Annotated in this window: 120 protein-coding genes, 1 other RNA gene, 3 pseudogenes, 1 CRISPR repeat array and 1 other annotated feature (2 of these 126 running past the window's edge); of the genes and pseudogenes, 22 read left to right on the top strand and 102 right to left on the bottom strand. The window is 34.7% G+C overall.

The features are described 5' to 3' along the window. Positions 1–231, bottom strand: partial view of a lysophospholipid acyltransferase family protein gene (locus tag A5880_RS13635; RefSeq protein WP_086329561.1) — the beginning only. The gene continues 390 nt to the left of window position 1, outside the view; only the first 231 of its 621 coding nucleotides appear in the window; it begins with the start codon at positions 229–231; its stop codon lies off the left edge, out of view. 176 nt (positions 232–407) lie between these two features. On the opposite strand from A5880_RS13635, the gene A5880_RS13630 reads away from it, so the two are divergent. The 3 genes from A5880_RS13630 to A5880_RS13620 are packed head-to-tail and all read left to right on the top strand — an operon-like array spanning position 408 to position 1,858. Then, a complete protein-coding gene (locus A5880_RS13630) occupies positions 408–824 on the top strand; it encodes a GNAT family N-acetyltransferase (protein ID WP_086329560.1) in 417 nt (138 codons plus the stop codon). A 19-nt stretch (positions 825–843) separates the two neighbouring features. Beyond that, positions 844–1,578: a tRNA1(Val) (adenine(37)-N6)-methyltransferase gene (locus A5880_RS13625; RefSeq protein WP_086329559.1), complete on the top strand. Its 735-nt coding sequence runs from the start codon at positions 844–846 to the stop codon at positions 1,576–1,578. Continuing rightward, a complete protein-coding gene (locus A5880_RS13620) occupies positions 1,568–1,858 on the top strand; it encodes a GIY-YIG nuclease family protein (protein WP_086329558.1) in 291 nt (96 codons plus the stop codon). Before A5880_RS13625 ends, A5880_RS13620 begins: the two co-directional genes overlap by 11 nt. A gap of 225 nt (positions 1,859–2,083) precedes the next feature. Here the strand turns inward: A5880_RS13620 and A5880_RS13615 are convergent, their stop codons facing one another. The 6 genes from A5880_RS13615 to A5880_RS13590 all read right to left on the bottom strand — a co-directional run bounded on the left by A5880_RS13615 (position 2,084) and on the right by A5880_RS13590 (position 6,444). After that, a complete protein-coding gene (locus A5880_RS13615; RefSeq protein WP_086329557.1) occupies positions 2,084–3,208 on the bottom strand; it encodes a low temperature requirement protein A in 1,125 nt (374 codons plus the stop codon). Positions 3,209–3,397: 189 nt separating this feature from the next. Continuing rightward, positions 3,398–3,946, bottom strand: a complete 549-nt coding sequence (locus A5880_RS13610) for a cysteine hydrolase family protein (RefSeq protein ID WP_086329556.1) — start codon at positions 3,944–3,946, stop codon at positions 3,398–3,400. Between the two features lie 15 nt (positions 3,947–3,961). Further along, complete coding sequence (locus A5880_RS13605) at positions 3,962–4,654, bottom strand: 5'-methylthioadenosine/adenosylhomocysteine nucleosidase (RefSeq protein WP_086329555.1); 693 nt, start codon at positions 4,652–4,654, stop codon at positions 3,962–3,964. A gap of 16 nt (positions 4,655–4,670) precedes the next feature. Then, the gene (gene macP / locus A5880_RS13600) at positions 4,671–4,967 is read right to left on the bottom strand and encodes a cell wall synthase accessory phosphoprotein MacP (protein WP_086329554.1); all 297 of its coding nucleotides are present in this window, start codon (positions 4,965–4,967) and stop codon (positions 4,671–4,673) included. Then, positions 4,967–5,548, bottom strand: coding sequence for an NUDIX domain-containing protein (locus A5880_RS13595; RefSeq protein WP_086329553.1), 582 nt, complete (start codon positions 5,546–5,548; stop codon positions 4,967–4,969). The genes macP and A5880_RS13595 overlap by 1 nt, the downstream gene beginning before the upstream one ends. 209 nt (positions 5,549–5,757) lie before the next feature. Then, positions 5,758–6,444, bottom strand: a complete 687-nt coding sequence (locus A5880_RS13590) for a hypothetical protein (RefSeq protein ID WP_086329552.1) — start codon at positions 6,442–6,444, stop codon at positions 5,758–5,760. A 275-nt stretch (positions 6,445–6,719) separates the two neighbouring features. Here A5880_RS13590 and A5880_RS13585 point away from each other — a divergent pair, with 275 nt between their 5' ends. Both A5880_RS13585 and A5880_RS13580 read left to right on the top strand, forming a co-directional pair. Then, a complete protein-coding gene (locus A5880_RS13585) occupies positions 6,720–7,382 on the top strand; it encodes a 5-bromo-4-chloroindolyl phosphate hydrolysis family protein (protein ID WP_086329551.1) in 663 nt (220 codons plus the stop codon). A 192-nt stretch (positions 7,383–7,574) separates the two neighbouring features. After that, positions 7,575–8,762, top strand: coding sequence for a toxic anion resistance protein (locus A5880_RS13580; protein ID WP_086329550.1), 1,188 nt, complete (start codon positions 7,575–7,577; stop codon positions 8,760–8,762). Between the two features lie 69 nt (positions 8,763–8,831). On the opposite strand, the gene A5880_RS13575 is transcribed toward A5880_RS13580, so the two are convergent. The 3 genes from A5880_RS13575 to A5880_RS13565 all read right to left on the bottom strand — a co-directional run bounded on the left by A5880_RS13575 (position 8,832) and on the right by A5880_RS13565 (position 12,760). Next, positions 8,832–11,579, bottom strand: coding sequence for a MucBP domain-containing protein (locus tag A5880_RS13575; protein ID WP_086329549.1), 2,748 nt, complete (start codon positions 11,577–11,579; stop codon positions 8,832–8,834). A gap of 313 nt (positions 11,580–11,892) precedes the next feature. After that, positions 11,893–12,213 carry a CHY zinc finger protein gene (locus tag A5880_RS13570; protein ID WP_086329548.1) on the bottom strand — a complete coding sequence of 107 codons (321 nt, stop codon included), beginning with the start codon at positions 12,211–12,213 and terminating at the stop codon, positions 11,893–11,895. Between the two features lies 1 nt (position 12,214). Then, a complete protein-coding gene (locus A5880_RS13565; RefSeq protein WP_086329547.1) occupies positions 12,215–12,760 on the bottom strand; it encodes a biotin transporter BioY in 546 nt (181 codons plus the stop codon). 230 nt (positions 12,761–12,990) lie between these two features. On the opposite strand from A5880_RS13565, the gene A5880_RS13560 reads away from it, so the two are divergent. Both A5880_RS13560 and A5880_RS13555 read left to right on the top strand, forming a co-directional pair. Continuing rightward, positions 12,991–13,809: an NUDIX domain-containing protein gene (locus A5880_RS13560; protein ID WP_086329546.1), complete on the top strand. Its 819-nt coding sequence runs from the start codon at positions 12,991–12,993 to the stop codon at positions 13,807–13,809. Positions 13,810–14,232: 423 nt separating this feature from the next. After that, positions 14,233–15,006, top strand: coding sequence for a toxin Cry1Ac domain D-VI-related protein (locus A5880_RS13555; protein WP_086329545.1), 774 nt, complete (start codon positions 14,233–14,235; stop codon positions 15,004–15,006). A 123-nt stretch (positions 15,007–15,129) separates the two neighbouring features. Here the strand turns inward: A5880_RS13555 and A5880_RS13550 are convergent, their stop codons facing one another. From A5880_RS13550 to A5880_RS13530, 5 genes are all read right to left on the bottom strand, one after another. Then, positions 15,130–16,998 (bottom strand): acyltransferase family protein, encoded by a 1,869-nt coding sequence (locus A5880_RS13550; protein WP_086329544.1) that lies wholly within the window; start codon positions 16,996–16,998, stop codon positions 15,130–15,132. 601 nt (positions 16,999–17,599) lie between these two features. Further along, the gene (locus A5880_RS13545) at positions 17,600–17,755 is read right to left on the bottom strand and encodes a hypothetical protein (protein ID WP_179190347.1); all 156 of its coding nucleotides are present in this window, start codon (positions 17,753–17,755) and stop codon (positions 17,600–17,602) included. 25 nt (positions 17,756–17,780) lie between these two features. Continuing rightward, positions 17,781–18,896, bottom strand: a complete 1,116-nt coding sequence (locus tag A5880_RS13540; RefSeq protein ID WP_086329543.1) for an ABC transporter permease subunit — start codon at positions 18,894–18,896, stop codon at positions 17,781–17,783. After that, a complete protein-coding gene (locus tag A5880_RS13535; protein WP_086329542.1) occupies positions 18,893–20,041 on the bottom strand; it encodes an ABC transporter permease in 1,149 nt (382 codons plus the stop codon). The genes A5880_RS13540 and A5880_RS13535 overlap by 4 nt, the downstream gene beginning before the upstream one ends. Continuing rightward, the gene (locus tag A5880_RS13530; RefSeq protein ID WP_086329541.1) at positions 20,038–20,934 is read right to left on the bottom strand and encodes an ABC transporter ATP-binding protein; all 897 of its coding nucleotides are present in this window, start codon (positions 20,932–20,934) and stop codon (positions 20,038–20,040) included. Before A5880_RS13530 ends, A5880_RS13535 begins: the two co-directional genes overlap by 4 nt. A 267-nt stretch (positions 20,935–21,201) precedes the next feature. On the opposite strand from A5880_RS13530, the gene A5880_RS13525 reads away from it, so the two are divergent. Beyond that, entirely contained in the window at positions 21,202–21,900 is a 699-nt protein-coding gene (locus tag A5880_RS13525; RefSeq protein ID WP_086329540.1) for a TIGR00266 family protein, read from the top strand. Positions 21,901–21,950: 50 nt separating this feature from the next. On the opposite strand, the gene A5880_RS13520 is transcribed toward A5880_RS13525, so the two are convergent. The 15 genes from A5880_RS13520 to A5880_RS13450 form a co-directional block, all read right to left on the bottom strand. After that, complete coding sequence (locus A5880_RS13520; protein ID WP_086329539.1) at positions 21,951–22,898, bottom strand: DUF975 family protein; 948 nt, start codon at positions 22,896–22,898, stop codon at positions 21,951–21,953. A 224-nt stretch (positions 22,899–23,122) separates the two neighbouring features. Continuing rightward, a CRISPR array of direct repeats spans positions 23,123–23,495; the repeat unit is 33 nt; unit sequence ATTTCAATCCACTCACTCTAAATAGAGTGAGAC. A 208-nt stretch (positions 23,496–23,703) separates the two neighbouring features. Then, positions 23,704–24,957, bottom strand: a complete 1,254-nt coding sequence (locus A5880_RS13515) for a zinc ribbon domain-containing protein (RefSeq protein WP_086329538.1) — start codon at positions 24,955–24,957, stop codon at positions 23,704–23,706. A gap of 88 nt (positions 24,958–25,045) precedes the next feature. Continuing rightward, positions 25,046–25,606 carry a hypothetical protein gene (locus A5880_RS13510; RefSeq protein WP_086329537.1) on the bottom strand — a complete coding sequence of 187 codons (561 nt, stop codon included), beginning with the start codon at positions 25,604–25,606 and terminating at the stop codon, positions 25,046–25,048. A 20-nt stretch (positions 25,607–25,626) separates the two neighbouring features. Then, the gene (locus A5880_RS13505) at positions 25,627–26,076 is read right to left on the bottom strand and encodes a cupin domain-containing protein (protein ID WP_086329536.1); all 450 of its coding nucleotides are present in this window, start codon (positions 26,074–26,076) and stop codon (positions 25,627–25,629) included. A gap of 128 nt (positions 26,077–26,204) precedes the next feature. After that, the gene (locus A5880_RS13500) at positions 26,205–26,393 is read right to left on the bottom strand and encodes a hypothetical protein (RefSeq protein WP_086329535.1); all 189 of its coding nucleotides are present in this window, start codon (positions 26,391–26,393) and stop codon (positions 26,205–26,207) included. An 86-nt stretch (positions 26,394–26,479) separates the two neighbouring features. Next, positions 26,480–26,893: a GNAT family N-acetyltransferase gene (locus A5880_RS13495; protein WP_086329534.1), complete on the bottom strand. Its 414-nt coding sequence runs from the start codon at positions 26,891–26,893 to the stop codon at positions 26,480–26,482. Between the two features lie 56 nt (positions 26,894–26,949). Continuing rightward, positions 26,950–27,348 (bottom strand): GNAT family N-acetyltransferase, encoded by a 399-nt coding sequence (locus tag A5880_RS13490; RefSeq protein WP_086329533.1) that lies wholly within the window; start codon positions 27,346–27,348, stop codon positions 26,950–26,952. 115 nt (positions 27,349–27,463) lie between these two features. Beyond that, complete coding sequence (locus A5880_RS13485; RefSeq protein ID WP_086329532.1) at positions 27,464–28,144, bottom strand: amino acid ABC transporter permease; 681 nt, start codon at positions 28,142–28,144, stop codon at positions 27,464–27,466. Continuing rightward, positions 28,145–28,990 (bottom strand): transporter substrate-binding domain-containing protein, encoded by an 846-nt coding sequence (locus A5880_RS13480; RefSeq protein ID WP_086329531.1) that lies wholly within the window; start codon positions 28,988–28,990, stop codon positions 28,145–28,147. It lies immediately after the preceding gene. Between the two features lie 9 nt (positions 28,991–28,999). Continuing rightward, the gene (locus A5880_RS13475) at positions 29,000–30,460 is read right to left on the bottom strand and encodes an amidase (protein ID WP_086329530.1); all 1,461 of its coding nucleotides are present in this window, start codon (positions 30,458–30,460) and stop codon (positions 29,000–29,002) included. Positions 30,461–30,928: 468 nt separating this feature from the next. Further along, complete coding sequence (locus tag A5880_RS13470) at positions 30,929–31,252, bottom strand: hypothetical protein (RefSeq protein ID WP_086329529.1); 324 nt, start codon at positions 31,250–31,252, stop codon at positions 30,929–30,931. Positions 31,253–31,358: 106 nt separating this feature from the next. Next, a complete protein-coding gene (locus A5880_RS13465) occupies positions 31,359–31,763 on the bottom strand; it encodes a GFA family protein (RefSeq protein WP_086329528.1) in 405 nt (134 codons plus the stop codon). A 71-nt stretch (positions 31,764–31,834) separates the two neighbouring features. Continuing rightward, the gene (locus A5880_RS13460) at positions 31,835–32,263 is read right to left on the bottom strand and encodes a hypothetical protein (RefSeq protein WP_086329527.1); all 429 of its coding nucleotides are present in this window, start codon (positions 32,261–32,263) and stop codon (positions 31,835–31,837) included. A gap of 51 nt (positions 32,264–32,314) precedes the next feature. Further along, positions 32,315–32,797: a hypothetical protein gene (locus A5880_RS13455; RefSeq protein WP_086329526.1), complete on the bottom strand. Its 483-nt coding sequence runs from the start codon at positions 32,795–32,797 to the stop codon at positions 32,315–32,317. A 360-nt stretch (positions 32,798–33,157) separates the two neighbouring features. Further along, positions 33,158–33,664, bottom strand: a complete 507-nt coding sequence (locus tag A5880_RS13450) for a DUF4865 family protein (RefSeq protein ID WP_306298339.1) — start codon at positions 33,662–33,664, stop codon at positions 33,158–33,160. Between the two features lie 126 nt (positions 33,665–33,790). On the opposite strand from A5880_RS13450, the gene A5880_RS13445 reads away from it, so the two are divergent. Next, the gene (locus tag A5880_RS13445) at positions 33,791–34,588 is read left to right on the top strand and encodes a LysR family transcriptional regulator (RefSeq protein WP_086329524.1); all 798 of its coding nucleotides are present in this window, start codon (positions 33,791–33,793) and stop codon (positions 34,586–34,588) included. A 73-nt stretch (positions 34,589–34,661) separates the two neighbouring features. Here the strand turns inward: A5880_RS13445 and A5880_RS13440 are convergent, their stop codons facing one another. Continuing rightward, positions 34,662–35,087 carry an SRPBCC family protein gene (locus tag A5880_RS13440; protein ID WP_086329523.1) on the bottom strand — a complete coding sequence of 142 codons (426 nt, stop codon included), beginning with the start codon at positions 35,085–35,087 and terminating at the stop codon, positions 34,662–34,664. A gap of 448 nt (positions 35,088–35,535) precedes the next feature. Then, complete coding sequence (locus A5880_RS13435) at positions 35,536–35,658, bottom strand: putative holin-like toxin (RefSeq protein ID WP_086329522.1); 123 nt, start codon at positions 35,656–35,658, stop codon at positions 35,536–35,538. Between the two features lie 1,224 nt (positions 35,659–36,882). Here A5880_RS13435 and A5880_RS13430 point away from each other — a divergent pair. Both A5880_RS13430 and A5880_RS13425 read left to right on the top strand, forming a co-directional pair. Beyond that, positions 36,883–37,176, top strand: coding sequence for a hypothetical protein (locus A5880_RS13430; RefSeq protein WP_086329521.1), 294 nt, complete (start codon positions 36,883–36,885; stop codon positions 37,174–37,176). Positions 37,177–37,499: 323 nt separating this feature from the next. Beyond that, positions 37,500–38,747: an IS256 family transposase gene (locus tag A5880_RS13425; protein ID WP_086329520.1), complete on the top strand. Its 1,248-nt coding sequence runs from the start codon at positions 37,500–37,502 to the stop codon at positions 38,745–38,747. A 315-nt stretch (positions 38,748–39,062) separates the two neighbouring features. Here the strand turns inward: A5880_RS13425 and A5880_RS13420 are convergent, their stop codons facing one another. The 12 genes from A5880_RS13420 to A5880_RS13365 form a co-directional block, all read right to left on the bottom strand. Then, entirely contained in the window at positions 39,063–39,776 is a 714-nt protein-coding gene (locus A5880_RS13420; RefSeq protein ID WP_086329519.1) for an ADP-ribosyltransferase, read from the bottom strand. A 269-nt stretch (positions 39,777–40,045) separates the two neighbouring features. Further along, positions 40,046–40,984, bottom strand: a complete 939-nt coding sequence (locus A5880_RS13415; protein ID WP_179190345.1) for a putative phage abortive infection protein — start codon at positions 40,982–40,984, stop codon at positions 40,046–40,048. A gap of 60 nt (positions 40,985–41,044) precedes the next feature. Further along, positions 41,045–41,374, bottom strand: a complete 330-nt coding sequence (locus tag A5880_RS13410) for a nucleotide pyrophosphohydrolase (RefSeq protein ID WP_086329517.1) — start codon at positions 41,372–41,374, stop codon at positions 41,045–41,047. Further along, positions 41,371–43,101 (bottom strand): DNA/RNA helicase domain-containing protein, encoded by a 1,731-nt coding sequence (locus A5880_RS13405; protein WP_218776206.1) that lies wholly within the window; start codon positions 43,099–43,101, stop codon positions 41,371–41,373. Before A5880_RS13405 ends, A5880_RS13410 begins: the two co-directional genes overlap by 4 nt. 372 nt (positions 43,102–43,473) lie before the next feature. After that, entirely contained in the window at positions 43,474–43,713 is a 240-nt protein-coding gene (locus A5880_RS13400; protein WP_086329516.1) for a type II toxin-antitoxin system Phd/YefM family antitoxin, read from the bottom strand. Positions 43,714–44,350: 637 nt separating this feature from the next. Next, a complete protein-coding gene (locus A5880_RS13395) occupies positions 44,351–44,587 on the bottom strand; it encodes a helix-turn-helix transcriptional regulator (RefSeq protein ID WP_086329515.1) in 237 nt (78 codons plus the stop codon). Between the two features lie 608 nt (positions 44,588–45,195). Then, on the bottom strand, positions 45,196–45,552 hold the full coding sequence (locus tag A5880_RS13390; protein WP_086329514.1) for a DUF2200 domain-containing protein: 357 nt from the start codon (positions 45,550–45,552) through the stop codon (positions 45,196–45,198). Between the two features lie 58 nt (positions 45,553–45,610). Next, entirely contained in the window at positions 45,611–45,862 is a 252-nt protein-coding gene (locus A5880_RS13385) for a hypothetical protein (protein WP_086329513.1), read from the bottom strand. A 26-nt stretch (positions 45,863–45,888) separates the two neighbouring features. Beyond that, on the bottom strand, positions 45,889–46,179 hold the full coding sequence (locus A5880_RS13380; protein WP_086329512.1) for a DUF3784 domain-containing protein: 291 nt from the start codon (positions 46,177–46,179) through the stop codon (positions 45,889–45,891). Positions 46,180–46,296: 117 nt separating this feature from the next. Further along, entirely contained in the window at positions 46,297–47,466 is a 1,170-nt protein-coding gene (locus A5880_RS13375; protein ID WP_086329511.1) for an amidohydrolase, read from the bottom strand. Between the two features lie 42 nt (positions 47,467–47,508). Further along, a complete protein-coding gene (locus A5880_RS13370) occupies positions 47,509–48,708 on the bottom strand; it encodes an MFS transporter (protein ID WP_086329510.1) in 1,200 nt (399 codons plus the stop codon). A gap of 406 nt (positions 48,709–49,114) precedes the next feature. After that, complete coding sequence (locus A5880_RS13365; protein WP_086329509.1) at positions 49,115–50,047, bottom strand: helix-turn-helix transcriptional regulator; 933 nt, start codon at positions 50,045–50,047, stop codon at positions 49,115–49,117. 76 nt (positions 50,048–50,123) lie between these two features. Between A5880_RS13365 and A5880_RS13360 the strand changes: the two genes are divergently transcribed. Then, on the top strand, positions 50,124–50,921 hold the full coding sequence (locus tag A5880_RS13360; protein WP_218776205.1) for an excinuclease ABC subunit UvrA: 798 nt from the start codon (positions 50,124–50,126) through the stop codon (positions 50,919–50,921). A 56-nt stretch (positions 50,922–50,977) separates the two neighbouring features. Beyond that, a complete protein-coding gene (locus A5880_RS13355) occupies positions 50,978–52,345 on the top strand; it encodes an ATP-binding cassette domain-containing protein (RefSeq protein WP_218776204.1) in 1,368 nt (455 codons plus the stop codon). 125 nt (positions 52,346–52,470) lie between these two features. Here A5880_RS13355 and A5880_RS13350 read toward each other — a convergent pair whose 3' ends face one another. The 5 genes from A5880_RS13350 to A5880_RS13330 form a co-directional block, all read right to left on the bottom strand. Then, positions 52,471–52,755 carry an SHOCT domain-containing protein gene (locus A5880_RS13350; RefSeq protein ID WP_086329508.1) on the bottom strand — a complete coding sequence of 95 codons (285 nt, stop codon included), beginning with the start codon at positions 52,753–52,755 and terminating at the stop codon, positions 52,471–52,473. A gap of 101 nt (positions 52,756–52,856) precedes the next feature. After that, entirely contained in the window at positions 52,857–53,903 is a 1,047-nt protein-coding gene (locus A5880_RS13345) for a hypothetical protein (protein ID WP_086329507.1), read from the bottom strand. A gap of 24 nt (positions 53,904–53,927) precedes the next feature. Beyond that, positions 53,928–54,629, bottom strand: coding sequence for a response regulator transcription factor (locus A5880_RS13340; protein ID WP_086329506.1), 702 nt, complete (start codon positions 54,627–54,629; stop codon positions 53,928–53,930). 12 nt (positions 54,630–54,641) lie between these two features. Then, a complete protein-coding gene (locus A5880_RS13335) occupies positions 54,642–56,102 on the bottom strand; it encodes a sensor histidine kinase (protein ID WP_086329505.1) in 1,461 nt (486 codons plus the stop codon). A 55-nt stretch (positions 56,103–56,157) separates the two neighbouring features. Beyond that, positions 56,158–57,117 carry a DUF4822 domain-containing protein gene (locus A5880_RS13330; protein ID WP_086329504.1) on the bottom strand — a complete coding sequence of 320 codons (960 nt, stop codon included), beginning with the start codon at positions 57,115–57,117 and terminating at the stop codon, positions 56,158–56,160. 306 nt (positions 57,118–57,423) lie between these two features. On the opposite strand from A5880_RS13330, the gene A5880_RS13325 reads away from it, so the two are divergent. Continuing rightward, positions 57,424–57,741 (top strand): hypothetical protein, encoded by a 318-nt coding sequence (locus A5880_RS13325; protein WP_086329503.1) that lies wholly within the window; start codon positions 57,424–57,426, stop codon positions 57,739–57,741. 106 nt (positions 57,742–57,847) lie between these two features. On the opposite strand, the gene A5880_RS13320 is transcribed toward A5880_RS13325, so the two are convergent. Next, positions 57,848–58,555, bottom strand: a complete 708-nt coding sequence (locus tag A5880_RS13320) for a DUF975 family protein (RefSeq protein WP_086329502.1) — start codon at positions 58,553–58,555, stop codon at positions 57,848–57,850. Positions 58,556–58,836: 281 nt separating this feature from the next. On the opposite strand from A5880_RS13320, the gene A5880_RS13315 reads away from it, so the two are divergent. Continuing rightward, on the top strand, positions 58,837–59,319 hold the full coding sequence (locus tag A5880_RS13315) for a DUF3955 domain-containing protein (RefSeq protein WP_086329501.1): 483 nt from the start codon (positions 58,837–58,839) through the stop codon (positions 59,317–59,319). Between the two features lie 72 nt (positions 59,320–59,391). Here the strand turns inward: A5880_RS13315 and A5880_RS13310 are convergent, their stop codons facing one another. The 25 genes and pseudogenes from A5880_RS13310 to A5880_RS13190 all read right to left on the bottom strand — a co-directional run bounded on the left by A5880_RS13310 (position 59,392) and on the right by A5880_RS13190 (position 86,007). Continuing rightward, positions 59,392–60,777 (bottom strand): aldehyde dehydrogenase family protein, encoded by a 1,386-nt coding sequence (locus tag A5880_RS13310; RefSeq protein WP_086329500.1) that lies wholly within the window; start codon positions 60,775–60,777, stop codon positions 59,392–59,394. A 78-nt stretch (positions 60,778–60,855) separates the two neighbouring features. Then, positions 60,856–61,575 (bottom strand): hypothetical protein, encoded by a 720-nt coding sequence (locus tag A5880_RS13305; RefSeq protein WP_086329499.1) that lies wholly within the window; start codon positions 61,573–61,575, stop codon positions 60,856–60,858. Positions 61,576–61,749: 174 nt separating this feature from the next. Continuing rightward, the gene (gene eno / locus A5880_RS13300) at positions 61,750–63,048 is read right to left on the bottom strand and encodes a phosphopyruvate hydratase (RefSeq protein ID WP_010763068.1); all 1,299 of its coding nucleotides are present in this window, start codon (positions 63,046–63,048) and stop codon (positions 61,750–61,752) included. A 158-nt stretch (positions 63,049–63,206) separates the two neighbouring features. Continuing rightward, positions 63,207–63,962, bottom strand: coding sequence for a triose-phosphate isomerase (tpiA, locus tag A5880_RS13295; protein ID WP_086329498.1), 756 nt, complete (start codon positions 63,960–63,962; stop codon positions 63,207–63,209). 115 nt (positions 63,963–64,077) lie between these two features. After that, positions 64,078–65,271: a phosphoglycerate kinase gene (locus A5880_RS13290; protein ID WP_086329497.1), complete on the bottom strand. Its 1,194-nt coding sequence runs from the start codon at positions 65,269–65,271 to the stop codon at positions 64,078–64,080. A gap of 198 nt (positions 65,272–65,469) precedes the next feature. After that, on the bottom strand, positions 65,470–66,471 hold the full coding sequence (gene gap, locus A5880_RS13285) for a type I glyceraldehyde-3-phosphate dehydrogenase (protein WP_086329496.1): 1,002 nt from the start codon (positions 66,469–66,471) through the stop codon (positions 65,470–65,472). 40 nt (positions 66,472–66,511) lie between these two features. Beyond that, positions 66,512–67,549, bottom strand: a complete 1,038-nt coding sequence (locus A5880_RS13280; RefSeq protein ID WP_086329495.1) for a sugar-binding transcriptional regulator — start codon at positions 67,547–67,549, stop codon at positions 66,512–66,514. A 334-nt stretch (positions 67,550–67,883) separates the two neighbouring features. Beyond that, on the bottom strand, positions 67,884–68,759 hold the full coding sequence (locus A5880_RS13275; protein ID WP_086329494.1) for a YitT family protein: 876 nt from the start codon (positions 68,757–68,759) through the stop codon (positions 67,884–67,886). Between the two features lie 196 nt (positions 68,760–68,955). Further along, positions 68,956–69,753 (bottom strand): ankyrin repeat domain-containing protein, encoded by a 798-nt coding sequence (locus A5880_RS13270; protein ID WP_086329493.1) that lies wholly within the window; start codon positions 69,751–69,753, stop codon positions 68,956–68,958. 153 nt (positions 69,754–69,906) lie between these two features. Continuing rightward, the gene (aspS, locus tag A5880_RS13265) at positions 69,907–71,676 is read right to left on the bottom strand and encodes an aspartate--tRNA ligase (RefSeq protein WP_086329492.1); all 1,770 of its coding nucleotides are present in this window, start codon (positions 71,674–71,676) and stop codon (positions 69,907–69,909) included. 36 nt (positions 71,677–71,712) lie between these two features. After that, a complete protein-coding gene (hisS, locus tag A5880_RS13260; RefSeq protein ID WP_086329491.1) occupies positions 71,713–73,008 on the bottom strand; it encodes a histidine--tRNA ligase in 1,296 nt (431 codons plus the stop codon). Between the two features lie 413 nt (positions 73,009–73,421). Continuing rightward, positions 73,422–73,630 (bottom strand) — a binding site (T-box leader). An 80-nt stretch (positions 73,631–73,710) separates the two neighbouring features. Then, a complete protein-coding gene (gene folP / locus A5880_RS13255) occupies positions 73,711–74,514 on the bottom strand; it encodes a dihydropteroate synthase (protein ID WP_086329490.1) in 804 nt (267 codons plus the stop codon). 5 nt (positions 74,515–74,519) lie between these two features. Beyond that, positions 74,520–75,116, bottom strand: a complete 597-nt coding sequence (locus A5880_RS13250) for a non-canonical purine NTP pyrophosphatase (RefSeq protein ID WP_256924784.1) — start codon at positions 75,114–75,116, stop codon at positions 74,520–74,522. Positions 75,117–75,119: 3 nt separating this feature from the next. After that, on the bottom strand, positions 75,120–75,686 hold the full coding sequence (gene folE / locus A5880_RS13245) for a GTP cyclohydrolase I FolE (protein WP_086329488.1): 567 nt from the start codon (positions 75,684–75,686) through the stop codon (positions 75,120–75,122). Between the two features lie 4 nt (positions 75,687–75,690). Continuing rightward, the gene (folK, locus tag A5880_RS13240; RefSeq protein ID WP_086329487.1) at positions 75,691–76,179 is read right to left on the bottom strand and encodes a 2-amino-4-hydroxy-6-hydroxymethyldihydropteridine diphosphokinase; all 489 of its coding nucleotides are present in this window, start codon (positions 76,177–76,179) and stop codon (positions 75,691–75,693) included. Continuing rightward, positions 76,176–76,541: a dihydroneopterin aldolase gene (gene folB, locus A5880_RS13235; RefSeq protein ID WP_086329486.1), complete on the bottom strand. Its 366-nt coding sequence runs from the start codon at positions 76,539–76,541 to the stop codon at positions 76,176–76,178. Before folB ends, folK begins: the two co-directional genes overlap by 4 nt. A gap of 221 nt (positions 76,542–76,762) precedes the next feature. Then, positions 76,763–77,458, bottom strand: a complete 696-nt coding sequence (locus tag A5880_RS13230) for a metal-binding protein ZinT (RefSeq protein ID WP_086329485.1) — start codon at positions 77,456–77,458, stop codon at positions 76,763–76,765. Positions 77,459–77,675: 217 nt separating this feature from the next. Then, positions 77,676–79,330, bottom strand: a pseudogene (locus A5880_RS13225) (choline/carnitine O-acyltransferase). Between the two features lie 318 nt (positions 79,331–79,648). After that, positions 79,649–80,095 (bottom strand): D-aminoacyl-tRNA deacylase, encoded by a 447-nt coding sequence (gene dtd / locus A5880_RS13220; protein ID WP_086329483.1) that lies wholly within the window; start codon positions 80,093–80,095, stop codon positions 79,649–79,651. Positions 80,096–80,107: 12 nt separating this feature from the next. Then, complete coding sequence (locus A5880_RS13215) at positions 80,108–82,321, bottom strand: RelA/SpoT family protein (RefSeq protein ID WP_086329482.1); 2,214 nt, start codon at positions 82,319–82,321, stop codon at positions 80,108–80,110. 185 nt (positions 82,322–82,506) lie between these two features. Then, positions 82,507–83,154, bottom strand: coding sequence for a beta/alpha barrel domain-containing protein (locus A5880_RS13210; RefSeq protein ID WP_086329481.1), 648 nt, complete (start codon positions 83,152–83,154; stop codon positions 82,507–82,509). Positions 83,155–83,171: 17 nt separating this feature from the next. After that, positions 83,172–83,921 (bottom strand): 16S rRNA (uracil(1498)-N(3))-methyltransferase, encoded by a 750-nt coding sequence (locus A5880_RS13205; RefSeq protein WP_086329480.1) that lies wholly within the window; start codon positions 83,919–83,921, stop codon positions 83,172–83,174. A 1-nt stretch (position 83,922) separates the two neighbouring features. Then, on the bottom strand, positions 83,923–84,870 hold the full coding sequence (gene prmA / locus A5880_RS13200; RefSeq protein ID WP_086329479.1) for a 50S ribosomal protein L11 methyltransferase: 948 nt from the start codon (positions 84,868–84,870) through the stop codon (positions 83,923–83,925). A 16-nt stretch (positions 84,871–84,886) separates the two neighbouring features. Then, positions 84,887–85,372 (bottom strand): DUF3013 family protein, encoded by a 486-nt coding sequence (locus A5880_RS13195; protein ID WP_086329478.1) that lies wholly within the window; start codon positions 85,370–85,372, stop codon positions 84,887–84,889. Then, a pseudogene (locus A5880_RS13190) lies at positions 85,308–86,007 on the bottom strand (DNA-3-methyladenine glycosylase). Before A5880_RS13190 ends, A5880_RS13195 begins: the two are co-directional and overlap by 65 nt. 191 nt (positions 86,008–86,198) lie before the next feature. Here A5880_RS13190 and A5880_RS13185 point away from each other — a divergent pair. From A5880_RS13185 to A5880_RS13170, 4 genes are all read left to right on the top strand, one after another. Continuing rightward, positions 86,199–87,488, top strand: coding sequence for a replication-associated recombination protein A (locus A5880_RS13185; protein ID WP_086329477.1), 1,290 nt, complete (start codon positions 86,199–86,201; stop codon positions 87,486–87,488). A 62-nt stretch (positions 87,489–87,550) separates the two neighbouring features. After that, a non-coding RNA gene (ssrS, locus tag A5880_RS13180) (6S RNA) lies at positions 87,551–87,744 on the top strand. Positions 87,745–87,813: 69 nt separating this feature from the next. After that, a complete protein-coding gene (locus tag A5880_RS13175; RefSeq protein WP_086329476.1) occupies positions 87,814–88,092 on the top strand; it encodes a hypothetical protein in 279 nt (92 codons plus the stop codon). Between the two features lie 172 nt (positions 88,093–88,264). Next, the gene (locus A5880_RS13170) at positions 88,265–88,741 is read left to right on the top strand and encodes a universal stress protein (protein ID WP_086329475.1); all 477 of its coding nucleotides are present in this window, start codon (positions 88,265–88,267) and stop codon (positions 88,739–88,741) included. Between the two features lie 38 nt (positions 88,742–88,779). Here A5880_RS13170 and A5880_RS13165 read toward each other — a convergent pair whose 3' ends face one another. From A5880_RS13165 to ulaG, 19 genes and pseudogenes are all read right to left on the bottom strand, one after another. Continuing rightward, positions 88,780–89,967 (bottom strand): acetate kinase, encoded by a 1,188-nt coding sequence (locus A5880_RS13165; RefSeq protein ID WP_086329474.1) that lies wholly within the window; start codon positions 89,965–89,967, stop codon positions 88,780–88,782. Between the two features lie 27 nt (positions 89,968–89,994). Then, positions 89,995–91,002, bottom strand: a complete 1,008-nt coding sequence (locus A5880_RS13160; protein ID WP_086329473.1) for a class I SAM-dependent methyltransferase — start codon at positions 91,000–91,002, stop codon at positions 89,995–89,997. Between the two features lie 226 nt (positions 91,003–91,228). Beyond that, positions 91,229–91,567 (bottom strand): competence type IV pilus minor pilin ComGG, encoded by a 339-nt coding sequence (gene comGG / locus A5880_RS13155; RefSeq protein WP_086329472.1) that lies wholly within the window; start codon positions 91,565–91,567, stop codon positions 91,229–91,231. Beyond that, positions 91,557–92,027 carry a competence type IV pilus minor pilin ComGF gene (comGF, locus tag A5880_RS13150; RefSeq protein ID WP_086329471.1) on the bottom strand — a complete coding sequence of 157 codons (471 nt, stop codon included), beginning with the start codon at positions 92,025–92,027 and terminating at the stop codon, positions 91,557–91,559. The genes comGG and comGF overlap by 11 nt, the downstream gene beginning before the upstream one ends. Further along, a complete protein-coding gene (gene comGE / locus A5880_RS13145; RefSeq protein WP_086329470.1) occupies positions 91,993–92,316 on the bottom strand; it encodes a competence type IV pilus minor pilin ComGE in 324 nt (107 codons plus the stop codon). The genes comGF and comGE overlap by 35 nt, the downstream gene beginning before the upstream one ends. Beyond that, a complete protein-coding gene (gene comGD / locus A5880_RS13140; protein WP_256924783.1) occupies positions 92,291–92,668 on the bottom strand; it encodes a competence type IV pilus minor pilin ComGD in 378 nt (125 codons plus the stop codon). Before comGD ends, comGE begins: the two co-directional genes overlap by 26 nt. Continuing rightward, on the bottom strand, positions 92,656–92,730 hold the full coding sequence (locus A5880_RS13135; RefSeq protein ID WP_256924803.1) for a prepilin-type N-terminal cleavage/methylation domain-containing protein: 75 nt from the start codon (positions 92,728–92,730) through the stop codon (positions 92,656–92,658). The genes comGD and A5880_RS13135 overlap by 13 nt, the downstream gene beginning before the upstream one ends. An 11-nt stretch (positions 92,731–92,741) precedes the next feature. Then, entirely contained in the window at positions 92,742–93,026 is a 285-nt protein-coding gene (gene comGC, locus A5880_RS13130) for a competence type IV pilus major pilin ComGC (RefSeq protein ID WP_086330307.1), read from the bottom strand. A gap of 2 nt (positions 93,027–93,028) precedes the next feature. Next, complete coding sequence (locus tag A5880_RS13125) at positions 93,029–93,637, bottom strand: type II secretion system F family protein (protein WP_336577181.1); 609 nt, start codon at positions 93,635–93,637, stop codon at positions 93,029–93,031. Between the two features lie 44 nt (positions 93,638–93,681). Then, positions 93,682–94,050 (bottom strand): type II secretion system F family protein, encoded by a 369-nt coding sequence (locus tag A5880_RS13120; RefSeq protein ID WP_336577180.1) that lies wholly within the window; start codon positions 94,048–94,050, stop codon positions 93,682–93,684. Next, the gene (comGA, locus tag A5880_RS13115) at positions 94,031–94,990 is read right to left on the bottom strand and encodes a competence type IV pilus ATPase ComGA (protein ID WP_086329468.1); all 960 of its coding nucleotides are present in this window, start codon (positions 94,988–94,990) and stop codon (positions 94,031–94,033) included. The genes A5880_RS13120 and comGA overlap by 20 nt, the downstream gene beginning before the upstream one ends. A gap of 587 nt (positions 94,991–95,577) precedes the next feature. Next, positions 95,578–96,896, bottom strand: a pseudogene (locus A5880_RS13110) (APC family permease). 149 nt (positions 96,897–97,045) lie between these two features. Further along, the gene (locus tag A5880_RS13105) at positions 97,046–97,756 is read right to left on the bottom strand and encodes an L-ribulose-5-phosphate 4-epimerase (protein ID WP_086329466.1); all 711 of its coding nucleotides are present in this window, start codon (positions 97,754–97,756) and stop codon (positions 97,046–97,048) included. Next, on the bottom strand, positions 97,746–98,603 hold the full coding sequence (locus A5880_RS13100; protein WP_086329465.1) for an L-ribulose-5-phosphate 3-epimerase: 858 nt from the start codon (positions 98,601–98,603) through the stop codon (positions 97,746–97,748). Before A5880_RS13100 ends, A5880_RS13105 begins: the two co-directional genes overlap by 11 nt. Positions 98,604–98,608: 5 nt before the next feature. Then, positions 98,609–99,247: a 3-keto-L-gulonate-6-phosphate decarboxylase UlaD gene (locus tag A5880_RS13095; RefSeq protein WP_086329464.1), complete on the bottom strand. Its 639-nt coding sequence runs from the start codon at positions 99,245–99,247 to the stop codon at positions 98,609–98,611. Between the two features lie 200 nt (positions 99,248–99,447). Next, positions 99,448–99,747, bottom strand: coding sequence for a PTS sugar transporter subunit IIB (locus A5880_RS13090; protein WP_086329463.1), 300 nt, complete (start codon positions 99,745–99,747; stop codon positions 99,448–99,450). A 146-nt stretch (positions 99,748–99,893) separates the two neighbouring features. Further along, on the bottom strand, positions 99,894–101,372 hold the full coding sequence (locus A5880_RS13085) for a PTS ascorbate transporter subunit IIC (RefSeq protein ID WP_086329462.1): 1,479 nt from the start codon (positions 101,370–101,372) through the stop codon (positions 99,894–99,896). Between the two features lie 15 nt (positions 101,373–101,387). Next, on the bottom strand, positions 101,388–101,846 hold the full coding sequence (locus tag A5880_RS13080) for a PTS sugar transporter subunit IIA (RefSeq protein WP_086329461.1): 459 nt from the start codon (positions 101,844–101,846) through the stop codon (positions 101,388–101,390). A gap of 15 nt (positions 101,847–101,861) precedes the next feature. Further along, complete coding sequence (gene ulaG / locus A5880_RS13075) at positions 101,862–102,926, bottom strand: L-ascorbate 6-phosphate lactonase (RefSeq protein WP_419469614.1); 1,065 nt, start codon at positions 102,924–102,926, stop codon at positions 101,862–101,864. A 196-nt stretch (positions 102,927–103,122) separates the two neighbouring features. Between ulaG and A5880_RS13070 the strand changes: the two genes are divergently transcribed. The 3 genes from A5880_RS13070 to A5880_RS13060 all read left to right on the top strand — a co-directional run bounded on the left by A5880_RS13070 (position 103,123) and on the right by A5880_RS13060 (position 105,790). Continuing rightward, on the top strand, positions 103,123–103,887 hold the full coding sequence (locus tag A5880_RS13070) for a hypothetical protein (RefSeq protein ID WP_086329460.1): 765 nt from the start codon (positions 103,123–103,125) through the stop codon (positions 103,885–103,887). 16 nt (positions 103,888–103,903) lie between these two features. Next, a complete protein-coding gene (locus tag A5880_RS13065; protein WP_086329459.1) occupies positions 103,904–104,671 on the top strand; it encodes a DeoR/GlpR family DNA-binding transcription regulator in 768 nt (255 codons plus the stop codon). A 189-nt stretch (positions 104,672–104,860) separates the two neighbouring features. Further along, positions 104,861–105,790, top strand: a complete 930-nt coding sequence (locus A5880_RS13060) for a LysR family transcriptional regulator (protein ID WP_086329458.1) — start codon at positions 104,861–104,863, stop codon at positions 105,788–105,790. A gap of 428 nt (positions 105,791–106,218) precedes the next feature. Here the strand turns inward: A5880_RS13060 and rlmN are convergent, their stop codons facing one another. From rlmN to A5880_RS13020, 8 genes are all read right to left on the bottom strand, one after another. After that, positions 106,219–107,289 carry a dual-specificity RNA methyltransferase RlmN gene (rlmN, locus tag A5880_RS13055; protein ID WP_086329457.1) on the bottom strand — a complete coding sequence of 357 codons (1,071 nt, stop codon included), beginning with the start codon at positions 107,287–107,289 and terminating at the stop codon, positions 106,219–106,221. Between the two features lie 165 nt (positions 107,290–107,454). After that, positions 107,455–109,278, bottom strand: coding sequence for an ABC transporter permease (locus A5880_RS13050; protein WP_086329456.1), 1,824 nt, complete (start codon positions 109,276–109,278; stop codon positions 107,455–107,457). Next, a complete protein-coding gene (locus tag A5880_RS13045) occupies positions 109,268–110,017 on the bottom strand; it encodes an ABC transporter ATP-binding protein (protein WP_086329455.1) in 750 nt (249 codons plus the stop codon). Before A5880_RS13045 ends, A5880_RS13050 begins: the two co-directional genes overlap by 11 nt. Positions 110,018–110,153: 136 nt before the next feature. After that, positions 110,154–111,887: an SdrD B-like domain-containing protein gene (locus A5880_RS13040; RefSeq protein ID WP_086329454.1), complete on the bottom strand. Its 1,734-nt coding sequence runs from the start codon at positions 111,885–111,887 to the stop codon at positions 110,154–110,156. A gap of 1 nt (position 111,888) precedes the next feature. Next, a complete protein-coding gene (locus tag A5880_RS13035; RefSeq protein WP_336577179.1) occupies positions 111,889–112,662 on the bottom strand; it encodes an SdrD B-like domain-containing protein in 774 nt (257 codons plus the stop codon). Positions 112,663–112,941: 279 nt separating this feature from the next. Beyond that, positions 112,942–114,024, bottom strand: coding sequence for a PA14 domain-containing protein (locus tag A5880_RS13030; protein ID WP_143353616.1), 1,083 nt, complete (start codon positions 114,022–114,024; stop codon positions 112,942–112,944). 311 nt (positions 114,025–114,335) lie between these two features. Continuing rightward, complete coding sequence (gene lepB, locus A5880_RS13025; RefSeq protein ID WP_256924781.1) at positions 114,336–115,085, bottom strand: signal peptidase I; 750 nt, start codon at positions 115,083–115,085, stop codon at positions 114,336–114,338. Positions 115,086–115,112: 27 nt separating this feature from the next. Beyond that, positions 115,113–115,343, bottom strand: the 3' portion of a protein-coding gene (locus A5880_RS13020; RefSeq protein ID WP_086329451.1) for a hypothetical protein. 432 nt of this gene lie beyond the right edge of the window; only the last 231 of its 663 coding nucleotides appear in the window; its start codon lies off the right edge, out of view; the stop codon is at positions 115,113–115,115.

Below are 115,343 nucleotides of genomic sequence, written 5' to 3'. Positions count from 1 at the left end.
TAAAATAAAACTTAAAAAAGGATTTTTGAATAATTCTTTTTTGGCCATAAAGCTAAATTTCTTTGGTGAGCCGCCAACTGCTAAATACAATGGCTCCCACCATGTTCTATGAGGTGCCACCAAAATATAGTTTTCATTTTGAGGAATACGATCTTTCTTTTCATAATGGGCATTGCCGTTGATAATAAATAAAACAACCCGCACAACACCGCGCATAAATGTAAAAAACATGTTTTTCTTCCTTTCTTTCTCACTAGCTATAAGTATGCCGAAAACTCCTTATTTTGACAAGTCTTTTTCACAGGTTTCCTCTAATCTTAATTGTAGTATAATATAAGGATATCTTCTGTTCCATCAAAGAGCTTTATTATATAATTTAAGTAATAAGTAAATGGAGGTACCTAGAATTGATTACATTTAAATCACTTAATCAAACAGAAAATGAAACTAAACTAATCGCACTCCTCTCTGAAAATCAAGAAGAAGAAAAAAAGGTTCCAACAGAAAAAAACACTTCCTTCTCCTTAGCTCTATACGACCACGATCTTTACATCGGTGGCATCACCGCAAATAAATGGATGAATGCTACACATATCTCTTTGTTAGCAATTAATAAAGCTTATCGGGCAAAAGGATATGGTTCTCAATTACTGAAAAAAGCAGAAGCATTTGCAATCGAGTCTGGCTCTAAACTTATCACAATCAATACCCAAGACTATCAAGCAAAAGACTTCTATGAAAAATATGGCTATCAAGTTTTCGGGCACCTTGCGGATACACCTTTTATTGGTACAACAAAATATTATTTAGTAAAACGAATTTAAACTAAAGGAATGAGTAAACATGTTATTACCAGGTGAACGAATTGATCAGTTATTTGCAGATGATATCAAAATTATTCAAAGCAAAGAAGTCTTTTCTTTTTCAATAGATGCTGTTTTATTAGCAAATTTCCCTTCATTTCCAAAACGAGGAACCATCGTAGACCTTTGTGCGGGAAATGGTGCTGTCGGCTTATTTGCCAGCCGCAAGACAAATGCTAAAATTACACAGATTGAACTGCAAGAACGTTTGGCAGATATGGGAAAAAGAAGTATTCAATTAAATCAATTAGGCGAACAAATGGAAATGATCGAATTGGATCTAAAAATGGCGCCAACAGTCATAAAGCCCGATTCTGTCGACTTAGTTTTGTGTAATCCACCTTATTTCAAAGAACTACCAACTAGCCAAAAAAACCCGAATCCCCATTTAGCAATTGCTCGTCATGAAATTCATACAACTTTGTCAGATGTAATAGAAGTGTCCGCAAAGCTTTTAAAAACAAATGGACGCTTAGCAATGGTTCATCGACCTGATCGTTTTTTGGATATCTTGCATGCAATGGACTTATTTAATATTGCACCTAAACGAGTTCGTTTTGTTTATCCAAAAGTTGGAAAAGAGGCAAATACTTTATTGATTGAAGGGATCAAACAAGGGAAAAAAGATGGTTTCCGTGTTTCCCCTCCTTTGTTCACCTATGATGAACACAATAACTACTTACCAGAAATGAAGGCGATGCTGTATGGAAACTGATCATTATTTTTATGTGTTGCACTGTAAAGATGACACTCTTTACGGCGGTTACACTACTGATCCTAAAAGACGACTAAAAGAACACAACAGCGGTACTGGCGCAAAATACACACGTCTTCCCTCACGATTACCTGCTGAAATGATTCATATCGAAAAATTTTCCAGCCGCAGTGAGGCGACTAAAGCGGAATACGCCTTTAAGAAATTGGCTAGAAAACAAAAAATCAACTATTTGAAAAACAAAAATGCACAAAATAACACATCTAACCTCGAAAAATAAGCAAAGATGAGATTGGCACAGACGCCTTCAACACCGACAATCGAGTAGGCAAGGAATTCACGAAAATTGTAATTCAAATTTTTGTGGATTTCAGCTTATTTTCGAAGAAGGTGCTTTTGCTCCTACCATTTATTCGAGTTTTATGGGTCTAAGATATAACTTTTAGAGTTACGTCTCAGACCCATTTTAGTTTTTTTATAAATTATTTTCGCTTCAAACGGTTATTCAGTCCATTTGTACACTAGATTCCTTTTTTAATTCTTGTTTTACTTGATAAAGTAAAAATAACAAAAATAGTATATTTACCAATAAAAAGGGTACCATAAAATCCTGTAATAGCAAACTTACTACGATCCAGGCTGCAAAATAAAGAACAGTTTTACTTATAAACGACCCGTAGTTGTATTTTTGTTTACTATAAAAAATCATATTAGCCATCGTTCCCCCTAAAAAACAAAGCAAACTGCCTGCCAAACTCAATAGAAAAAAAAGTGGTTGGATTTCACCATTCACATAATTTTCATATAAAACAATCGACAAGCCTAGACCAACAAAAATAAAATAATGAGAATGAATCAAAACCAAACCTGCAGTCGCCTTTGCTCGGTCAATTCCTGCTTTATACACTGTATTATAAAAGAGAAACAGTACAACTACTAGCATAAAAAATAACACGCTACCTATACTTATCTGATTAAAAAGAATCGTACTAGCTACCGCAATCACTGCTTCACCAAATAATAACAATGTAAACAAACTATACCGCTCGGTTAAATGACCAAAATTTGTTGGAAAATCTTCTAACGCTTTTTTCATAACGATTGGAAAAAAGGCCGTAATAAAAATAGAAAGTACATACACAGCAAATCGAACAGCGTATGATCCCCATGGCAAAATCGTACTAAATCCAATCAAGCCACTTCCACATAACACAATCATCAATTGATAACACAACTTTTTAACCACTGGATCTTCTGTGGTCCTCATCTTCAAATAATACTGTAAAGCAATACTAAAAAATAAAATAGACGTTGCCCCAGCAAAAGTAAAATGAGTCTTTTCAAAATCAACATGAATTGCTTGAGCTAAGACAATCACCCAAAACATATCAAAGAATAAAAACAGGGCATTAAGCTTATTTTTAATAGAAAAACGGTTAGCAAAAACAGTTTGATAGGTCCAAATCGTCCAAAAAACCAAGGTCAACATGAAAAATTCTCCCAAGCTTTTGAAAGAAAATCGTTGATCTGCACCAACAAACAAGATCGAAGCAATCCGACTAATTGCATAAGCAAAAATCAAATCATAAAACAGCTCAAACTCGGAAACTTCTTTTTTCAGTACCTGCATTTGATCACTTCCATTCTGATTGATAAATGAATTAATAATTCTCTTTTCATTATAATCTCGATCATCTGTTTAATACAAAAATAGCGATTCTGGTTCCCTTTTTTCTTATTAAAAAAAGTGGTGGGGATCATATCCCCACCACCTGGTGTATGGAAAAGTAACAACTAAATCCATCTCTTCCAATCTCAGCTATTCAACTATTTCTGCACCTAATGTTTCTTTAAAATGTTTTAACGCCCATTCATGTCCAATTGGATCAAAGCTTGCCACAGCATTTTTATGAATAACAATTTTATACCCTAAATTATAGGCATCAACTGCTGTATGCAATACACAAATATCCGTACAAACACCAATCAAATGAACATCTGTAATTCTTCGTTCACGTAGACGAATATCTAAATCCGTTCCGCTAAAAGCAGAATAGTGACGTTTATCAATCCAATAAACCATTTCTTGTTCACGACTTTTTTCATAGATATCAGCTAACTTACCATAAAGTTTTCGTCCATCCGTGCCAGCAAGATTATGAGGTGGAAACAACGTATTTTCTGGATGATAGGAATCATTTTGATTATGACAATCAATCGCATAAACCACGAAATCCTCGTTGTTGGTAAACGTCTCTGTTATATCCACAATCGCTTGTTCAATTTCCTGACCTGCGCTACCTGTTGTCAGCGCGCCATTTGTTGCTACAAAATCATTTGTGTAATCAATAGAAATCAGCGCTTTCATTGCCCTACCTCCTGACTAAACTAGATGCTTTACAAAATGAATCACCATTTGTGCCGATTTTTCGCCAGCTTCTTCAATAAATTCGTCGAATGTTTGAGAAGCTTCATTATCCGCTGTATCACTGATTGCTCGAACGACTAAAAACGGAATCTTAAACTGAGCGGCTGCTTGAGCAATTGCTGCACCTTCCATTTCACAAGCTAAAGCTTCAGGAAAATCAGTAAGGATGTGTTTCACTTTTTCCTTATCGTTAACAAAAGAATCTCCTGTTACGATCAAGCCGTGATGTGTGGACATACCTGTCTTTTCGGCCGCCTTCTTCATTTCTAATTTCAAGTAATCACTTGATTCATAATATAAAGGCATTCCTGGTAATTGACCTGGTTTATAGCCAAATCCAGTTACATCAACGTCAAAATAAGCTAATTTATCAGCAATCACTAAATCGCCAACTGCTAATCCTTGACCAATGCCTCCTGCCGATCCAGTATTGATTACCATATTTACACCATATTGATGAATCAATAATGTCGTTGTAACTGCCGATAACACTTTTCCGATTCCTGAACGAACAACAATCACTTCATGGCGACCTAAAGAACCCGAAACAAATACAGCCCCAGCTCTTTCCCAAGATCGAGTGTCAGATAAGGCTTCTTTTAAAATTTTTACTTCCTGATCCATTGCTCCGATAATTCCAATTTTCATCCTAAATTCCTCTTCTCTATAAATTCAATACGATAAATATGACGATCGCCAATAAAATCGATACAATAATAATTGCTTTTGTTAAAGTAGTGCTGCGTTCACGAATTTTAGTCTGCTCATTTGAACGTGATTTGGTGATTTCTTTTTGCTTTTTGTGTTCTTTTCGATAAAAGTTTGAGATTTCTTTATCTTTTTTTCGATATTCTTTTTCGGCAGCTTTTTGTTCTCGCTCAAATTGTTTTTGTGCTTCTTTTTCGGCTTCTTCTTTCCGTCGCCTTAGTTCTGTCCGAGTGACTAACGGACCTTTACTCATCAATGTTCCTCCTTCAATTTTGCTTTAAGTAATTGTAATTCCCAATACTGAACAGCAAAAATTGTTTTTGCATCACAGATTAATCCTTCATCGATCGCTTGTTTGGCTTCATCAAGCGTGACCATATATAATTCCAAAACCTCGTCTTCATCCTGAGGAAGAGGATTTGGTACTTGTTTTAAATCATTCGCATAGTAAATATGGAGAAGTTCATTGGCAAAACCCGGCGATACATACATAGATGTGACAAAGCTCAGTTGTCCTGCACGATACCCAGTCTCTTCCTCTAGTTCTCTTTTAGCTGTCTCTTTAGGTAGATCCTGTTCTCCTGGATCGATTTTTCCAGCAGGAATTTCTAGAATGACTTTTTCCATTGGTTTACGAAATTGTTTGACCATAATCATTCTGTTATCTTCGGTGATTGGGATCACAGCGACTGCTCCTGGATGGAAAACTAGTTCCCTTGTCCCAACTTCACCATTTGGTAATTGAACTTCATCCACGACAACCTCGATAATATGCCCTTTAAATATTTCTTTTCTAGAAATTGTCTTTTCTTCAAAATCTTCAAAATTCATCATGCTGTTCACCAATCTTTCTATAGGTATAATACCTTAATTTTAAAATTTTAGCATCTATCCCTGATTTTGTGAATACCTTGCCAATATACTCACTCTTAATTAGTGATAGATGACAACCACTTTATTAATCATTTCTCGGGTCAACGACAACCAAAGAGAACAAATCTAACGTAATTAGGTTTGTTCTCCAAAGTATATCATCTATTTTATTACTTGGGCATCTCAGCCAAAGAGTTCATGATTTTTGTTAAGTCAGCTTCATAACTTTCTTTATTGCTATTTAGCGTCCAACTAATACATTGTAAATAATAATCCTTGCCTTCCATTAGATCATACATATAATAGATATCCACACCCTCTTTTGTTGCATTGAATGTCCTACGTTCTCCTTTTAATCCATTATATTCAACTGATTCTTTCTTCTCATTTGTTCTTTCACCCAAATCAGACAAATCTACTGATTCTTTAAACGTATCGAAATTCTCAAAATCTTTTTTTGCTTCGCTTAAAACTATGTAATATTCATCGTTTGACTTATTCTCTAAACTAATATCAGCATTGTCACTCAACTCTTTTGCATCAACTTTCTGCCAGCCTTCTGTCATCTCAACTTTAAAGTTTCCGTTACTTGTTTTGATTACCTCAATTTTTCCTTTTGACTGATTGGCTGACTCTTTATTTTCAATTGCAGCTTTATTCTCATCAACTGATTCAGCTGATTTCCCATCACGCGGTTCATAAAAAACCTCATCGTCACCATAAGAGCTTGACTCAATCGTTTCCGAGCTGGATTCCTTTAAATAATCAGATGGATCTTCATCAGCAGATTTGCGACTGGAACAACCAGCGATCACCAAACCAATCAATAATATACTAATGATTTTTATATTTTTCACAGTAATTCTCCTTTAATCTTTATAGATATCTTCCATTATACCCCACCAATCTACTTTTTTCTCACTTTTCTTTTGAATTTTTTGTGAACAAATGCATCTGTTATACATCTAAAGTTGTAAAAATACATTATTTTAACTGGCCAATTCTTACATTTTCTCTAAATATCAAAATCAACCTTTGGACTGATATTCTTTATATACAAGAATGTGCTAAAATAACTTATGTAGCGAAGGATAATTACTTTCGAGGAAATGATTGACTGGAGGGAATTTATATGAGAAAAGGAAAACTTATCCAAATAATTGCTTATTTATTTTTAGCTAGTTTCGTTCTGCGTTTTATTACTGGTATACATTTACCAGCAATTGTCGTGGCTCTTTTGATTCTTTTGGTATTAATTTTCACTGGAAAAAAGAAACAAATTGGAAAAAAAGAAGATCAATTACCTACTCTGACAAAAACTAAAGAGGAACATTATGCACAGCTGGGTATGACAGATCAGGAAATAGACTTTTTCCGAGACACGATGAATAGTACTAAAAAACAAATTGTTCAATTGCAAGAAAATATGAACGCTTCTACCAAGCTGCGCGCGATTGATTTGCGGAACGATACATTACGAATATCTAAAGCGCTCTTTAAAGAACTCGTTAAAGAACCTAAAAAATTGCATTTAGCAAATCACTTTTTGTATACTCATTTGCCGAATTTGGTAGATTTGACGACTAAGTATTTAGAGATTGATGATCATGAAATAAAAAATAAACAAACCTATGAAAAACTCGAAGAAAGTGCCCAAATCATTGACCAAGTCTCTAAATTGATAAAAAAAGATTATGAGCAATTTGTTTCTGACGATTTAGAAGACTTAGATATTGAAATTTCTGTTGCCAAAAACAGTTTAAAAAGAGATAATGAAAATGAGAATAACTTTTAATGATTCTTTAACTATTCATGTTGAAAAATATGCATTGGAATGTTGTTACTGATTGACCCTAGCTACGTAGGCTTGCCTCTCGGGAAAAAGATAAAAAATCGAATGGGGCTAAGAACTCCCCATTCATTTTTTCCTATTTTCCTGTCTTGGCAGTTCGAGCCTACTTCGCTTTTAAAATTAGGAGGAAATATTATGGAAGATAAGCCAAAAGATGTGACACCTGTCAGCGATACTTTAGATGATTTGCTGAATAACCCGTTTTCAACTCCTGTTGATTCTCTGACAGCAACACAACAAAGTGAAATTTCTGCTTTACAAGATCAACAAGTTGCTACTAGATTAGTAGATAAATTACCGGAAGAGCGTCAAGCTCAAGCAAGAGAATTGGCTTCTAAAATTGATGCGCAAGATTCTCAAGCAGTGATCACTTATGGAGCTGCTGCTCAAACAAAATTGGGAGAATTTTCTCAGTCTATGCTAAATCACGTTCAGTCTCAAGATATTGGACCTGTAGGTGATTCTTTAACCGATCTGATGTACAGACTAAATGAAGCGAACCCAGATGAATTACGTGCTGGTGAAGGAAATATTTTCCAAAAAATGTTTGGAAAAGTGAAACAGTCTATCTTTGAAATCACAGCTAAATACCAAAAAATTGGTGCACAAATCGATAAAATTGCTGTAAAATTAGACAAAGAAAAAAATGGACTTCTAAAAGACAATTTGATGCTTGAACAGCTTTATAATAAGAATAAAGACTATTTTGATGCCTTAAATATCTATATTGCTGCTGGCGAATTAAAGATTGAAGAGCTTCAAACAAAAATCATCCCTGAAGCAATGCAAAAAGCAGAAGAAACTGGCGATCAAATGGATGTCCAAATCGCTAACGATTACACGCAGTTTTTAGATCGTTTAGACAAACGCACTCATGATTTACGTTTAGCACGTCAAATTACGATTCAGCAAGCACCACAAATTCGTTTGATCCAAAATACAAACCAAGCGCTAGCTGAGAAAATCCAAGCATCTATCAACACTGCAATTCCACTTTGGAAAAACCAAGTAGTGATTGCTTTAACCCTTTTACGTCAAAAAGATGCTGTTACTGCACAACGCCAAGTATCTGAAACAACAAATGATTTGTTGAAGAAAAATTCTGAAATGCTTAAAATTTCTGCAATTGAAACTGCTAAAGAAAATGAACGTGGCATTGTGGATATAGAAACATTACAAAAAACGCAAAATGACTTAGTCGAAACGATCCAAGAAACACTACGTATCCAACAAGAAGGAAAAGAAAAACGCCGTGCAGCCGAGATCGAACTCGGTCACATGGAAGAAGATTTAAAAAACAAATTATTGGAATTGACACAATAAATAATTGTAAAAATAAAAAGTTTCCCACTAATTTTAAAAAATCAGCGGGAAACTTTTTTGTTTTGCTATTTACTTGGCATTTTCCAACGTAATTGTCATTACAGCATGATACTTTCCTAAAGCTTTGATTGAGCCAGGTGGAAACTCCATTAAGAATCCTTCGCCTTTATTCCAATGGTTGGCGGTAATATCATAAGCTCCTGAAACTTTATTCTCATGACTAAATATAACACTATCTGCATCTGTTAGCAGAATATCTTCTGTTGAATTTTTATACTTAATTACATCTGTCAAAATTACTTGGTCATTTTCAAGACTAGTCAGCGGTTCAGTGATTTTGGCTTTAAGCGACCATCTTTGCTTCGTAGCTCGTGTATCTGAAATCACTAAAGGTGAACCAACCACTTCTGGACTATCCACTGTCATTCCGTGAACATTCCCCGTTTGAGTACCAAAATCTAATAGAGTCGGAGCTGATTTAAATTCTAACTTTCCTTCATAGTAGAAAATTACCTCTTTATCTTTTCCAAATTCTACAGTTATTGTTTCGGGTAAAGGAAGCTGCTCCATACCATCCACCGTAATTCTGGATACCCTATACCCATCAATTATTTTTGGACTTAAAGCGATTGTTTCTCCCATTTTACCTTCTTTTATTGGTTCTGTTGCTAATTCATGTGCTTCATTGCCATCTTCTAAATACAGAACATTGATTTTAGGTTCTTGCGGCTTAATTGTAAATGTTTGAACCATAGATGTTTTTTCAACCACCGTTTCACTATGCGTTTTTCCACTTACTTTGTACGTTTGATTTACGATTATTGCCTCTGTTATAGGTGGTTCCGCAACTAAAGAATGTACGTCGTATGTGATTTTAGTAACCGTTTTTGGTGTTATTTTTCCAAGAGCTACTTTTAGTTTTCTATCCGTTTCAAAGCTGATTTGTGCTTCTGGAACAAGTGCACCATTTACCTTCACTGTAGTCTTATCGACAATAACATTTTTTGGAAAAGCATCAGTCTCGTATACAACATCCGTCCATTCAGAAGGTTCTTGTGCATTATTGATGATTGTAGCTTGATATGAATTCGATTCTGTTTCAAAGATTTCAGTCTTTTCAACAGAAAAATCTGCTTGTATACTTGGTTGATTATTTTTGATTAGAGTCAATTCTTTACTATCAGAAGTTTTGTTATTATCTTCTATCCAAAATTCTACTTTATACATTGGCTTTGTCCCAGCTAATACTAAACTTGGGATTTTATATGCTAAAGTTTGTTCGACTCCTTTATCGGTATTCATTACCTTACTTAATAATTGTTTAGCACCACCATCGATAGAGTAATAGATGGCTAATTCATCTGTGTCCTCATCACTCCATTTTAGTGTTCCTTCAAAATCACTAACACCATCAATTGTTCCTGTTGTTTCAACTAATGTCAATATAGGTTTGCGATTGTCTTTCAGTGTGAATACTTCTTCGTTGGAGCGATTATTATCACTATCAAAAAGATAAATCGTAATTTGATTGTCCTCTGTTTGAGATAATTCTGCTTCTGGTATTTCAAATGCCCAATCGTGTACGGTATTTTTAGGGTCATTCATTAGTTTATCTTTATTAAGTTTAATTGGTGTTTTGCCATTTATTTTGGCGTATAAATCAGCCGAATTACTATCTATATCTTGCCACGTACCTTCCACGGTGACATTGCCGCCAAAATACGTGCCATTTTCATTTTTACTTGTTATTTTTGGTGCCAGATCCATTGCTGATACCGAAACACCGTAGGCTAATTTCGTTGATTCTCCTGTTTTTAACGTAACTGGTTTGGTTTTGAAAATGATTGCTGAGTCACCTTGCACCTCAGCAACCATGCCTTCAGCTGCTTGATCTTCGCCCAATTGTTCTTGACCAGTATCGTCAACACTAATAAAATTGTTCGCAAAAGCTCCACCACCAGCATAATCTGTTCCTTGCCAGTTTGCTGCGCCATTTGGCATATCAAAACGAAAATCTAGTCTATACCCTTCATTTTCAATATATAAACCACGTTTTTTCCCGATATAGTAGATATTAACATCATCGTCTTCACCTAATTTTGTATCTAACAAAGAACCAAATGCATAATCTGTTATCGTTTCTGTAGATAAGTTTTGATATTCATACGTAACCAGTACCCGGCCGTCATCACTAACGTATTCCATCGTTTGCGTTATTTTCAAATGATAGGATGGATCATTGGACGATTCCAATTCAAAAACATTTTTTAAAGATAGACTGCCATTACTTCCATTTTTCTTATATTGTTTAAAATTCTTGAAAACAATTGACGGATCATAATTACCATAAAGATTTCCAAATTCATGGGTAAATTCATTATCCATTATAATTAATCCACTACTTGACCCAGGTCTACCATCATCAAAATCTCCCGGAACTCCAACATCAAAAATAGTAGAAATATATTTTTCTCCATCTAAATAGTAAAAAGTTGGTGTCAGTATAGGAGTTAAATTGTCCTCATTTAACTGTTCTGTAGTATAGGGAAGATTCCCTAGTTCAACGTCTTTACTTCCCCCAAAATTAAATGCCAAAAATTGATCCAGACCTACACGAACTTTAGAAAACTCATATTTCGTAATCGGCATCCATTCTTCTTCCGTCACATAAGACGATAGATTTCTATTAGATACTCCTTTTGTCTCATCTTTTTTTGCTTTGATTTGTGAACTAGATATACTAGTAAAAAATATTCCCACAACAAAGAGGAAACTAATTAAAAAAAATTGCTTGCTTCTGATCATTCCTTTTTTCATTGCAAAACTCCTATTCCTGTTTTCTCTTTTCCTTAACAACGGGTTACTTCTATATTGAATTCCAAAAGGAGGAAAAACATTTCCTTTTGTAAATACATACCACGATGTTATTTAACCTTTTTTTATCTTAATGCATTTATTTTTTGTCGTCTATGCATTTTCATCGCATTTTTTACTTATTTCATAGTAATTTTTAAAAGAATAGTTGTTATTTTAAGATAATTAAAAAAGATATAACTTCGTCTCCAACTAGAGATTCAAGTTATATCTTTCAGTTTGTAAAAATATAAAACTATCAAGTACAGTAATGTAATTAATCATTTATTTCAAAGTATATACGCTGGTGTATTGAGCAATTTTTGTTAAATAAATGACCACAATTTAAGCATCTATTCGTACTATATTCGCTATAAGTCATCTCATAATGGCAACTTCCACAAACAACTATTTTCTCATCTGGATTTTTTGAAATTGGCCAGGATAAAAACGAATGGTTTTCGTGTTCATCATGACAACGGAAACAAGCATAATACTTTTTGCAAAAGGAACATTTGTTAGCAACCACATCAACTTGAGAATCATAATGAATACATCTACCTTCATTATCTACCATTGAACCAACTATTTTTACCACACTAGTCGCCCCTTTTTGAAAGTGCTTTTGAGATTCTTTTTGCTATAATAGCTGTCAAAAGTGCTTTAATAATATCTCCAGGAATAAAAGCTAGAGTGCCCAGCAAACTTTTTGATAGTGACACATCTGATAAAAGACTGATACCAAGGGCTCCAAAAAAGTCAATAAACAGCGCACCGAAAAGAACAGTAATTCCAAATGCATAAGCAACATTTTGATTATTCGGATTGAACTTTTGAGTCATCCAGCCAATAAAGAATGTTGCAAAAGGATACGCCAAAAGATACCCCGCAGTAATACCGAAAAAAACAACCAAACCTCCTCTTCCACCAGCCAAAATCGGAAATCCTATCCCAACTAGAACTAGAAAAAGTAGTGTAGCAATTGTTCCATTTTTCTTTCCAAGAAGTAGCCCGCTAAGCATAAAACCAGCATTTTGAATGACAATCGGCACTGGTAATAAACTAATTGGAATCGGTGGAAAAAAACCTAAAATAATAATGATACTGACCATAAGAGCAATTTTCGTGATATCTGTTGTCTTCATTTGTTCCCTCCCCACCATTGATACATTTAAAATACTATTTCTACGTCTTTTTGTCAACCTAAATAAAAATAAAGTTAACCAAAATTCCAGATATAAAATAAGGATGAAACTTGATTTAAGTGTCCACCGATTTTTATTAAAATAAAAACACGTCTTTAGTTGTTTTTCCTGATGATAATGATACAATAAAGTAAAAATTACTTTTATCTAATTTAGAGAGGATGAACAACTTGACATACTTTAGTTCAAAGGAAGAAGAAAAGCAATACTACGAACAACAAGCCGATGAAACTGACTTTCTAAACTGGTATCATCAACAAGAACTTCCTGAATACGAAAAACCTTCTCTGACTGTGGATATTGTTTTGATGTGTTATAACAAAGAAGAAGATCAACTAAAAATACTATTAATAAAAAGAAAAGGACATCCTTACAGAAATTCTTGGGCGTTACCTGGTGGATTCGTCAATAGAAATGAATCCACAGGTGAAAGCGTGCTACGTGAGACAAAAGAAGAAACGGGTGTAATCATTTCTAAGGATAATATCGAACAACTTCATAGTTTCAGTAGACCAGATCGTGACCCTCGAGGCTGGGTCGTTACCATTAGTTATTTAGCATTTATCGGTGAAGAACCTTTGATCGCAGGAGATGATGCAAAAGAAGTTCGCTGGTTTACAATGGAACGAAAAGAAAATCTTCTTTCTTTAATAAATGGTGATGTAGAAATTATCTTGGATTTAAAAACAGGACATTCGACTGGAAAAGACACTTTAGCTTTTGACCATAGTGAAATCATTTTAAAAGCCTTTAATCGTGTAACAAACAAAATGGAGCACGATCCTCAAGTTCTGCAAGTTTTGGGGAAAGATTTCACTATCACAGAAGCTCGTAAAGTGTTTGCTAAATTTTCTGGCGCTGATTACAAAACGATCGATCACTCTAATTTTAAAAAAGCAATGCTTCATCATTTTAAAGAAATTGGAGAACGTCCTGTAGGGATTGGACGACCATCTAAAATTTATCAGTTAAAATCTGAAGAAAATTAAATAATGAACGAATATATCGAAATAAATAACCATTAATGTTCTTTGCTGACTAAACTATTTATTGGATTTTAAGGGACTGCACGATCACTCGGAGAGTAATCATGCAGTCCCCCTTTTGCGTCTTCTTATTTTTAATCTCAGTCACTACTGATTCTTTAGAAATAAACACTTTGTGTAACTATTTTATACATATCTGACTAAATAAACATTCAACATCGGATTTTCAAACAATAAAATAATGAACCATAATTATAAGAAGTCTATTTACTATTAGTTGATAAAGGAGAAAATCATGAAAAAAAGGTATTTATTAAGTTGTTTATTAATTGGTATAAGCCTATTCTTTTTAAGTAAAACAAGCTCAATCGATGCTGCAAGCAATCGGCTAACACCAACACCTGTTGTTGTTAAACAGGTATGTCTTTGATTGATTTTGAACATGGTATCCAAGAATCCAAAAATTTGGTAGAAGAACTTTTTACAGACAATACTCATACGGCTATCCGTCTAAGTACCACTCAAATAAGAATCGATACCGTCAAACAAATGGTCAATGACTTATTCGATCCAACAATAAAATCAGAACTTTTGACCGAAATAGCCAAAGCACAAAAAAACTTTATTTTAGAAAAAAGTAATGCAAATGCTTGGGATATAAACACTTGGGTAAACAAAAAAGACGACATCAAGCTACAAGCTGAAAATATAAAAAAAGAGCCTGGTTTGTATGAAGTCATTATTACTCTGGGGCAATTAAAAAAAGCAATCACCGTTGAGTTGAAGCCTGGTGAACTACTGTTTGAAAAACGCCCTAATGAAATTAATTTTGGAGAACCAACAATTAAGTCAAAAACACAATATATCTCAACCGATGTAGGTGTTAACTTTCTCATAAAAGACAACCGATTTGTTCAGGAAAACTGGCGTTTAACCACAAAACTTGCTCAGCCGTTTCAAACAGAAACTGGAATAAAAACAAACTCAACTATTGTTTTAAAAAATAACCATACGATCACTCCTTTAGATGAAAATAAAACCGTTGAACTATTCCAAAGCGACTCTAATCAGCGGAGTATCGAACTAAATTACAATAACACTCAACAGCAAGAATTTTTACTCGAGATGTTACCAGGAAGTCTGTTGGCAAATAAACTATACACGGCGAAAATCATGTGGCTTATAGAAACTGGGCCTTAATTTTTGGTATTTTATCTTAATACACAAAAGAATCACTCCCTTTATTACTTTACGTCGTAATAAAGGGAGTGATTCTTTCATAGCAAAACTAAATTTCTAACTGTTTACTATCTTAATACGTTGTTATTTCATAATCTGCTTCGCAATAAAACTTGAATATTTGACTTGCCCCTGCACATTTGGGTGCACACGATCTTCATAGAACCAATCCTCATGTTCATTGCTATAGTCGTACCAATCAATCACAACTAGATTTTTATATTTCTTTTTCATTGTTTCCAGCATAGCGTTCACTTCATTTTGCCACCTACGTGTTGGCACACGAACATTGATCCAGAATACTTTTCGCTTAGGTCCAATTGCTGTCATAAATTCATCAAATTGCATATCAGTAAACGAACCATTTGTTCCCAGTCCAACTAACACAGTCTCTTTTAACAATTTATCTTTCGCTAATTTTTCAATCAACGGTGTACTTGTGTACAGCTGTCTACCAACTTCACCATCTACAATCATCTTAGGAAAAATCTCTTGTAACCCCGCCGCAGCATCCAAAATAACAGAATCTCCAAAGGCAGTGATTTCAATTGTTTGTGCTTTTTTACGTTCTTCTTCCGTCAAATCAAAATTTGTTTCAGCTACGCTACTTGACTCTTTTGTGGAGTCAGTTGTTTTGCCTTCGTTTTTGGCTTTTTCGGCTTTTTTTCGCTGATCAGCTTTCTTTTTGTTCTCTTGAATATTTTTTTGCAATTGTTGTTGTTCAGCCGTCACTTGATTAGATGGGGCAATAGCAAAAGCGAATAATGCACAACAAGACAGCACCGCACTAATCAATACTGTGACTTTTGGGACTGTAATCCAAGGTTTATGGAAAAAATCCTTAATCGCAAACCACGTATATTGGTAATAAAATTTACCCAACGGTTTTTCAATAAATCGATAAGAAACTTCACTGATTCCAAAAATTAGCGCAAGTTCAATCAGTGAATGCAAGAATACATGATCACTTAAATTTTTAATTTTTGCTTCATAAAAAATCATAACAGGAAACTGGTACAAATAGATTCCGTAACTTCTTTTACCAATCCAAGTAAACACCGGATTGGTCAACCAACGATTGATGTCTGCTCCTGGATGAGCCGTAACCGCCACTAAAAGCGTCGCGAATATGCTAACAAGGAACATGCCTCCATAATACACAAAAGCAAGATGATCGGCTAAAAACAAAAAGGCAATGGCTAAAATGACTAACGATACAATACCCACTCCATTTAATAAAGCCTTTGCTTTAATCGGTATCTCTTCTTTCAATCGAAAACTTGGCCAGACAAATGCCAGAGCACTTCCCATCAATATTGAAAACAACCGTGTATCTGTCCCATAATACACTCTTGTAGGATCGGCTCCAGGTGTATATAAAGCCGCCATCAATATACCCGAACCAACAGCCGCTCCCATAATCAAACCAAAAATCTTCCCGCTATGTTTAACGTATCTTTTTAGCAAAATAAATAACAATGGCCAAATCAAATAATTCTGTGCTTCAACTGCTAAAGACCATATATGTGTAAACGGAGACTGTGTGGTAAACCGATCAAAATAGGAAAAACCTCTAAATATCTGCCACCAATTATTATAGTAAAATACGCTACTCGCAACAACGCTACGTAAGTTATTCAACAAATCTTTTTGGAAGAAAACAATGTATGCTGAGGCTGTGACCAACATGGCGACTAATCCCGGATAAAGTCTTTTCATACGCCGGATATAAAACCCCTTAACATCTACCGTTTCATTTTGGAGCCACTCTTGCCTCAGTAAATCAGTAATTAAATATCCAGAAACTGCAAAAAAAATAGGGACGCCTAAATAGCCCCCTCGCATTATATTTGGGAACAAGTGATAAAGAATCACGCCCACAACTGCTATTGTCCGAATCCCATCAAATCCGGTAATATAACGGCGATTTTCTAACCTTTTATTATTATTCATTTATATTCCAACTTTACTAGTATTCTTTTTTTATATTTCGAGTAATTTTTAACAAAGAACGCATGATTTTAATTGATTGAGCATAGAAAAATAAGTCGTGTTTGACCAAAAAAGGTGGTCGAATGAAGTGTAGAAAAATTTCTATCTGGCTCATGCTCTTTGACAGTCGATGTTTTAGACTGATTTAATGTAGTAACTTAAATATACGTTCTTTCTTAACAAATGGCAAGGACTCTCTCTCTATTTTTCAATTTTTTTAAGTAAATTTTAGACATTTCAATTTTAAAAAAATAAAGAAGAAAAATAGTGCCTTGAACATAAATTTGTAAGCGTTATTCCATTCACATGAAAACGGAATAAACGGTGGAAGTAAAAATAACACTTCTATACCTACCCCACTCCTAAAATCGTAGATTAAACTTTATTCTGGCGCTCACTCATTACTATCGATAGACAAAAAGACACTTCCTGATAATTAGAAAGTGCCTAAATGAATAAATTGTCTACCCTTAACTTCTAGTCAGCATTTAAGTCGCATTCTCCAATACCCATATTAAAATTTTAATAAGAGATTGATTTTTTTATCCCTCACTCTTGCTCGTCAGTTCTTTTTATCAAGCTTTGTTTTTATCTCTTCAGCGGAATAGGTTTTAAGCAATCGTTTTAGCTCCCCTTGAATGTTAAAAACACTGGATTTCCTATGACCTAAATTTCGAAGTGCTACTGTTAAATAATTAAAAAAATCTTCCTCTTTCAAGACCTTCCACTCCTTACTAATTTTTTTAGTACTGCCTATTTTTCTTAAAACAGAAACACCCAAGCACCAATAAAATGATCGTAGCTATGCTTAAAGAAATAATGCCATTTAAAGAATTGATTTGTCCATTATGCATCGTTCTTGGTAAACACCAATTTGCATAGTATTCTTGATTTTCAATCGAAAACAACTCAAATGATCGAAAATCATATCCAATAAAAATTTTACTTACATTCAGATAAGTAAATGGATTCAATGAAGCTACTTTTTGTATAAACTTATTATTTAAAGTACTTACCGCATATCCTTCAAGCAAAATGAACATTGTCATAACCAAAGTCAAATTTGTTTTCTTCAGTAAAACACTAAGTAAAAAATGAAGAGCAAAACAAAAGGCTAATACAAACACAAACAATGCCAATACTTGTCCCACATAATATATCACCGAGATAAACTTCATTGACCTCTGCGTAAAAACAACCACAGGATACGTCAAATCACTACTCCCTGACAGTATACTTGCTAGTATAAAACCAAATAAAAGTAACACAAAAACTGCCAGGATGGCCTGTACCAAAGCTAAGCCATACTTAATAAAAAACACCCGAGTTCTTCTAGTAGGCTGCGAAAAAATAAAGGATAGATTATTTTCTTCAATCTCTTTTGACAGACTATCTCCAAATAACAATAGTAACAAAAAAATACCGAAAAAACTTGCTAAATACGATAACAAAATGGCCGAGAAAATACTATTATTTGTTCCATAACGCATTGATTGAGGTGGTAACTTTCGTTTCAACAACGCCTCATTTAACGCTTGACGATAAAATGGATATGTGGGTAATGTCAATTTTCCTTCCAAAGATTCGCCCTTATCCGTAGCTGTTCGGAAATCTTCTTCCTGATCCAAAATCCCTTGATTTGTTTCTTCTAAAAATGCTTTGATTGTATCATTAAATTCTGTCTGATTCATGACTGATTGCTTGCTGCCTATTTGTGCTTTTATTTGTTCATCCTCGCGCTGTCCCAGATATACATTAAAAAAGAATAAGAAGGTCGTCAAAAGAAAAGCCAACAATATAAATGAAAAAGTTTTCCGCGACTGCCATGTTTTTTTCAACTCAAAACAAATCAAGTTCATACCATTTTCCTCCTCAAACTCCAACACCAAATCAAGGCTAAACAGCCATTCCAAGTAATTAAAACAGCGATTTGAATCATAAATGAGGATTGGAATTGACCAATACTGGATGCTATTTTTTCATTTGTATCCATATAAGAAAATGGCATCCAACGACTTATCTCTGCTATTTCAACAATAAATTTCGCTAGGATCACCGGTACAAGCATTAACACTAAAAAAACGCCTAAGGCTTCGAGCGAATTTTTCAGCCATTTAGATACTAACAGTAATAATCCGATTGAAAATGAGATAAATAGGAGCTGTAAAATAAGCATTTTAAGCAAATATATCCACAAAGGGATTAACTTAAACGTCGTTCCGTTAGAAATCACCATCGGATACATCAATGACCCCATACCATTCAATAAGCTTGATGCGATAAAACCAACAAACAACACGCTTAACATCCCGCCAATAAATAGTCCATTTGCCATCACGTATTTCCGCCAGAAAAATATCTTGCTACTAATCGGTTGCACAGCCATAAATAAATAATTTTTGCGTTCATATTCACTAGTTAAAAAATCAAAAAAGAATAAACCAATCATAACAAGGATAAAGTAATTCATCCAATGACTGAGCAGATAATAGACAAAATAAAAGCCCTGTTGCCCAATAGCCAGATTTTGTATCTGTATCTTTTCTTTCAAAAGCCAGCGATTTCTTGCAAGTTGCTCTTTAATCTGAGATTCATTGTGCCAGGTTTTTCCACCCATATCCAGATATTTTTGCTGTAAAGTTAACCTTTTGGTTTGGATTTCTGTTTTTTTAACCCATTTCTTTTGTCTCTGAGCTGTATTTTCATCTTCTAATAAATAAATGATATCAATCAATAGTTTTTGCAGTTTTCTATCCTTTTCTGACTTAACTTTTCCTTCTTCATTTAAATGCTGCAATAATTTATAGTTTTCCTTGGGACCAGTATAATTTTGAGGAGGATCGATTTCATCATTGATTGCTTTTAAATGATTGAATACACGTTGTTCTTCCCCTTGATTATCATAATAAAGATTTGCTAAACTTACAAAAACGGAAAGTATCGCTAAACAAAGTAACAGACTATTTTTAGGGTTCTTAATCCATTTTTTCCACTCAAATATCATGCTTGTCCCCACTGATTTTTTATATATAAATTAAAATAAACATTCTCCAAATAACCATTTGTACTTTGACAGTCAAATAACCTTATCTCTTGCTCTTTACAAAACGAACGAAAAACAGAAAGTTGTTGCTGTGAAAACATTCCTTGTATTTTATAATCTGAAAGCTGTGTGCACGGGACATCAATTCTTGATAAAAATGAGCATGCTTTTTCTATTTCTTCCAAAATAATTGTATACTCTGTCCCATCAATTGATACATCTTCTTTTTTTAACAACTTTCCTTCGTGTAAAAAAAGCACATCATCTGTCACTTTTTCTATCTCGTCTAAATTGTGAGAAGAAATAATTATTGAGACACCTTTTTTGGCGAGAGAACGGATAAGCCTTCTTACTTTGATAATACTGTTTGGGTCTAATCCGTTCAGCGGTTCGTCCATTAAAAGCAATTTAGGTTGATTAATCAATGCAATGGCCAAAAGGAGATGCTGCTTCATTCCTAAAGAATAAGTCTTAACTTTCTTTTTCATATACTCAGCAATCCCTAACTCTTCAATAAGTACTGTGAGTTCACTCATTGTTTTTCCATGTTCCTTACGAACAAAGTCTAAATGATCCCAACCAGTTAATTGTCCATATAAAATAGATGAATCCTGCAAATAAGACACCTTATAAAACATGCGATAATCCGTATTCATCATGTCAAACACCTTTATCGATCCTTCATCTACTTGGTCGATATTAGCAATAACATTCAATAATGTTGTTTTTCCTGTTCCATTTGGTGCCACCAACGCAATAATTTTGGGTTCATCTAAAGAAAAATCTAACTCTTCTAAAATTTGTTGTTTGCCAAAGTATTTCGTAACTCCTTTTATTTCCAGTATTTTCCCCATCGCTTACTCCTTAGATCTTTTTTATCAATTCTACTTACTGAAGCTTCTCTTTTTATTCTATCATTAAGCAACTTATAGAGCCTTGTCATTTTGATGAACAATATGTGAATAAACTAAGAAGACGGCATAATCCATAAAAAAAATAACTCTCTCAAAAGCTTTAATCCTATTCACTCACACTAATTATTAGAAAATTGTAAAATTTTAAATAAAATCCATTTAAACTAAGGTATACTAGTTATAGAAATAAAATGGAGGTTTTGTTAAATGGATTATAAAATGACAGAAAATACCGTTTTTCCATTGGTAGAAGTGGATTTACGAAAAGAGGAAAGTATTCAGCTGGAAAGTGGAGCGATGGTTTATCATAATGGTGAAATCCATCTTGAAGGAAAGATGAATAGTAACGGAAAATCAGGGTTAAGTGGTGCAATCCGTGCTTTAGGTCGTTCGATGTCTAGCGGAGAAAGTTTTTTTATTACTAAAGCATCTGGCTTAACAGATACGGCAAAAGTTGCGTTGGCTCCATCTACACCAGGAGCAATCAAAGAACTTCAAGTAGGAAGTGAGCATTGGCGTTTAAACACAGGCGCTTTTTTAGCCTGTGACTCGACTGTTTCTTATAGTATGAAACGTCAAAAACTTAGTGGTGCTATTTTTGGCGGAACAGGTGGATTATTTGTAATGGAAACATCCGGTTCAGGGTCGCTATTGATCAATAGTTATGGAGATATTGTAGAGATTCATTTGGATGGCACTAAACCATTTGTCGTTGATAATCAACACGTTGTGGCCTGGTCTGAATCCTTAGATTATGATATAAAAGTCGCTTCTGGACTATTTGGTTTTACAACAGGCGAAGGCGTTGTTAATGAATTTCACGGAAGCGGAACAATTATGATTCAAACAAGAAATATCGAAGGATTAGCTGGTTTAATCAGTCCTTTTATTAGTACAGGTTCATAAAAATAAAAGAAGCAATCAACTGGAAAGTCCAATGATTGCTTCTTTTTCGCTTAAAAATCAGCAAATCCTGCTGCTTTTTCTTGAGAAAATAAATGATGTTTTTCTGAAATGATTTGCTCAAAAAATAGTACCTCTGACACGCTATAATAAGGAATCACATACAGGCTAGTCAAACCAAAACTAAATATTGTTGCAAAGTACCATAGGATAAATGAATAAGAAAAAATCAAATATTCCATTTTATATCCCTTCATGAGCTCTTGACTTAAAGCAATCGCTTCTTTAGGAGATAATTCTGGATCTTTTTTCAATAAATAATTTGTCATCCCATATGATAGTTGCTTAACAACTCCAGGTACAAAAAATAACAATGACCATAAGAATGTATAAAGTGAAACCAAGAGATTAGCTACAATTGTACGTTGTCCATTTCTCTTGATAAAATCCATAAACACTGATTTAAAGCTAAACAATCGTCTTTCTACATTGTCGATAGCTGCCCATTGAATCATTCCTCTATACAAAATAATACCAACGAATAATGTAACCCACAGTAAAAAAGCGAACAGACCGCCAATAGATGTTCCAATAGTTGTTGTTTGTTCATACGTTACTGTTTGCGTTCTATTTCCCATCGATGCACTTTGAGAGACAGAAAGAGCATTCAGACTTTTCTTATTAGACTTTTTGTGGTCTTTATAATTGTAAGAATCCTCTTCGTAATAACCATCTTCATATCCTTCGTCATATCCTTCCAGATAGCCATCATCATACCCACTTCGATAGTCATTATTTGATTTAGGATTCTGTGTATAGCCATCTTGCCAAGACTGATAGCTATCTGTATCTTCCAATGGTCCAGTACTTTGAAACAGTGCAAACGTAAAAAAGAAGTAGATAAATAATAGTATACAAGGAATCAATACAAAGACGCTCCAATTCCCATAATGTCCATGTAGATGAGCTTGCGCTTTTTTCTTTAAATCACTTCGAATCATAGTCATCCTCCTTTTTAACTCTGCAAAAATTATAATGATTGTTTTTGCAGAGATTACTATGTTATTTCTTTTTAATTATACCTTTTAATTTCTTTGTATGAACACTCAATTCCTTTATAAATTTTTTAAGTTAATGATACAAAATCAAATGACATGAAAGAATTGTTTTCTCACTCTAAATAGAGTGAGACGTACAGGAGTTTAATGAGGATTGGTTCTGAGTCATTTCAATCCACTCACTCTAAATAGAGTGAGACCCCTTCCGGAACTGCTTTATCGGCTGGCGTTCCTTTATTTCAATCCACTCACTCTAAATAGAGTGAGACATACCCTTACTATAATTCTTTAGGGAAACGAGTTATTTCAATCCACTCACTCTAAATAGAGTGAGACATATTATTGATTTTAGTTCTGCAACTTTAGAATATATTTCAATCCACTCACTCTAAATAGAGTGAGACTCTGACCGTCTAAAGAAGTAACTGACTTGCTCTGAATTTCAATCCACTCACTCTAAATAGAGTGAGACTTGCGCCTTTCGCGGATTCGTGGAACAAGAACAAAATTTCAATCCACTCACTCTAAATAGAGTGAGACCGTGAAAAAGTAGTATATTTAAAATAAAAAATCCCCTTTTCCACAAAAACAACACCAAAAATAAGATTTCAATGAGAAAAAAGACGTTTATTTCGTTTAATTCCAGCAAATAGTGGTGCGAATCCTCCAGTGATTTTATGTGCACTTAAGATCCGCACCATTAAATACTTACTAAAAAAACAATTACAAACATCTTTTTATATTATATTTAAACTTGGTATTTTTGCGCCAAACTCTTATATTCCATATGTTCTTCCAAGCTGCTTTTTAGTTGTTTCTTATTTGAATGATTGAATCTAAATCGTTGAACAGCAAAATACAGCCAAACGCCCATACCAGCAATTAACAAGACAAAACCTAGCCCATGTAAAATATCCATATCCACGTAAAATAATGGAAGTGATATTAATACGCCCAATAGGCCAAAGCGACCTTTTTTCTTCAAACTCTTCTCAAAACCAGAATGTTCTTCACTTGTAGGTCTTGATCCATCCATTGTTATTTCTTCTTTCGATGAAGCTGTCACAACTACAAAATAATCGATTCCTTCATACTTATAGCTGATTTTCCAAAATGGAACATAGACATATTTCGACGTTAACTCATAACTAAAAGTTGTCAGTTTCGCATTTTTATTCCGGTCACCAGGTAATATATCAAGCATTTCTTCTTCTGCGGCTTCACGAGCGAAATCTCTCACCAAACGAATACTTTCAGAAGCCTTTTCAGGTGAAATTCGTAATTGACGAGTTCCTGCTGTGTAATGGTCATCAAATGCCGTGATGTTTGCTAAAATCTTTTCAAAATCAAAGGCTTCAACAAATGTTTCAGCCGCACCCGTTAATTCACTACTGATTAGGTAACTTGTAAAGGCAGATCCGCTAAAAATATCGCTGGCATGATTCCAATCAGTCACTGTTCTCGTTTTAGTAACAGGTTCTGAATATTTATTGCCATTTTTGTCTTCTTTTGTTTCATAATCAGTATATTTTTCAGTTCTGTTGTAACCAATATCCGCTCCCCATGAACCTTCATACTCAATAGATGCACTCATATATGGAATGTATATCTGTTCAAGTGTAATATTAGATGACCGATCCAAGATATCCAACGGAACATTTTTACCCTTGATCAACCATTCATAGAATTTCATCTTCGCTAAACCTTCTGGTACTTGAAAAGGTACTAACTCATCTGCTTCAAAAGCTAAATTATCAAATTCTTTTTCTGCTTTTGTCGTAAATGTTGAATGACAAAAATCACAGGCAAACTGCTGTTTTTCAATGTTAAAGGTCACAGGTGAACCACAATTTGGACAAAGCTCAACTTGTCTATTCTTCTCATCGATAGATGCCTGAATAACATCTTGCATTGTCCCACAGTGAGGACAGTGTTTTACATTTGGATCAGTGATTGCTCCCCCACAGGATGTACACTGATTTTGAACTAATGAATCTCCCAACTTCTTCTCCTCCAAAATTAAAATTTCCAGCTTTATTATCTCATTCTTTCAAGAAGACGTAAATAGGAAACTTTGCAATTGTTGTTATTTATAGTTCATAGACTCTATCTACACTACCATCTACATCAACAAAATACTTTATATTATCTTCCCGATCACAATAAACTGTAACTTGCCCATCTTGTAAAAAAGGTGTTGGATCCATTCTCAAAAACTGGCTCTTAAAAAGATAGGTTTCTCCTTGCTTGTTTGTATAAGAACATAGTAACCGTGTCGCAAAGCGATTATTTATCTGAATGGACGAAGACGTAAATTGAGCGACTTCTGCGCGAAGAGCAAGTCCTTGCTCTTTCAATAGTTGGCGTTGTTTTTTCTTTCTATAATTCCAGAAAAGCAACGTAGCTCCGATAAGAATTGGCACCATACCAATGATTCCAAACACAAGTAAGAAAATATGACGCATGTGTTGGACATTTTCTTGTGTATAAGGTTGAGCAACACCATTTATAGAGAACTGAAAATTTGTCTCTGTAATAGGCATGACTTGTATAATAAGAGCTGGAACCAGTAAAAATAATCCCATAATGCATGGCAAAATGCCAATCCAGATAAAATTGATGTAAAAAGATTTTTGTTTTTTATTTTTCATATTTTCTCCTTTGATAACACTTATAAAATCGTTTTATTAGCTAGTATTTTCTGTTTGATTTCTTCAGAAGAGTAGCTTTTTTTGTCGTTTTTAATAACTTCGGATTGATCTTCTATAGGCGACACAAATCTGAAAATTGTACAGATAGCTTCTGATTCCCCTTTATTGGATATACGATGAATACTGCTATTCATACGTATTATTTCACCACTACGGACTTCTTCTTTTATAATATCCGTTTCTAACCATTCTAAAAGAATACAACCTTTGTTTATAACAATAATTTCCTCAATCTTTTTATGCACATGCCAATCTTGCACACACCCAGCAGGAATAACATTCGTGTGAATTTCAAACGCATCAAATAAATAGTAGTCAACCTCGGTTCCATTCGCTTTTTTTATGGATATAGCTTCTGTTTGCTTTACTATATTAGGTTGATGCTTTTTTGACTTATGACTTGCATCCATAGGTTTCCCCTCCTTTTTTTGTATAGAAACACTTAACTAGATAAAAAAGAGAGGTAATTGCAGCGTACGCACACCTCTCAAATAATCTCCTTGAAAACATCAAAAGAAAGACTTCTTCTCCCAGCCCATTAATTCAATGTTCTACCTTTGAAAATTAATACTGCTAGAATGGCAAAAATTGCTCCTATACAAGCACTTTGAATCATTAATAAAACACCGTATGATGTTTCTCCCATTCTATTTTTTTTCACCATTGTTTGCATGATCACTGTTGCAACAAAAGCGACTGTCGATAAGACGAATAACAAAATCAACAATTCCCTCTACCTCCTTTTTTTAAATTCAACCTATATTCATTGTATCAATGATTCACCAGGAGAGAAACCATTCATAAGCTTTTTCTTTATCTTTTTAAATACATACCCAAACTTTTAGGACTCGTTTCAATAAAACCATACTTTTCGTACAATTTATTTGCCGGACAAGTCGCTATCAAGCTAATATAAGCGAATGGATCAATCGATTCTTTAGCGTAAGAGGTTAAATGTTCTACTATTTGTTTCCCCAATCCATTTCCTTGAGCGTTTGGATCAACAACGATATCAACAAATTGATAAGCCGTTCCTCCATCTCCAACCATTCGTCCCATTCCAATCAACTCGCCGCTCTGTTCTTTCCTAATAGTCAGCGAATAGATGCTGTTTTTTAAACCAATTGCACTTGCTTCTTTTCCTCGTTTTGATAATCCTCCTTTTTTTCGCAAAGCCAGATATTCATCTACTTCTGGAATTTCCACTTTCATCACATACTTCTCCATGTCTTGCTCCTTTTCTATTAAATTTCTTTGGAATTTTACTTAACCTTTATAAACGTTCACAATACACAATTAAATCGTTCCACGCCAGGATACTTTTCTCCTAAACTAAAGATTTCAAATCTATAACTTTTATAGAAGTCTACAGCGTCATTATCTGTTTCAGCAACTACTTTTGAAGGCGAGTAGACTTTTCTTATGTAGTCAATCATGTCACTACCAACTCTTTTGAATCGATGCGTTTTTGCCGTTGCGATATGAGTGATTTCAAGCCCTTTTTCTTCTACGATTTCAATACCAATACATCCTACTAATACCTCACCACGGTAACTCAAATAAAGTTCACGATTCGCAGACTTTACATAATTTTCCAGCTCACTAGCAACGTTACTACTTGCTGTAGCTTGTCCAAGTAATTCTATTATCTCTGTATCAATTGTTGTGAATTTTTTAATCATTTTTCTCCCACCCTTATCAAGCAAACGTTCCCATTATAATGTAAGTATATACCAAAACATGTATCTTCGAGCAAAAAAATCAGCTATCTCTAAAAAGAAATAGCTGATCACTTTTTTATACACGAGCTTTTGTTTTAGCTGCATAACGCGTTACATAATGTTTTTCTAACCAACTTTGTCCCCAGCCGATTGCTACACAAAGCAACCAATACATCACTGCGACCAAAATATACATCGTCATATAATCAAAGGTTCTTCCCCCAACAATTTTGGCTTTTTGAAAAATATCAGGAATCGTGATCATTGCAGCTAATGAACTGCCTTTTAATAGATCCATTGCCACATTTCCTAAAGCTGGGATCGAAATCCGAAATGCTTGTGGCAAAATAATTTTGCCCATTACTTTTTTAAACGGTAAGCCTAATGCATACGCCGCATCCCATTGTCCTGCTTCCACTCCAGCAATTGAGCCTCGATAAATTTCCGCAATAAAAGCACTACTCGTCAAACTAAAACAAATACAAGCTGCCGTCAATGCACTCAATTGATAGGGCAAACCAAAATACAAAAGAAACAACAATACCAAACCTGGAACGCCTCGTAAAAAAGAGATATAAAATCGAACAAATCCTTTAATTATTTTTGAAGGCAACATCCCTAAAACGGTCAAAAGAATCCCTAGTACATTCCCCATCAAAAACGTGACAAAACTGATCCCTAATGTATAAGGCAAGCCAGTTAGAAGAAAGGGAATAGAGTCGATCATCAACTGAAAATCAATTTTTGGTATATACATCTATTCTACTGAAACACTTTCTGTTACCTTTTCTTTTGGCTCAACAGAGACATCTGTTTGGAAATACTTTTCAGAAATTTTCTTCAGCGTTCCATCCTCTCCCATCTCTTTTAACGTGTCATCGATTTTTTTGCTTAGTTCAGTGTTTCCTTTTTTCATTAAAAATCCTGTGAAATTCGCATTAAAATAGACACCTTCTAAAATTTTTACTGGAATATCCGGCAATGCACCTACAGACATTTTTTGTAAATAATAATCGTTCAAAATAACATCTGTCCGGCCATTCGCTACATCTGTCAAGTATTGATCGTTCGTCGCATTATCATAAGTCACCAATTTTGCGCCATATTTTTCAGCGATTTTCATATAATTTGTATTGGGTTCTCCTGCAGCTTTCTTCCCTTTTAAATCTTCAAGAGAAGCAATCCCAGAATCATCACTTTTTCGGACGATCATACTATCAAAAGAATATTTGATTGGTGAAGATAGGATGAAATTTTTCTTTCTCTCACCAGTTAAACTAAAGTCATTCGCCGCAAGATCTGACTCGCCTTTGCTCACAGAAGTAATTTGACCATCTACGTTGTATTCTTTAAATTCAACATCAAGATCTAAACGTTTCGCTACTTCTTTGATGACGTCTACATCATAACCAGTTAACTCATTTTTATCATTATAATAAGAAGAAGGAAATAGTGTTCCTGAAGTGGCAACAGTTAATTTCTTTGCTTCTTCCACTTTTTTCCAACTTTCGTCATTTCCTGCTGACTTGTCTTTTGTTCCACCACACGCCACTAACACTAAAATCAATACAACAATACTTAAACTAGCAAATACTTTCTTCATTTGAACCTCCTATGATTCACGATAATCGTTTGGTAATAAGAATTTTTGTTCTTGCTCAAATAATTTTCCAACTTGAAAGAGAATATCTTCTCTGCCTTTTGATGCCATAAATTGAATGCCTAGCGGTAATCCAGATTCAGCAATATGTGTTGGTAAACTAATTGCTGGCTGTCCTGTTAAATTCGCAAGTTGAGTAAAGGGGGTGATCGTCAAACTTTTTTCAAACATATCATAGATCAAGTCTTTTAATTGTCTAACAGATAGTGATTCCGCTTGCGCTAAGTCTTTACGAATCTGATCACTTTGTAACTCTGCATCTATTTTAGGGGCAATATCTGCTGTAGTGGGCGTTAATAATACATCATATTCTTCAAATAATTGCTCCATTTTATACGCCGCTTGATCCCACAGTTGAAGTGATTGTGTATACTGACTTGCAGGTATTTGTAAGCCGTATTGGTATATCCCCCAAGTCATTAATTCCATATCTTTTTTAGTAACAGGTCGCTGAATGGCTTGTTGAATTCCTTCAAACATTGCAGCCGTTTCTGCTCCATTCATCAAATAATAACTGTCGATCAATTGACGACCATTCACTGGATATTGAATTTCAGTTACTTCATGACCTTGTTGTTCCAAAAACTTCGCAGCATTGCGGGTTGCTTTTATCGCCTCTGTTGAAACAGGTGTGCCTACTGGAGATTCTGTTAAAAAAGCAACCTTTAAGACTGTTTTCTCTGCAGCATATTGATGGGACCACTCAGCTCGTGGTGCTTGATACGGTGCTGCTTTTTCTACTCCACGTAAGTGATAAAACAATGTTTCTGTATCTCTCATCGAAACAGTCAATGCAAAATCAATCGAAGCTCCTTGCCAGCCACGCCAGCCATCCGGTCCGACTGGCATAGTCCCTCGTGTCGGTTTTAAACCAATCAAGCCGCTAAAAGATGCGGGAATCCGAATCGAACCACCACCATCACTTGCCCCAGCGATTGGAAACAACCCACTAGCAACCGCCGCTGCTGCACCACCACTAGATCCTCCTGGTGAATACTCAAGATTCCATGGATTTCTAGCTGGACCATAAATCGTTGGGTCAGAAATATTTTTAAAACCAAACTCAGGTGCATTAGTTTTCCCTAATGGAATCAAGCCTAATCCCTCTAAACCTTTTACAAAATTATCTGTAGAAGTGGCACGATTTTCTGTGAACAAACGAGAACCAGATGTTGATTTCATTCCTGCTTTGTCTTGTCCTAACATTTTTAAAGGGATTGGTAAACCAAAGAAAGGACCACTCTCTGCTCCTTTAGATTTGTATTGTCTTTTAGCTGCTTCAGCGTCCCAGTCGACAAATGCATTTAATTCGGGATTTAGCTTTTTCACTTGTTGCGCTCGCTCATCGATCCATTCTGTTACACTTAACTTTTTCGCTTGAAACTGTGTTGCGTAATATAAACCGTCTTTCATAATCCTCCCCCTTACAAATCGCTGACTTTATTATACAGGTTGGTGAAAGATTTTTTGTTTATTTTGCTTGGATGGATTTTTTTGTAGAATATATAACTTGATTTGGCTGTTTAATCAATCACCCTGACTAACCCCTTCGATAGCTAACTCTGATTGCTTATCACACCTTTTTGAATCCTAGTTAGCTCTGAAAGTGCAATTATATCTTTACCTACTTTCATGTGAAACTATATTAAAACTAGCTCAACTGTCAAACTTCTAATAGAGTTTCATTTACTGCTCTTCTTATTAAACCTTACAGATTTATCAAAGGAAGACATCTATTAATAATTAACAGATTGTCTTGCTAGAATTTGCTAAAACCTCGTTTACTAAACCAATACATTTATTTCTCAAGTGCTTTCCTTTTTTCTTCCTACTACTAACTATTTTTTAAAATATCAAACTAACTTATTCTTCATGATAAAATTAATTTAACAAAATAAGCAATAAACAAACGACTAACCCTAATGCAACAACAGCAAAATTTATTAATTGTTGCTTCGTTCCTCCAATATAGTCTGGTGTCTCGTGTTTATAACTTGGATTGACCGATTTAATATTGTAATCTAATGTACTGCTGAAAAAAACATCTGACGGAATCATGAAAACAAGCATAATCCCGTAGATAATCGCAGTGAGGACAAAAATTGATAATTTAATCCAGATACCTGCTATTGATCCTAGTATCAAAGGAATCAGAATGTACAGCAAACAAATAAGCAATGGTTTTCTTAAGCTTTGTTTTATCATTGATGTGTCCCCCTCTTATTTAAATTTGTTCAACTATATTGAAAAGAGTTCAGGCTTTATCTCCTAAACTCTTTTTGTTCTAAGGGAACCTATTTTCAACTGTCTTTTATTTAAAATCTGCTTCATTTTTCTTTATAGTCTCATTTGAAAATTGATAATAACAGGGTTTATTATCATAGAAGATCTCTTCGACAAAATTGACTTTTTCTTCCGGCAAATCAGAAATGATTGCTGGTGGTACAAAGTATTCATTTGTAGGTTTAAATCGATAGAATAAACTCGTCCCGCATTGATTGCAAAAAGCACGTTCTCCTACCGTAGAAGAATGTAAAACGGATAAGCCATCTTTATCAATTAAATGAACACTTTCTCCTGCTTCTAAACTGGCAAAACCAGTAGAACCATTTAATTTCCTACACATGGAACAATGACAAATCGTTAAATCGAAATTTTTTAAGTCCAGTTCAAATTGAACAGCCCCACAAAAACATGCACCTTTATAATGCTTCATATGTTCACCACCCTTACAAGATTAATTTTAAATTAAAATTCGAATAGTGTATAGCGAACATAAAATTAAATTTATTTGAACGTATTTTTGATTCTCAATACTTTTTGTAACCTCTCGCATGCCGTAACCTGGCATCTCAAATAGATTAATGCGACTAACTGTCTTAGTTGTTTTTTTGTATATGGACGAACATTCCAACTAATAATTGTTCCATCTTCAAAAAGAAACTGAATTTCTTGAGAAATATACGTCCCTTTTGCTCCGTGACATGTAGGTTCTTGGAGTGCTGTACCCAAATCTTTTGGTAAACCAAATTTCACTAATTTTTTCAGGTCTAAGGTATCGACTTTTCTATCAAAACTCGTTGAATTCTTTCTGGCATAATAGCGACTTATCGTGAAATTATCGTCGCTTAGAACATAGTATGTATTGATAAATCGCCATGGAATGACTACGCAAAGTATAAGATAGACTGGATTTTGTGGTCTGATTTTCTTCATTATTTTCCTTTTTCAGTGAACTAACATTACGTAATTCTCTATTTTTCAGTGCTATTCAACTGAGTCATTTTGAGTCGCTAATTCATCAATCTTTTGTTTGTGTAATAGAACTAAGTCTTTGAGCTCTTTAATTGATATACTATTTTTATCCGTATTCGAATCAACTTCCGTGCCATATTCATCTATAATTACTTGTCCAGATAATATCGTCCCGTCTGGAGAAACTAAAATTCGTTCCGAATCATCATGATACATTTCAAAACGACCAATAATCGAATCTGCATTTGATTCGTTAAATGTTTTGTATATCGTTTCTGCATCAGCATTTTTAAGGTCAATCGAAAATGCTTCTACTTCTTTTGCACTTAATTTTTTCTTGGATTGTTCAATTGATTCTTTGTCTAGCGTTTGTTTTTTGACTTGTGCTTCCTCACTATGTTGTGTTTGCGCTTTCGTTTTATTATAAACAATAAATGTTGTAAAACCAGCTAGTAAAAGTAGTGAAAAACTGAGTAGATAAATTTTCTTTTTCATGTTATGCCTTCTTCCAAATGTATTTTTAAATTTGACGTATTTAATAGATTATCGGAAGTCACCGCTGACATAACTTCTCTACAATGATAAGTATATCATACTAATTAAGCTTTTAAAATGAACGATTTCTCTTATATAAAGCTGTCATTGTAAGGGAAAAATAAGGAGGATTATGTTTGTGGGCGTTTGTTTCATGATTTTTTGAGGAGTTTATTCGGTTGAAGATGTATTTTTGAAGAAGTGACATTGATAAAAGTTTTGTCTTTTATTTCATCAAGCAAAAAGAATAGATGAAGTATCGGAGCAGCTTTGCCCTTGCTTCATCTATCTTTATGTCCAATTTAAATTAACAATCGTTCTCTACATTGATAAATGAAGAAGTTCATAAATTGTCCCGATATTTTCAAATTCGTCTGGTCTATGAGTAAAAAAATAAAATTCAACCGATTTCCATTTATCCGGATTATAAACAAGAACTTTTCCTAAACTCCCTTCATCTGTAAGTGAAAATGTAGGTTTGGACATTTTCGTTTTTTCTTGAATCGTATTCTCAATTTCAAGTACATAGTTAGATTCTGAAATCCTATCTGATAAAATTACATGCACTGGCACAGCAATATTAATATGCTGCCAACCAAAAGAACCTAAAATATTATCGTAAAATCCATCAAAAATAAACGTATTCATGCCTTGATGATCGTTCCACATATACAGTGGAGAATATTCCTTTTTAGTAGATTCATTTACTATTAAATATGCTTTAAATAACAAACCAGAAAACCCATCCGTTTTGCTTCCATTTTCATAAACACGCTTCTTGATAATGTTCATATCATAATCATTTGGTAACGTAATCTTATACTGCATAGCATTCATTCCAAACACGTCCTTTCTACTATAGATTTATTATACAAACAACTTTTCACGCTGTATAATGGCTATAAATCATATTCACTATTCCATATTGGAATAATCAGAAAGGATAGTAGCGCCATGCAGATTGACGATATTAAAATATTCTATGAAATAGCCCGTTTTAACTCAACAATAAAAGCCGCTAATAAATTGGGCTACGTACAATCAAATATCAGTAAAAGAATTGCAAAATTAGAAATAGAACTTGGCAAAAAACTTTTTTATAGAACAAATAAAGGGATGACTTTAACTACTGATGGAGAACGTTTTTTACCTTACGCTGAGAAAATTTTATCCACTGTTGCAGATATAGAAAAGAATTTTTCTCTCCGGCAAAATGAAGTCAGAATTGGCGCAACCCAAACAATTTCTAAAAATTATTTACAGAATTATTATTTTGAAGATAACATTTCAATTTTTACAAGCTCTTCTAAGGAACTGACTCAGCAGTTATTGGATTGTACGATTGATTTTATGATCGTAAATAAGTTCATTGCTACTCCTGAATTGAAAACAATTCAAACAATGAAAGAAACCATTTCTTGGACAAAAGCAAAAAAGAACACTACTGATTTTTTGAACAACACAATTGTTGTAAGTAGAGATACTCAATGCCCTTATCGAATAGAAACACTTGATTATCTAAAGAAAAATAACCTTACTGATAAATCTATTGTTGAGGTGGATACACTTGATGTTATTCTTTCAGTTCTTGAGGATAATCATGCGATCGCAATTTTACCTGAAAAAACGATTTCCTCAACTAATCATCTTCAACTGATTAATGATATCGTATGCAACCCTGTTTTTATTTATGTCTATTCTCTTTCGGGAAATAAGTTGACGTTTCCTCTTGATTTGCCTGATTTGAATTAGTGTTACTGAAAAAGAGTAGAATAATAGGCAGTAAAACTGCTTCTTATTCTACCCTTTGCTACTATCTTCTTTATTATCCATTGCTTAATTTTATCAATTCCGTTCCTGCTTTATCCCATAATTCATTCATCATATCATAATACTCATCATCCATCGCAACATCCACGAACATTTTCGTTTGGTTACCTATCGGTTCAAATAGATAGTGCTCAAGCATCTCCGCAAATCCAGGCACCTCCACATACTTACCATTTGTAACCTCTCCTAAAAAGGCAAATTTGATTTCTTTTTCTGGTTCAAACACAACAACTTTAGAAACCAGACCATTCCCTGTTTCATCAACAAATAACACCGTTTCGTTCAATTTCATCTCACCAGAATAGGTTGACCCTTCTTGAAATGCATCAGCCCATTTTTCATATTTGCTACGATCAACGACAAGCTGCCAAGCTTTTTCTGGAGTACAATTAAGTAAGAATTCTTTTTTGATGTGCTTCATTGGAAATCCTCCTTTTGCATCTATTTGTTGAGATTTTTTAGTATATTAGTCTGTATATAGTATACCATGTAAGCGAGCTCAACACAGTGTTATACGTACTGCTGTATATTCTCTGTTTCAATTTTTAATACTCTGATTTGGTTTAAAACCAGAAAGCTATCGTTTCATATCCGATAGTACTTCCCCAAAGAGAATCGTTCTTTAGTAAATATATATCTTAAGGTAATATTTAACCACACCAGTTATTTATATTTTAAGGAATTATGCTGCTTGATCTTTTTGAACGCATTTCTATAGATATGGTAAAAACATATATTGTATGCTATAATGCAAGTGATAAGAGAGATATGCTCTAACATACCTCTCCTATGTAGAGCCGTTTAAGACGGTAGCAAGTATTTTATATCATTATGAAATGATCGTTTAACTGGCTAAAGTTAATGAACGGTCATTTCTTTTTGTCGTTTTTAAGCAATTCTACAACTAAACGAATTAAAGCGATGGTAAACATACCAAAACTTAGAATCAGTTTAATTGTATCCAATGCTGACAAAAGGCTACTCCTCTCCATAGATTTCAGTACTCACTTTCATAAGCACCACCACCTCTCGGAAGTCGCCACCGTCATAACTTCTCTACAATGAAAAGTATATCATACCTACCAGACTTTTTGAATGAATAATTTTCCTGTTCTCAAAGATGTTTGAGACTATAAAAAACAAGATTACAAAAATTTTTTGTTATTTTTCCTTATATATAAGAGAGCGATTTTGAGTGTTATTTAATGGTATTTGTAAGAAAAATTATGTTGCGTGTTCGTATTCTTTTCGTATATACTTGAGTGGTAGAATAGAACGAGGGACATTCTCTCTTCGGTCCCCAAGTATTGCGTATCATCAGCTCTTCAAGTAATCGCTGTGATGTGCAACAAAAAACAGCTCATAGTGACATGAACTGTTCAAATTAGAATATAAAAATAAATTGGCACTTCAACGTCTGGCAGCAACCAGACAATTGAAGCCTTGTAAAGACAGTGGTATCTGCTCAAACAAGTTGCCAATAGTGCTAGCAACATGTACTAGCTTCTTTCATTGTACCTAAAGTGTGCCTATTTTTCTATAGGTTTCTTGGATTCTCTTTGGGTTATGCTGAAAAAGTGGTAGATGATTCTTTGGGACTATTGTAAACGATATTGGGTGATGTTACCTGATATCGTTTTTTTTCTATTCTACAACTTTAGTGAAAGGAGGTTTCCTTCAAAGTAAAGCAAATGATCAATGATAGATATAAAATCAAGGCGAGAACGTTCGTTTCGTTCACCTTGTACTTTGCATTATCCACTCTGTTCTTTGGTCAGTTGTGGTTATGCAAAACAAAAAAGGCACTTCATCATCTGACAGCAATCACATGATGAAGCCTTGCATAGACAGTGGTATCTGCCTGTACAAGTTGCCAATTGCTAGCACAAAAGCACTAGCTCTTTTTATTGTACCTAATTTTACTGGGATTTTCTAGTCTGTCTGGAAACTTTTGGTTTGGATTTTGTATTTTATAGAGAGATTGGGCTTTATCTAGAGGATTGATGACGGTATTGGTAGTTAAGTTAGGAGGATAAAAAGTCGCTAAGGTTTGAGCAACTGGACTAAAAATGGGGCAATACGCTTTTCGTATTGAAGCATTTTTAGGAAGTTGTCGAAAAATGGAGTGAGGTAAAGAGCACCTCAATCAATTTTCCTATTTTTCTGTCAGAGCTAAACGAACCCACTACGCTTTTAAAATAGGGAGGAAATGGGTTGTGAAAAAAGAAGGTCAGAGTTTAAAGGTGATTCCTTATCAGGATATTACGGATTTGCAGCATACGTTGGATCGGTTGCAGTCTTGGGAGGAGCCGCTTGCTGTGTTGGATCATTTTTTTCAGTTTCGGAAAGGACCGATTAATAAGAAGCAGGTTGTGAAGGAGTATTATGCTTGTGGGCATTTGTTTCATGCTTTTTTTGAGGAGTTTTTGAGGTTGATGGCGATTGAGGAGGAGAAGGTGAGGAAGTTGGATGGGGAGAGGAAGGTTTTGGGTGAAGTTTTGAGGAAGTGATGTTGATAAAAAATAAACTAGGTTCACTGGTATGAGTGTCCCTAGTTTATACTATACGATTATTCAAAGAGGTTGGGATAGAAATTTTATGAATCTAAGTTTATTTCTGAAGAATTCGTTTCTGATCCCCCGATTATTCAGTATTAACGTGTTTAATAAAAAGAGAGCCCACTTCTGTCTCAAAATTTATACGTTTTTTCACATAATTAACGAGAGTGTAAAATAAACTGTGTAAGTAGCTCATTCTAGATAAGCTACTTATACAGTTTTTCTTTTCATGCAAAGGAAATTCAGATAAAATAAAAATGAAAGGATGCGAGAATATGGCGAGACAGAAAAGAGATCCTAAAACTGTTGAATTAGCGAAAACCATTCTAGAAAGCTACAATCCTGAAAATGTCGATGACATGCAAGACGCTCTAAAAGATATTTTTGGTCCCTTATTTGAACAAATGCTTCAAGGCGAAATGACCCATCATTTAGGCTACGATATTCATTCAAAACAGGAGAAAGAAACGAACAATCGAAGAAATGGATTTGGCTCTAAGAAAGTAAAAACAAGCTTTGGAGAATTCCCTATTGATGTACCTAGAGACAGAGAAGCCACGTTTGAACCAGAACTTATTAAGAAACGTGAACGGGATGTTTCAGCTATCGAATCAAAGGTTTTGTCCATGTATGCCAGAGGCATGTCTCAAAGAGATATCGCTCATACCATTGATGATATTTATGGGTTCTCCATTTCTCACGAAATGATTTCTACAATCACCGATTCTGTTCTTCCAGAACTGGAGGAATGGCAAAATCGCCCTTTGGCGAAGTGTTATGCCTTTGTTTTTGTGGATTGTATGTATGTGACGTTAAGAGAAAATTATGAAGTCAAAGAATACGCTGTGTATACAATTCTTGGCTATGATTTAAAAGGGAAAAAAGATATTTTAGGGTTGTGGTTGAATGAAACCGAGAGTAAAAACCGCTGGATGCAGATTTTTGATGAATTGAAATCTCGCGGTGTACAGGACATTTTCTTTATGTCTATGGATGGTGTTTCTGGGCTTGGAGATGGCGCAAAATCTATTTTTCCAAAGGTGATCGTTCAACGCTGTATCGTCCATTTAGTGCGTAATGCGCTTCGGTATGTTCCTTATAAAGACTACAAGGAATTTTCTCGGGAAATGAAAAAGTTTTATGGTGCTCCTTCATTAAAAGCTTGTCAAAGTGCTTTTGATGCTTTTCAAAAACGTTGGTCTCACTACTCTGGTGCAGTAGAGGTTTGGAAACGGAATTTTTCTCATGTGGAACAACTTTATGATTATGGTAGCGCAGTGCGTAAAATTATGTACACAACAAATGCCGTTGAAAGTATTCATTCCAGCTTTAGAAAAGTAACTAAAAAAGGCGCATTTCCAAATGAAACCGCTCTTTTAAAACTTCTTTATCTACGAGCAACAGAATTGGAAAAGAAATGGACAGCTGGATTTATTCCCAATTGGCCGATGGTCTTAAATCAATTAATGGCGAATGAACAGTTTTCTGAGCGCATCAACACTTATAGCTTATATATTTCTTAGTCACTAACGCATCAAAAAAGAACATCAAATTTTCCTTTTTTGGTAAGGTTTCTTTCTTATACCCTTTTAACCGAAGGTTATTTAGGAATGGTTTAATGTTCTTTTTCGTTCTTAGATTTGTCAGTTACACACTTTAGTTGACAAACCCTAATTAAACATAGGTAATATCCCTAATTGATACATACTTTTTGTTTATAAACAAAACCACCTTTTTCAGAAATAGACTTTTTTTTACAAAGACTAGCTTTATCCCAAAAAACTTCTTAAAATATCCAGCTATATGTTCACATATTAGCAAGCAAGAGCTCGTTTTATTCAGATATCAAAAGTATCAAGACTAATTAATTCATATTCATATATTCTATTAACCCTTTTATCATCCCAATATGGAAAAGCAATGGGTCTTAAAAATAAAGTTGGTCGCATCAAAAATTCATACTCCCTTCTTTTTAACCCTTCTATAGATCGTATATAAATACCATGAATTCCTTTTGGAACAAAAATTTTTAAAAGATTATTTTCTAAGCCACAATCGTTAGTTTGACCATTTGTACATCCTTCTATTAACAAACTGGTACTCAATAAACCTTTTTCAGAAAAAGGTTCTTCTGGATTTGACTTATTATGTTCTATCAGAAGATTGATAAAATCATCTGAAACAATCTTATATACAATTATATTTTCTGGTAACCTTGGGGTAAAAGAAAGCAAAAATTGTAATATGTCTGAAGCTGATTTTACTTCATCCAAATCCAGATTTTCTCCAAAGTCCAAAGAAAGATTTCTTAAATATTTATTGATTTTTTTGTAGTAATAGCCACAATAGTATGCAAGCGGATCTTTATTTATTGAATATGATATTCCTGATTCAAGACTTGACAATGACTGAACTGCTGATCTATATTGTTTTGACCATTCGCCATAAATTTCATTTCCCCATTGATCAGATTCTTCAGGAGTAGTAAATGATCGAAATACATTCTTATCAAAGTTATCGCAATCGATTTCTCCATATTTTCGTTTATTCATTATAATATTAAGTTTATCAAATATTGTTATTCCCCTCCAAACATCTCCAATTGCTAATTTTAAACTTTGCTATTGTCTCATTTACTAATTCCTTTTACTTAGTTGTACTGGAACAATACCTGTAACTGTTATAATAACAATATTTTCTACTTTTGGAATCATATATCAATAGTAATTTAACAGATTTAGTTTTTTTATAATAAAAATTAATTAGCTAGACATCTATCTATTCTTTAGTATTTTAAAATATTTACTTTTTATGTAGCTTCTTAATTTTCGGGAAAATTATTGTAATCTATAGAGTCGTAAAAGGCTCTATTTTCCTCATAATTAATATATTCAAGCTTATACTTACGTCTCGCCAGTTTTTCTATTGGGCCTAACAAAGTACTTAATTTACAAATTTTGTGTTCGGATGATAATTCACTGCCTTTATTTAATTCCGTAACTCCTGATTTTATTAAAAGATCATCAATTATTTCATTTGTGAATTTTTCAGAATTCTCAACCGGTATGTTTAAAATATCAACCAATGACAAGTCATCAAAAATACCTGATCCTATCATTTGAATCGCCATACCTTTGCTTTTTTTACTATAAATACAGTTTGATATGATTACAAAAAATTCTTTAGCTGTAATTTGGGTTCTTAAGATACCAATGAACATATGATATTGATCATAATCAATATAGTTATCATCTAATCTCTGATTAAGAGTTTTTAATATTCTGTGAAGCGTTCTCAAATAATGTCCGATTTCCATACTAGTCACTGTAGCCTGATTCTGTGTATAGGTGGATAGACTTACTAATCCAAGATTTTTATTGTATTCTTTTTTAAAAGAAATTATAAATTTTTTTACATCAGTGCTTTCTTGAACTTTACTGAAAACATTAAGCAAATTATAAAAATCAGTATGTGTCATATTATAATATTTCTCTTTTTTACGTTCTTCCAATATTTTTTTTTCATTCTCTCGATCTTCTTTTTGAATTTCCAATGTATTTGTAAACGCCTGAAATGCTAAAATAGCCGAAAAAAACGGTACAACAAGAGTTACATAGTTTAATCTTGTAAAATACGATATATTTCCATCTACTTTATTTATAAAAGGAAGCGAGTTATAAAGTTTAAGTAAATCAGGTAAAAAGATAAATATTAGCAATATAACTAACAAAAATAGCATATTTATTTGCTTCTTTTTCAACATTTTCACTCCTAATATTGTATATAAGTTATTATAGTAATTCGAAAAAAGAATAATAATCTATAATTCCGTATACTTCTCTTTACTCCCTTTACTCTTCTCAACTGGATACTTCTTCTCATTAAGCTTCAATTTCTTCTCAATAATCCCTTCAACATCCAACTCCAAATCAGATGCCAACATCAAACTATAAATCAACACATCCGCCAATTCCTGTTCAATATTCTCTTGATTCTTTTCTTTCGCTTCCTCACTCGTTTTCCACTGAAAATTCTCCAGTAATTCGGAAGCTTCCAAAGAAATCGAAATCGCTAAATCTTTTGGATTATGAAATTGTCGCCAATCGCGATCATCTCTAAATTGATTGATTTTCTTGATTAATTCGTTCATTTTGATTTCTCCTTTTGAATTGTCATTAACTTCTCTCTCAGTTTATCATCACTTGCGTAAATATATAAACCATTGATTCCTCGTTTTAACAAAACATTGATTGAATTCAAAATGATTTGTTCTTTCACTTTGTCGATATTTTCGATTCCATCACGACTTTTGAATGCTTCTGAATCTTTATATTTTTCACTATCGATTTTCAGCTCATTCTTTTCAGCATCATACCCAATTGAAGGTCCTAAAATCACCCCTACATAGTTTAAATCAAAGCCTTGTATTGTATAAATCGATCCAACCTCATTGATCGTTGCTTCTTCTTCTGCCCAACTTTTTTTGTAATCTGTACGATTCCAAGGTGCAGAAAAATCCCCTTCTTCAACAAGATACTTTCCGCCATCCTTTTTATGCGTATAGTCAAAGGTTGAAACGATTCTACTTAAACCAAATTTCTGATTTTTTGCTTTTATTTCCGTTCGCATATCTTCAGCGCTAGAGAAAAAGCGGAAATCAAACTCATCATCGCCAAATCTTTTTTCCACTTCAGTCTTTTCTCTTTTTGTCACTTTAGGAAATGGCAAAATTTTTCGATCCACAAATGAATCTACCCAATGAACGATTTCAGGAGCTGCTTTCATTCTAAATTGAGTCGTTAAATGGTATTCTTCATGAACTGGGTATTTATCTTTTATTTCAACAAGACTATCTACATCCCAATGACTTTTTAGCTTTAGAACTTGCTTTTCATCAAATACAACAATCGTGACTTTACTTCTTTTGATAATCTCTTCTAGTTGGTTCTCATATTCAAAACTATTGTATTTGTCCTTCGTAGAAAGTAGTAAATGAGATTCATCCACTAACACGATGTCTGCTTGTTTTCGTTTGCCTTTGTCGATATCGTTAATAAAACTTGTTGGTTTCATAAAATTTTTCTTTTTGAAGTTAGGTAAACTTTCTGCTATTTTTTTATATGTTTTCAGCATCTCATTATGGTTCACCAAAAGATAGTTATTATCCTGATTAAAATCGGCAAACTCATTATTATTTTCTTTCTTTTCAGCTAAATCTTGAATCGTTTTAAATATGGAACTCAAAACCACACTTTTACCTGTGCCTGCTTCTCCTGCAATAAAAAAGACATGGTGGTCATTTTCTGTATCAGCTAAGCTTCGTTTACAGAACTCAATTACCTTTTCTTTTAAGTCTTGTTGTTCAGGTGATAATCCACGAAATGGTGATAATTTGAAAGTGTCCTTATTTCTTAAAAAATCAACGCTATGCTCAACGATTTTTTCATCTCTAAGACGAGTCCATATTTTTGAAAACAGCACTTCATCATAGTATCTTTTATCATAATAATTGTGTGATTCACTGCCTTTGATTTGGCTTCTATTTTCAACTTTGTATTTTTCATCAGCGACAAAACAACTGATTAAGTTCGTTTCTATATTTAATGCTGCAGATACATTCAATGTGTCATGACCAATCATGACGATTTTCTTCATCATATTTTTCTTATTACTTTTTAGATGTTCTGACATTCGTTTATCAAAACGGTAACTTTGTCCAACATATGCTTCTGGCATCTTCTTTTTGTCCGTATTATATAAGATATACAAAATAGGATAGTTGGTTTCAAAAGGATCTTTTAACTTTTCAACCTCTTTTTCACAAAAATCATATTCTTTGAGCTGTATTTGTATACTATCATCTTCATATTTCATCATCTACACTCTCCCAAACACATTGTAACAATTATTTTCAAAATAAGGAATCTTTTATGTAAGAAAGTTTTAATTTATAGATAGAAAAGAACTAATTTTGCGTAATAAAAAAGCATCTTATATTATCATCCTGAAATAAGCAACTAGCAAATAGTAAAATTTCTACACAATTTTATCACTCACCATAAAATCCGTCTCAACGACTTTTTCCCAACTCATTCACTCAAACATTTTTCCGCAATAGAATAAATGCTAGATTTATCTCTTTTCTACACTCATACAACTTTCCTTTTAGCAGTGCCCTAGCTAGCTTCCCAAGTTGTTTGATTTTATCCAACCCTTTATCGATGATTTTTTTAAGAACTGTCCAATTTTTCATATTCTTCCTTGGCTTTTTAAAAGTACTGCAACTTCTAAATCAAGCAAGCCTTCTTCTAACTTTAATTTCTCTAACAATAGATTTTCATATTGCTCACTACTTAAAATGACACCAACACCTTTATTGTGATTCAAAATGTACACGCTTGTCTCTGTTGCTTTTGCTTCTTCAATAATATCTATAGGAGCCTTCTTTAATTCAGAAATTGAGCGAATTGGCGTATCTAGTATTTTCATGTTATTGTTTCCTGATTCACATTTTTTTATTATAATGTTTTGTCCTCATATTGGTATTCTTTTATCCTATCGGCATGCTTAGTCTATTTATGTTGTCAGATTTTTTTATTACCTCTTTAGCATTCAATTTCTTAATGTCAATATAATACAAAGAAACACTTCAATATCCAATATACACCCTAACATACTATCAACTAAGGAACACAAAAAGCCCACCGACTTTTGCAGAAATGGTGGGCTCGTATATCATGATCTGTTACGCTCTCCTAAAAGATATAACAGATCATTTTTTTATCGATGTTTAATTAGGATACTTACTGATTTTTTGTCTTATTGATTATGTAAAAAATAATTTTTAGGTTTTAATAATGATAAATAATCGAAGCGTGCTGGTTTAAATCCGATTGCTTTTATTTTTCCATTTTTTCCGACTTTTTATTTTTAATTTGGGGAATTAAGTTCATCTTAGGGAAAATCACATAATCAAAAGTTTTCAGTGTTTCTATTACTTTTTTGCAATCTCCCAAAAAATTATTAAAGTCTATTAATGCAAAATAAAATAGCTACAATAAATGATAACAAATATACTTTACTTTCTATAAAATCAATACTTTCATATTAACCCTTATATCTACTTTCAATCATTCCGTCTTTTTGAAATTTCTTGTAACGTATATTTATCTCCTTTTAAGATTTCATCGAGAGAAAAATCAAAAAAGAAGCTTAATTCGACTAGAGTATCAATGTTAGGATAAGACTGTTCATTTTCCCATCTTGATACTGTTTGTCTCGTTACATGAAACTGATCAGCTAATTGTTGCTGAGTTAAATTTTTTCGTTCCCTGCACTCTTTTAATAATACTCCGATCTCCATATAGCCATCCCATCTTTAAAAAGATTTTTTTGCCCCCACTTATCATATTCCATTAATTTTGCTTTGCTCATCCCATAGGAATAAGTCCGCATCAACGACTAAATCACTAACCAGTTTATTTCTTCTGCTCAATACTATACAAATAACTCAATAACTCCTAACATCGCAAAAACATTTTTTATCCAACACCTCAATAACTTAAATATTACACAATATATATTTTTTAAAAAGCAATTTGAACGTTACATAATGACGACCTTAGCGAATTTTTGTGTTTATTCACAATTATTACGCCTCTTTTTGAAAATGATTATTCTTCACGCCTTCATTAAAAGAGAAATCAGTGAGAGAATTTTTATCATGTTCTACTAAGAATCGCAACGAATGAATACTAAAAAAGAGTAAAATAAACAAAGTAGGCATGTTGCTTAAATCAGCTACTTCCCTTGTTTACTTTATACTCTCCTATTATATCTCTCATTGTCAGTCGATAATATATCAATAAAAAAATTCATTACTATAATTTAACTTTCAATGTATTTTGTTTTAGTTCTTTTATTTTTTTCAATTGGATACTTTTTAGCATTTAACGCCAAATCCGATACTGATCATTTCCGCAAAATTTTCTCCATCGCTTTTCCTTTTGCTAATTCATCGACTAGTTTATCTAGATAGCGAATTTTTTGCATTAATTCATCTTCGATCTCTTCCACTCGATAACCACAAATCACGCCTTTAATCAAAGATACATTAGGATTCAATTCTGGCGCATCTTTAAAAAATGTTTCAAAATCAACGCTGTCGTCTATCTGTTTTTGCAAAGTTGTTTCATCATAGCCTGTTAGCCAAAAAATAATTTCATCAACCTCGGCTTTTGTTCGCCCTTTTCTTTCAACTTTTTTGATATATAGTGGGTAAACACTTGCAAAAGACATTGTAAAAATTTTTGGTTTTTTTTCTTCCATTGGCGTCCCATCCTTTGTTAAATTACTTAGCTTTATTATATAATTAGTTCGGTATTTATCAAAGCTTAGTGTTTTCTTCTTTTAAGTTATTTAAACTCGTCGTCAGTTGATGGATGGACTGCTTTTCGATTTTTGTGATAGTAGTTATCAATTGCTCAATCGTTTCATCCTTTTCTATCTTGAGTTTTTCATCCAGAGAAAGGGTTTTTGTTGGCTTTTTGATTTGAGGTACATCATTAAATGGCTTCTTTCTATTTTTCACAATCATCGCAATTAGAAAAAAGCATAAAATAATCCCTAATATAAGCATAGCTATTCAGCTCCTTTTTTATAGCTTCATTGTTTAAATCTTGGTGATATATTTATATACGCAATCATGACACCAACTAATATAACGATCCCGATCACACCCACCAATTGAAGCTTTGGAAACACGCGCATTAATCCAATCAGTGCCGCAGAAATGATTAAAAGACCACTCATTGCTTTACCAAGTGCGGATGCATTCACTTTTTCCTTTTCTTGGTGACTCGTGGTATTGTACCCAGCAATCAGCCACAGCCATTTTCCACGCCAAAATTGTACAGCACAACTGACAAATACAACAATCATAAGTAAATCAAACATTCCTTACTCCCCCTTCTTTGTTTACATTCTGCCAAACTTTAGCATTGAATGCTACTCTTTTTTTTAAATCAAGTAAAAAAGAACCTTAACAAGTTTGTTAAAGTCCTTTTATACTACTTACCCTTGTCCTAAAATATCCAAAATAATCTGTGCATGCATACCAGAGCCTACTGGGAAACATTCTTCCATAATTTTGAATTTTGGATGATGATTCATATATCCGCACCCGTCTTCTGCTGTTCCACCACCTAAGATAAAGAATGATCCTGGTTTCACGTCTGTATAGGCAGAAAAATCTTCGCCGCCCATCATTTTTGGCGCTTCAAACATCATCTCTTTGCCCACAACTTTTTCAGCTGCTGCTCTTACAATATCTGTTGCATCACTGTCATTATTCACTTCACTGTAACCTAGTAAATAATCCAACTCATAAGACGCATCATACATCTTACAAATACCGTCAATGATATCTTCGATCCGTTTTTTGATAAACATACGAACTTCCTTATTATTCGTACGAACCGTTCCTTGAATTTGTGCTGTATCAGGAATAACATTTGCTGTTTTTCCTGAATTAAATTCACCAATCGAAATTACTGCGTTGTCAAAAGGACTAATGTTTCTTGAAACAATGTTATTTAGATTATTGATGATTTCTACTCCAATCATGATTGGATCAATTGAAAGATCTGGCGTTGAACCATGTGAGCCTTTACCTTGGATCTTCAAGGTAAACACATCAGATGCTGCACTTGCTGCACCTTTTCTAGTTCCAACCATTCCAACTGGAATATTGGGTGCAATATGCAGACCAAAAACCATATCTACATCATCCATCACACCCGCTTCTACTAATAACTTTGCCCCTCCTGGCGGTTCTTCTTCAGCTGGTTGGAAGATAAATTTCACAGTGCCAGCGATTTTATCCTGCATACCTGTCAAAACTTTAACTGCGCCCAACAGCATTGCTGTATGAGTATCATGCCCACAAGCGTGCATCACCCCTGGATTTTCAGATGGAAAATCCACATCTGACTCTTCTACGATTGGTAACGCATCAATATCCGCTCTTAACGCGATCGTCTTTCCTGGCTTATCACCTTTTAACGTGGCAATCACACTGTTTTCAGTCAATGAGTTCACTTCAAGATTAGGAAATTCAGCTAGGATGCTTTGGATATATTTTGCCGTTTCCACTTCATGAAAAGATAATTCCGGGTGACGATGTAAATGTCTTCTCCATTTGATCATATCCCCTTGAGGCATTTGTTCTTGAATGTTTGTCATTTTTCTTCCTCCCTTTAGTTCAAAAGATTTTGTTGTTTTTCTCTATTTTTGTTTAATAAACATAATCGTTACAGCCGTCAACAAGCCAACAACTAAGAAAAAGATAAATGTTGAAATGTATTGACCATTTGATACTTCTACTAGCTTTCCAATAAGAGTTGGTGAAACAAAACCACCAAGTATCCCCCCTGTTGCAAGCGTTCCATAACTTGGGGCAAATTTTGCTCCTTCAAAAATTCTTAATGGAATACTCATCATTGTTACAAACGAAATAATCAAGAAAAAGTTTGCTAAGCCCATAATAATCGCTAATAGTACAAGGTTTTCCATATGATAAGACCCAAATGCACAAAGTGCTCCTAACACAGCCGTAATAGCAACAATCGCTTTTTCTTTATGTTGGAAAAAGCGTCCAACGACATAACTTCCCCCGATTGAACCTAACAGCATAAACAAACCGCCAACACTACTAATCACAGCAGCCCCATTTAAATCTAAGCCTCGTTCGCCAGTTAAAAAACTTGGCACCCAACTAGACAGGCCATATAACAAACAGTTGATAAAAAAGGCGCTTAAAAATAAAATCCAGACACGAATATCTGACCAGATAACAAGAATCGAAATTTTATCGGTTTTAGTTGCAACAGCTTCTTCCTTTTCTTGCTTCTTCTCATTTTTAGGAATAGCAATAATCAAAACAATTGCTATAGCAACTGCTAATGCCGTTAAAATAAGATAAGCGTTTTTCCATCCTGCGTTAGTAATAATCGGTGATAATGCCAATGGTCCAATAAATCCCGCGAATCCTGAAGAAGACAGCAAAATTCCTTGTGCAAATGTCCGTTTTTCAGGTGGAAAATTCATTGTTACTTCTTTACTCGCAGATGATGCATACCCCGAATGTGCCAACAACCCTGTCAGAAAGCGCAGTGACATAAACATAATCAATGATGTCCCAAAGCCAAATAATAAAGAAAACAAGCCCATTCCTAAAACAGAGCCAATCAGAACAACACGTGAGCCAACCTTATTAATCACCAGTCCCATCGGAATCTGCATAATCGCATATCCTAAGAAAAAGGCACTCATGATCATTCCTTTCGCTGCTGGCTCTAATCCAAATTCTGTTGAAATCGGAATGAGTGAATAGCCGACTGAAAGCTTGTCAATATATACCATGGTATATCCTAAAAATAATGCAACTAGCAACAAGCCAGTTCTCTTTGGTTCTTTCTTTTCCATAAGTTCCTCCTTAAAACAACATTCCATTTTCTTCTTCTGCTTTTAAATACTCGTTCAATTCCTTTGTTCACTGTATTACCAAATGAAGAACAAATGGTTTGTTCTATTAAAATAATTCTTCATTATAGTATAATCTATTATTTGTCGGAAAAGAAGAGCTAAATGAGAAATTTATGAACAATAAATGAATAACAAACAAATGAACTGAAAGAAAAGATTAATAATAAATAGCGTATCCTCAATTCTAATTTACAGACATCAACTTGTTTACAAGCTCAATAATAAAAAGAGCAATCCAATAGCAATGAACGTAAAAAATCCAAAGCTATTATGAATGTTTATTCAGATTCCATAGCCAACTCGTTTAGGAGTGAACAATCGAGATTCAGCAAAGTATTTCCCCTTTTCACGAATAAATCGTTCCTAACTCTTTTGTTTTTTCTTTGAGTAATTCTACCAGCTCTTTTGGTGCGATAACCTCTGCTTCTTTTCCTAGTAATAGAAAAAAATCTGCGGTAAATGAAATATCTGATTGATCAATAATGATTGATACTTCTCCTTGTCCATTTTCTTTCACTTGAACGCCTTTGTATAAGTAACGATTTTCCAAACATTGTTTTACACCTTTTTTAGTCAGATACGCCAACAATCTTAATGGTTTTTGCGGCTTATACTCTGCTTCTATCTGTTTTAGTTTAATAGATGGTTCAAAGATATGCTCAGTAACTATCAATTTTTTGATTCTATCTACTCTAAAATGTCTCGTTTCTTGGTTGGTACGATCTAAAGCAAATAGATACCAAAAACCATCACTAGCATAAAGTCCAATCGGCTCTAAGCTTTTCTGAGAAATCCGTATAATGGACTGATAACAAACATCGATTACCTTATGCTCCAACGACGCAGTGATTAATTCATTTAAATAAGGAGCTGAAACTGCTTGTTTACTTACAGAGAGCTGAAAATGATCAGAGAGGTTTAACAACTTTTTTCTTACTTCTTTCGATACAACTTCCAGTAGCTTTTCTCTAGCTGTGATTGTATTAACCTTAAACGGAAAATCCTTATAATCTGTCAATGACTGGATGGCAAAATAAAGGGAAAATAATTCATTTTCTGTAAAAAGGACGGGAGGTAAAATTTGATTTTCTAACACAGTAAATCCTCCATTACGTCCTTTTTTTGATTCCACGTATACACCTAGGTCAGCTAAATCCGAGATATAACGGTAAACACTGCGGACAGATAATTGAAATTGATCAGCTAATTCCTGTGCGGTAAATGTCTTCTTATTTTGAATGTACCATAGCATATCATACAAAAGTGCTTCTTTTTTCATTCTTTACACTTCTTTCTATAAACTGACAAAACATGTCATATTTTATCGTTATACTTATGGTAAAGGAGGAATGATAATGAGTCAAATTCAAATTCGCGGTGCACGTACTAGAAATTTAAAAAATATCGATCTGTCCATTGATAAGTACAAAATCCATGCTTTTGTCGGTGTTTCTGGTTCTGGAAAGTCGTCATTAGTGTTCAATACTATTGCAGCCGAAGCTCAGCGACAAATGAATGCTACTTACCCAAGTTATGTTCAAAATCGAATGCCCCACATGGAAGCGCCACTGGTAGATTCAATTGAACACCTTTCACCTGTGGTAATCGTGAATCAAAAAGCGTTGGGGGATAATCGGCGATCAACCATTGGGACAGCCACCGATATCAACCCTACCTTGCGTTTACTTTTTTCACGTTTTGGTCAGCCTTTTGTAGGTTATTCTGATCTGTTTTCGTTCAATAGTCCAAATGGCATGTGTAAAACTTGTACTGGTTTGGGATATGTTACTAAATTTCTTTTGGAAGAGCTACTTGATTATGAGCGCTCATTGAATGATGGAGCTATTTGTTTTCCGACTTTTGAACCTGGCAGTTATCGCTGGAAACGATACGTAGATTCTGGTTTATTTGACAATGACAAAGCCTTGAAAGACTATAGCCAAGACGAACTCAACCTTTTGTTATATTCAGAAGAAATCAAACCGCCGGCTCCTCTTAAAGGATGGTATAAATCGGCTACTTATGAAGGATTGATTCCACGTATTACTCAAACGTTTATTCAAAATCTATCAAAAAATTATCGGGTTACCTTCCCGATATTAAACGTGTTACGCAACAAAAAACATGCTTGGATTGTCAAGGGTATCGTTTAAATCAACAAGCACTATCTTGCAAAATCAATGGAAAACATATTGGGGAATGTTTGGCTATGCAATTAGATGAATTAAGTGATTTTTTACGTAGTTTATTACAAGAGGGTGTTCAGCAACTACTGGAACATGTATTACAACAGGTCGATTATCTTTGCCAAGTGGGGTTGGATTATCTGAGTCTAGAGCGAGAAACAGGAACGCTTTCAGGCGGTGAGTCTCAACGTATCAAATTAATTCGCTCTATTGGCAGTAGCTTGACGGATCTAATCTATGTTTTAGATGAACCCAGTATTGGTTTGCACCCTCAAGATATGCAGGCAATTGCTCAGTTGATTCAAGCAATCAGTGCCAAAGGGAATACAGTCTTACTCATTGACCATGATAAAGCAATGATTCAGCTAGCGAATACTGTCTTTGAATTAGGGCCTAAAGCCGGTGTTCATGGTGGCGAGCTGACTAGTGTGGGTAGTTATGACCAATGGGCCCAACGTCAAAAAGACCAACCATCATTAACTAGAAATACACTAAAGCAAACACCAAAAACTATATTTTCAGCAACGCATATCTCTAAAAACAATGTACAGAATGTTTCAGTAGCCTTGCCCAAACAACAACTAATTGCACTCACTGGTGTTGCCGGATCTGGCAAAAGTTCGTTTGCCAACGCGCTACAGGAGAAGTATGAAAAAGACGTTTTTTATGTCACACAAAAAAGGGTGCATACAAGTCGCCGATCAACCCTTATTTCCTTTACTGGATTATTTGATGACGTCCGCCGATTGTATAGCAAGCACAATCAGATTTCTGCGAGTTATTTTAGTTTTAACGGCAAAGGTGCTTGTCCCACTTGTAATGGGAAAGGATTTATTGAAACTGAATTGGCTTTTCTTGATCCGATTCGCAGTGTTTGTGAGGCTTGTCAAGGAACAAAATATCGTAAAGAAACTCTAGCATACACGTATCGTGGTAAAAATATTGGGGAGATACTGGCACTTTCAGTTGAAGAAAGTTGCGAATTTTTCGCTGATCAGCAAAAAATGGTCACACAATTGTTCTGGTTAAAAGCTATTGGCCTAGGTTATCTCACCTTAGGACAGACGTTAAATACATTGTCAGGAGGAGAATTGCAACGTTTGAAATTAGCTTGCAACCTTGATTGTCAAAGTAAACTCATCATTCTAGATGAACCAACAACAGGTTTGAGTACACAAGATGTCCAAGCTTTACTCAATGTGTTTGACACGCTTTTACAAAATGGCAACACACTCTTAGTGATTGAGCATAATACAGAATTGATTCGATTGGCTGATTGGATGATCGAATTTGGTCCAAGCTCAGGAAATAAAGGTGGGCAAGTGATTTTTGAAGGGACACCAGCTGATGCAGTGAATAATCAAGCATCTATCACTGGTAAATTTTTATAGCATAGTGATTTCAAAACAAAAAATCTAGCTCATAACTCTAAAGGTTATATCTTAGACCTCAAATAATAGGACGAAAGTTGCTTCATGTTTCTCAAACATAGCAACTTTCGTCCTTACTTTTTTCCTTACTTTTTCAATACTTCTTTTCTACGGAAGTATTCTTCTTCAGTGATATTTCCTTTAGCAAATTCTTCATCTAACACATCTAACGCTGACGAATAGGATGACTGTGTTGTTGATTCTGACTGAGGGGGATTTGATATTAATGGTTGGTTCGATCTATCTCTTAGAAAATAAACAACGACCATAATCGCAACAATGATTAAAATCCACCAAAGAATTCCTCCACCAAACATATCTCCTCTCATCATTCCTCCGCCTTCTGTGAAAAAACGTGAACAGCTACCCATAAATCATCACTCCTAACTTATTTTTCTTTATTGTAAAAAAAAATTATGTCAAAAGTGTGTCGAAAAAAATAATTCAGACCTGTCACAAGTAATTCTTCACGTTAGATCTTGATATGTTTGATTAACGTTTGATAGGAGGCAAAAGATGGATGTTTTGTTAGTTCCTTATTTTCAAAAGCTAATGCTTGTTTTTCGATGATTTCTTTCGTCAGTGTATCAGAAAAATTGACAAAGTCATTATTGGTTGCTTTATTATAAGATAACGAAAAATACTTTGATTGACGATAATATTGTTTTAAGTGTGTTGCGGTAATTTTTTCTGGTTGGTCTGAAAAATATTCATCATAACGAACCGTATCAATTTTTCCCTCTGTCATCGTCAACTGTAATCTGCCAATCAAACCATTCCCAAAATCTTCTGCATAGCCAATATATTTTGTTTTGGATGGTTGCCTTATCTCATCAGAGAGTTCTGCTGCAATAGTCATCAATCCTTCTCTAGCTGAGGTTGAAGAACCTTTGACCGTTTTAAAATTCCCCTCAACTCGATTTTCTTCCCGCATTTGTTTCTCAACAAAAGTAATTCCATTGACCACTGTTACTAGCGTCGGATCAGTTCTTGGATTTTGTGCTTGAAAAAATGCATAGTCGGAAAGACGTTTATTGACACCTGAGTATTTTGATTCATAATAATTTTCAGCGCCATATTCATTGAATTCAACATTGATAATTTTAGTGGTATCATCTGTAATAATTTCGACAATTCCTTTATTACCAACATCAAAATAACCCTCATTTGTATAATAATTACCTTCCATCAAACCTAATGGCGGCTGATTTGACCAGAACATTTTCTTTAATTTTTCTTCGTAAGTATATAGCGGTTTTGGATTGGATCCAAATGTCGTTTGGGTTGCACCAGTAACTACATCATAGTTATAGGAGGTAGTTTCAAAGTCCAAATCATTTACAGCCTTTTCCTTTTCTGTTTCATTTGATGAAACAGTCTCAGAGGAATCAGGAACAAAAAGTGCTGGTTTGGATGATTCGTTGGTCTTTTCTGCGCCTTTTCTTTGATCTGGTTTACAGGCTGTTAAGATAATAATGGTACATATAAAGAAAAAAGTAAGTATATAGTTTTTTTTCATTTGTTTCCTCTCTATAATGGTTTTTTAGGTATTAAAACGATAACCACTCCCCCAAATTGTTTCTATTGGGCTTTCGGATAGTTTTCCTTTTTTTAGTTTTTCTCTAATTCGTCCGATGTGCACAACGACCGTATAAATATCACCATCAAGATCATCCATGTCCCACACTTGTCGAAATAATTGTTCTTTCATCCACACTCGATTTGGGTGTTCCATGAAAAAAAGCAACAAATCAAATTCTTTAGTCGGAAATAAAATTTCCTTCCCTAACACAAAAACTCTTCGCGCACTTTTATCGATCATGATAGCTCCGATTTCAATGGTATCATTAACTCGATCTGTTTGTGTCAGTAGTTGATAACGTTTGATATGCGCTTGAACACGGGCAACTAATTCACTTGGACTAAATGGTTTTGTCATATAATCATCTGCACCTAGTCCTAACCCTCTGACTTTATCAATATCTTCTTTTTTAGCAGAAACAATCATCAATGGAATATTCTTCTTTTCTCTAATACGACGACAGATTTCAAAACCATCCATTGATGGCAACATAATATCTATTACAATCAAATCAAAGTCTTCATTTAATGCTCGATTCAGCCCAAATAGTCCATCATTCGCAATTTCTGCTTCTATATGATTGATTTGTAAATAATCTTTTTGTAGTTCTGCAATACTTGCATCATCTTCGATTAATAAAACACGCGATACTTTCGTTGACATTTGGCGTCCCCCTCAAGCTTTTCTCAGTAAAATTCTAACTGTTGTTCCTTGATGCAGCTCACTCTCAATCATCACTTGGCCTTCATGCATATCGATAATTTGCTTAACAATGGCAAGGCCTAAACCACTCCCACCCGTATTTGTTGGTCGAGCTTCTTCTCCTCGATAAAAATGATCAAAGACAAACGGAAGTTGTTCCGCCGAGATTCCTTGCCCGTTATCCACTATCTGTATCTCTACCATTTTTGAATGGGTTGAAACATTGATTTGAATTAAAAGAGGGCGATCGATTGCTTTAAACTTCAAACTATTTTCGATTAAATTAACAAAGACTCGGTTCAACTGCATTCGATCCGCCAACACATAGCTTCCTGCTTGTTGCGTTGAGAGTTGAATGGAAACTTGTTTATCTTGTAGCTGGAATTCCTCAATGATGTGCTTCAAAAAGTCATTGATATTGATCCGTTCAAAATCAAAAGGAACTGCCGCTGCATCTAATTTTGAATATAGAAATAATTCTTCAATTAGCTCATTCAATGAGACAGCTTTAGTATGAATCGTTTCTAAATACTTATCGCGTTTTTCTGGTGAATCCGCTACACCATCCAATAAGCCTTCAACATAGCCTATAATCGAGGTAATCGGTGTTTTCAAATCATGAGAAATACTGGCAACAAGTTCTTTACGATTATTTTCAAGTTTTGCTTGTTCCTCCGTTGAATAAATCAAAGCTTTCCGCATTTTTTCAAAATCATCCGTCAACTGCTTTACTTCCATGGCCGCATCTTTTGCAGGTTCCGTCACTAAAGTTTCTAATTGACCTTTACTTATCCCAGACATTCCAACGCCCAGATTTTCCAAAGGATGGATAATCGTTTTTTTCAATAAATGATTGAGAAACAGTAATCCGCCAAGTGTGACAAATAAAATCGTTACAATAATCAATACGCCCCATTTAGTCATAAACTCTAAAAAATTATTTTCTTTTTTTAAGATTAATAGACTACCAGGAAGTTGATCACTAAAATAAAAATCAAATTTCATATAACGATACAATCGACCGGCATTATCAATAGTGCCTCTTGTTTCGATATTATTAGCATCGAATGTAGGAAAATGAGCGACCAGTGATTTCTCTACCAATTCTTGTGAATAATAGGCTATACTTTCTTGCTTACGTACAACGACACCTAAAGATTCACTTTCAAACTGATTGATTGTTTTCTTTAATTCCTCTGGTGGCGTAAGTAGTTGATCTGGGCTAGATTTAGCTATCCCGCGCAATTTGATATAGGCTAATTCTTCTTCTGGACTCAATGAACGTTGCTTTGAAAAACTTTTATATAAGGTTTCTGGACTGGGAATTTTTCCTGTCGTGACATAAAAAACAATACAAATGATTGAAAAAAGCGAAAGACAGGCAATCAAAATGCCCCCAATATATGAAATGAGAAATCGTTTTTTTATGGTCATTTTTTTCTCCTTTGTTTCAGTTATTAGGGGATCAATTGCGTTTACTCAGAAATTTTTAAAAGCTAAACTCAGGATGAAAGTCACCAGTATAAGGTTGGTGTTCTACAAATACAGTGATATCATTGCCCGCTTGATCTTTCCCTATACGTTTATACGTGAATTTCTTATCATTTAGCTCAGTTAATTCTAATGCTGCGCCATATTTATTTTGACCAATGGATACATGTGCTCGGATTTTATTGTGATTTAGTACATCAAAATAGCCAAAATCACCACGGCTAACCCCAGTAGCTAAATTGAAAAATTCATATTTATTTGTATCTGATGCAAATTTAGCTAAACTGATAAAGTTTTTATTATACGCTGTTATATCATTGCCTGATTCATCTACCACTTTTGTACCATTCCACAACGTTTTTCCTAAGATTTCAGCACCAGTTTTTTTGGTTTCTATTTTTCCTGTTGTTGTATCCAGTGGTTTTTCTTTTTCTGTAAATGCTAACTTAGTTTTATTATACGGGATATGTTCAACAAAAACATCTACTTCATTTCCAGCTTTATCTTTGCCTTTTCTTGTGTAGGTAAATTTTTTGTTTGTTAGTTCAGTAAGTCCAACAACTGCTTGATAGTTCATCGTTTCTGAAATAAGAATTCTCTTTGTTCCATCATTTGTGATGAAAAACGTCCCTCGATCGCCTCGGCTCTCTCCTGTTTGTGCATTGAAAAATTCATAGCGTCCCGTCTCAGCATCATATTTTGCTAATCCGATAAAGTTAGTGTTTTCAGCCGTTAGATCATTGTTGTCTTTATCGTAAACTTTTGTCCCCTGCCAATCGGTTTTGCCTAAGATTTTGGTTTGCTTGTCTCCTTTGGTTTTATTATTTTGATTTTTTGCTTGTTCTGCTTGTTCCTGACTGCTGCCTTGTGTACCTAGCGTTTCTTGTGCACCAACACTACACCCTGCTAATAGTAAAACTAAACTTGATACGCCTACAATGATTTTTTTATTGTTCATGATTCTTTCTCCTCTCTATAATTAGGTAAAATTTCTTATTGCTTATCTTTATTATATGAGGTGGATATAAACAAGTACTAACAAGAAAATAAACAAATTATAAATAATTCTACTAAGTTAACTCTCTTTAAGTTTTTTGTGAATTTCAGCTTATTTCTAAAAGTATTACTTTAGAAAATGTTCTCAATAAAACCATTTACAAATAACCAAAGATTATAAAAAAAAATAAAATCTTGTCGTTACAGGTTTCAGTTTACTGACAAAACATAGTACAATACATTGAATAAGAAAATAGGTGGGTATTAAATGAAAGTAATTACAGTTTGTGGTAGTTTGACATTTAAAGAAGAGATAATACACGTAGCTAGTCAAATGGAATTAAGAGGCAATGTGCTTTTAATTCCAATCTTTCCAGTAAATAATGATAAAGTTGTTTTTACTGAAGAAGAATTAATCATGCTTGGTAAAATGCACAAAGAAAAAATAAAATTATCAGATGCTATATTAGTTGTCAATGTAAACAGCTATATAGGAAATAGTACAAAAGATGAAATAGAATTTGCTAAATCTTTAAACAAAGAGATTATTTACTATACGGATCTAATCGAAACAAGTTCCATTTAATTAACTAAGAAACAAATTACAGTTAAAAATAGTCTGAAGTTGAACACAATGGTTCAACTTCAGACTATTTTAGATGGACTGGCTTTTACTTCAAGTATTTATGACTTTAAATCATTGCTGTTTTTGGTAAATTTTCGTAAAAAGCAGCTTTCGTTGCCGTAATGTATGGTGTTAACCATAGATAGCCAATCCCTAATGTTAAAATTGCTAAGATATGCCAGCCGATAAAGCTCAAGTCTAATAAGAATAATTGACCCTTATAGCCTTTCATAAGCTGTCGACTGCGGGTGATTGTATTTAGGAATCCTGGACGGACACCTGTTTCTTCGTAGGCATCATAATAAACATAATAGGCTTGTGAATAAGAATAACCCTTGATGATTCCGGGGATAATCAATAGCAATGACCATAAAGTAATAAAAATAGCCATCAATATATACACGCCGATTATACCTAAAACTACAGGGCCTGCAAAACCGCGAAAAGCGTCTGAGAATGGGCGAATTTCTTGCCTTTTTCCTCTATAAAGATCAAGGAACGTCCAAGATATTCCTGCGCTAAAGATGGCACCAATGATTCCACCGACAAAACTACCGCCACTTCCCCCAGTGCTTCCTTCATAATCTGAAGTGTTGTTCAGTATGTCTGGATTGCTTTGAGTAAATGTCATGATCGGAATGATTAGTAAAAAGAATAACAAAAGGACGATTGCAATTGACACTAATGTCGGTACCAAACACATTAATAAACTATCTTTCCAGCGACCACGTAAAATTTCTTTGGCTTCACTTTTTAATTCAGCTCTTGTTTTCATAAGATTTTTCCTCCTTTCCATTCATTACAATTAGTATAACAAATAAATAGTTTTTGAAAAAAACATACGCGTTTAAAAACAGTTTTATTTACGTTTAGAGAATCAGCTTAATGCCGGTAGAACATTCGATTCATTACTTTTATTTATAGATAATCAATGCTATAATTAACCGCTACGAAAGCCATACTTTCCCTCTATTAAAAGTTTGCAAGCAATGCTTTCTTTCTCATAAGGCACTAATCCTTTATGCTTGAAATACATTAACGAAAGGAAATGATACGATGGAATTTGGAGATAAAATCAAAGAACTGAGAACCAAAAACCAACTTACACAAGAAAAATTTGCGATTCGTTTAAATGTAACAAGACAAGCAGTATCTAACTGGGAAAATAATCGTAATCTTCCTGATCTTGAACTGTTGATCCTGATTTCTAGTATTTTTCATATTTCGCTTGATGAATTAATTCTAGGGGGAAGTAACGTGAATAATATGACTGAAAAACTAATTAAAGATGGCAACGAAACAAGACGGGCAAAATTAAATTTGGTCACAACACTGATTGGAACTTTCCTATTACTTTTTGGAGTCGCTTGTTTCTTCATAAAAATGAATTCGGTAGAATATATTGACGCTTCAGGTATTTTACATGAAAATTTCTATCTTTTACCAATAGGTTTTCTTTTCATTTTTGCTGGAATAATCGTGTTTTTAGTGACAGGCATCAAGTTTATCATAGAAATCCTTCATTCAAGGAAACAGTAAAAAAATCAATTACTCAATCCAAAAAAGCTCAAAGCATAGAGGGATCAGGACTATGCTTTAAGCTTTTTATTTTTATAACAAACGCTTTATCCAATCAAATTTTTTCTGATCATAAGGAGGATAAATCAACTTCCCCATAGAATCGTTTCTACCATAAACGACCGCTTTTTTATGAGAAAATGTTTCGATGCTATATTTCCCGTGATAGTTTCCCATGCCAGATGCACCTACACCACCAAAAGGCAAATCATCATTGGCTACGTGAAGGATGGTTTGATTAATACCGCCTCCGCCAAAAGAAATTTCCTGTAAGAGTTGTTTTTGAATGACTCTATCTTCTGAAAATAAGTACAAAGCTAAGGGTTTCTCCCCTTCTTTAACGAATGTGATTGCCTCGCTTAATTTCTGATACGTGCAAATTGGCAGTAATGGACCAAATAATTCCTCTTCCATCAAGCTATTTTCACGAGTCAAGCCAATATCAAATAGACTAGGAGCCACAAATCTTGATTTCTGGTCATACTCGCCTCCATAAATTAGGTATTGTCGATTTTCATCGATCAATTGAATAAACTTATTAATGGCACCACCTTGAACAATACGACCATAATCTGGGTTATTTTCAATAGATTCTCCGTAAAATTCAATAATTTTTTCTTTTAGTGCGGGAATCAGTCTGTCTTTAACTTTTTCATCTACCAGAACATAGTCCGTTGCAATGCATGTTTGACCTGTATTCAATAACTTACTCCAGATAATTCGTTCAGCTGCTAAATCGATATCCGCCTGTTCAGTAACAATTGCAGGACTCTTTCCCCCAAGCTCTAAAACAACTGGCGTTAAATGCTTTGCGGCGGCTTCCATCACAATCTTTCCAACTTGGGTACTTCCTGTAAAAAAGATAAAATCCATACGCTCCTTTAAAACTGTGGCGTTATCAATTGAGCTAGGTGATAACACTTTAACGTATTCTTCATCAAATGTTTCACCCAGAACCGCACCAATGACTGCGGCCACATTAGGCGTTTTTGACGATGGCTTCACAATGGCACAATTACCTGCAGCAAGCGCACCGATCAACGGAACTAAAGTTAGTTGCAGTGGATAATTAAAAGGACCAATAATATAGACGGTTCCATAAGGTTCTAAAAAAACCGTATTTTTGTTTAATAACGAGGAGAGGGCTCTTGGTTTATTGACAGGCTTCGTCCATCTATCGATATTTTTAAGCATATCTTTAATAGCAGATAAAACAAGACCTAATTCTGTTGCATAGACCTCTGCTTTAGGTTTTTTAAGGTCTTTGTCAAACGCCCAATAGAAATCTTCTTCGTGTTTTTGTAAGTTTATTAATAATCCTTCAAGTTGTTTTTTTCTGAATTCTGTTGATTTTGTTTGATTCGTATTAAAAAAATGATGTTGCTTGTTAATGAGTGCTTGGAGATCTGATTGATTCATCGGACATCCTCCTCTTTTTATTTTTAGTATAGCACCGATTTTTTCTTTTGGATAATAGAAGCTTATCTTTATATTTTTTCAATGAATCACTCGTTCTAGAATCCATGGTCGGGCGGTTCCTTCTGTTCCCTCCTTAGTTGAAGAAGAAGTAAGGAGCATTTTAGTTTCTTCATAATAAGAAAAGCTGTATCTTATTGTCCCCTCTTTATTTACGTAAGTTAACTCAGATTCTCCACTTTCAAAAGTTAGCGGGATTGTTTCAATTTCCTCAGCATGCTCACTTTTACTGATTAGTAAATCCACTTCATTAGGAACAAATGTAGCTCTTACTTGAATATACACTGGAAAATCTGGTTCTATCGAACGCCAACTTCCTAAGATACTTTCTTTAGATATCCTTTGTGTCTTTCTCAGCTCTATGGGAGCTAAATCCCCACCCTTAGCTAATTCATCCCCACTTTGCTTAACTTCATAACTAGGGAAAACGATAATCTCTTCTTCTTTTACTTCAAAAATATACCGAGACGCTTTATCGTTTTCTTCGTGCGTAAACACTCTATTGCCTTTTGTGTACTCAATTTCTAATTTCGTTGAATTGAACGTTAAACCTTTTGCATCATAAATTATTTCATAGTTTCCATAATCGTAACTATTCGCTACCCATGAACCAACTAAAGTATGTATTAATTTTTTATCAATCTCTTTTTTTCTGACCTCTATTGTTTCTTTTTTAGCAGTACAAGAAACTAAAAAAAGTGAAACTAAAAAGAAGAAGCCCACCCTTAGATATTTTTCCACTGTATTATCATCTCCTTTATAATACTAGATTATCCATTAAGTATATCTGAAAGAATTAGTGAATTAAATAAAAAAAATCTCCCCTTGCCTTAACAAGAGGAGATTTTGCGTAGGAATATAAGGAGAAAAGATTTGAGAATCAGTTGTCCCTTTCTGCTTTATAATCAACTAAAATTATTTGTTTTTTAAGTTGTAGAAAGATTTCAAACCTTTGTATTCAGCAACTTCGCCTAATTGGTCTTCAATTCTTAATAATTGGTTGTATTTAGCAATACGGTCTGTACGGCTTAATGAACCAGTTTTGATTTGACCAGCGTTTGTTGCAACAGCAATATCAGAGATTGTTGAATCTTCTGTTTCACCTGAACGGTGAGATACAACTGCAGTGTAGCCAGCTTCTTTAGCCATTTCGATAGCTTCGAATGTTTCAGTTAAAGTACCGATTTGGTTCACTTTGATAAGGATTGAGTTCGCGATTCCTTTTTCAATACCTTCAGCTAATTTAGTTGTGTTTGTAACAAATAAATCGTCACCAACTAATTGAACTTTGTCGCCTAAAGCAACTGTTAATTTTTTGAAACCATCCCAGTCATTTTCATCTAATCCATCTTCGATTGAGATGATTGGGTATTTCGCACATAATTCTTCGTAGAAAGCGATCATTTCTTCAGTTGTTTTTTCGCCTTCGCCTGAATCAGCTAAAACGTAAACGCCTTTTTCTTTGTCGTAGAATTCAGAAGAAGCAGCATCCATAGCAAGAACGATATCTTTACCAGGTACATAGCCAGCTTTTTCGATTGCTTCGATGATTACTTCGAAACCTTCTTCGTTTGAACCAAGGTTAGGAGCGAAACCACCTTCGTCACCTACAGAAGTAGCTAAACCACGAGCTTTTAAGATTCCAGCTAATGCGTGGAATACTTCAGCACCATAACGTAAAGCTTCTTTGAATGTAGGAGCGCCTACAGGCATGATCATGAATTCTTGGAAGTCGATACTGTTATCAGCGTGTGATCCACCGTTGATGATGTTCATCATTGGAGTTGGCAATACTTTTGTATTGAATCCGCCTAAGTAGTGGTATAAAGGTACTTCTAGGTAATCAGCAGCAGCACGAGCTACAGCGATTGAAACACCAAGAATAGCGTTTGCGCCTAATTTACCTTTGTTAGGAGTTCCATCTAAATCGATCATTGCTTTATCAATAGCCATTTGGTCACGTACATCGTAGCCAATGATAGCTTCAGCGATGATGTTATTCACGTTGTCAACTGCTTTAACAACCCCTTTACCTAAGTAACGAGATTTGTCGCCATCACGTAATTCAACGGCTTCATATTCACCAGTTGAAGCACCAGATGGAACCATTCCACGACCAAAAGCTCCGCTTTCAGTGTATACTTCTACTTCGATTGTTGGGTTACCGCGTGAGTCTAAGACTTCGCGTGCATAAACATCAGTAATAATTGACATGTTTTGTCTCTCCTTTGAGTTTGTTTTATACTAAGGGGATTCGATTCCCTTAATTATGATTGTAGTGAATAAACGTGTGCTATGCAAACATTTTTTGCATAACTGATCGATTATTCGATGATTTCTTTTTTTATTGCGTATATTATTATAAGTGTGTCTTATTTAACAGCTTCTAATAACGCTAAGAATGAGTCAGCTTCAAGACTTGCTCCGCCAACTAAAGCACCATCAACGTTTTCTTTTGCCATGTATTCAGCAATGTTTTCAGGTTTCACAGAACCGCCGTATTGAATACGTACAGCTTCTGATACTTCTTTACCGTATAATTTTTCTACAGTTGAACGAACAACGCCGCAGATTTCATCAGCGATGTTTGCATCAGCAGATTTACCAGTTCCGATTGCCCAGATTGGTTCATAAGCAATAACCATTGAAGATACTTGCTCATTCGTTAAACCAACTAAACCATTTGTGATTTGGCCTTCGATCCATTCAGCTGTTTTGCCTGCTTCATATGTTTCTAAAGACTCACCACAACAGAAGATTGGTGTCATGTTGTTTGCAAAGATTGCTTTGGCTTTTTTATTGATGTCTTCATCTGTTTCGTGGAAATACTCACGACGTTCAGAGTGACCAATAATCACATATTGAACACCTAAATCCGCAATAGCTGCTGGTGAGTTTTCACCAGTGAATGCACCTGAGTTTTCCCAGTAGCAATTTTGTGCAGATAATTGAACATCAGAATCTTTAAGATTCCAAGCAAGTGGTGCCAAAAATAATGCAGGTGAGCCAATTACTGAATCAACAACATCTTTTGATGGGACAGCATTTTTTACAGCTTCAGCAAAGCTTTGCGCTTCTGCTAAAGTTTTGTTCATTTTCCAGTTACCAGCGATAATTGGTTTACGCATGGAAAAGCACATCCTTTTCTTATTATGGTATGGATTGATTAAACGGTGTTCGAAAGGCAAACTTTCGGTAATTCCCTTTACCTACTCAAGTTTAAACGCCTTTTTCACAACCTCTTTATTTATCGTTAATTGCCGCTAAACCTGGTAATTCTTTACCTTCTAACAATTCTAAGCTTGCGCCGCCACCTGTTGAGATGTGGGTGAATTTGTCAGCAAAGCCTAATTGGATCGCAGCCGCAGCAGAATCACCGCCACCGATGATTGTTGTTGCATCTTCTAAATTAGCAATTGCTTCACAAACACCAACTGTTCCTTTAGCAAAGTTACTCATTTCGAATACGCCCATTGGTCCATTCCATACAACCGTTTTAGCTCCTGCTAATTCTTTTGTAAATAATTCGATTGATTTTGGACCAATATCTAATCCCATGTAACCTTCTGGAACAGCTTCGCCGTCAGTTACAACTGTTTCAACATCGTTGCTGAATTCTTTGGCACAAACTGAATCAATTGGTAACACTAATTTGTCGCCAGCTTTTTCAATTAATTCTTTTGCTAAAGCTACTTTATCTTCTTCTACTAATGAGTTTCCGATTTCGATTCCTTTTGCTTTGTAGAATGTGTAAGTCATTCCACCACCGATAAGGATTTTATCTGCTTTAGAAATCAAGTTTTCAATCACGCCGATTTTATCTGAAACTTTTGCTCCACCTAAAATAGCTACGAAAGGACGTTTTGGTGCTGTTACTGCTTCACCAACGAATTTGATTTCTTTTTCCATTAAGAATCCTGCAACTGTTGGAATACCAGTTGAGGCAATTCCTACGTTAGAAGCGTGCGCACGGTGTGCCGTACCAAATGCATCATTGACAAATACATCACCTAAAGAAGCCCAGTATTTACCTAAGTCAGCGTCATTTCCGCTTTCTTTTTTACCATCAATATCTTCAAAACGAGTGTTTTCAAAGACTAAAACGTCGCCATCTTTCATGTTGCTGACAGCTGTTTCTAATTCAGTTCCACGAGTTTCAGGAACGAATGTTACTGGTTTGCCCAATAATTCGCCTAAACGTTCAGCAACTGGTTTTAGAGATTTTCCTGCTTTGTCTTCTTCTGTTTTCACACGACCTAAGTGAGAAAATAGAATTGCTTTTCCGCCATTTTCAATGACATATTTAATTGTCGGAAGTGCTGCTACGATACGATTATCGTTTGTAATCACACCATCTTTCAAAGGCACGTTGAAATCAACACGGACAAGTACTTTTTTATCTTTTAACTCTACATCTTTGATTGTCTTTTTAGCCATTTTGGAGTACTCCTATCTATAAAAAGTTTTTAGGTATTTTATAAAAATGAAGGATCAACAGTTTTTTTCAAAACTCTTGTACTGTTCATCATCAGTTCATTTCATTCACTGTAATTCACAGCAAAAGCGGAGAAGCGCGTTGCTTCCCCGCCTATTATTTCACAGTTGTTCAAATTTCACTAATGATAAGAATAATTCTTATAAGTTAGCGAAGTACTCTAACGTACGAACTAATTGTGCAGTATAAGACATTTCGTTGTCATACCAAGCAACAGTTTTCACTAATTGTTTGTCGCCAACAGTCATTACTTTTGTTTGAGTTGCATCGAATAATGAACCGAAAGTCATACCTACGATATCAGAAGATACGATTTGATCTTCATTGTATCCATAAGATTCGTTAGCTGCTTTAGCCATAACTTCGTTTACTTCTTCAACTGTTACATTTTTGTCAAGAACTGTTACTAATTCAGTTAATGAACCAGTTGCTACAGGAACACGTTGAGCAGCTCCGTCTAATTTACCGTTTAATTCAGGGATAACTAGACCGATTGCTTTAGCAGCACCAGTTGTGTTAGGAACGATGTTTTCTGCTGCAGCACGCGCACGACGGAAGTCTCCACCTGGGTGAGGTCCATCAAGAGTCATTTGGTCACCTGTGTAAGCGTGGATTGTAGTCATAAGACCTTCAACAACACCAAAGTTGTCTTGTAAAGCTTTAGCCATAGGCGCTAAACAGTTAGTAGTACATGAAGCACCAGAGATAACTGTTTCTTTACCTGTTAAAATATCATGGTTAGTGTTATAAACGATTGTTGGTACGTCATTTCCACCAGGAGCAGAGATAACAACACGTTTAGCACCAGCTTTTAAGTGTAATTCAGCTTTTTCTTTTGAAGTGAAGAATCCTGTACATTCAAGAACGATGTCTACGCCTAATTCGCCCCATGGCAATTCTTCTGGGTTACGGTTAGCAAGAACTTTAACTTCTTTACCGTTTACGTTGAAAGAACCTTCGTGAACTTCAACTGTTCCGTTGAAACGTCCTTGAGTTGTGTCATATTTTAACAAGTGAGCCAACATTTTAGCATCTGTTAAGTCGTTGATTGCTACTACTTCGATTCCTGCTACATCTTGGATACGACGGAATGCTAAGCGTCCGATACGTCCAAATCCATTAATACCTACTTTAACTGTCATTAAAGATTTCCTCCTTATGAAAATCAAAAATTTTTTTATTTTAAAGGGTTGCCCCTTTTAAAATCTCATTTGCAGCGGCTTCATCTGTGATGAGCCACGTTTGTTTTGGTGCATTTTTCATGTAAGCGTGGATTGCCTTGGCTTTTGTCTTACCTCCTGCAATCGCAACAACATTAGGAATTTTTTGCACATCCTTTAGCTGAAGTCCGATTCGAGGAATTTTATAAACAACTTCGCCCTCTTCATCAAAGAAATAACCAAAAGATTCTGCTACAGCATTATTTTGCTTCAACATGATAAGTTCATCATCCGACATTTTACGACGTGCTGCCATATGCAACGCGCGCCCAATACTGTGAACCACACAATTGCTTTGTTCGATTAGCGACAATACTTCTTGAATTGATGGTTCTTGAAGTAACGAATTGTAGGTTTCAAGGCTTAGTTGCTCTGGAACATACAACGCTCTATGGTGTCCGCCAGTTTTACTTGCCATTACAGCACTCACTGAATTGGCTTGAACGGTCATTGCTTCACCAATCCCGCCTCTAGCAGGAACAAACAAATTATGTCGTTTTTCTGTCTCTAATGTTCCCATGTGCTCAGCAGTCATTGCCATTGTAGTACCGCCCATCACGGCAATAATATTCTCACCCTCGGGTAAAAGCAGATCCAGCGAATCGGTCAAAACATCCCCAAATTCATAAAGGACTTTCTCTTGAATATCACTATTTCCAGCTACAACAATACAACGTTTGATCCCAAAATATTGACTGATTTCTTTTTCGATTTGATGCATGCCAAGCAACTGATTCATCACTGATTCTAAGCCTTGATAAACATCCAAACCTTTTTCAGTTAGGGTCATTCCGCTTTTTGAAGTCTCAATCAGTTGTAAATTTTTCAGAAAATCCGTTTCGGTTCTTAAAACTCGTTCCGTAATTCCCATACTGTCTGATAAACTTCTGCGTCCAATAGGCTGCATCCAGTAAATATTACGCAGAATATGAAACCTTTCTTGCATTACATCGAGCAAATCTGGAGCAACTGCTTCAATCATTTTCAATTCATCTAGCATGATGCGCTCCTTCGTTGGTCTAAAAATGTCCAAGTAAGACTTAAAACGACCTATGAACTTTAAAAAAATACGATTGACGTTCTTCTTTCTCATTGTTAAATTCTTTAACAGTCTTAAAAGTGTCCCTCAATCTTACAAATACAGTTTAACAGTTTTCAACTTTCTTTTCAAGAAAAAGAGATTATTTTTTTAGTTACGACATCTATTTTCTATAAAATAAATACGATAGCTACTAAGTAGACGACCGACGAACCTTTTTTCTAAAGAAAAAGCGACTGGATTCTAACGCTTCAAGTTAGAATCTAATCACTTAAAAACAGAATAAAGGCCTCACTTATAAATCTTCTTCATAAAAACGACCAAGGATTTTAACATTATCTGAAATACTTACAAAAGCTGATGGATCAGATTCTTTCATAGCAGATTCTAAAGCTGGCAATTCAAAACGAGTAACAACTGTCAAAAGCAGAGTTTGTTTGTCATGTCGATAAGCACCTTCTGCTTCATGAATAATCGTAATTCCTCGTCTCATTTTTTGTTGGATACCATCAATAACTGCTTCAGGATTTTTAGTAATAATCATGACTTGCATTTTCTTTTGTTTCGTATAGACAGCATCTGTCACCTTGCCACTAACAAAAATAGACAGTGCACTATAAAACATATATTGCCAGCCAAACAAATAACCAGCCACAAAAATAATCAACCCATTAAAGTACATGGATATGGAGCCTACTGAACGACCTGTTTTTTTACGGATTGTAATACTAAAAATATCCAAACCACCAGAGGAAAGTCCATTTTTCAAGGCAAAACCAATCCCAGACCCCATTACAGCTCCTCCAAAAATTGCGCAAATAATCGGATCATTAGACAGGCTTGTTTGCGGTACAATTTGCATAAATACAGATGTTAGCGTAACCGTCAAAATGGTAAAAATCGTAAATTTTTTCCCTATTTTCAGCCAAGCAACAAAGAATAACGGGATATTCAATGCATACAATGTAATCGAAACAGGTACATTAAATCCGACGATTCTTGTTGACAGTGTTGTTAGAATTTGAGCCAATCCAGTAATACCACTAGAATAAATATTTCCTGGTTGGTAAAAAAAGTTCATTGCAACAGATGCCAAGATCGCATAAACAATAGACACTGAAAGTTTTGTCGTATAATCATGGACAGGTAAACTTTCAAAAAATTTTTTCATGTAAAAGTAGCCTCACTTTACTTCAATTCATTTGTTTCTTATTATACGTGCTTTGAGGGAAGAAAAAAAGGAGAATATTCACATCGGCAAAAAAGAACTTGCAATCTTTCTGACTTTCTTAGAAATTCAACAGCTTCCCCCTTACTTAAATGCGAGCGATTCTGTCATTTATATACAGATTATTTTCATCTCAAGTTCAATTAGATGTTAACAAATGAAGCATTTCAGTGTATCCTAAACTTCTTGCATAATCTTCTGCGGTTCGTCCTGTATTATCTTTTAACGTTTTATTTGCGCCCGCTTCCAACAATACCTTGACAATCTGTTGATAGACAGCAGAGCCGTCTCTTAGTGCAACAGCTTCAATCAAAGCTGTATAACCGTAATTATTTTGATGATCAATCTTCACTCGTCCATCAGCTAATAAAAGTTTTACATTTTCAATGTGTCCTTTTTCAGCAGCAGGAATCAACGCATTTCCACCAAAACGATTGAAAATTTGCTGGTTTGGTTCTTGCTTTTCTAACATATATGCGAGAATTTCCGTTTTCCCTTGTGCACCAGCATAGAGATAAGGACTATCAAAAATTTGATCCTGTTTGTTGATACTGGCTCCTCGATCAATAAGCAACTTAGCAATTTCTACAGCATTTTGATGGGTCGCAATTAAAAGCGGTGTCTCACCTTTTTCATTCATTTCATCAATTGGGTAGCTTTTATCTTGAAGTATTTCTTGAACCTTTGCGCTATCAATATCCGTTACTGCTTGTAATAACGAGCCGGAGGGAAATGTTTTCATTTCAGATTCTTTCGTTTTTGAATGCTCCTCCTTTGATTGACTAGATGTGGATTGATTTATCTCTTTCTTTTCAATAGTCATCTCTTCGCTCTCCTTCACTGATTGGTTTGATTTGACTGTCTTTATTTGACACCCTGATAAGATAGTAATTACAGAAGTCACTAAAACTCCTTGAAACAATCGTCTACGTTTCATTTTCTCTCTCATCCTTTCGTTAACACCAGTCCATCCATTAAGTATAAACATCATAAATCAATTAATCACGTAAAAAGAGCGCTTTTTCTTATTATGAATTTAAATAAAAAAATGGAAACACTTCTCAAGTAAAAAGTGTTTCCAATTTTTTATTTATTCATCAATTGCTGTAACATCTATATTTAACTCAAATAATTGTAATGGTGAAACCACACTTGGTGCACTTGTCATCGGATCTGCTGCTTTACCATTTTTAGGGAAAGCAATCACTTCACGAATATTATTTTCACCAGCTAGCAACATTACTAAGCGATCTAAACCTAGCGCAATTCCGCCGTGTGGAGGGAAACCATAATCTAAAGCATCCAACAAGAAACCAAATTGTTCTTGCGCTGACTCTTTCGTAAATCCTAGTGTTTCAAACATTTTTTCTTGTAAATCACGTTTATGAATACGTAGTGAACCGCCACCTAATTCATAACCGTTTAAGACAATATCATACGCTTCAGCGTAAACTTTTGATGGATCTGTTGAAAGTAAGTCAATATCAGATTCTTTTGGTTGCGTAAATGGATGGTGAGCAGAAACGTAACGACCAGCTTCTTCATCGTATTCAAACAATGGCCAATCAACTACCCATAGGAAATTGAATTTAGATTCATCTATCAAGTCTAATTCTTTTCCTAAGCGGGAACGAACAGCACCTAATGCTGCGGCAACGATTTCTGGTTTATCTGCGCCAAACATCAAAATATCGCCAACTTCAGCATTTGTTGCTTTGATCAACTCGTCAGAAACCTCTGTTAAGAATTTTGCGATTGGGCCTTTTAGACCATCTTCTTCCACTTTTAACCAAGCTAATCCTTTAGCACCAAATTGGCTTACATAAGTACCTAAGTTGTCCATATCTTTTCTTGAATATTTATCAGCTGCACCTTTCGCATTTAACGCCTTAACATGTCCGCCATTTTCTAAAGCCATTTGAAAAACCTTGAAATCAACATCTTTTACCACATCAGCAATATCAATCAATTCCATATCAAAACGTGTATCTGGTTTGTCACTACCGTAACGTGCCATCGCTTCATCATAGCTAATACGCGGAAACGGCAATGTAACCTCGATTCCTTTTGTTTCACGCATCACTTTAACCAGCATTTCTTCTGTCATTGTTTGAATTTCTTCTGGTGTTAAGAAAGTTGTTTCGATATCCACTTGGGTAAATTCAGGTTGACGATCCCCACGCAAGTCTTCGTCACGGAAACAACGAACGATTTGATAATAACGATCAAATCCAGCATTCATCAATAATTGTTTAAAAATTTGTGGTGATTGCGGCAAGGCATAAAAGTGTCCCGCATGTACACGTGAAGGAACTAAGTAATCACGAGCGCCTTCTGGTGTTGATTTTCCTAGATAAGGTGTTTCGATATCCATAAAGTCTGTATCGTCTAAATAATGACGGATTGTTTTCGTTACTTCATGACGTAATTTTAGGTTTGCAGTCATTTGTGGACGACGTAAGTCTAAGTAACGGTACTTCAAGCGAAGTTCGTCACCTACATTGTTTTCGTCTTCAATTAAAAATGGTGGTGTTTTCGCTGTATTCAAAATCGTAATGTCTGTTGCCATAATTTCAAATTCGCCGGTTTTCATTTTTGGGTTGATTGCTTCTTTATCGCGGTAAGTCAATTCTCCCGTAATTTCGATAACGTACTCACTACGGCATTTATCAGCTATTTTCCACGCTTCTTCAGAATGTGCTGGATTAAACACAACTTGTGCAATGCCTTCACGGTCACGTAAATCAATGAAAATCACGCCACCCAAGTCACGACGTTTTTGTACCCATCCTTTTAATGTAATTACCTGTCCGACTAAATCTGCTGAGACTTCTCCGCAGTAAACTGTTCTTTTTGCCATTAATTATTCGCTCCTCATTGTTTATACTTTATTTCATCAACTACCGCTTTTCATCATTTCGTCGTAAATATCATCGAATCTTTCGTAAATATCCGTTAGCGGAAAGGCTTTTTCTTTACGGTTAGCCATTGATTTTACATTGACCACACCTTTTCCTAACTCATCTTCCCCTAAAGTTAGTGCTAGTTTGGCATTTAATTTTGCGGCTGTTTTAAATTGCGCTTTTGCTTTACGATCCATAAAGTCACGATCAGCTGAAAAACCAAAATTACGAATAGCTTGCACTAATTTTAGTGATTCAATATTTGTTTGTTCCCCGATGCCTACAACATAAGCATCTACTTCATTGATTACAGGAACAACGACACCTTCTGCTTCCATTGTGATCAATACACGTTCGATTCCCATTGCAAAACCAAATCCTGGAGTTGCTGGTCCGCCTAATTCTTCAACTAAGCCATCATAACGTCCACCTGCACAAATAGTTGCTTGCGCACCCATGCCAGGCGCTTCACTCATGATTTCAAAAATCGTATTCGTGTAATAGTCTAGACCACGAACCATGTTACTATCCACTTCAAACGGAATATTTAGTTCATTCAACATTGTTTTAACAGTTTCAAAATGTTCTTTAGAAGATTCACTTAAATAATCTAAAATGGATGGTGCTTCTGCCACAATTGCTTGATCTTTTTTGTCTTTACTATCTAACACGCGTAATGGATTTTCGTGTAAACGACGCTTTGAATCCTCACTTAATTCAGCAGATTTCGGTTCTAAGTAATCAATCAATGCTTGGCGATAAGCAGCTCTTGTTGCTTTATCCCCTAAAGAATTGATTACTAAACGAATTTGCTGAATGCCTAATTGTTTGAAAAAGTCTAACGCCATCGCCATACTTTCAACATCCACTGCTGGATTAACACTACCAAATGCTTCTGCCCCAATTTGGTGGAATTGTCTTAAACGTCCAGCTTGCGGCCGTTCATAACGAAACATTGGTCCCATGTAATAAGTCTTATATGGCTTTGCAAATTCAGGACCAAATAGTTTATTTTCGACAAAAGAACGAACAATCGGCGCTGTCCCTTCTGGACGCAGGGTTACATGACGATCGCCTTTATCGTAGAAATCATACATTTCTTTTGAAACAATATCTGTCGTATCTCCCACACTTCTGGAAATGACTTCATAATGTTCAAAAATCGGTGTCCGAATTTCTTCATATTGATAATCACGGAAAATCAATCGTGCAGTCTCTTCGACAAATTGCCATTTTTCAGATGTTCCTGGTAATAAGTCATTGGTTCCTTTTGGTTTTTGATAACTCATTGGTTTCATCTCCTATTTAGTGTTCAGTATTTGTATTCTATTTTTGTAAAGATTCGTTGAGATTAGAATAGTTATAGAGCTGTTTGTAAGATTAGTTCGTGCTTTTCGTTCACTAATCTACGCTATTTGATTGAAATTATAGAGTGTGGAATTCCTAGTATGGTAACTTCACTCACGGTGGTCGCTGATCCTTGCTTTTTGTTTGGATCATGGCTTTTGGTGATTCCTAGTATGGATACTTCAAGACCTAATCAACATCTTAATTAGCCATCACCGCTTCTTTTTCTACCTTCAGCGTTTGGTGATTCACTAGTATGGTAACTTCGCTCACTTCGTTCGCCAAGTATTGTTCATCATCTGCTCTGGCACTGCCAATCGCAGTGATTCACAACAAAAACTCGCCCTTGTATAATTACAAGGGCGAGTGAATAGACACACGCGGTACCACCTAAGTTTCGAAAGATTGCTCTTTCCTCTAACGATTAACGCTCGCAACGGAACGGCTTTTCCTCCGTTCATCTCCAGAATGTCTTTTAATTTCACTAATGAAGTTGCTTTCAGCCAAGGCAACTTTCTCTTATACGATTAGGTTGAAATCTACTCGTTCTTTCATCGATTTTTTTATAATATCTATAAATTACTAGAGATTGTTAGCAAAGTCAAGCAGAATTTCAGATGATCACACAAAGAATGCGAGAATTTTTATGTGGTTTTTAATTTCTGCCATACATTCAATGCATCACGCATTCCTTTGACATGATGAACTCGAACAACTTCTACACCTTGATTTGCTGCAAATAATGAAGCCGCGATTGAACCAAAATCACGGGCTAGGGGATCTGTTTCGTTTGTTAGTGCAGCAATTGTTCTTTTTCTTGATACGCCATATAATAAAGGATAATTTTTATATCGGAAAGCCTTTGGATCTTTTAAAATGTCTATATTTTCTTCTTGAGTTTTGCCAAACCCGATACCTGGGTCAAAGCAGATTCGGTTTAATTCAATTCCTGCCTGTTGGCAAAGGTCGATTTTTTCTTGATAAAACTGTTGAATATCGTCAATCACCGTTAATTCATTGCGTCGTGTGCGTGAATGCATGATGACCAATCCACTAGTCGGGTATTTTTTGGCAACATCCAGCATTCCGTTTGTGTCTAATCCTTTGATATCATTGATAATTGAGGCTCCTTCAGCTAATGCAGCATCTGCTACTTCTGGAAAATAAGTATCAATCGAAATCGGCTTATTCGTCCTTTTTCTTATTGCTCGCACAATAGGCAAAACTCTTTTCTTCTCTTCATCAGCGGAAATTTCTTGATAATTTGGGCGAGTCGATTGTCCGCCGATATCAATAATATCAACGTCCGCTGCTAACATTTCCTCACAATGAATAATCGCTTTATCCACGTCATTATATCGTCCACCATCAGAAAATGAATCTGGTGTAACATTTAAAATTCCCATGATTTGAGTCATTTCTTTCGTAAAAAAATTACTTTCCTTCATCATTTTTACTCCTTTAGTTTCTCAATCAATTCTTTAAGTGCTGACATGCGTGGACTGAGTTCATTCCGCTGGACATCTGACAATTGAGCAAGAGTTTTGCGCTCTTTTGGTAGATAAAAAATCTTATCAAATCCATAACCCAGTTCTCCTGTTTCTATTTTCGCCAACTCTCCATTCAATTGTTTAGCTGAAATAATGTACTCACCATTGGGCCAAGCATACACTAATACTGCATGAAGATGGATCGTTCGAGAAAATGTTTCATGAGCATCAAAAAGGGCCAATAACTGCTGATTTTTTTCTGTATCACTCATTCCAGTTTTAAAAAAACGTGCAGTCTGAACACCTAGTATAGTAGGAAAAGCGTCTATTTCTAGACCGCCATCATCTGCTAGTACAGGCTTTCCAATTTTTTGAGCATAAAATTGGGCTTTGATGAGTGCATTTTCAGTATATGTGTTTCCTATTTCAGCTACCTCTTCATTGCTTTTTGTATACTTTGTATAAGGAACAAATGTGATTTGTTCTTTGGAATACGCTGATTGTATTTCACGTAGTTTTCCTTGATTATTCGTTCCGACAATAATTTCCATTTTACTCATTCCTTATGCTTCAATCGCTCGTAAAAAGTCTTCTTTCTGCTCACGATCCGTCTTAAAAATCCCTTGATAGTGAAAGGTTTTCGTTAAACTATTAGGCGATTTTACTCCCCGCATCGTCATACACATATGTTCTGCTTCAATGGCTACCGCTACACCTTTTACAGGAACATGTTCCACCAGTTTATTGGCAATCATAATGGTTAAATCTTCTTGAACACTTGGTCGTTTCGCACAATATTCTACCAAACGCGGCAGTTTGCTTAGACCTAAAACTTTCTTTTCATCAGGAACGTAAGCAACATGTACTTTTCCATAAAATGGTAACAAATGATGTTCACACATTGAATAAAATTGAATATCTTTAACAAGCACCATGTCATCTTCATTCAAACTATCAAACAAGGCATAATCATTAAATTCTGGTTCTCTTAATGAAGCAAAAACTTCTTTGTACATTTTGGCTACACGAGTTGGTGTATTTTTGACACCTGCTCGATTAGGATCTTCACCGATAGCCTCTAATATTTGTTTTACCGCCTCTTCAATTACTACTAGTTGTTTTTCATCCATCTTCTTACCAACTTTCCCTATTGAGCCAAACTTCTGCTTGATTTCCTGTACTTGTAATCCACTCATCCAAAGATTTTCCTTTAAAAATCGAATCCGAATAAACATCTTTTAAAGGAATTAATACGAAGGAGCGTTTTAGCATTTCTTTATGCGGAATAGATAAACGATCTGTTGCAATTGTTCTATCTCCCATCAGTAAAATATCAATATCTAATGTTCGTGGGCCCCAATGAATCAGTCGCTCTCTACCCAAGACTTTTTCGATTTCCTGCGTTTTGTCTAACAACTGAATCGGTTCATAGGTTGTGTTGATTTTGATCACAGCATTATAGTAATTTTCTTGAGGAACATCTCCATAAGGTAATGTTTCATATAGTTTTGATTTTTCTAACACTTGAATTTTTTTGTCTTGTTCTAACAATTCGACCGCTTTTTGCAAAGTCTCTAAGCGTTCGCCTAAGTTGCTACCCAACGCTAAATAACTGATCGTCATACGAATTCTCTATCCATTTCAATTTCAATATTATCAAATAGCCCTGGCATTGGCACACTATATTTTCTCACACGAACAAGCGCACTTTCTAGTTTTTCACCATGTTCCACTTCAATATCATCCAAAATAGCAGAAGCCACGGCTTCAATCAGATTATAAGAATGATTGGTCAATCGTTCATTAATTTTATCGTTCACTTCTGCATAACTGACTGTATCATTTACGTCATCCGTTTTACCAGCTTGTTTTAACGGCAATCGTAATTCTACATCAACTTCTAACTGCTGTCCTAAAATCCGCTCCTCTGGCAATACACCATTTTTCGTGTAAAATTTCATATTATTGATTCTAATTTTCCCCAATTTGCTCCCATCCTTCATCTGTTTTGTGACTGATATACTCAGTTGAAATTATTATACTATAGAAAAGCAAGAAAACTTTAGCTTTCTGCTTTTTAACTCATTTTGTTGACTATTTTATGTATTGTTCCTTTTTAATTGAAGAGCAATATAAAAAGAGCGTAACAAAACGGAGCTTTCGTTTTGCTAGGCCCTCTAAATCCAAAGCAACAGCAAGTCACTTTTTAATGATGCAACATCTCATGAGCGATCTCAACACCGGATAAATCACTCGGATAATAAGTCGGCCAATTTTCTAATTCTTTCAATAGCTCCTCATGACTCTCGTTGCCAAAATATAGGTGAAAATGTTCTGCTTTTGTTGGTTTGATTTTATGATCGCTAAATTGAATATTCTTTGGAGCCTCACTATTTTCGTCTGTTACACTGAATAAATAGCGGACGCCCCTTTTACCAGACTCATACGTTAAAATTCGATATCCATCATATTGATAATCTGCTTTTTGGGAAGTCTTTCCTTTAAAAAATTCGATTGTATTTCCTTCGATCACAATTCGTTGACTATCTGTTTTGTAGCCAGTTGTATAATATTTTTTATACTCCTCAAGGGTTTTATCTTTTTTTTCCTTTGCTTTTTGTTCAAGCACTTCATCCAATGTTCCATCGAGTAAATAGGGATAAACTGATTGCCAATCACCCGACCAATCTTGTAACGTTCTATTTTGAATATCCTCATCTTTAAACGAACCTTCTTGACTATGGCTATGCTTATGTGTATGTTTTTCTTGTGAATCCCGACTTGTTGCAGCTTGTGTTTCATTAGGTTTATCTTTACTTGTTTTTGTACATCCACTAGCAATCAACACACTCAATAAAAGAATCCCTGTTACTTTTAACAACCTTAGATTTTTCTTTTTCATCATCTAACCTCAATTCTTATTTTTAGTGATTACCCCTAATAATATCTGTTCGGTTGCTTTTCTGATTTGGGAACAACAAAACGAAATCATTACGATTTAATCAAATTATTTTAAACTAACTATCATAAAAAGACAATAGCAAATAAAAAAACTGAAAGAAATAATCAGAAAATAGGTTCTTTCTTTTTATTTCTCTCAGCATATTCATTTTTTCGTGTTAAATAGTTAACAGATTCGTTAACGAGATTAGAGCTTCCTCTATCGCTTTAATAAATTGTAGTAGTTGATATTCATTATTTTTTTTAGCAGAAATAGTCACAACTACTTTCTCAGGCAAAATGCCGTAATACAAGCCAAATCCAGATTTATTCACTGGACCAAAACTAAATGATTCCACTAGTTCATAAGGGATACCTGTTGTAGATATAAAATCTTCGTTTAATAATTTAAATGCTTTTTCTGAAAAAAATCGTGTAGTTATGTCCGTCTGAATAGCTCTTTTTTGTAACCCAAAAGATGGCGTTCTATCCCTTTTCCCTTTTGACATTGACTGATCCGGTTCGAATGGGCGGTTGCTGCTTTGTTAAACAATTCCACCAATTCTTTTTTAGAAACTGTTTCCTTCTGCTCATAGAAGGCTTCTGCAAAGTCTCTTTTCTCTTGACTGATTGATCGGGCGGATTCAGTACGACCTTCATAAAACATTCGCATAGCAACTGGTTCATAAACTGATCGTAATTTACCAAAAACAGTTTGTTGAGCCATTGCTAAGGCAATGTGGAAAAAGGCATCTGGACTAACTTTCCCTTTTTTCATTCGTTCTTTTCCAATTCCAGCTATTACTTGATGCTTGATACTATAAGAGTTATTTTCCACTTCAGCTACTTTTTTAGCCTTCTCCAGCAGAGCAACTGAATCATTTTCTAGAACCCACTCAAATTTTTCTACTAAAGACGATGAATAATCTTGAACAATCCAGTCTTGGTCAGTAAATGACGCAAATAGCTCCGTCAGCATATTCAAAGTTGGCACGCCATCAATCGCTGTATGCTCCAGATTAAATCCAATATAACCATTTTTTGTGAGTATTACTTGTGTTGTTTTTGCTAAAAATTGATGGCTAGTATTCAATAAAACATCATTGATCCGCTCGTTTGCAGTATGATCCTCACCTTGTGAAAAACTCAAAATAAATAGCGCATTTTCAATTTGCATTAAATTACTCAAATTTTCTTTAGACTTCTTTAGTTGTTGATAAATCAAGGCAGATTCTTCTCTTCCAACGCTTGTGAGATAAGGAAGCAGATTTTCTTGTTGTTTGGGTTCAATCTCAAGTGATAAAATATAGTGCAAATTTTCCAGTAATTGTTGGATTGGATAAACATTTCCTTTATCATCTGTAACATTTAACCGAAAAAATACACCGCTTACAATTAAAACAACAAAAAGATTAGCTGTCCCTTGTTCTCCTTTATAAAAGGAATCAATTTTTCTGCCAGGTATTCTACAACTTTTGAAAAAATTGGGATAAAATGACATATCTACATTTTGATTGTTTCTTGTATACTCAATTGGATATGTTTCATTAGCTAAACTAAGATAAATCTTTGTTAAATGATAAATTAATTGCGCTGCCCTAGCTTCTCTTGTTTTAATTTTCTTATAGAAATCTTGATCAATAATTAACGCAAAGTTTGACTCACTTTGTAAATAGCCTCGACTTTCTAAATAACCCTCTTGCCATAAAGGAGCTAGCCAACTGCCTTTCCTTTGTTCTGTATATTGCATGAGCTCTTTTTGCAACAGGATACCTTCAGAATCACCAAAAGTGGTTACTTTCTCTTGAAACTTACTTAATTCTTCATTTGTCATTAAAGGTTTCGTCCACTCGATTAATGCATCCAATGTCTCATGTAAATCTGGTATAGGTAATTTTTCTAATTTTGGTCGTAAATCTTCTGTGTATTTTTTCATCAGATACCTCAACAATCGTTTATTTTTTGTCAATTTGATCCTTTTTGTTTATTATACCAATCATCTGATCTTTATATAGCTTTTTTTTTGCAAAATTGTATATTTGGCAAAAAGGGTATGAGACAAAAGTAAAAATCACTTTTGCCTCATACCCTAACTACGAATAAATGGTGAGAGCTAATCAAAAAGGTTCTTTGTTCCACTTGTAACTAATTACTATTTATTTTTTGTATCAATGATAATCGTTACTGGTCCATCATTAATCAACGAAACCGCCATATCAGCGCCAAATTCACCTGTTTCAACAGGAATTGATAGCTCTTTTAGTTGTTTGTTAAATAATTCATATAAAGGAATTGCCGTCTCTGGTCGGGCAGCTTCGATAAAACTTGGCCGGTTCCCTTTTCTAGTATCGGCATATAAGGTAAATTGAGAAACGCTTAAAATACGACCTTTAATCTCTTGAATACTTAAATTCATTTTACCCCCTTCATCTTCAAAAACACGAAGTTTACTGATTTTCCGAACCAAGTAGGCAACATCTTCAGCGGTATCTGTTTCATGAATCCCTAATAAAATCATGAATCCTTGATCAATTTTCCCAACACTTTTTTGATCAATCACAACTTCAGCTTGGCTGACTCGTTGGATGACTGCTTTCATCCTTTATTCCTCCTAACCATTGGTACGACGAACATTGTAGACGTCCGGTATATTTTTGATTTTGTCCACGATCGTTTTTAAATGTGCTAGATTTTGAATTTTTACGGTCACATGAATCATGGCCATTTTATTTTTTGTAGGCTTTGCTTCTACACTAACTAGATTTTTAGTCATTGAACTGATGGCTTGTAGCACATCATTCAACAAGCCACTACGGTTATAGCCGTAAATCTCTAAATCTGCATCATATTCTTTATTTAAGCTATCAGTATCTTCCCACTCCACTTCGATTAGTCGTTGAGCAAGTTCTTCTTGATGCTGTACATTTTGGCAGTCTGCCCTATGAATCGAAACGCCTCGCCCTTTCGTAATATAGCCGACAATTTCGTCTCCGGGCACAGGATTACAGCAACGACTGATTCTAACAAGTAGATTTTCCACTCCTTGAATCACAATGCCGCCTTCATGACGAACCTTCATTTTATCTGATTCTTTTTTTACAGGTTGTGTCATCAATTCTTCTGCTTCTTGTTTTTGACGTTCCATTTCTTGTACTTTACGTTCTTTTTCAGTCAAACGATTAAAAACCACTTGTGCACTGATCTCACCATAGCCAACAGCTGCATACAAATCGTCTTCTGATTGAAAATTAAAGCGATCCAATGCTTCTGCTATTTTGGTTTTATTTAAAAATTCTTTTGGTGTAAAACCATGTTCTAATAAATACTTGCTGATTGCATCATGGCCTTTGATAATATTTACTTCACGATCTTGAATTTTAAAGAATCGCTTGATCTTATTACGGGCTTTACTTGTTGCAACCATTTTTAGCCAGTCACGGCTTGGTCCAAAGGAATTTGGTGAAGTTAAAACTTCAATGATATCTCCGTTTTTCAACGTATAGTCCAATTGAACCATTTTACCATTGACCTTAGCTCCGGTGGTTTTATTCCCGATTTCAGTATGAACACTGTAAGCAAAATCAAGAGGTCCAGAACCTTTAGGCAACTCCGTTACATCACCTGTTGGAGTAAAAACATAAACTTTATCGCTAAAGATATCTCCTTTGACACTCTCCATAAACTCAGAAGCATCATAACTTTCATCTTGAAGTTCAAGAATTTCATGGAACCAACTTAACTGTTTCGTGTCTGTATCTTCATCCACTTTTTCTGTTTTGCCTTCTTTGTATGCCCAGTGAGCAGCCACCCCAAATTCAGCGATTTGATGCATTTCATGGGTTCTAATCTGCACTTCTACGGGATTACCTTTTGGTCCGATGACTGTTGTATGAATCGATTGGTACATATTTGCTTTAGGCATTGCAATGTAGTCTTTAAAACGACCTGGCATCGGTGTCCATTTCGTATGGATTGCACCTAATACCGCATAACAATCTTTAATAGAGTCCACGATTACACGAATGGCCAATAAATCATAGATTTCATTGAATTGTTTTTTTTGGTCTTTCATTTTCCGATAAATCGAATAAATATGTTTTGGTCGACCATAAATTTCAGCATAAATTTCTAAGTCCTCGGTAGCTATACGAATATCTTCCACCGCTTCTTCTACATACGCTTCACGTTCATCTCTTTTACTTTGCATCAAGTTAACAATCCGATAATACTGGTTTGGATTAATGTAACGCAATGCGGTATCTTCTAATTCCCACTTAATCCGGCTAATCCCTAAACGATGAGCAAGGGGTGCATAGATTTCCAGTGTTTCTTGGGCAATTCTACGTTGTTTATCTTCCCGCAGATGCTTTAGTGTTCGCATATTGTGCAATCGGTCAGCTAATTTCACCATGATTACACGTAAATCTTGAGCCATTGCTAAAAGCATTTTCCGATGATTTTCAGCCAGTTGTTCTTCATGAGATTTATATTTTATTTTGCCGAGCTTTGTCACACCGTCCACTAACATTGCAACATCTGCACCAAATTCATTTTCTAAATCTTCAAGTGTAACCTCAGTGTCTTCTACTACATCATGTAAAAAACCAGTTGCAATAGTATGTGGGTCCATCCGTAACTCAGCTAAAATTCCAGCTACTTGAATAGGATGGATAAAATACGGCTCGCCTGACTTTCTAACTTGTCCTTCGTGGGCTTTTTCAGCATAGTCACAGGCTTTTTGGACAAATGCTACATGCTCAGGCGCCATATATTTTGAGACAAGTTTTATCACTCCAGGCCCTGTCATAATTTCCTCTTTTGGCATCGTTATCACTCCTTCTTAGGAGGCCTATATTTTCTATATATACGTAAAAATAAGCGCATTCCTTCATCTTTTATGTTTATGTAAAGAGTTGATTATTAAAAAAAGAAAAGCACCACTTGAAACAGTAGCACTTCCAACATCTTTTATTATACTAACATTTTTCTGGATTTTCAATTCCTCGCGTTTTAATTCCACTTTGAAAGCAAGGGTAGTATCTCCCGACCATTACTAATCCCGATTTGTGAAGCTCCTGCTTGAAAAAGCAGTTCAATTTCAAGTAAGGTAGGTGCTTTGACATTTACTTGAAAGGACATTTGCTTTCTTCGTACCGTACGAAAAATACTCATATCATAAATTGCTTGTTCCATCGTTAAGTCTAACCCTAAAGAAACTACACTGATATTCAATTCTCCTAGTTTCGTTGTTAATACTTGTTTTTGATTATCTGTTAATTTATTACTATCTAAAAAGAAGCCTAGCGCATTTCGACCAAATGACAACTGCTCTAATGCTTGATAAGTCTGATTAGCGTAAAACGCCAATTGATCCGGCGCCATTGTAACAAAAACCTCTGTTGCCCCGTCTCTGTATACTTGACCTGTTTCAAAAGCCTTTTTAGCTAACGTTCCAGAACCTAATGGAAAATCAACAAAACTTCCCACTTGAATCATTGTTCCCGTTAATAATTGTTTGGCTCGTGAAACATTGTACGGTAAAACAAAAATAGAACGAATAGGAAATGCCTTTAAAAACAGAATTTCTTCTGTGAATTGTTGATCTGTGATCGATGGATCTACTAACATAACCGAAAGTTTTTGTAGCTTTAACTCCATAAATAGCCCCCTAATACTTACACTAATTCAAATTGATAACTAATAGCGCTCAAAACATATAATGGTGCTGTTTCTGCACGCAAAATTCGTGGTCCTAATCCACAAAGAATACCACCTAATGACTGAAATCTTTCTACTTCATCCACAGATAAACCACCTTCTGGTCCAAAAATAACCAGTATAGACTCTCCTTTGTTCACTTCAGATAAAGCTTTTGCAAACTGGCTGCGTTCCCCAATTTTCGCAGACTCCTCATAAGCAACTAATACTTTATCATACTCAGAAAAAGAGTGGATCAATTCGTCTGCTTTCTCTAATAATACAACATCTGGCGCAAACTGACGATGCGATTGCTCAGCAGCTTCTGTCGCAATTTTTTTCAAGCGCTCTGTTTTTTTTACTCGTTTTTTAAGGTCCCACTTAACGACAGAGTTTTTTGCAGGAAATCCCACGAAACGATGACTACCAAGCTCGGTTCCCTTTTGGACAACCCATTCTAATTTGTCTCCTTTAGGATAGCCACAAGCAATCGTGACATGAATAGGCAGCTCTTTTTCGCTCACTTCTTTACTTATTTCCTTTAAACAAACTGTATCTTCAGTAATCTCTGTAATTTCCGCTATAATGGCTAAACGATCACTAAAAGCTAAAAATACTTGTTGTGCTGGTTCCATCCGCATGACACGAACCATATGATGATAATTTTCGCCTGTGATTGAATAACGCTCTTTTGACTCATAAGATTCTGTTAAGAAATAGCGTTGCATTCTACTCTTCCTCGGTTTTCTTTAAAATAATCGCGTACCAATCCCCTTGTTGGAAAATTTGATCCACTAGGAAACCTGTTTCGGTCATTTTTTCTAAGATCATTGCTTTTTTCTCGTGAATAATGCCAGAAATAATCAATGTCCCCTCATTTTTCAACAAACGCCACGCGTCTTCAATCATTAATACGATGATATCCGCTAAAATATTCGCTACAATGACATCTGCTTTGATGGCTACTTCTTTTAATAAATCATTTGCTGAAACTTGAACGTCCTGAGCTACTGGATTCATATCCATATTTTCTTTTGCGGCTGTAACAGCCACATCATCTAAATCATAGGCATAAACTTCTTTAGCTCCTAAATGTTTACTGGCAATACTTAAAACCCCAGAACCTGTCCCCACATCAAGTACAGTTTCACCACCACGCAACACTGTTTCTAAGGCTTGTAATGTTAAACGAGTGGTCGGATGGGTTCCTGTTCCAAAAGCCATACCAGGATCTAATGTAATAATTTTTTCAGAGGTATCTTGTGCTTCGTATTTTTCCCAACTTGGCACAATTGTCAGAAAACGTGTAACACGTACAGGGTGATAATACTTCTTCCAAGCAGTAGCCCAATCACTTTCAGCAACTTCACTAACAGTTACTTCATTTTTCCCAATAGCCAAACCAAATTCTGGTAAACGAGTAATACTTTCTTTGATAAACGGCAAAATTTCTGGTAAGAAAGTGGTTTCTGGAAAATAAGCCATTACTAATGCTCCATCTTTAATATGGGTGAACTGTTCTTTATCCAACAATTCTCCATAAAGATCACTCTGGAAATTCTCTACATCTAAGGAATCCTCAATGGCTACGCCGCTTGCACCAGCTTCCATCATGATGTTGGAAATCGCTTCAACCGCTTCGCTTGCTGTCTCAACTTTTACTTCAGTCCATTTCATGTAATCACCTCTTATTTTAATAGCTTGGATAAGCAATATAAGTATCGCTATCTATTTTTTGATTGTTTTTGATTGCTTGATCGAATGCTTCATCTGACCATTTTAATTCAAAGACTTCTTGTTCTTCATCTGTTAAAAAATCCAGTAAATCACTTTGACCTTCTACCAATACATCTTTTAAATAAGCAATCAATCCATCCAATACAGACTTTTTAATCCCTTTTTTTCCTTCATAAGGGATTACTGCTAAATAATCCGCTTCATCCATCACTGTTTTTTCTGGATTATACAGCAAAATACCATCTTCAAATTCGATAATTTCTTCTTCTGATGTCGTTCCTTCAGCATCATCGATTGACTCTCCTTCGGTATTTTCTGCAAATAAACGGAAAACCACTTCGATTGCATGATTTTTCGGATTCCAGTCAAGAGCTACATCATACTCTGTAATGTTTTTTGATAGTTGTTGATCTAAATAGGTTAACATTGTTGCTTTTTTCATTTCTTTTCTTCCTTCCAGCCAAATGTTTTTTGGTCAATATCACTTCTTCGTTGCTTAGAAATATAAGGATTTCCAGAGACCACATATCTCAATGGCAAATCCGTCCAAATCCCTTTATTAGGAATACCAATTCGAGGAAGAGCAATAATTTTTTTGGGTTGTTTTCTTTTTTCTGGAACAATTCGAAGAGAGCTATCGAAAATTGATTGTCCATATGATTCTTTAGTAATCCCTAAAGCAGAGACTAACTTTCCAGGACCATTTGACAGGTCAGCACCTTTACGATTATTACGGTTTTTTACCATTTTTTCGATTCCTACAACTGGCTCAATTGCTCGAATCATCACTCCTTGGGGTTTTCCTTTTTCTTGAGTGACCATATTCAAAATCAAATGAGTGTGCATCGTGTATAGATAAATAGTACCAGGTTTTTCATACATCGCTTTTAATCTTGGTGTATTTCGTAAACCAAAACTATGAGCTGCTTCATCCTCTGGTCCTAAATAGGCTTCTGTATCAACAATATATCCTGCAAGCATTCCATCTTCTGTCTCATGTTCTAAGTACATTCCAAGTAAGTATTGGGCTATATTTTCTGTTGTTTGTGTATTAAAAAAATCGATTGTATTATTCATTATTTTTCACCACTTTCTATCATACACGAATTAATGGCTATTATCCATTGAAATAATGAATCATTTACTATACAAATCATTGATTTTCCCATCGTTTCCCACGACTTCTACTTTAAAAACCAGTGTAAATACGAATGTACGTTCTTTATGTTATAATAGGTGTTATCAACAAACAAAAAGGAGGTCCAACGATGCAACAACCACTTGCTTTTCGTATGAGACCGCGTAACTTAGATGAAGTCGTTGGTCAGCAACACCTTGTTGGTTCAGGAAAAATTATTCGCCGAATGGTCGAAGCTGGCATGCTTTCATCCATGATTTTATACGGTCCTCCTGGAACAGGAAAAACCAGTATTGCCAGTGCGATAGCTGGTTCAACCAATTATGCGTTTCGTATGTTAAATGCCGCAACTGATACAAAAAAAGACTTACAAATTGTTGCTGAAGAAGCCAAAATGAGCGGCACTGTGATCTTACTGCTAGACGAGGTTCATCGTTTAGATAAAACCAAACAAGATTTTTTACTCCCTCACTTGGAGAATGGTCGAATTATCATGATCGGTGCGACGACTGAAAATCCTTATATCACAATCAACCCAGCGATTCGTAGCCGGACGCAAATTTTTGAAGTCAAACCTTTATCTGAGACAGATATTCAAAAAGCAATCAAAGAAGCTTTAACAGACACAACACGCGGTTTAGGAAACTATGCTGTGGTTTTAGAAGAAAAAGCACTGAATCATTTGTCACGAGCTACAAACGGCGACTTGCGAAGTGCTTTAAACGGATTAGAACTAGCAGTTAAATCAACTCCTGAAAATAAAGAAAAAAAAATAATGATTACTCTTTCAATTATTGAAGAATGTGTCCAACGCAAAGCTCTTACTCACGATAAAAATGGTGATGCTCATTATGATGTCATCTCAGCTTTTCAAAAATCGATTCGAGGAAGTGATGTGGATGCAGCCCTTCATTACCTAGCTAGATTAGTCGAAGCAGGTGATTTGCCAATCATTTGCCGACGTCTAATGGTCATTGCCTACGAAGATATTGGTTTAGGAAATCCAGCTGCTGCAGCTCGCACCATTACTGCAGTTCAGGCAGCAGAAAAATTAGGCTTTCCAGAGGCCAGAATTCCACTTGCAAGTGTTGTGATCGATTTATGCTTATCACCAAAATCAAATTCTGCTATTACAGCGATTGATGCTGCTTTGTCAGATATTCGAGAAGGAAAAGCTGGAGATGTTCCAGATCATTTACGAGATAGTCATTATTCTGGCGCAAAAGATCTGAATCGAGGGATTGGTTATCAATACCCCCATAACTTTGAAAATGCTTGGGTAGATCAACAGTATCTTCCTGATAAAATTAAGTATGCTCATTACTACAAGGCGATTGATACTGGGAAATACGAACAGGCCTTACATCAGCAATATCAACGAATTCAAGAGTGGAAAAAGCAATCAAAAAACAAAAAATAATCCGTTTTCAAATTCAAGCGCACTCGTTGCTGTTTATTCTATGATGTGCTATTATAAAGATGGTAAATCTGTGATGTACGCGTTGTCTTTTTTGTGTGTTGACCGAACATTTTATTGATATCTAGGGATCCTTCTGGTACCTAAGCTGGTAACATGCCTTATCATTTGGTAGTTCGAAGTTGATGGTCGTGGAACCCACCTGCTTTGTTTGCGGGTTCAATACTATAGGACGAATAACGGCATCGACGGATTTTACCATTTTTATAGACTACTTAGCAATTTGCGATAAAGCAAATTGTTTTTTATTTGATGGAGGTTTTATTGAATGATCCAAGTACTTATCTTTTTGTCTGTCATTTTATTATTGGTTATCGGTCTTTTTTTAATAAAAAAACGAACAATTTTTCTACCATTGATGCACAGTGGAGATCCAGATAACAATCAACAGTTTTTACAACAATTCGGTGTGTTTTATCTGATTCTAGCCACTATAGGGCTTTTAGTTGGAATTGTTAATTTAAAATTTTTTTCATTATTCTATATTTTTAGTTTACTTGTAATCTCCACCATATTCAGTATTCTATTTGCAAAGAAGATGCTTTAAAGGTGTCTTCTTTTTAGTTTCCTTTTAGACGGATTTGTTCTACAATAAAATAAAAGAGAGGAATGCGATTTCAACTACTTGTTAGAGCTAGTTCAAAGAACTGTAATTAGTTCAAAAAGAAGACGCATTTCTATTTTTCAAACTCAAAAATGAGATAAAAGGAGTGAGAACTATGTTACAAAATTATCGTAAGATCATGGTTGCTGTTGATGGCTCTGCAGAAGCAGAATTGGCTTTTCAAAAAGCAATCAATGTTGCAATGAGGAATGATGCAGAATTATTGTTAGCTCATGTGATTGACACTAGAGCTTTTCAATCTGTTTCTTCTTTTGATGGCGTATTAGCAGAACAAGCGACTGAAATGGCCAAACAAACTCTAGAAGGTTACAAAAAACAAGCAAAAGAGCATGGTTGTGAAAGAGTGTCTACCATTATTGAGTATGGTTCACCAAAACCAATTATTTCAAAACAACTACCTGAAGATCATGAGGTTGATTTAATCATGTTAGGGGCTACTGGCTTAAATGCTGTGGAACGTTTATTTATTGGTTCTGTTTCTGAATATGTCATCCGTACTGCGGCATGTGATGTATTGGTTGTAAGAACTGATTTAGAAAATAATGTTCCTATTCAAGAAGATGATGAGTAAAGTAAAAAAAGCCGCTCAAAATTGAGCGGCTTTTTTGATTATTTTCTTAAACGTTCTACATCACGAGCAATCATTAATTCTTCATCTGTTGGAATCAACAATACTTTCACTGCTGAATCTTCTGTAGAAATAATTGATTCTTTACCACGAACGTTATTTTTCTCTTCATCTAATTCACAACCGAACCAAGTCATGCCTTTAATTACTTCACTACGAACATGTGAATCATTTTCACCGATTCCTGCAGTAAAGACAATAGCATCTACACCGTTTAACACAGTTACGTAACTACCAATATATTTACGAATACGATCTGTAAAGATATCATACGCTACTTGTACAGACTCCTTGTCCATATTTGCTTCTAAATCACGCATATCACTAGAGATACCAGTTAGACCTAATAAACCTGATTTTTTATTTAAGATATCAATCATATCTTTAATATCTGTTAATTCAAGTTTTTCCATTAAGTAAGCTAACAATGAAGGATCAATGTCGCCTGAACGAGTGCCCATTGTTACACCGGCAAGTGGCGTGAAGCCCATTGATGTATCAACAGATTTACCACCATCAACAGCTGTGATAGAAGCACCATTACCTAAGTGACACGTAATGATTTTTAATTCTTCAATTGGGCGACCAAGCATTTCTGCTGCGCGTTCTGCAACAAATTTGTGGCTTGTTCCATGCGCACCATATTTACGTGCAGCAAATTTTTCATAGTATTCAGTTGGAATACTGTATAAAAAGTTGTGTTTTGGCATCGTAGTGTGGAAAGACGTGTCAAAAACAGCAACACTAACAATATCCGGTAAGATTTTTTTGAATGCTTTGATTCCCATTGCATTTGCTGGATTGTGTAATGGTGCAAGAGCCGATAATTTTTCGATTTTTGCTAAAACGTCAGCATCGATGACAACTGAATCTTTAAAATCTTCTCCACCAGCAACCACACGGTGTCCAACACCAGTGATTTCATCGTAAGAAGCTAAAATATTCAATTCAATCAACTTGTCTAATAACATTTTTACGGCAACATCATGATCATTGATATCTATTACTTCTTCATATTTTTCGCCGTCTCCATATTTGATTGTAAAAATTGAATCATTTAAACCAATTCTTTCTACGATTCCTTTAGCAACTACTTCTTCACTTGGCATTTGGTATAATTGCCATTTTAAACTTGAACTTCCAGCATTGATTGCAATTGTTTTAGACATAATACTCTCCTCTTTTAATCCGTTGTTTTATTTTAAATTTGAAGACTTCCAAGCCTCAAATTGTTGAAAAAATTGTGTCACTTTAGCAGGATCTTTCAGTGAACCTAACTTGGCTACTAATACTTCTTTGACTTGCTCACTATTTTCACCCTTATTTTGGACAAATAAAATACTTTTACGGGACTGCTCTGATTTAAACAATTCATCTGGTAATTGGATCATTCCTTGTAGATAGACATTTTTTTGTAACCAATTTTTGAAAAACGAACTTTGCTCTGTCTCTAAAATATTGGTTGGAATCAAAAATAATCCGTAACCATCAGGTTTAACAAATTTCATTGCCTGCTCCATCAATAAATGATGGGCATAAGTATGTCCGCTTTCAGCCGCCGAATCAAATGATTTCGCTTTTTCATCATTTGGATAGTAACCAATCGGCAAATCACTAACCGCCACATCCACTGGATCAACTAATAAATCCTGCAAACCATCTTGATGAAACAATTGAATTGGCGCTTTGGTCCACTCATTATTAGTCGCTGAAACAGCTAGTAAAGTATCATCAATGTCCACGCCAAATCCTTGAACCGCATATTTAGCAGATTGCAAATTAAGAATGATTGTTAAAAGTAAATTGCCCATTCCAGAAGCAATATCTACTATTTTCAATGGTTGTTTTGAGCTGTACAATTGTTCAATCAAATAAACAAATAAAAAGCCAATGCTATCTGGTGTCAATTGATGATTTGCTTGAAGAGACTCTACTTTATTCCCTTTCAATAAAACCAATTGAGATAAGCGTCTAATTTCTTCTGGCTCCAACTCGATTGCTTGCAATTGCTGATAAATGGTTTTAAGTTTTTGAGCAGTTTGCTCATCCGGTACACCATCAACCACACGTACTTGAAAGTTATCGATAATATTTTCTCCATTTTCAGCATATGCGTCTAAAAAAGAAGTGTCTAATGATTCTTTAAGCAATTGAATCGATTGTTCCATCAATCCGAAAGCCTTTTCTATTTTTTCAGGGAACAAAAAATACACCTCAATTTCCATCTATAATATAACAATTTTCATACCTGTTCTATTTTAACGAAAAATCTAGTAATAATCAATCAATTTCCTAACAATATTTATAAATCACTGAATAGCTATGATTTATTAAAAAAATTTGACAAATGAATTTTCTCATTCGTTTTTTAGATGACTTCTGTATTAGTTTTTTTACAGACTAGTTTGATACACATTTCACAAATTTCTGCTATTTTGAAGATTCAACTGTTTCAAGTTGATACCTTTCTTGAAATTGATAGTATTTTTTATTTATGTTAATGATGATTTTCAGTGTTTTTTTATCATATTCATACTCTAATATTCCTTCTGAAAACTGTTGCCGTCCTGATTTTTCAATCACCTTTTGCTTTTTTATAGTTGATACAAATAACCTAGCGATTGTTTTTGCAGTATAATAATCTTTTGTTTGAACGGAAAAATGCTGTGACAACTTGAAGTCTTCTAATACGAGTATAAAAATAAAACTAAATAAAAATGTAAAGAGTAGCGCTGTTAATAAAATCCCCCCTTTATGTCTATTTTTCATTTTGATGCTCCTGAGTGATAATCCATTTTGCAGTCACCTCTACTCCACTGTCAAAAGTAACATTAATTCTTACTGCTTTATTTTCTTCTGTAAAATTTGCTTGTTTTACTTCTGTAAGTAGCGGCTGAAAACCTCCGTTCTCTACTTTAACGATTTTCCCTAATTTATACTCAATCCAAATAGATGCTTTATTTCGTTTGTTTTTAAGAATCATTTTATTGGTTTGTGTTGTTTCGTAGTAACAATCTTTTAATTCATTTTCTAGTTGAATTAAGAATATTTGCCACTCCTTTACTCGCTGATCTTTTAACTGACTAGTGACCGTTGCAACAGCCTTAAGCGAAGATGAAAAAAGTAGACAAATCGTTGATAGTAACAGTAAAGCAAGTAAACATTCAAATAATGTAAAACCAGAATAATTGTTTTTATTCCTTTTTAAGAGTAAACGTTTCTTTCCCATTTGTAATCTCCACTTTGATTAATTCTTCTTTTTGCTTATAAAAATGCAAGTGATATATTTGTTCTTCTCTATAAACAATTCGTTGTTCTTGACCTTCGTAGTTTTCATAATGTCTTAATTCTTCATATAAAACTTGTTGCATTAAGAGTTGATGGCTCACTTCTTTCTTTTTTTTCAACAAAAATAAATTCAGTGAAAAATAACTTCCAATCACCAAACATAAAAGTCCTAAAGCAATTAAACTTTCAAGTAGAATATACCCTTCAAGTTTTTTTGATCTTTTTGACATAACGACCGCTCCCTAGCTGGAATTGAAACTCAATCAATTGGCGTTTTGCTGACCACAAAAAAGAGTATTTGGACAGGTTTCCATTATTTCCCGTATCTTTTTTAAAAATAATTTTATTGGGGCCTGTCCCTTGCAATGAATCGGGAATTGTTAAACTATTTTCAGATACCTCTTCCTCAAATCCTAAAATTAAAAAATTGATTTTTTGCTCTTGCTCTTGGAAAATAATTTCTGTGTTGTTACTGTTTACGATAGCCATTTGTTGCGTAAATAACAGTTTTTTTTCGAATGTGGCTAAAAATTGTTCAGTTTCTATGGCTTGTTTCCACCTTTGTATAGCTAACGTAGGCAATAATAAAAAAAGAGTACAATAAATAAAACCATCAAAGACTCTATTAAAGTGAAACCTTTCATATCACCCGTAATCATTTTTGACTTGCCTGATATTTATCGTATTGATCTTGAGTGATATATTTTTCTTTTAACAATTGCTCTAATGTTGGAACTTGATTGTTTTCCATTGTATATAAATCAAGTTGGGTTTCTACTATTTTCACAATTGCCTCGTTGCCCTTTTTATCAACACCTTCTTTGTGTTTAGAAAGATTAGGAACAAACAATAAAATCAATACCGAAATAATCAATAAAACAACTAACATTTCTAATAAAGTAAACCCTTGATGGTTCATTTGTATTCGTTTCTTTTTTATATTCATAAAAATTCCTCCATCCCACCATATATCGGCAATAGCATTGCTGCATAAATACTAACAACTAATAAAGCAACAACTAAAAAAATAATCGGTTGAATCCATTGAATCGCTTTCTCCATACGATTAAAAAATCGCTGCCAGCATAATTCGCTATACAAAATCAATTCTTTCCCTAATTTTCCTTTAACTTCTCCTTGTTGGATGATTAATGATAATTCAGGTGAAAAGAAGGAAAATAGCGGTAATTGTTCATAGAAGCTTTGACCCAACATAGATCTTTCTTCAATTATTTGGGCTAATTCTCCCATTAATGATCGGTGATTGGTAGCTTTCATCAATTGAATGACTGCTTTGATTTCTAACCCTTGAGAAAATAATTTTCCCCATTCAAGCGCGAAAAAAGCCGAACTGTATTCTTTATAAAAAGAACCTAAAACAGGTATTCTTGAAAAAAATATTGCTTTATCTAATGAACTTTTACGCTTCAAATACAACCGAATAATAACAGTTGAAATGCATACTAAACTCAACACTGAAAGGATATAATATGGACTATGCTGAATAAAGGTAATTCCTATGTTATCACGGTGTATCGTCCCATTTTTCATCAGTTGAGGCAATAAAACTTGACGTATACTGATTAATACTACCGTTAAAAAAGCATCAATAATAATGGATAACTTACTACTTTATAGATGTTTTGTTGTTGCCTATCCATCAATTCTAGATAGTCTTTTATTTTTTTCAAGGTTCCTGCTAGATCACCATGTATTTGTGCAAATTCAATTTGTGTCACAATGATTTCTTTAAAACCAATCACAGCTAAACTTGTATTTAATGACTCACCTTGTTCCATACAATCAAGCACATAGTCAACGGGCTGTGAGGGGATAGAATTTGACTTTTTCATGAATGATAAACTTTCTTGAATTGTAAATCCATTCCTCAATAAATCTGTCAATAAATGAATGAATACTCGTTGTTGCTTTTTTGTCAATCTATTATTCTTTTTCTTCTTCAAATGTTTGATCACCAATAAATCCATATGCCCAAACCTTTCTTAATTCATTTTTCCAATTAGAAACACCTTTTCCAGAAAAATCATAATCTATTAATAGACCACTTATTTCTTTTTTTGTTGCTGATTGAAAGGATAACAGACGCTGATAAATGATTCCGGTCACGCATTCTGCCAGTTCTCTTTGTTGTACGCCAAGTTCCGATAAACGCTCATAAACCCCATTAATACTTTTAGCATGTAATGTAGCAAATACCGTATGTCCTGTAAGTGCTGCCCGAATGGCCGCTTGCGCGGTCAATCCATCTCGAATCTCTCCAATGATCAAAATATCCGGTCGGTGACGTAAACAAGCTTTAATCAATACATCATAGGTCAAATCAATTTTTGAGTTTGTTTGCAATTGAAGAAAGGTAGCTTCTTCGATTTCTACTGGATCTTCTATAGTAATTACTTGTTGAAACCGATCTGTTTCCTTCGCTAGCTTGTACATCAGTGTGGTTTTTCCTGAGCCAACAGGACCACAAAATAGATGGAGCCCTCTGCGTTTGACCTGAAATCGAATATCCGTCAATTGCTTGGGTAAAAAGTAATTTTCTTGGCTATTTCCAAATATATGTAAAAAACGAATAACCAAACTTTCTCTTTGTCTAAAATCGCCTACAGTAGACAAGCGCAATCTTTTTTCCCCATCATTTATCCGATATGTTGCTGCTCCAACTTGTGCTTTCCTTTTTTCACCAACATCCATACTGCCAATAAACTTAAAATGAAAGATTAATTTTTCCCCTTCTCTTTCACTCAACTCCTCAAAAATAAGTTTTTCCCTCCCTTTTCTAGCAAATATTTGAATACGATTTTTAATTGGTAAAACATATACATCTTGCACGCCTTGATTTATTCCCCATTCAATTAACTTTACAGAAAGCTCTTTAATATCCATTTTTTCCCTCCTTATAAACAATATACGCATTTTTTTTGAGAATTTTTGAAAAACTGAAAAAAAGTAAAGGCTCTAAAAAGATTTCACAAAAACTGTGAGGTCTTCTTAGAGCCTTAAAATATATTTCATTTCTATATTTTTGTTCTATTTTTTTTACCAATGGATTCAAAAAATATTCTTATAGGAATAATATACTTATCTACAGAAACAAACATAATATAAATTTATCTTTTTTATTGATTCAACATAACCAATCATTACTCTATTTTTCATCACAAAAAAAAGGCATAAATGCTGATAAAACAACATTCATGCCTTAATTAAGAGTTCTGATGCACTATCTTCCCCAAAATAGTTTATCGTTTTGATATATCTATTATACTAGAAAATAACCTCAAATAATTTTCAGAAATTATGAATTTTATTAAAATTTTTGAGAAAAGGATACTTCTGCTTAAAAGGGTTAAGCAGAAGCATTTGCTTTATCCAACGACAAAGACTTAGATCACAATTATTATATCAAATATTTTTTAGCTATTTTCTCAATCTCTTAAACGAAAACAGTAGTTTTTGACAATAAATGACAATCATTTATTTTTTTTCATATTTATAATATATACTGGCACACCTAGTAGCGTAATTCCAATACCAATACTTGCTAAAATGGGCTGTGTAAAAAAGGTCGTGATCAAAATAAACAGACCTCCAATAATTGCCACTATAGGAATAAACGGATACAACGGAACCTTGTAGGGCCTATGTAGCTCTGGTTCTTTTTTTCTCAAAATGAATACTGCAAAAAAAGCAATATACTAAACAACCACATAACGAATACCAACATATCCGTTAATAAATCAAAACTACCTAAAAACATCATAGATGCTGCAATACAAAATTGAAAACTTGCCGCTATATAAGGAACAACAAACTTTTTAGACAATACTTGAAATTGCTTACTAAAAGGAATCATCCCTTCTAATGCTAAGGCATAAGGTACACGAATACCAGTCATTGTATAACCATTCAACGCACCGTACACCGAAATCAAGATTCCAATCGTTACTAATTTTCCGCCAATGGATCCAAAAATTCGAGTGGAAGCTTCAGAAGCACCGTTTAGATTTCCTGATAACGCTTCAATTGGCAATGTTTTAAGAAAAACTAAATTAATCAATGTGTAGACAATGGTCACAAATGTTAATCCAAAAAATATGGCTTTAGGCAAATCTTTTTCAGGTCGCTTCATTTCTCCAGCTACAGTACCAACTCCCAGCCACCCATCGTATGCAAACATAGTAGCAACTAATGCACCACTCAATGCTTGAATAAAGTTGCTTTTTTCACCTGCTTCAATAGGTAATAATGATACTTCTGTGTTTGCTGGCATAAATAAACCAACAAGTACAATCAACGCTATTGGAATCATCTTTATAATCAATGTAAGTGATTGTATATTTGATGCCATTTTCGTCCCTAGTAAGTTGATAATTGTCACACTAAATCCTGTCCCTAGCGCTATTGGTAAAATAAGTTCATTCGACAAATGAAATAAATGAATAAATTGCGTACCAAAAATTATTGATAATGCGGCAATGTTCGCTGGAAAATAAATCACACTTTGCGCCCAACCTAGCAGAAAGCCAGGTAGTTTTCCATAAGTATATTCGATATACTTCATGGCTCCTCCTGTCTTAGGAATAGCTGTTGCCAACTCCGCACTCGTCAAACCTGCACATATCGTTAAAATTCCACCTAAAATCCAAGCAAAAATCGTTAAGCTGGGCGATTGTGCAGAACTTGTTACACTGGCTGTTTTAAAAAATACACCTGCGCCAATTACTGTTCCCATAACAGTTGAAAAAGCACCTACTAATGAAATCTCACGTTTTAACTCATGTTTTTCCATGTTTGACCTCAATTTCCTTTTTTCGTTATTTTTACAGTATATCTTTTCTGAAATTAAATTCAAGTATTTCAAATTCATAAAAAAGGACGAGGGAATACAAACTAAAAAAGCTAACGAAATCTTAATGCTTTTTCGCTAACTTTTCTAGTTTAATATTGACCATAATATGCATTTACACCATGTTTCCTAAAATAGTGTTTGTCTAAAAGATACTGTGGAATTGGAGGGACAGCATCATTTACCACTTCTGTCACACAAGCCATTTCAGCTATTTCGTCTAAAACTATACTATTTTCTACAGCTTTTTGCGGCGTCGCTCCCCACGTAAATGGACCGTGACCATAAACCAGTACTCCAGGAACAGCTATAGGATCAATTCCTCCTTTTTTAAATGTTTCAATAATTACTTTGCCTGTTTCTACTTCATAGGCTGACGCCACTTCTTCTGCTGTCAGTTGTCGGGTACAAGGAACCATGCCGTAAAAAGTGTCGGCATGTGTTGTTCCATAAGCTGGAATTTCTCGACCAGCTTGTGCCCACATTACTGCATTTTTTGAATGGGTATGTACAACAGCATTGACGCCTTCAAACGCTTTGTATAATTCAACGTGTGTGGCCAAATCAGATGATGGTTTCATTCCTGCTTCCAATAATTCCCCAGCCAAGTCCGTGACTACCATATCTGAAGCTTTCATCGTGCAGTAGGGAACACCGCTTGGTTTAATAACGATCACTCCCGCTTCTCGGTTGATTTCACTAACATTTCCCCAAGTTAGTTTTACTAAGCCAGACTCTGGTAAAGCCAAGTTTGCTTCAAATACTCGTTCCTTCATCTCCATTATTAATTGCTCATTCAACATATCCTACCTCCTTTAAAAAAGGAATTAAAAATGCCTTCGCTTGTTCAATTTCTTTTTCAGGTGTTTCACTAGTTTCACTCCACATTTCAATTAAAAAAGGGCCATTGTATTCTAAGCGTTTCAATGTTTTTAGACAACCTAAAAAGTCCACACACCCTTCACCAAAAGGAACTTCTTTAAATTTCCCTTCAAAATGACTATTCACCGCTAAAGTATCCTTTAAGTGGATTGCTGAGATTTGATCAATTCCCAGTTCCAGTTCATATCCAACATCGTTTTTAGGCCAAGCAGATAAATTTCCTATGTCTGGATAAACTTGTAAGTAAGGCGAGCGAATTTGTTCTTTGATTTTTAAAAATTTTGAAATAGAATTCATAAATGGATCATCCATAATTTCAATGGATAAAACAACTTCTTTTCTCGCCGCCATCGCTACTGCCTGTTTTAAATTTTCGATAAAGTACTCTCTTGATGCTAGACTCTTTTTTTCGTAATAAACATCATATCCTGCAAGTTGAATGGTTCTAACGCCTATATCAGATGCTAGATCCACCGCTTTTTGCATCATTTTTAACGCGATCTGTCTTTTTTCTACATCTTCGGAACCGAATGGAAAACGGCGATGTCCGCTTAAGCAAATGGACAAGATTTTTACTCCTGTTTCATGTACAGCATCAATCACTTTTTTTCGTTCCGATTTTGACCAATCTAGTCTTGTCAGTCTTTCATCTGTTTCATCAATAGACATTTCTACAAAGTCAAACCCTAAGCTACTAGCTAATCTTAATCGTTCTTCCCAACTAATATTCTTTGGGAGTGCTTTTTCATAAATCCCTAACGTGGTCATGATCTCTACCCCCAAATACGTCTTATTTCATCCTGAAAATCTTGTGCCGCTTTTTTAGGATCCGGCGCTGCAGTAATCCCCCGACCTGTGATAAATGTATAGACATCTAGATCTTTAAATAATTTCAATGTGTCCACATCTAATCCACCTGTCACGGATACTCTAAAGCCCATGTCAATTAATTTTTTAACTTTGGTCAAATCTTTCTCTCCCCAAGTTTCACCAGCTAAAAGAGCGTCTCTGCTTTGGTGATAAATGGCCTGAGAAATACCTGCATCTAACCATTTTTGCGCTTGTTCATATGTCCAATCTCCATAAAGTTCAACTTGAACTTCTTTTACTTCTTTAGCTGCTGCTTTCATTGTCGGAATGGTAGCACAACAAATCACCGTCATCCAATCCGCTCCAGCATCCTGACAATTCTTTGCTACAGTTCCCCCAGCATCTGCACATTTTGTATCGGCAACAACTGTTTTTTCAGGATACAATGCTCGAATGCAACGAATAGCTTCTGCTCCCGCTTGTAAGCATAAAATAGTTCCTACTTCAACAATATCCACCACATCACCAACAGCAACTACATCTTTCATTGCACTCGGTAAATCAGAATGATCTAAAGCTACTTGTAAATTTGGTCTGCTCATCTAATTCTCTCCTTACTTTTATCCATAAATAGAGACTAAAACAAAAATCTTTCCCTCAAATAAAATAAGAAGACATTCACCAAATTACTCTTCAAATTTTTGTGAATGTCCACTTATTTCAGAAACCGTTGCTTTTGCCTCATCCTTATTCGTATCTAGCAGCTACGTATAATTAAAAACGTTCTACCTCAAACCGTTATTTATTTAAACTTAGTTGCTAAGTCTGTTTCCTGAACACGTTCGCTAATTTCTTTTGCTGACATCACGTTTTTGACTCCTACAACAGTGATTCCTTTCTTCTTAGCGTCATCAAACATATTTAAAAAATTCATTGGACAAAAAACAACGTCATATTGCCCTGCTGTACTCTTCCCTTCTGAAATCGCGCAGTGATGGATATTCGTAATATTAAAGCCCAGCTCTTTCAATGCTTTTTCGACACTTTTTTTCATCATTAAACTTGTTCCTGATCCGTTTGCACATGATACTAATACTCTCATTTTAATTTCCTCCTAAATTTTAAAGCGTAGCGGGTTTATTTAAGCTCCTAGATAAATAAGAAAAATTAAATGTAGCGCTTTTTTGCCACAATCCATTTTTATCTTTTTTCCTAGAGTCTAGCTTGCATAACTAGACAACAATTTTGTCAGGCGCTTTTTGCTGCCATTTTTTTTACATATTCATCATAATCTTCTGCAATCAAGAAGTACCCTTCTGGATTCGCTCGATATTGGAATTGCGGAATTGCTAGTAGTAAAGCTACCACGATAGCGACACCAACATAACCTAAATATTTCATTACTATGGTCATTACTGGCCAAACCGTTGCCCAGTCAAACATACCAATATATCCTCCATACTGAGATAACCCAATAAACGCAGCAATCAAAGCCGAGCCGAGCACTTGGATAACTCCTGAAACAAACGGGAAGATACAAGCGGCTTTAAATCCGCCGCGATTATTTGCATATACTGCAATTACTGCATTATCAAAGAATAATGGAATAAATCCAGCAATCACGATAACTGGTGATTTAAATAAAATCAATAGCCCAATCGTGATAAATTGACCTAGTGCTCCAAATAAAAATCCAATCGTTACAGCATTGGCCGAACCAAAACCAAATGTTGCTGCTACATCAATACCTGGAACCGCACCTGGTAATAAGGTATTAGAGATTCCTTGAAATGATTCAGTCAATTCTGAAACGAATGTTCGAACGCCTAATTGCAAAATAGCTAGATAAACTGCAAAGTATAAAGCCGTCTGTAAAATGTAGAAAAAGAAGCTTTGCCCTTCAACCATAAATTCTGCTTCAATTAAGTACTCAGGTCCTAAAACAACTAAAATAATTCCAAAGAAAAAGAGCATTAGAATAGAAGTAGCTACCATATTTTCATTGAAAATCGATAAAAATCCAGGCAACTGAACATCTTCTAGTTTCCGATTATTTTTATCCTTCTTCATTTTCTCTGCTAATCGTGCAAAAATATAAACTCCGAACATTTGTTGATGAGCGATTGCAAAACCTGCTCCTTCCGTTAAATCTTGCGTTATATCAACAGTTAGATTTGAACCAACAGCCCAGTAACATCCTAAAATAAGTCCCATAATCAATAGAATTTGAATCTGACCTAATTCAGGAAAACAAAAGAGCAAAATCCAGAAAGCGGTTGCGGCTTGTTGTATTTGAACATTCCCTGTGGTAAATACTGCTCTTAGTTTCGTATATTTTTTAAAACGAACCAATAAAATGTTCATAACAAAAGCAATCAGTAACAAAATCATCGTATCACTAAATGTACGACCAAATGTCTCTTCAATTCCTGCTGTTACTGCATTTTGACCGAAATAAGGGTCAATAACCATCGCATCTAGATTAAAACGTTCTTTTAATCCGACTAGAATTGGACGAAAATTATTGACTAACCCACCTGATCCAACGGTTAAAATCAAATACCCTACTGTTGCTTTTAAAAAACCTGCGATACTCTCATATAGCGGTTTTTTAAGTAACATATACCCCAAAAGTACAATGAATCCAATTAAAAAGGCTGGTTGCGTCAAAATATTTGCCGCAAAATAATCCCAAATCCCCATTAGAAAATCCAAAGCTTGTGTCATTTACTCCCCTTCTTTCTATACATCAAATGTTGCCATCACTTGCTCGTAATCCGCCATAGTTTCAACAGTCAGCAATGCCTCAATCAATCCTTCTGTCATCAACATTTCTGATAGTTTTGAAATGTTTTCTACATGTTCTTCTTTATTCTTGGCCGCTAACGTGAAAAATAAACGCGCATTTTTTTCAGCATTGCCTTCTTCAAACACTACATCTTGGCTCATTTTTGTAAATGAAATCGCAGTCCCGAGCACTCCTTGGCTATCCTCTGAAGAGTGAGGCATTGCCACTCCAGGAACTATGACAATATAGGGTCCATATTTTTGAACACACTCAACGATTTCATCCACATATTGTTGTGTGATAATTTCTTTTTCCAGCAATGTTTGGCAACTAAGAATGACTGCATCCTCCCAATTAGAAGGCGTTTGTTCACAAAAACGAATCAAGTCATTATCATAAAAATACTTTAACATTCACTTTCTCCTTTCTTATAAAAATGATGGGAATGGTGTATCATTTTCTGTTGTAAATACATCATCAAATCCTCGATAGAAATTGAATTCTAATTTGTCTTTATCATTTGGATAGGTGAACTTTCCGCCGACTTGCCAAATAAATGGTTTAAATTGATAATCCAAGCGATCTTTCTTAAATTTCCAAATTTCTGTAATTTCCTTTGGATCTGCCATGAAATTCGCCCAAATATCATAATGAACTGGAATAACTACATTTGCATTTAATGACTCGGCCATTCGTAACATATCCACCGATGTCACTTTGTCAGTGATTCCTCTTGGATTTTCTCCATAAGCGCCCAAGCAAACGTCTATTTTATGTTCGTTACCATGTTTTGCAAATAAGTTAGAATAGTGAGAATCCCCTGCATGATAAATATTTCCTCCGCTTGTTTCAAATAAGTAATTAACAGCAATTTCATCCATATCCTGAGGCATTTTCCCTTTTAATGTGACCTCTGGATCAGCGCATGTCACCAAAGCTGTTCTATCGAAGGCCTCTAATGCTACAATCTCTATATCTTTGATTGCCACACGATCTCCTGGCTTAACAATAGTTGTTTTAGCCTCTGGAATCCCCCAAGCTAACCAAGTGTCAACAACTTCTTTTGGTCCAATAAAACGAGCTTCTGGACAATTTTGATGAACAGCTGCGGCTGTATTAATATCTAAATGATCTGAATGAATATGAGTAACAACCAAAGCATCAACATCTTTCACTGCAAAAGGATCAATCACAAACGGTTGGGTTCTTAAATTCGGTTGCATATTTTCGCAACCACTCATACGCATCATTTGGTGTCCTTTTTTCATTTTGCCATTTCCATGAGATTGTTTGCCTGTACCACACCATAAGTCACATAAAATATTGGTTCCTTCATGAGACTTCAGCCAAATTCCAGTACAGCCTAGCCACCACATTGATACTGTTCCTGCTTGTACTTTTTCTTGCTCGATTTCTTCATTCAAATAGGTTCCCCACTCAGGAAACGTACTTAAAATCCAACTTTCTTTTGTCACGTCATGAATTGTTGCCATAATATCCCTCCGCTTTTTATCAATCTCGTTTACACTTTTCATTTTACAATATTTTAAACCGTTTTCAATCTATTTTTACGATCGTTTTATTTTTTTAAGAACGTTTAAACAGAAATAACTAGTTTAAATAAATATAATATCTTTATTTATGTTCATAAAACATTTTTTATGATATAGTTTTCTTGAGGTGATACTTATGAAAAAGTTATTTTGGAAGAGCATGTATGTTGGAAAAAAAATAGTCTTATGGATGGCGTACTTATTATTTACCCTTTATATCGGTCACTTAGTCGTTGCGTCAGAAAATATCGCAACTAAGCTTATTTTTGGTGGTATTGGATGTATCGTATTAAGTATTGTTTTACTTTTTGAATATTTAAAAAATAAGTATGAGAAGATGATTTATGCCTTAACTGTTGAATGTGATATACAAAAATCTACTCAATTAAAAAGCGAGTTACAGAAAAAAGATTTGTTTAATGGCTTTAAACAGTCTATTATTATTTTTGACGGCTTACTTTTATTAGACGAAGGAAACTATCCAGCATGTTTGGCGCATTTGCACAAAAATCAACGGTTTTTCCACTCTACATTGGATTACCTCTTCATTTATTATCATACGCAAATGCACTGCTATTCTTTTTTAAATGATGAAAAAAATTTAAAAACCACCTTAGAGCACTTATCTAAGTTAAAAAATAGCTCTAAAAGACAAATGCGTGGACTATTTTCTTGGCATGAAATTACAGGAATCAATTATTTTTATCAAGGTAGAAACAAAAAATGCTTAAGTGAATTAGAAGCCGTTGATAAAACTCGTTTAAATAACCGTGAACTAACGTACCATTTATACCTTAAAGGGCAGTGTTTACTACGCTTGAATGAAACTTCAGAGGGCTATCGTTTATTAAAAGAAGCAAGAGCGATGGGAAATAGCCTTGCCATTGTCCAAGTGAAATAGAAGTGGAGGAATTGAAATGAAAAGTTCGCACAAAACAATTAAAGAACGTCGTGAAAAGTTACTATCCTTACTCACCGCTGATGATCCTTTATTAGTAAAAGACATAAGCACAAAACTGGCTGTCTCTGAAATAACTGTTCGACGAGATTTAACTGCTTTAGAAAAGATGGGATTAGTGCACCGAGAGCATGGAAAAGCCCGAATTGTTAAAAAAACTGGAACGGCAGACTACAATGAGGAGCTTGAGGTTTTAAAAAATACAATTGCTAAAAAAGCAGCTGAATTTGTTAAAGACGGAGATACGTTATTTATCAATACTGGCTCGACCGCTTTATCCTCTTTAAAAAATTTAGAGAATAAGCGCGTGACGATTGTCACAAATAATGTAAAAGTCGCTAATCTTGATCATAATCCCAATTCAACTGTTATTTTATCAGGAGGAGAAATTCGTTTTCCAAAAGAAGCTCTAGTTGGTGATATTGCTATCGATTCATTTTCAAAGATGTCATCAGATATTTCAATTATAGGCTGCTCCGGTCTTAGTATAGAAAATGGCATCACAACACCTGTCTTACATGAATCCAAAATTAATTCATTGATTATCGAGCGAACAAATGGATTAGTTATCGTCGTAGCAGACTATCGTAAAATTGGTTTTTCTTCAAATTTTACAAGTGGTCATATCAAAGACATCAACTATTTGATCACCGATACATTTGCTCCGCCAGAAGTTCTTCGTGATATTGAAAAACAAGGCGTGCAAGTCATTCAAGTTGAAGTTTAAACATGTTAAATACTGAGAGAAGACATTGATTGTTTTCTTTTCAGTATTTTATTTGTTTAAAAATCGGTAATTTATGCTATAATGGTCAGAAATAATTTACAGATTTTTTGCAGCTATTCCCCTAGCTAGGCTATCTGTTTATCCGAAGATCCACAAGTTTATTTTGTTTTTCAATGAAAGGAGGATATCATGAGAATCAGACAATTAGATTACATTGTAAAAATCGTTGAATTAGGTTCAGTTAATGAAGCAGCAAAACAGCTGTTTATTACTCAGCCTAGTCTTTCTAACGCCGTTAAGGAATTGGAACAAGAAATGGGCATTCAAATTTTCCAACGCACACAAAAAGGGATGATTCTAACAACTGAAGGAACAGAATTTTTATCCTATGCTCGTCAAATTTTGGAGCAAGTGGATTTGATGGAAGAAAAATATAAAGGAGCAGAGACTAGACGTAGGCTATTTTCTGTTTCAGCCCAGCACTACGCTTTTGCAGTCCATGCATTTGTCCAGTTGATCAAATCTTATGAAAAAAATGAATATGAATTTACCTTTCGAGAAACTCAGACAAGTAATATTATTGAAGATGTCAGTAATTTTCAAAGTGAATTAGGCATTTTGTATTTAAACGCCTTCAATGAAAAGGTCATTCGCAAACTTTTAAGAGAAAAACAGCTCATTTTCCATCCACTATTCACTGCTTATCCACATGTCTTTGTCAGCAAACGAAATCCTTTAGTCGGGAAAAAAACAGTAACTTTAACGGATTTAGAAGACTTTCCCTATCTTTCTTTTGAGCAAGGACAGTTTAATTCTTTTTATTTTTCAGAAGAAATTTTGAGCACACGTTATCATAAAAAAAGTATTCGTGTCAGCGATCGAGCTACTTTATTCAATTTTTTAATTGGGCTTGATGGCTATACTATTAGTTCTGGGGTCTTAAGTCGTGAGCTAAATGATGAAAACATTGTGGCGATTCCTTTAGAGATTGAAGAAACCATGGAGATCGGTTGGATTCAGCCAGCTCAGATGACCTTATCTCCAATGGGGAAGGAATATTTGCGGTATTTAAAGGAACACATCGTGGATTATGGATTTACGATTTTTGAAGAGGAATAATAAATAAGCAAGGATAAAATCAAATGATTTCATCCCTGCTTATTTTGTTGTTCTCCATCTCAACGATTAAACGCTTCTTTCAGCTTTTTTATAGGCTAGCTTCTTGAAGCAATCCTTATGGAAAATAGATAATCTGATTCTGGAACAATGGCGGTTCCAAAGCCTGATTCCTAATTTTCTACAGGATTAAACGCTTCTCTCAGCTTTTTTTATAGGCTAGCTTCTTGAAGCAATCCTTATGGAAAATAGATAATCTGATTCTGGAACAATGGCGGTTCCAAAGCCTGATTCCTAATTTTCTACAGGATTAAACGCTTCTCTCAGCTTTTTTTATAGGCTAGATTCTTGAAGCAATCCTTATGGAAAATAGATAATCTGATTCTGGAACAATGGCGGTTCCAAATTCTGATTCCTAATTTTCTACAGGATTAAACGCTTTTCTCAGCTTTTTTTATTTGCTTGCTTCTCAATTGTCCGCAAGCTGCATCGATATCTGTTCCATGTTCTTTTCTGATTACGCAATTGACACCATTTTTCTTTAGAATGTCATAAAACTTCAACACATCTGCTTTATCACTTCGGCTGTACTGATCATGTTCACTAACAGGATTGTACGGAATTAAGTTAACATAGGTCAGTTTTTTCTTGTCCTTTAATAAGTTTGCCAATTGTTGCGCATGTTCTGGGCGATCATTGACATGATTTAACATAATATATTCAAACGTGATACGACGATTTGTTTTTTCAAGATACTCATCGACCGCTTCCATCAATTTTTCAATTGGGAAACTACGATTGATTCGCATAATCGATGTACGTACATCATTATTTGGCGCATGTAAAGAGATCGCTAAATTGACTTGTAAGCCATTATCCGCGAACTCTTTGATTTTTGGCACCAATCCGCTTGTAGATACCGTAATATGACGCGCACCAATTGCTAAACCTTTAGCATCATTGATTGTATGTAGGAAATTCATTAAGTTGTCATAATTATCAAATGGTTCACCGATCCCCATTACAACAATGTGACTCACACGTTCTCCTTGCCCACGCTCATCAAAATAATGTTGAACTAACATGATTTGTGCAACAATTTCTCCAGCTGTCAAATCACGTTGTTTTTTCAATAAGCCGCTTGCACAAAACGTACAGCCAATATTACAACCCACTTGAGTTGTTACACAAACAGACAAACCATATTCTTGACGCATCAATACAGTTTCGATCATGTTTTTATCCGGCAACTCAAATAGATACTTCACTGTACCATCTTTTGCTTCTTGAATAATCACTTGACGCAATGGATTGATAATAAAGTTTTCTTCTAATAATGCAATTAATTCTTTTGATAGATTGGTCATTTCTTTAAAAGTTGTGACACGCTTAATATAAAGCCATTCCCACACTTGAGTCGCGCGAAACTTTTTCTCGTCATGTTCAATAAACCATGAAATAAGTTCTTCTTTTGTTAGACCATAAATGGATGCTTTTTCCACTAGTTTTCTTCCTCATTTCTTCTAAACATTCGCTTCATAACTATAACTTATTGTACTCAATTTGTCCATAAGCGATCCAGATTATCCTATGTTCAATCTCACTTAATTTAATAAATAAAAAAGTTGATAAAAAACGGTACCTCCGTTTTTACCAACTTTAATTTATTATGCTTGAACCAAGCGATACACTTTTTTGAAATAAAAAACTCGAGCAACAAGATAATACACAAGTTGAATGACTACAAACACTCCTAGTACTTGCCAGCCAGCTACTTGCATGCCTTGATTAAACATATGATACATCGCAGTCAAAGCTACTGCTCCATGGATAACAGATACAATGATTGGCGTGAAGAATAATATACCGACCTGCTGGTAGATCATTTTTTTCAATTCTTTCTTTGTTAAGCCCATTTTATAAATCATCTTGAATTTTTCAACATCCACATCCATGTCACTATATAATCTGAAATACAAGAAACTTCCAGCAGAAACAAAAAAGACGATTCCGATAAAGATTCCTACAAACAAAATAGGAGCATAAGCATCTGTGATCGATTGTTTTGAATAAGTTTTTGCCATAAAAGGGATATTTTTTTCTTGAAATTTCCCAAGTGAAATAAGTTCATCATAACTAAGATTTTTTGGTTGCCAAATGGTCGTCATCGTACGTTCTAGACTTTGTAAATCAGTCTTATCCGGAACAAGTATATTTCTACTATAAGAAGAAAGCAACGTTGTCTCATCTGTTTTTACGACTGGTAAGTTTGTGCCATCAGGTAACTTAACTTCATTAATTTTAGCTTCTTTAGTGCCAACCGTATTCTTTGATAGTAATTGGACAGCTTGTCCTTGTGTTTGAATGGTTGGTTTTTTAGCAATTTCTGCTAACCGATTATACTCTGACTCTTTAATAAAATTAATTTGGTCTTTGTCAGTGTACATATTCAGCTCGCCTTCATCTACTTGAATCCCTTTCTCTACCAAGACCTGCCCAAACTCTTGCTTGATTTTCGTTGTTTCTTCATCCATTCCTGTAATTTGAAATTCAAAAGGCACCTGATTCATGCCATCCAAAATCATATTTTGAAAACCATATAATGTACCGATCGCTGCAAAAGCCACAGTTGATATGATAGAAACTAAGAAAAATGAACGTGCATTATCTTTCATCCGAAAAGCTAGATCAGAAAAAACAACCATATTCGTTTTTTTCCAAAAAATAGTTTGTTTCTTTTTTAATCGTTCAATGATGGAAACACTTAATTGATTAAATAAAAATCTTGTTCCTACAACGACTAAAAAGATCACTGGAAGCATAACCATTGGTACTAATAATCCATTTACTAATAACGCAACAGCATATCCTGTTCCTATCAATAAAACAGCTAAAATAGCCTTGATACGCGAATTTTTTATGGTTCCTTTACCTAGATCTCCTGCTTTTAATAATTCTTGTACTTTTAACTTAGGTAAACGAAATTGAATAAAAATCGAAATAGCTAAAAATAAAACAATGAACGAGAACACTGTCAAAACGAGTGCTTGCAAAGGAAAATAAAAGCCAAATTCCACATGCATCAATTGATTACTTAACCATAAAATAATTTGTGAAAATCCAATTCCTGCTAAACTTCCTATAATTGTTGCAAAAAAACCGATAACCAGATTTTCTATAAATACCATTTTTTTTAACTGCTTTGGACTCATTCCCTGAATCATCAACAAACCAAATTCCTTTTTCCGAGACTGGATAAAAACATCCATCGAATACAGAACAAAAAAGAAAGCAAATCCGTAAATAATAATGGCCGCAGCCAGCATGCCCATCTGAGCATTCTTATTCAGATCATTTGATAAGGCAGGATGGAAAGCAAATACTGTGAATGTGAAAAATACCATCACTGAAAACAAGGTACTCAGAAAATAAGCCATGTATAAATGCTTATTTCTCAGGGTATTTCGAACAACAAATTGACTAAAATTCACTATCTGCACCTTCAATCTCAGATAGTTTTATCATGATTTCATCGTAAAAAATCTTTTGATTTCCACTGTGGTGAATTTCATCAATTAGTTCACCATCTTTGATAAAAACAATCCGTTTGCAATAGCTGGCCGCCAGAGGATCATGTGTTACCATCAAAATTGTCGCTTTCTCTACGTCATTTAATTGCTGTAACAATTGCATAACGTCCCTTGAGGATTTTGTATCTAGATTTCCTGTAGGCTCATCCGCTAGTAATAATTGCGGCTGATGAATCATTGCTCTGGCAACAGCTACACGCTGTGCTTGTCCACCAGAAATTTCTGCAATTCGTTTTTTTAAAAGGCTAGCAATCCCTAAACGCTCAGCTAAAAGATTCAACTTTTCTTTCATAACAGAAATCTTTTCTCCATCTAACGTTAAGGGCAAGATAATATTTTCTTCTACCGTTAATGTTGGCATTAAATTAAAACTTTGGAAAATAAAACCTAGCTCTCTTCTTCTAAATTTCGCAATTTCTTCTTGGTTCAATTGATTTGGGTCTTTTCCATTCAATAGAATATGACCTGATGTAGGCTGATCGATCGTTGCTAAAAGATTCAAGAACGTACTTTTCCCACTTCCAGAAGGTCCCATGATTCCAATAAATTCACTATCATTGACGGTTAGATTCAACCCTTTTAAGGCCTCATACTTGATTTCAGTGCCATATGTTTTAGATAAATTCTCAACTTGTAACATCATTATCGCTCCTTTTCTCTACTACGTTAGTCTAGTCCAATTTCAACAAACGTACCATAGAAAAAAATAACAAGTTGCTTACACTTTTGTAAGCAACTTGTTATAACGTTTTTTTAATACCAATAGTTACAATAAATTACACTCCAGGTTCCATCGTGATCGCTTCATCTGGAATAGCTTTATCTGAAAATGGATTACTTGGCGTTCTCCATCTTAAATGGAAATATGAAACGGGTGCTTTTCTATTGAAATGTTCTGTTTGTATTTTAATCGTTTGTCCAGCTTTTAAATAGCGGAAATTCGTTAAGGTACCACCGATGAAATAATCTCGGTCGATAATTTTTTCATCATCTAAATAAACAGTTGCATTGTCATCAATTTCAACAGAGAAAGTATATTTTCCAGTATCTTTAACTGTTACGTATCCAACCTTTGTAACCTTGTAATGATCGATTCCTAAACCTGGATAAGGTTCTGTAGCATTGTAATCATCATCAAAGTTTGTTGCCGTTCCTGTTCCTTTATAATGGAAATAACCTAAATATTCTGGATAATCATAGAAAGTGGCACCAACGCCCGACCTTGCCTTTACTGTCACGTCAACAACAAATGCTGGTCCACTTGATGGTGTAACAGTAATTGTTGTTTTCCCTACTTTATTTGCTACCCAATTACCGTTTTGATCCACTGACATAATTTCTGGATTTGCACTTACAAAAGTCAATTCTTTATTCGTTGCATTCTCCGGAACAAAGGTCACCTTCAAGGTTCCTGTCTCACCAACATATTTGATTAGCGGATTCGGCTCTACAATAATGTGCTCTACTGGTACTTCTCTTTCTTTGACAATTACTTTTACAAGGCTTGATTTCCCATTGGTCGTTGTTACAGAAATCACCGTTTCGCCAACTTTTTTAGCTTCCCAATTTCCTGATGCATCCACAGTCATAATACTTGAATCCATAACTTTAAAATCTAAAATTTTATCCGTTGTATCGGCTGGTATTAATGTCACCTTCAAGGTTCCCGTCTCACCAACATACTTGATTAATGGGTTCGGCTCTACAATAATATCTTCCGCTGGTATATTAGGAATAGTCTTTTCATGAAGTGCTAACATGACTCCTTTTCTTAGTTCCTCTGGTTTAAGAAGATAAGGTGAAACACTTTTAGCATCTTTATCAAAATGTTTGTTTGGAACTACTTCATATTTATCTGGAAATGATACTGCCCTTACTTCGTATTTTTCATTTGGGGGAATATTAGTAAATGAATACTTACCATTAACAGTAGTTGTGGTTGTAGCTACCGGATTAGCTTTACCACCAATCTGATGCAACTCCAACACAACACCACCAATTCCTATTTCAGTTGTTCCTTTTTTACCATCTTGATCTTCATCGTTGAAGACCGTGCCGTTTAACGTAGCTGGCTTTGGGAAAAAACCTATAGAACCGTCTTCAAATTTTTCGCCTTCTTTTAATGAAACATAATTTGTGTGTCCATTTTCATCTAATTGAAAATATCCCGCTGAAATCGCTTTATAGCCTTCAGGAATATAAACTTTTAACCCGTATTTGTTTCTCTCAAGTCCTTCAAATATATATTTCCCATCTTCTTTTGTTGTGAATTCTTTTCCTGGGATTTCAACTCCTTTGCTATCAATTAATTTAACTAATATGCCTGAAAGACCTTGTTCTCCGGGATCTTGTTGGCCATTACCGTTTTGATCCACAAAGAGTATTCCACTTATAGACCCTGTACCACCTTCACCTACTTTCTTTTGCGCCATTGCGGAAACTCCTGAACAAAATACACTCAAAATTACGCCCAACATTACAACACTATTTACTATTTTCTTTATGTTCATACTATCTCTCCTTATAAAACCCTAGCCAGCCATCCTCGAATTGATCATCTTCTTCTAAGCTAACGAAACCCGTCTGACCATTTTTATCCATTTGAAAATATCTTGATGTAACGACTCGGTAACCTTTAGGAACTTCAATTTTCAAAGCATAGTTTCTTCCTTCAAGTCCTTCAAATATATATTTCCCATCCGCTCTTGTCGTTACTTCTTTCCCTGGAATTTCAGTTCCATTTTCATCAGTTAACTTAATCGATATACCTGAAAGGCCTTTTTCGTTGATATCTTGCTTACCATTTATATTTGTATCCTCAAAAAATACTCCACTTATAGAACTTGTTCCACCCGTTTTATAAAAACCTAACCAACCATCTTCGAATTGATCATTTTCTTCTAAACTAACGAAACCCGTCTGACCATTTTTATCCATTTGAAAATATCTTGATGTAACGACTCGGTAACCTTTAGGAACTTCAATTTTCAAAGCATAGTTTCTTCCTTCAAGTCCTTCAAATATATATTTCCCATCCGCTCTTGTCGTTACTTCTTTCCCTGGAATTTCAGTTCCATTTTCATCAGTTAACTTAATCGATATACCTGAAAGACCTTTTTCGTTGATATCTTTCTTACCATTTATATTTGTATCCTCAAAAAATACTCCACTTATAGAACTTGTTCCACTCACTTTATTTTGTGCCATTGCGGGAATATTTAAAAAAAATATGCTTAACATCACGCCCCACATTACAACACTGCTTACTATTTTCCTTATTTTCATGCTATCTCCTTTTGATTTACTATTTTAGTTATAATTTTTACCTGTCTTTATCATAAACTCTCGCTTTCAAATAAACACATTCTTAAAATCTAAATTTATTAGTCATTTTTTAGGCAAAAAATCCCCCTGCAAAATAACCTTCCCTCTCATTTTTGTTTATTTGAAGAAAACTAAACAATTGTAAGAAAAAGCTGTTTTGCTTGGGGAATTTCAATAATACGTTCGTTTAAAATTTCTACATAATATAAAATCTATGGTAATACTATGGGGGAAATATTTTTAAATACCTTGTAAATCCGGTGTTGTGTACAACAATTCTTTTGGAATCAGTGCATACGGATTTAAGTACATGGACGGTGTAGTCCACATTAAATCATAATAGTATCTACCTGTACTTGCTTGAGCTGCACTATAAAATGGAGCAACTGTTTTAACTTTAATGATTTGTCCTGCTTGCAAATAGATAGGGGTAGCGTTTTGGACAATAACATCATTTATATACACTTGCACTTGTGCTGAACCTGTAGCATAAAATTTATAACTACCTGTTTCAGTTAGCTTAATATACGCTGTTTTTTTCACTTGAAAACCAGCTGCAGGATCTATTCCTGGATAAGGTTGTTTGTTGTAAATACAACTAAAGTCAAGTGTTGCATCTTCATATTGACTTGCCACTGGAATAAAATTTGTTGTCAACCCTTGACGTCTTTCATATTCTGTAAAAACACCATGAATTAATTTATCAGGAGCAACTATATCTGCTCCAGCTAAATCTTCTGTTGTATATAGTAATTCTTTTGGAATCAATTGGCTTACTAGAGGGGCTGATGGAACATTCCAATACACGCTAGTTAGATATTGACCATTACTAGACGATGAAGCCATTGAAGGGAACGTATGAACCACTTTTACCTTTATCACTTGCCCTGCCTGTAAATAAATATACGGATAAGTTGGCGAAATCAATGTATCATTAACATAAATTTGTGTAGCACCACTACTACTAGTTAAAAATCTATATGTCCCAGTATCACTTAACTTGATATATGCAGTTTTTTGAACTCTAAATCCATTATTAGGATTAATACCTGGATAAGGTTCTCTATTTGTAGCTCCTTCAAAATCTAAAGTTGTATTTTCATATTGACTAGCTACTGGAATATAGTTCACTCCATCTTTTCTGAAATACTCTGTGAATGTACCATGTACTATTTTTGCATCAGCTTTGATTAATGAGTCGTTATTTTTTACTAGTTCTTCTGCTGAAACAGAATTAACGTTAATCATTACTGCAAAACATGCAATTAAAAATAAACTAATTTTAAAAATATTATTTTTCCCTTTTATTTCCATCTTTTCCATCCTTTTATTCTCATTTTTTCATTTCCCCCGTTGCCATTCTAGCATCAAACAACCAAATTGTAAATTGTTTATTTAAATATGGTATAATTTATTATTAAAATAGATATTATTTTAAACCAACAAATATTCTTATTTCCAACTTTTTTCTTCTGTTTAGCTTTGTTTCTCTTATTTTCTTCTCTTGTTTTTTATTTATTTATATTTTTTTATAATAACTATACGTACAAGGAAGGTATCAAAAATACCGGTTCAATTATTACTTATTCAGCTCTTTATTTTTTCAGCAGTCCAGTGTCCCTTTTACGCCTATGTTAGAGCTGCTCTAGTAGATTTATTGGTAGTATCCTCATTTCAACAATGCCAATAATATCCTTTTCTTCAACCAGTCCATAATAACGACTATCTGTAGAATAGGGTCTATTATCACCAAGGACAAGGTAATTTTTTTCTGGAATTCTTGTCAAACCAAAATCTTCTTCGAGATTGAAATCCTCAGTGTATGAATTATCTGTATTTTTAGCTTGACCAATCTCCTCATAGATAAATTTCTCTACTACTATATTGCCATTTATATACAGTTGATCTCCTTTATAGTTAACGCTCTCCCCAGGAAGTCCAATAATTCTTCTAATATCATTTCCTCTACCATCAGGTTTTCTAATATAGGCCAGCTTAAATCTTCGTTTAACACTATTTCGATTAATAAAAACCATTTCCTTATCCGCCAAAGTTGGAATCATACCGTATCCCTCCACTTTAGCAAATGTAAAAGTAAAAAGAGAAAACAACCAGATAATACTTATAGAAATGAGTAACGTACTTCCAATTTCTAACAACAACTTCTTATATAAGTTACTCCTCCGTAGCCTTTTCCTTTTTTGTTTTCCATGGTTCTTTTTGCGCGTGGTTTCGTGTTGCCTGTACTTATTATTTCTCCACTCTTTCTTCCTCATAATTTTTTTCTTAAAAGCTACTCTTGTACTTCTTTTTGGATTGTTTTTTTTCTTATTCGCACTATTTTTTAAGGCTATTTTCTGCTTGCTTTGATTTTTTTCTCTCATGTCTTTACCTCTGTATCAAAAAATCAATTACTTTTGTTCTAGCGACTTTTTGCTTATTTTAAAGGTATCAAGAACTTTTTGCTCTTTCTCACGAACTTTAGCAACATCCAGTTTTAATTCAGCCAGTTTTTCAGGACTGTCTGCAAGTTGTTGCTGCTCTGCAAACATAACTTTCCCCAATTCTTTCATTGAAGTATAATATCTGTTTATGAGCAACTGACCATCATTATTAATGCGATAATCAGCCTTTGAAGTAAA

This window comes from Enterococcus sp. 4G2_DIV0659, assembly GCF_002140715.2.
Taxonomy (GTDB): Bacteria; Bacillota; Bacilli; order Lactobacillales; family Enterococcaceae; genus Enterococcus_L; species Enterococcus_L mansonii.
This window is presented reverse-complemented; position numbering and strand designations above follow the sequence as displayed.

Excerpts from the sequence above, each read along its gene's own strand:
- A5880_RS13625 (WP_086329559.1), top strand. The coding sequence starts at position 844 with ATGTTATTACCAGGTGAACGAATTGATCAGTTATTTGCAGATGATATC.
- A5880_RS13620 (WP_086329558.1), top strand. The coding sequence starts at position 1,568 with ATGGAAACTGATCATTATTTTTATGTGTTGCACTGTAAAGATGACACT.
- A5880_RS13615 (WP_086329557.1), bottom strand. The coding sequence starts at position 3,208 with ATGCAGGTACTGAAAAAAGAAGTTTCCGAGTTTGAGCTGTTTTATGAT.
- A5880_RS13610 (WP_086329556.1), bottom strand. The coding sequence starts at position 3,946 with ATGAAAGCGCTGATTTCTATTGATTACACAAATGATTTTGTAGCAACA.
- A5880_RS13605 (WP_086329555.1), bottom strand. The coding sequence starts at position 4,654 with ATGAAAATTGGAATTATCGGAGCAATGGATCAGGAAGTAAAAATTTTA.
- macP (WP_086329554.1), bottom strand. The coding sequence starts at position 4,967 with ATGAGTAAAGGTCCGTTAGTCACTCGGACAGAACTAAGGCGACGGAAA.
- A5880_RS13595 (WP_086329553.1), bottom strand. The coding sequence starts at position 5,548 with ATGATGAATTTTGAAGATTTTGAAGAAAAGACAATTTCTAGAAAAGAA.
- A5880_RS13585 (WP_086329551.1), top strand. The coding sequence starts at position 6,720 with ATGAGAAAAGGAAAACTTATCCAAATAATTGCTTATTTATTTTTAGCT.
- A5880_RS13580 (WP_086329550.1), top strand. The coding sequence starts at position 7,575 with ATGGAAGATAAGCCAAAAGATGTGACACCTGTCAGCGATACTTTAGAT.
- A5880_RS13575 (WP_086329549.1), bottom strand. The coding sequence starts at position 11,579 with ATGAAAAAAGGAATGATCAGAAGCAAGCAATTTTTTTTAATTAGTTTC.
- A5880_RS13565 (WP_086329547.1), bottom strand. The coding sequence starts at position 12,760 with ATGAAGACAACAGATATCACGAAAATTGCTCTTATGGTCAGTATCATT.
- A5880_RS13550 (WP_086329544.1), bottom strand. The coding sequence starts at position 16,998 with ATGAATAATAATAAAAGGTTAGAAAATCGCCGTTATATTACCGGATTT.
- A5880_RS13540 (WP_086329543.1), bottom strand. The coding sequence starts at position 18,896 with ATGAACTTGATTTGTTTTGAGTTGAAAAAAACATGGCAGTCGCGGAAA.
- A5880_RS13535 (WP_086329542.1), bottom strand. The coding sequence starts at position 20,041 with ATGATATTTGAGTGGAAAAAATGGATTAAGAACCCTAAAAATAGTCTG.
- A5880_RS13530 (WP_086329541.1), bottom strand. The coding sequence starts at position 20,934 with ATGGGGAAAATACTGGAAATAAAAGGAGTTACGAAATACTTTGGCAAA.
- A5880_RS13525 (WP_086329540.1), top strand. The coding sequence starts at position 21,202 with ATGGATTATAAAATGACAGAAAATACCGTTTTTCCATTGGTAGAAGTG.
- A5880_RS13520 (WP_086329539.1), bottom strand. The coding sequence starts at position 22,898 with ATGATTCGAAGTGATTTAAAGAAAAAAGCGCAAGCTCATCTACATGGA.
- A5880_RS13510 (WP_086329537.1), bottom strand. The coding sequence starts at position 25,606 with ATGAAAAATAAAAAACAAAAATCTTTTTACATCAATTTTATCTGGATT.
- A5880_RS13505 (WP_086329536.1), bottom strand. The coding sequence starts at position 26,076 with ATGGATGCAAGTCATAAGTCAAAAAAGCATCAACCTAATATAGTAAAG.
- A5880_RS13495 (WP_086329534.1), bottom strand. The coding sequence starts at position 26,893 with ATGGAGAAGTATGTGATGAAAGTGGAAATTCCAGAAGTAGATGAATAT.
- A5880_RS13490 (WP_086329533.1), bottom strand. The coding sequence starts at position 27,348 with ATGATTAAAAAATTCACAACAATTGATACAGAGATAATAGAATTACTT.
- A5880_RS13485 (WP_086329532.1), bottom strand. The coding sequence starts at position 28,144 with ATGTATATACCAAAAATTGATTTTCAGTTGATGATCGACTCTATTCCC.
- A5880_RS13480 (WP_086329531.1), bottom strand. The coding sequence starts at position 28,990 with ATGAAGAAAGTATTTGCTAGTTTAAGTATTGTTGTATTGATTTTAGTG.
- A5880_RS13475 (WP_086329530.1), bottom strand. The coding sequence starts at position 30,460 with ATGAAAGACGGTTTATATTACGCAACACAGTTTCAAGCGAAAAAGTTA.
- A5880_RS13470 (WP_086329529.1), bottom strand. The coding sequence starts at position 31,252 with ATGATAAAACAAAGCTTAAGAAAACCATTGCTTATTTGTTTGCTGTAC.
- A5880_RS13465 (WP_086329528.1), bottom strand. The coding sequence starts at position 31,763 with ATGAAGCATTATAAAGGTGCATGTTTTTGTGGGGCTGTTCAATTTGAA.
- A5880_RS13460 (WP_086329527.1), bottom strand. The coding sequence starts at position 32,263 with ATGAAGAAAATCAGACCACAAAATCCAGTCTATCTTATACTTTGCGTA.
- A5880_RS13455 (WP_086329526.1), bottom strand. The coding sequence starts at position 32,797 with ATGAAAAAGAAAATTTATCTACTCAGTTTTTCACTACTTTTACTAGCT.
- A5880_RS13450 (WP_306298339.1), bottom strand. The coding sequence starts at position 33,664 with ATGCAGTATAAGATTACGTTACCAAATGATTATGATATGAACATTATC.
- A5880_RS13445 (WP_086329524.1), top strand. The coding sequence starts at position 33,791 with ATGCAGATTGACGATATTAAAATATTCTATGAAATAGCCCGTTTTAAC.
- A5880_RS13440 (WP_086329523.1), bottom strand. The coding sequence starts at position 35,087 with ATGAAGCACATCAAAAAAGAATTCTTACTTAATTGTACTCCAGAAAAA.
- A5880_RS13435 (WP_086329522.1), bottom strand. The coding sequence starts at position 35,658 with ATGGAGAGGAGTAGCCTTTTGTCAGCATTGGATACAATTAAACTGATT.
- A5880_RS13425 (WP_086329520.1), top strand. The coding sequence starts at position 37,500 with ATGGCGAGACAGAAAAGAGATCCTAAAACTGTTGAATTAGCGAAAACC.
- A5880_RS13420 (WP_086329519.1), bottom strand. The coding sequence starts at position 39,776 with ATGAATAAACGAAAATATGGAGAAATCGATTGCGATAACTTTGATAAG.
- A5880_RS13410 (WP_086329517.1), bottom strand. The coding sequence starts at position 41,374 with ATGAACGAATTAATCAAGAAAATCAATCAATTTAGAGATGATCGCGAT.
- A5880_RS13405 (WP_218776206.1), bottom strand. The coding sequence starts at position 43,101 with ATGATGAAATATGAAGATGATAGTATACAAATACAGCTCAAAGAATAT.
- A5880_RS13400 (WP_086329516.1), bottom strand. The coding sequence starts at position 43,713 with ATGAAAATACTAGATACGCCAATTCGCTCAATTTCTGAATTAAAGAAG.
- A5880_RS13395 (WP_086329515.1), bottom strand. The coding sequence starts at position 44,587 with ATGGAGATCGGAGTATTATTAAAAGAGTGCAGGGAACGAAAAAATTTA.
- A5880_RS13390 (WP_086329514.1), bottom strand. The coding sequence starts at position 45,552 with ATGGAAGAAAAAAAACCAAAAATTTTTACAATGTCTTTTGCAAGTGTT.
- A5880_RS13385 (WP_086329513.1), bottom strand. The coding sequence starts at position 45,862 with ATGCTTATATTAGGGATTATTTTATGCTTTTTTCTAATTGCGATGATT.
- A5880_RS13380 (WP_086329512.1), bottom strand. The coding sequence starts at position 46,179 with ATGTTTGATTTACTTATGATTGTTGTATTTGTCAGTTGTGCTGTACAA.
- A5880_RS13375 (WP_086329511.1), bottom strand. The coding sequence starts at position 47,466 with ATGACAAACATTCAAGAACAAATGCCTCAAGGGGATATGATCAAATGG.
- A5880_RS13370 (WP_086329510.1), bottom strand. The coding sequence starts at position 48,708 with ATGGAAAAGAAAGAACCAAAGAGAACTGGCTTGTTGCTAGTTGCATTA.
- A5880_RS13365 (WP_086329509.1), bottom strand. The coding sequence starts at position 50,047 with ATGAAAAAAGAAGCACTTTTGTATGATATGCTATGGTACATTCAAAAT.
- A5880_RS13360 (WP_218776205.1), top strand. The coding sequence starts at position 50,124 with ATGAGTCAAATTCAAATTCGCGGTGCACGTACTAGAAATTTAAAAAAT.
- A5880_RS13355 (WP_218776204.1), top strand. The coding sequence starts at position 50,978 with ATGCAATTAGATGAATTAAGTGATTTTTTACGTAGTTTATTACAAGAG.
- A5880_RS13350 (WP_086329508.1), bottom strand. The coding sequence starts at position 52,755 with ATGGGTAGCTGTTCACGTTTTTTCACAGAAGGCGGAGGAATGATGAGA.
- A5880_RS13345 (WP_086329507.1), bottom strand. The coding sequence starts at position 53,903 with ATGAAAAAAAACTATATACTTACTTTTTTCTTTATATGTACCATTATT.
- A5880_RS13340 (WP_086329506.1), bottom strand. The coding sequence starts at position 54,629 with ATGTCAACGAAAGTATCGCGTGTTTTATTAATCGAAGATGATGCAAGT.
- A5880_RS13335 (WP_086329505.1), bottom strand. The coding sequence starts at position 56,102 with ATGACCATAAAAAAACGATTTCTCATTTCATATATTGGGGGCATTTTG.
- A5880_RS13330 (WP_086329504.1), bottom strand. The coding sequence starts at position 57,117 with ATGAACAATAAAAAAATCATTGTAGGCGTATCAAGTTTAGTTTTACTA.
- A5880_RS13325 (WP_086329503.1), top strand. The coding sequence starts at position 57,424 with ATGAAAGTAATTACAGTTTGTGGTAGTTTGACATTTAAAGAAGAGATA.
- A5880_RS13320 (WP_086329502.1), bottom strand. The coding sequence starts at position 58,555 with ATGAAAACAAGAGCTGAATTAAAAAGTGAAGCCAAAGAAATTTTACGT.
- A5880_RS13315 (WP_086329501.1), top strand. The coding sequence starts at position 58,837 with ATGGAATTTGGAGATAAAATCAAAGAACTGAGAACCAAAAACCAACTT.
- A5880_RS13310 (WP_086329500.1), bottom strand. The coding sequence starts at position 60,777 with ATGAATCAATCAGATCTCCAAGCACTCATTAACAAGCAACATCATTTT.
- eno (WP_010763068.1), bottom strand. The coding sequence starts at position 63,048 with ATGTCAATTATTACTGATGTTTATGCACGCGAAGTCTTAGACTCACGC.
- tpiA (WP_086329498.1), bottom strand. The coding sequence starts at position 63,962 with ATGCGTAAACCAATTATCGCTGGTAACTGGAAAATGAACAAAACTTTA.
- A5880_RS13290 (WP_086329497.1), bottom strand. The coding sequence starts at position 65,271 with ATGGCTAAAAAGACAATCAAAGATGTAGAGTTAAAAGATAAAAAAGTA.
- gap (WP_086329496.1), bottom strand. The coding sequence starts at position 66,471 with ATGACAGTTAAAGTAGGTATTAATGGATTTGGACGTATCGGACGCTTA.
- A5880_RS13280 (WP_086329495.1), bottom strand. The coding sequence starts at position 67,549 with ATGCTAGATGAATTGAAAATGATTGAAGCAGTTGCTCCAGATTTGCTC.
- A5880_RS13275 (WP_086329494.1), bottom strand. The coding sequence starts at position 68,759 with ATGAAAAAATTTTTTGAAAGTTTACCTGTCCATGATTATACGACAAAA.
- A5880_RS13270 (WP_086329493.1), bottom strand. The coding sequence starts at position 69,753 with ATGAAACGTAGACGATTGTTTCAAGGAGTTTTAGTGACTTCTGTAATT.
- aspS (WP_086329492.1), bottom strand. The coding sequence starts at position 71,676 with ATGGCAAAAAGAACAGTTTACTGCGGAGAAGTCTCAGCAGATTTAGTC.
- hisS (WP_086329491.1), bottom strand. The coding sequence starts at position 73,008 with ATGAGTTATCAAAAACCAAAAGGAACCAATGACTTATTACCAGGAACA.
- folP (WP_086329490.1), bottom strand. The coding sequence starts at position 74,514 with ATGAAGGAAAGTAATTTTTTTACGAAAGAAATGACTCAAATCATGGGA.
- A5880_RS13250 (WP_256924784.1), bottom strand. The coding sequence starts at position 75,116 with ATGAGTAAAATGGAAATTATTGTCGGAACGAATAATCAAGGAAAACTA.
- folE (WP_086329488.1), bottom strand. The coding sequence starts at position 75,686 with ATGGATGAAAAACAACTAGTAGTAATTGAAGAGGCGGTAAAACAAATA.
- folK (WP_086329487.1), bottom strand. The coding sequence starts at position 76,179 with ATGACGATCAGTTATTTAGCGTTGGGTAGCAACTTAGGCGAACGCTTA.
- A5880_RS13230 (WP_086329485.1), bottom strand. The coding sequence starts at position 77,458 with ATGAAAAAGAAAAATCTAAGGTTGTTAAAAGTAACAGGGATTCTTTTA.
- dtd (WP_086329483.1), bottom strand. The coding sequence starts at position 80,095 with ATGAAAGCAGTCATCCAACGAGTCAGCCAAGCTGAAGTTGTGATTGAT.
- A5880_RS13215 (WP_086329482.1), bottom strand. The coding sequence starts at position 82,321 with ATGCCAAAAGAGGAAATTATGACAGGGCCTGGAGTGATAAAACTTGTC.
- A5880_RS13210 (WP_086329481.1), bottom strand. The coding sequence starts at position 83,154 with ATGGAGTTAAAGCTACAAAAACTTTCGGTTATGTTAGTAGATCCATCG.
- A5880_RS13205 (WP_086329480.1), bottom strand. The coding sequence starts at position 83,921 with ATGCAACGCTATTTCTTAACAGAATCTTATGAGTCAAAAGAGCGTTAT.
- prmA (WP_086329479.1), bottom strand. The coding sequence starts at position 84,870 with ATGAAATGGACTGAAGTAAAAGTTGAGACAGCAAGCGAAGCGGTTGAA.
- A5880_RS13195 (WP_086329478.1), bottom strand. The coding sequence starts at position 85,372 with ATGAAAAAAGCAACAATGTTAACCTATTTAGATCAACAACTATCAAAA.
- A5880_RS13185 (WP_086329477.1), top strand. The coding sequence starts at position 86,199 with ATGCAACAACCACTTGCTTTTCGTATGAGACCGCGTAACTTAGATGAA.
- A5880_RS13175 (WP_086329476.1), top strand. The coding sequence starts at position 87,814 with ATGATCCAAGTACTTATCTTTTTGTCTGTCATTTTATTATTGGTTATC.
- A5880_RS13170 (WP_086329475.1), top strand. The coding sequence starts at position 88,265 with ATGTTACAAAATTATCGTAAGATCATGGTTGCTGTTGATGGCTCTGCA.
- A5880_RS13165 (WP_086329474.1), bottom strand. The coding sequence starts at position 89,967 with ATGTCTAAAACAATTGCAATCAATGCTGGAAGTTCAAGTTTAAAATGG.
- comGG (WP_086329472.1), bottom strand. The coding sequence starts at position 91,567 with ATGAAAAATAGACATAAAGGGGGGATTTTATTAACAGCGCTACTCTTT.
- comGF (WP_086329471.1), bottom strand. The coding sequence starts at position 92,027 with ATGGGAAAGAAACGTTTACTCTTAAAAAGGAATAAAAACAATTATTCT.
- comGE (WP_086329470.1), bottom strand. The coding sequence starts at position 92,316 with ATGTCAAAAAGATCAAAAAAACTTGAAGGGTATATTCTACTTGAAAGT.
- A5880_RS13125 (WP_336577181.1), bottom strand. The coding sequence starts at position 93,637 with ATGAAAAATGGGACGATACACCGTGATAACATAGGAATTACCTTTATT.
- comGA (WP_086329468.1), bottom strand. The coding sequence starts at position 94,990 with ATGGATATTAAAGAGCTTTCTGTAAAGTTAATTGAATGGGGAATAAAT.
- A5880_RS13105 (WP_086329466.1), bottom strand. The coding sequence starts at position 97,756 with ATGTTGAATGAGCAATTAATAATGGAGATGAAGGAACGAGTATTTGAA.
- A5880_RS13100 (WP_086329465.1), bottom strand. The coding sequence starts at position 98,603 with ATGACCACGTTAGGGATTTATGAAAAAGCACTCCCAAAGAATATTAGT.
- A5880_RS13095 (WP_086329464.1), bottom strand. The coding sequence starts at position 99,247 with ATGAGCAGACCAAATTTACAAGTAGCTTTAGATCATTCTGATTTACCG.
- A5880_RS13090 (WP_086329463.1), bottom strand. The coding sequence starts at position 99,747 with ATGAGAGTATTAGTATCATGTGCAAACGGATCAGGAACAAGTTTAATG.
- A5880_RS13085 (WP_086329462.1), bottom strand. The coding sequence starts at position 101,372 with ATGACACAAGCTTTGGATTTTCTAATGGGGATTTGGGATTATTTTGCG.
- A5880_RS13080 (WP_086329461.1), bottom strand. The coding sequence starts at position 101,846 with ATGTTAAAGTATTTTTATGATAATGACTTGATTCGTTTTTGTGAACAA.
- ulaG (WP_419469614.1), bottom strand. The coding sequence starts at position 102,926 with ATGGCAACAATTCATGACGTGACAAAAGAAAGTTGGATTTTAAGTACG.
- A5880_RS13070 (WP_086329460.1), top strand. The coding sequence starts at position 103,123 with ATGAAAAAGTTATTTTGGAAGAGCATGTATGTTGGAAAAAAAATAGTC.
- A5880_RS13065 (WP_086329459.1), top strand. The coding sequence starts at position 103,904 with ATGAAAAGTTCGCACAAAACAATTAAAGAACGTCGTGAAAAGTTACTA.
- A5880_RS13060 (WP_086329458.1), top strand. The coding sequence starts at position 104,861 with ATGAGAATCAGACAATTAGATTACATTGTAAAAATCGTTGAATTAGGT.
- A5880_RS13045 (WP_086329455.1), bottom strand. The coding sequence starts at position 110,017 with ATGTTACAAGTTGAGAATTTATCTAAAACATATGGCACTGAAATCAAG.
- A5880_RS13040 (WP_086329454.1), bottom strand. The coding sequence starts at position 111,887 with ATGAACATAAAGAAAATAGTAAATAGTGTTGTAATGTTGGGCGTAATT.
- A5880_RS13035 (WP_336577179.1), bottom strand. The coding sequence starts at position 112,662 with ATGAAAATAAGGAAAATAGTAAGCAGTGTTGTAATGTGGGGCGTGATG.
- A5880_RS13030 (WP_143353616.1), bottom strand. The coding sequence starts at position 114,024 with ATGGAAAAGATGGAAATAAAAGGGAAAAATAATATTTTTAAAATTAGT.
- lepB (WP_256924781.1), bottom strand. The coding sequence starts at position 115,085 with ATGAGAGAAAAAAATCAAAGCAAGCAGAAAATAGCCTTAAAAAATAGT.